The organism is Bartonella henselae str. Houston-1 (assembly GCF_000046705.1).
GTDB lineage: Bacteria > Pseudomonadota > Alphaproteobacteria > Rhizobiales > Rhizobiaceae > Bartonella > Bartonella henselae.
This window is the reverse complement of sequence record NC_005956.1, coordinates 1,758,015-1,873,357: the sequence shown is the minus strand read 5'-3', so window position 1 is coordinate 1,873,357 and position 115,343 is coordinate 1,758,015. Positions and strand designations below refer to the sequence as shown.

The window sequence follows — 115,343 nt, the reverse complement described above, 5'->3', positions numbered from 1 at the left end:
TATATAATATGACTCCTTGTAAAGACATCTTAGGGCGTATCTCCAAGTTTGCGGTAAGAGTCAAATGTCGTTTGGTGTGGTTTATAGGTGCGTGCCTCTGTTTTATCAAAAATATCGACAGTTAGCGTGTACTAATCTTATTGTTTTTGGTTCTTGATGAGCAAAATTTTTTGCTTCATTCTCTTTTATTTTGATATAAAGTTAAAGCTTGACCGTGTGGATTACTGCCCTTTATACATGGAAAATGTTTATTTTTTAGATCCTTGGTGATTTTTATAAAGCTTGGATAGACTAAAGAAGGATTTTTCCAGAAAGTATTAAGATTTGTTAAAACGTATCTTTTGGTATAGCTACCGTATTCTTGTGGATGCAGTAAGCCATTATTGGCGTGATAATGGAAGTGCTTTTGCAAGCCATGTCGCCCTGTCAGGACTTTTAGCGTTGTTTCCTTTTTTTATTTTTGGCGCATCTCTTGCTAGTTTTATTGGTGCTTTTACATATACACCGCAAAAAATTAAAGCGCTTTTGCAATTATTGCCAGATGTTATTGCAGAGCCTTTATCTCAAGACATTGTCAATGTTTTAACTATTCAACGAAGAGGTGTGTTGACGGTTTCTGTCATTGGGGCAGCTTATTTTGCCTCTAATGGGGTAGAGGCTTTGCGTACGGCTTTGAATAAAGCTTACCGTGTTGTTGATCGACGTAGTTTGTTGTTTTGTCGCTTTCAAAGTTTGTTTTTTGTGATCCTTGGGGCTTTTGGTCTTGTCGTGATCAGCTTTTTGTTGATTTTAGCACCTTTGATCATCAAAATTATGCAAGATCATTCTTTTTTCATTACTGAATATATTGGTGTTATTCGTCTTTGGCGTTATATAATCGCAGCAGTTGTTTTATTTGTAAGTCTTTTGATTGTTCATAAATGGCTCCCAGCGGAGCGACGCAAATTTATAGATGTTTTACCAGGAATCGTGGTGACAATGTCGGTGTGGTTTATGGCTTCTCTTGCTTTTGCGCAGTATTTGACAATGTTTGATTATATTTCTACCTATGCGGGATTAGCATCTATTATGGTTGCTATTATTTTTCTTTACATTTTAAGCGCTATTTTTATTCTTGGAGGCGAAATAAATGCAGCGATAATGTTTTATCGCAATTATTTGCACCATTCGGATGAATGAAAGAACTTATTTTTGTGTGAAAGCCAAGAGACGAAAACACGAAAAAAACCAGCCATCACTTTGTTGATTGATGCTGATTCTTGTCCTGTAAAAACTGAAATTTATCGTGTTATGAATCGTTATCAGCTTAAAACATTTGTTGTAGCGAATCGTTTTTTTCCTCTTCCAGATGAAGCGCTTCTTGAAAGGGTAGTTGTTTCTGACAAATTTGATTCTGCTGATGATTGGATTGTAGAACATGTGCAGGAGGCTAGTATTGTTATTACCAGTGATATTCCTTTAGCCGCACGGGTTGTGCGTGCGGGTGGTGTTTGTCTTTCTCCAACTGGCCGTACTTTTGATGCAAGCTCCATCGGTCACGTTTTGGCGCTGCGCAATCTTATGAACGATTTGCGAGGACAAGGTAAAGTTATAAGTAGCCCCCGTCCTTTTTGTTGCAAAGACCGTTCTGCTTTTTTATCGGCACTAGATTTAGCTGTACAACGTTTAAAAAGGTGCGGTTATTAGATTATTGTGCTTCTTTTATGACAGCTTTTATAAGTGCTTTGGCATCGTCATTGGCCCATGGGGCTGCGCCATTAAATGAAGCAATAAGGTGACCATTTTTATCGATTAGAAACGTTATGGGCAATCCTAAAGCGAGCCCTTGTTTTCTTACGTTGTTGAAAATAGACATTGTTTCATCGCGATAATAAAGCAAGTTATCAGCATTAATATTCTGTAAAAATTGCTGAATTTTTTCAGGAGAAGCAGCTTGATCGATATTAATAGCTATGACATCGAAATTTTTTCCACCTAGTTCACGTTTTAATTGTGCTAATTCTGGCATTTCCGTACGGCAGGGTAGGCACCAAATAGCCCATAGATTGATGAGCATCGGTTTTCCTGTAAATTCGCTGAGTTTATGGTCTTTTCCTTGTAGATCCTTAAAAGAAAGTTGGTTCATGTCTGAGGGTGTATCAGCAAAACGCAGGTGGGAAAAAAAGCCTTTCGCAGCTTTTTTTATCGCTACCATTTTTTCTTCTTGTAATTTTCCGGTATTTTCTCTTGAAATGAAGTTGGTAAAAAAAGGCGTTCTTTTGTCATGAGGTTCTTTTGTTATGTATAAGCCTATACCAACTAAGATTACCGCAACAAAAAAGCATGCGATGAAGATGCGTGTTTTTCTCTTCTTCTTTTTAAGGCTGGTGATATTTTGATGAATCATCATTTTTTTCCTTTTTATGGAGAGTTTTAAAGTATAATGGATAAGAAATTTAAAAATCAACTATGAGGTGGTAAGCGCTGGGGGCGATGCAATTATAAAAGATAAATGCTTCAGTTGATTTTGATCAGAGACTTTATTTATAAGATATTGAAAGTTCATTTTCTTATGCGGTGATGTTAGCGTAAATGAGAAACATTTCGCAATTTGATTATAAAAAAATTCTCATGATTTAAAAATTGTTCATCAAAAGATAAAAACAAATTCATTTATTTTTTCATAAAAGCCGAAAATGTTTTTATGAATATTTGTGGTCTTGTTGAACAAATTGATTGATTTTGTAGCAGAGTGTTTGTCTATGGTGTATTCAAAAGACTTTCGTCAAATTGCTTGGTTGGAGAAACGTCTTATCATCATTTGAATGGTTTTATTTTAACCAAACAATAAAAAAAGAGACCGATATGAGAAAAGAAGGCATATGAAGATTATTGTAAAGAGTTTGATGATTGTCCTTTTTTGGAGTGTTGTTGTCGTTGGATGCGGACGGAAAGGTGCCTTAGAATTGCCTTCTTCAATGATAGAGAAAACGACGCAAGAGACATTTTCTTCCAAAAACAAATTAGATAAACCTTTTATTCTCGACCGATTGATACAGTAGAGGTTTTTATGCGTTTTTTTTCTTATAATCAGGGTGTCCTTCACGCTGAAGGTCTTTCTCTTTCTGCATTGGCGCAGGATGTGGGAACACCTTTTTATTGTTATTCAGCCAGTGCAGTGGTGACAAATTTTAAAGACTATCAAAACGCCTTTCTGGATATGCCTAGCTTGATTGCTTATGCAGTTAAGGCTAATTCTAATCAAGCAGTGTTACGGCTTTTAGCGGCAAACGGAGCGGGAGCTGATGTGGTTTCAGAAGGTGAATTGCGACGCGCACTTGCTGCTGGTATTCCTGCTCATCGTATTGTTTATTCTGGTGTTGGCAAAACAGTAAAGGAGATAGATTTTGCTCTTGCACACGATATTTACTGTTTTAACGTTGAATCAGAGCCTGAACTTGAACAACTTTCGGTATGTGCTGTTGCGCTTTCAAAAACAGCACGCGTTTCATTGCGCATTAATCCAGATGTAGATGCAAGGACTCATAGAAAAATTACAACGGGGAAATCTGAAAATAAATTTGGTATTCCACTGTCTTTGGCGTGGGATGTATATAAAAAAGCAGCTCAATTACCAGGCATTCAGGTGTGTGGGGTAGATATGCATATTGGCAGTCAGATCTGTGATCTGAAACCGTTTGAAGATGCATTTCTTATTGTTGCAGATTTTGTGCGTCAGTTAAGGAGTCATGGCTATGCACTTACCCATATCGATATTGGGGGCGGTCTTGGTATTGACTATGGGAATGAACATCATTCAGTACCATCTCTTTCTGATTATGCAGCACTTGTAAGGAAGCATATTGCGCCTTTAGGGATTCATATTATCCTGGAGCCTGGGCGCAGTATTGTCGGCGATGCTGGCGTGTTGGTGACCTCTGTTCTCTACTTAAAAAGAGGGAATGGACGCAATTTTGTTATTGTGGATGCGGCAATGAATGATCTTATGCGTCCAACACTCTATGATGCTTGGCAAAATGTACTACTTGTGGAACAAGCATCAAAAGATGCATTACTTATGAAAGCAGATATTGTTGGTGCAGTTTGTGAAACCGGTGATTATCTAGCATTAGATCGTCGTGTACCGACCTTGGCGACAGGTGATCTTTTAGCCATTATGGAGGCTGGTGCTTACGGTGCTGTGATGGCAAGCACTTATAATAGCCGACTTTTGGTGCCAGAAGTTCTCGTTCAGGATACGCGTTATGCGGTTATTCGTCCACGTCTTGATTATGCACAATTGATAGGCTGTGATTATGTTCCAGATTGGATTTGAGTTCAGATGAGATTGAACATTGTTCAATGTTTTTGGTCTTATTTTTACTAAACTTTGATGAAACAATTTATTTCCTGGAAATTGTCTTGTATGAATTTTATAATTGTAATTCATCACTCTAAAAGGGGACAAATATTTGTCTATGAAAAATGAAAACAGCAAAAGTTTTTTAGCAATAAAGCTTTTGTATGTGCGCATTTTGATGTGGTGTATCCTCTTTTTTGAGCGGATATGGGTACGGTTGTTGCCGTTTTTTCTCGTTCTCAGTCTCTTTTGTTCGCTTAGTTGGTTGGGTGTTTTTGGTATTCTGGGATATTGGCCCCATTTACTTTTACTTGGCCTTATCTTTTTTTCTGCTGTGGGAAGTTTGTTTTTTCTTGTCAGCTTTCGGTTGCCTACTTTCAAGGAAGTTAATCGACGTCTTGAACAAGAAAATGGCCTCAAAAATCAGCCTTTAAGCGTTCAAGCAGATCATTTATGTCCTGAAGATGATGAAGATTTTCATGAAATTATTTGGCGCGAACATCAACGTCGTATGGCCAAACAATTATACCATCTAAAAACTGGGGTTGCTTATCCTAATAGTGCGGCTTGGGATCCCTTGGCTCTTAGGACTGTATGTATTCTCCTTTGTGTCTGTGCTTTTAGTTTTTCTTTTGGCTCTTTAGGAGGGCGTTTAGTAGATGCGTTTGATTTACGTCCTCTCGTCGATGAAGCATCCATGCGCATTGATGCTTGGGTAACACCACCTGCTTATACCGGTGTGGCACCCATTTATTTAACACAAGGTGAGACAACACACTTTGCTGTTCCTGAAGGAAGTAATGTGGTTGTGCGTGTTGTTAATGGTCCTGGTGTTACAGTAAAGGCACTCGCTGAAGAAGATGCCCATAAAGTTTTGTTTTCCAAGAAAAGTGAAAAAACGCCTTTAAATGATCCAATTGTTCATTTTGAAACACACTTGGAACGTTCAATAGATTTGCTTGTATCATCACGTCATAAGCAACTCAAGTGGTCTTTGCAGATGATTAAGGACCAGCATCCAAAAGTTCGTTGGTTGGAAAAACCAGGGCGAATTTTGACTGGTTCATTAGAGCTTCAATATGAGTTGGAAGATGATTATGGAGTGACAAAGGCTTTTGTTGAAATAGAATCGCTTCTTGATCAGCACAAAAGCGCTACTTCTCTTTATAGGGCACCTGAAATAACACTTCTTCTTCCACGTGGTGGAAAGGGTAAAATGCGGACGGTGCAGGATGTATCAGTGCATCCATGGGCTGGTTCGGAGGTTAAAATTACTTTGGTAGCGGAAGATGGTGCTGGGCAAAAAGGGCGTAGCAAAACTTTTGTTATGACATTACCCCAGCGTGTTTTTTCTAATCCTATTGCGCGTGCAGTGAGTGAATTGCGCCATTTGTTGGCCCTTGATGCTTCTAAGAAAGAGCGTGTACTCGATATGCTTGCTGCTTTACTTGTGCGGCCAGAAGATGGGCTTCAAAATGCAACACATTTTCTTGTTCTACAGAGTGCATGGACAAGGCTTTCTATGGCAGAAACAGAGGATGATCTGCGCAATGTGGTCGATTATTTATGGCAGATCGCTTTGGGCATTGAAGGCAATCAGCTCCAATCAGCTCAGAAAAATTTAAAACAAGCACAAGCTGCTTTGCGTGATGCTCTTCGTTACGGTGCTTCAACTGCAGAAATTGAACGATTGATGGCCGATTTACGCCAGGCTATGGATGATTATGTTAAAAATTTGGCCGAAAAGACACAAAATAATAGCAAAAATGGCAAAAATAGTAATCTTGGCCGTTCTCATCTTTCAGAAGAGACATTAAAGGAAAAGCTGAATTTAATTGAAGAAATGGCCAAAACAGGCTCTTCTTTAGCAGCTGAACAGTTATTGTCTGAAGTTGAACAAATCCTCGATCATTTGCAAGTTCAAAAAGGTAATCAAGGTGGGCAGAAGACAAAAAACCAATTTGCACAAATGAAAGAAAAAATGGATCAGCTTGGTGATGTGATGCGTCGTCAGCAAGAAATTCTCAATGGAACACATCAGTTGGAAATGGAACAACGACGTGGAGAAAATGTGCCGGAAAAACAAAGAAAATCTTTACAAAAACGTCAAGCTGAGTTGCAGTCGGAGTTATCAACTTTAGAAAAAGAATTATCAGAACAAGGGTTTGAACAGAGTGACGAATTAAAAAAAGCAGAAGAAAAAATGAATTCTGCAGAAACTGCTCTTGAGCATGGAAACCATCAGATATCTATACAAAAACAGCTAGCTGCTCTAGAATCGTTAAGGAAAGGCGCACAAAATGTTTTAGAAAAAATGCGTGAAGTCCTCAAAGAATCAGGAGATAATCAAAATACTATTTCTGGTCATCAAGACCCCTTAGGACGTCCTCTTTCTTCAAAAAATACTCAAGGGCAAGAAGGGGAAGCTATACCACAAGAAAGTGATCAAATTCGTGCACGGCAGATTTTGGAAGAAATTCGTAAACGCCTTAGTAAAGAGCATATTCTAGAAGTAGAAAAAAACTATCTTGAAAGGGTGCTTGATTTTAATTAATCATTTTTTTCTCTTTATCAACGTTAAAAAAAATCCACGGAAAGTCTTTATGGGATGTAAGTTTCAAAAAATAAAGAATATTGATAAAGCGCATTGAGTGCAGTGATTGGAACAACTTTCTATGCTGTTTTTGGAGTTATTAGGGTTTAAAATATGAAATATTAAAAGTTTTCGCCATTGCGGAGAAAAGGCAAAGGTCCATATAAGTGGGGTATATGAAAATCTGTGATGTTTAAAATTTTTTTCTACATGGTATGTTGAAGTGGATATAGTCACACTTAAAGATTTTTATGCTTCTGTTCTTGGTAAGCGTGTGCAGGAGACATTGTGTGGCCAGTTAAATTTGTGTTGGCCGGATCTTACTGGTAAACGTGTCATGGGTTTTGGTTATGCACTTCCTTATCTTTCTGCTTTGCGTATGCGTGCACAACAATGTTTGGCTTTTATGCCTGCTGGTCAGGGTGCTTTGCCGTGGCCTTGTGCTGATAAGGTTGCTACAGCTCTTGTTTTTGAAGAAGATTTACCACTTCCCGATGCTTCGATTGACTGTATTTTATTGATACATGCACTTGAATATACAGAAAATTCATTCGAAACATTGAATGAAATATGGCGTGTTTTAGTTCCTAATGGCCAATTGATTGTTATTGTTCCTAATCGCTCTGGCCTTTGGGCGCGCAATGCTTGTACACCCTTTGGTTATGGTGAACCTTATAGTCGGCAACAAATTGTTCGTTTGTTTGAAAAAACACATTTTGTTTCTGGATCAATACAAGAAGTGGTACATTATATGCCGTCTTCAGGTTCTGTATCGCGCTTTTTTTCATTTTTTTATGAACCGGTGGCACGTCATCTTTTACCTTATTTTGGTGGCCTTTTAATCTGTCAGGCTCAGAAACGTGTTTATCAAGGTTTGCTTCTACAGCGTCGCCAGTCGCGGCGTGTTTTTATGCCTGCGCTTTTGCCACAAGCGCGTGAGAGCTCTCTCTCCTCTTGATTTTGAGGTTATGCATTGTCTCACGCTTTTGTTTAGTGCGTTCTTTAATGGGAGAACAGTTCTTCACGCAAAGCAAAAATGCTATTATGGTGCGAATTCACACGCTTTCTTGAAACAATTTCGACTAGAGTGCAACTCCATCCGATGATGGCGTCCGTGAAATGTATAAAACAAGGTCTGACCATCAATCTCCGTGCTTGTAAAGGGACAAATTGGCGCCCTCATTTTATTGGGCTGGCTTCCCATATGTCTCATGATGCTTGCATTGAGAGGGACTGTCAGAGGAATTGTCAATCCTTTTTACAGCACTTTCCATATGTTTATTTCGCTTGTGAACATATACGCAATGATCTTTTTCTGCTTGTGAATGCTAAGGTTTGTAGGAAGAAGCTTACTGTATTTTGGTTTTCCAAATAGATCAAAGTGTTGAATCTTCTTTATTTTGCCTTCGGAGAAGAAAAATGAATGGACATCATAATTGTTTTGGCAGTAATAACTGCTGTGAAATTTAAAGGTTGAGACGATATCCGTTTTGCTCTGTAATGAGGATTTGTGCGTTGGAGGGGTCTTTTTCAATTTTTTGTCGCAAACGATAAATATGGGTCTCTAAGGTATGAGTAACAACGTTTTCATTATAGCCCCAAATCTGTTCTAAAAGTGTTTCACGATTGACGATTTGTTCATTAGTGCAAGAGAGATATTTAAGAATGGCAGCCTCCTTTTCTGTGAGGCGAATTTTATTGTTTTGTTGATCAATGAGGAGTTTTTGTCCAGGTTTAAAAGTATAAGGACCAATGTACAAAACAGCATCGTCATTTTGTTCATATTGGCGCAATTGGGCACGAATTCGTGCCAAAAGTACTGCAAAACGAAAGGGCTTTGTCACATAATCATTGGCACCTGTTTCAGGATCTAAAAGAGTATCGCAATTTGTGTCATAATTCGTGATCATGATAATGGGAGCACGAAATCCTTGGGTGCGTAATTTTTTAACGGCTTTATGGCCGTCAAGATCAGGAAGTTCAGTCGCAAAAATCGCCAGATCAACATTCTCTTCTTGAGCTATTGTTATCCCTGTTTCAGCTGTTTTTGCTTGGAAAATTTTAAATTCTTTATGAGTTTGCAATTGCTCTATCAGAATAGGGCGCAAATCATTATCATTTTCAACAATTAAAAGAGTATAGAAATTCATTTTTTTCCTTATAAGCTCTGTTGATGCATTAACTGTTGCGAAGTAGTTTCATGAAAAGTAATATCTCATGCAAGGAAAATTAAAAAAGAAACTCTATAAAAAACAAACTTTTGTTCATTTTATGGTTGTTCGACGACAAGCAGGTCATTGTGCACGTGGTATTTTGCGTGTTGGCCAGAATCATTTTTTTTGCACTCTAGGACGGACTGGTATTTCTGCATTTAAACGCGAAGGTGATGGTGCGACACCGTTGGCACGGATGCGCTTTTTAAGAGGATTTTGCGGTAATTTTCATGATTTTTTTCTACGTTCCGTTTTACCTTTTCGCCGTATTCGAGCCCAGGATGGTTGGTGTGATGCGAGTGGTGATGCCAATTATAATCGTTTGGTACGTCTTCCTTATTGTAAAAGTGCTGAAAAAATGCAACGTAAAGATGGGCTTTATGAAATTGTTTTGGTTTTGGATTGGAATATTACAGAGCGAAAAATGGCAAAAGGGAGTGCCATTTTTATACATTTAGAACGAAAAAATTATACACCAACAGAGGGATGTATTGCGCTTTCTCGCCGTGATATGGAACGTCTCTTGCCACATATTAATCGACAGACTACAATTATTGTTTCAGGTTGAAAGCATTTTTATTTTTTATCGTCTTTCCTTGAATTTTACTTTATGGTTTTTCAAAAGCATTTCAAAGTAATATGTTTTAACGATTAGAAAATATTCACATCCCTTTTGTTTTTGCTTGTCGCTTTCCTTTGATAGGGTCATCTTCTTCTAAAGAAGAGTAAGCCATTATGCAGCAGTCGGCACCATCATACTATTTGTCAGCTTCCAAGGTTGCTACAATTCTTGCATTAAAAAGGTTTATGAGAGGTATTTTTATTCCTTTCTTTACTGGTTGTATCCACATGGAAATTCCGATTGTGACATGCAAGCGAATGGTTTTGTTTGATTCATTATAAGAGGGTTTGAAATGAGAGAATCTTACGGTATTAAGATCTCTCATTCAAGTTATAATACAATGTATCTTTTATCACAGATTTGTTTTAAAGAGGCATTTCAATTTTCATTCAATGCTTTCTGTTGGTATCGGACATGGATGGGTATAAGGTAAAATCCACTGAGTCGCGCCTTGCTTATGTTTATGAAGTAATAAACTACAGTGGTGCTCTCATTGTTTTTGATCGATCCGAATATGGGTTTTCTCTTGTCTTTCAATCATTCGTAAGAGTTATTTTAGTCTTTTCTCAAAGGTTTTTTTGTTCATTACTGTCTTTGTTTGTGATGCGCAAGGAAACGATTTTTTGTTCTGAAGAGGAGAGGTAGAAATGCGAAAATATTATTTTACTATATTGAAATGGTCTCATGCAATATCAAAGATGATGAATTATAATTGTAAATTACTCTCTTGCTCTCTTAAGATTGCCCATCAAACAGACTTCTCTCCATTCATCTTCTGTGACGGGTTGTACGGATAAACGGCTGACATTGACCAAGACCATATTTTTCAGTTTTGGATTGGCTTTGATCTGTTTTAATGAGACAGGGGTTGGCATATCATATAAAGCACGGATATTTACACATTCCCAACGTGGATCTGCGGTTGTAGAGTCTGGGTGTGCTTCAGCACAGACTTCTACAATGCCTACGATTTCTAATCCTTTATTTGAATGATAAAAAAAGCCTTTATCGCCATATTTCATGGCGCGCATATTGTTACGGGCTTGATAGTTGCGGACACCATCCCATTGTTCGCCATCAGCACCTTTTTGCTTCTGCATGTCCCATGACCATTTATGGGGTTCAGATTTAAAAAGCCAGTAAGCCATGAGACCTCCTTTTTCATGAGACTATGTCACATTTTATAAAACATAAAAATTTATATAGCATATCAATAATGATTTTGGATTTTAAATGGAGTAAAGAGTGCTTCTTATCAATTTATTTTTTGCTTTTTTTCAAAATAATAAAATTGTGATAGAGGCATACCGTGTTTTCTAGCTTCGAGTGTTTTGGATCAAAATTTAAGAGTAAAACTCGAGTGATGGGAATGGTCTCTTTGTAAATATTTCATTTTTAACAAACAAGAGTGCTGTTGAGGAGAAACATTCCAATCAATAAAGTGTGGGCATTGGCAGAAAATTACGGTTTATTGAAGATAAATTTCTCAAATGTTCGTAAGAACTAAAATCCTTCCTTGTCCTTTTGTTGAAGACGTTCATTTTTTAAAAAAAGCCAAGATTCAAAGATGAGAGTTTTTTTACTGCATAGTAGAGTATATTATTCATATGTTCGTTCATGGCAAGTGGCATAATTTCTATCGATAAACCCTGTAATCTTAGTGTTAAAGGCAGATGGCACCAAGTTTTGAAAGGGCTTTTTAAAGACTATGGGGTATGATGATGAAACTCATGAGGGGCGATATCTCTGTTGTCTTTGATCACTCTTATGGCTGGCTATAAATTGTGTTGTTGGCTGTAGTATTATGATGTTTTAAGCCAAACTTTATGTTTTCTTCTCACTCTAGAGATTACACTGATATTACCCAAGAACTTCAGCTTTTTTGAAGAGAGGAAAAAATGCTAAAATTTTTACTCAGAGAGGTGATATGTAGATACATAAATAATAGAAAGGATGAGGAAGAAAAACTGTATTCTTACCTTTCTTTCAGTCCAAACAGACAAACAGTACAGAATTATGATGAACATTTTACGATGCACGTTATCTTATCGAAGGTCTTTACAATAAATGTAGACACTTTGAGGTGTTATCTCCTTCTTTTTATAGGAGTGCTGGTTTCTACTTTAATTATTCTCTGGCTTGGAAAGTGAGGTGCAAAAGACCTTGATATTTTTATAGGATACATGAAGATATTTTGATTTTGTTTCCTGTTATCTGGCTTTTTTGGAAACAGGCTTAAGATCAGTCGCTAAGCATGTGCAATTTGAGTTATTCTTTCAGTTTTTGTCTAGAAAGTTTGAACAATATGGTTTCATTGAATGGCAAGAAATTAGTTACCTAAAGTTCAAGAGTTATGGTGATAAGGGTAACAGATAAAATGCCAAATGACGAGAGTTCATTTTATGCTCTGTGAATAAAAGAAGTTGATTTTTTTTCTTATGCTTTTGTTCCACGGCGTCCTGTTCCAATTAAGGGAGCGGATTTTTCATCCAATGGCCAGCGTGAACGAGGAGCAATGTCAAGGGAGCTTTTTTCTCCTCGTGCCAGTCTTTGTGCACCGGCAAAAGCAATCATTGCAGCATTGTCGGTGCATAAGGAAAGAGGAGGAGCGATAAATTCAAAGCCCTGTTGATCGGCAAGTTCTTGCAGTGTTAATCGAATAGCTTGGTTTGCTGCTACTCCTCCTGCAACAACTAAAGCAGGAGGACGCGGTCCTTGATGACGAGAAAGAGGATACTGCTGGGTAAAGTGTTGCAAAGCTAAATAAACGCGATCATATACTGTATCGGTAACGGCTGCTTGAAAACTTGCTGCAATGTCAGCAACATCGCTTTCTGTGAGAGGGGAGATAGCTGTTGCGGCTTGTCGAACGGCAGTTTTTAGACCAGAAAAAGAAAAATCTAATCGTTTTTCACCTTTTAAAGGTCGTGGAAGAGGAATACGGTTTTTATTGCCCAATAAAGCGGCTTTTTCAATTGCTGGGCCTCCAGGGTAAGGAAGGCCTAAGAGTTTTGCTGTTTTATCAAAAGCTTCTCCTAATGCATCGTCAATAGTGGTTCCTAAACGCTGGTAATTGCCTACTCCGTGAACAAGGATTGTTTGTGTATGTCCACCTGAAACTAACAACAATAAATAGGGAAAATGAACATTATGCGTGAGTACCGCTGTCAAAGCATGGCCTTCCAGATGATTGACGCCAATAAAAGGTTTTCCAGTGGCAAGAGACAGTGCTTTAGCACTCATAACGCCTACTAAAAGTCCTCCTATCAAACCAGGACCATTTGTGACTGCAATGGCATCAATGTCCTTCAGTTTTGTATGAGCGTCTCTTAGAGCTTTCAGAATCAACTCATCAAGAATTTCAACATGGGCACGAGCAGCAATTTCAGGAACAACACCGCCGTAAGGTGCATGATGATCCGTTTGGCTCCAAACAATATTGGAAAGAATTTGGCTGTTTCCTCCAATAGTGTGTTCAATAACAGCAGTAGCAGTTTCATCGCAACTTGTTTCTATTCCTAACAGACGCATTTCAGACAAAACCTTGTGTTTAAGCTTCTTTTATATGTGGGTAGCACGGACAGGCAAAGATGCAAAGAACTTCTCTTAAAATGAATTCCTTTCAGAAAAAATGCGTTTTAGCATTTTTTCTGAATATAATTGTTCCCTTGATTAAAAATGAAACTATATTTTTTAGTATAAAATGCTGATGTCGTTTTAAAAAGCTTGTTTCTTGAGCTCTATAATTATAAATACTTTAAAGAAGGATGCATTGTTGAAAAATTTTATGAAAATATACTCTTGATAAAAAGAGTGTAAAATAATTTATGTTTTTTGAAAAAAGTTTCATTTTTAAAGATTTTTTCATTTTGTTCTTTTATCGTTAAAAAAAGTACCAAAAAAGTGATTAAAATGGCAGATTCTTCAAAATCGAAAGTTAAACCGCATTACACCGGTGTTCGCCGTAAGAAACCTGTGATTGAACAGGATATTGTAGGCCATAATTCAGAGCAAAAGACACAAAATTCTGTAGAAGCAGATAGAATAGAAGCGGGTAAAGTAGAGAAGCAAAGCATACAGAGTAAATCCATATCAGGTATGATGTGGCTTTACTTATCAATTTCAGGAATTTTCGGTGGTTTTATCGCTTTGGGTATTTTTATGGGTCTTCAGTGGGCAGGTTTGCTTTCGTTTTCTTTACTTAGCAATCCTACTGGAGAGGAAAATGCTTTGCAGATTGCTGAAACTGCAAAAATTCAAAGTGAAGAGACAATAAGGCAATTGAAGTATGCGCTTCAGGAAATCGATAGCTTGAAAGCAGAAATTTCTTCTTTTTCATCACGTCAGCTTGGAACATTTCAAAGTGGTGAAGCATCGCAGGAAGAAAGCAAAAAAGCTTTTACGGCTTTAGAGGAAAAAGTAAGTGGTCTTGAAGAGTATGTGCTCACTCTAGTTGGTATCTCAAAAGATATGAAAGCTGCTATGTTAATTGGGCAGAGCAATGCAAGTGCTCTTGCGGCTTTACAGCAACGTTTAGAAACTCTGCAGAAAGAAATTACTGTTAAAAGTGATGGGAAGGAAAAAATAAATACGGCGTTGTTTATTGCGATTAATTCGCTGAAGAATGCTGTAGAGCGTGGCGGATCTTATGTCAACGAATTGAAAATATTACAACAATTATCGCCTTCGATTGAGGGGCTTGATTTGTTACAAAAAACAGCCCCTATCGGGTTTCCTAGTTCAGTTCAACTTGCAGCTGATTTTGCCAATATTGCCGATGCAATTGTTGCAACGCAAAAGATTGTTGCGTCAGATGCTGGTTTTTTTGAACGGATTTTGGCATGGATAAAAGGTTTGATTGTTTCGCGACCGATTGGAAATGTTGAAGGTATGACATTGGAAGCAATCGCGGCCCGGATGGAAGTTGCTATTCAAACAGGTGATTACGAAAAGGCTTTAAGTGAATGGCAAAAATTGCCTCAAAGTGCAAAAGATGTTTCAGTAAACTTTGTTCACCAACTTGAAAGATATGTTGCTGTTCATAACCTTCTTCAGCAGTTGTTGTTGTCTGCACAACAAGGATCTTTTAAGGCAACAAGCATGTAAATAGGCTAAAAATGATACGTATTTTGATTTATACTTTTGTTGTATGTCTGTTTGGCTTAGCTTTTGAGTGGGTTGCTAATTACAATGATGTCCTTGTTATAACGTTTTCGCACTTTCGATTTTCCGTTTCATTGTTGACAGCTCTAAGTTTACTCATTTTATTTCTTGGAATTTTGGCGCTTTTATGGTGGCTTTTTTCTATACTTTTTTCCGTACCTCACATTCTCTCCAATTATTTTTATAAACGTCGTCAAAAGCACGGTTATGAAGCTCTTTCACAGGGCTTTCTTGCAGTTTTTGCTGGCGATGCTATTGTAGCGCAAAAAATGCAGACACGTGTTGAAAAATATCTTGCAGGAAATCGTGAGCCATTGGCTAAGCTTTTACAAGCACAAACTTTATCTTTGCAGAATAACTCTGCTCGTGCCATTGGTCTTTATGAGCAAATGAGAAAAGAAAAACAGACAAAACTGGCTGGGCTTTACGGTTTATTTCGTGAAGCTATGAAGACCAATGCGTATGAAGCAGCACAACAATATGCACAAGAAGCACAGGCTTTATCACCAGCACTTTTGTGGGCGCATCAAGCAGTGCTTGATCGCTTGAGCGCAGAGGGGAGCTGGGATAAAGCACTTGATGTTTTTGAACAGGCGCAAAAAGCTTTACCGCGTTCTGTCCGCTTGGCTCCAGAGCGTCAACATTTACAGGCTTTACTGCTCAGTGGGCAGGCTCTTCATCTGTTGAGGACGCATCCTGTAGATGCTTGTAAGGCTATTTTGAAAGCACATAAACTCGTGCCTGATTTTATACCTATAACAGTGATTGCCGCCGATATTCTTTATAAATTAAATGAAACACGCAAAGCTGATAAAATGATTGTTGCTGCTTGGCAAAAAGAACCTCATCCTGATTTGGGAGCTCTTTATCTTGAAAGAGAAGAAGGGGCCGTTGGGCGCTTAAAAAAAGCTAAGACACTTGCTTCTTATAATAAAGATACATTTGAATCCACTTTTCTTATTGCTAAAGCTGCTCTTGATGCAGGTGAAAGAGTATTAGCTAGGGAACAGGCACAAAAAGCACTTCAATATCATAAGCGGGAAAGTGTTTATTTGTTGCTAGCAGATATTGAAGAAGCACAGGGTAATAATCAGGCGGCAGTGCGGCAATGGCTTTCTTTGGCGCTGCGTGCTGAACGTGATCCGGTATGGATGTGTGACGGTACTATTTTTTCTTCTTGGGCAGTCATCTCTCCAATAAGTGGACGTTTGGGCTGCTTTGAATGGAAAGCACCTCCCCGTATGCCCCCTCTCACATTGGAGGCTGATACTCTTGTGCTGACAAAAAAAGACCAAGAAGATAAAGAAGATAAGGTGGATAAAAATGCTGTTGTTGAAGGTGAAATGTTAGAAAAGTCTCCTTCTGTAAAAGTTGATCTTTTGCATCATGCACAGATAGATAAACAAGATACAGAAGAATCTAGTCAAATTCGCTTAAATGTTGATGATCCAGGGGTTAAAATAGAAGAAGATGCGTTTTTGTCGAAAAAGAAATTTCGGTTGTTTTAAAAAAACTATAGTGAATATTCTGTATCGAAATTATTCTCTTATGCTTAAAAAATGAAATTTTACTTAGCTGCAAAAGTGATTGGTTGAAACATGTTTGTGATGCAAAGATGTCCTGATAAAAAGCAAAGAAAGAGCAAACCAAGAATTGCCGTTGTTATTCATCGCCAATCTACCTATACTGGTCGCTTAGGAAAGTTTTTGCAGAAAAGTGGTTTTGTTCTTGATATTTACCGTCCTATTTTAGGGCAGAAACTTCCCAATACGTTAGAGCATTATGCTGGTGTCGTCATTTTAGGGGGGCTCATGAGTGTGAATGACAAGGAAGCCTATATTGGTGAGGAAATTGATTGGATTTCTTTGGTGTTGAAAGAGAATAAGCCTTTTTTAGGTATTTGTCTTGGGGCACAAATGTTAGCACGAAATTTAGGTGGGCGTGTTTGTACAAGAAATGATGGAACCGTTGAAGTTGGCTGGTATCCGCTGGAAGCGACTCCACAAGGCAAGGCATTGATGAAGTGGCCGGAAATGGTTTATCATTTTCATGATGAAGGTATTTATGATTTACCTAAAGAGGCAACGCTTTTGGCAACGGGTTATACATATCCTACACAAGCTTTCCGTTATGGAAAAAATGCATGGGGCTTGCAATTTCATGCTGAATTCACACGGGCTATGATGCGACGTTTGGTTGTGCGTTCAGCACAAAAATTAACTGAAAAGGGTGCTCAGCCAGCTTCTGCACATTTGAAAGGTCGTTTAATCTATGATCAGGCTTTGAGCCGATGGTTTGAAAATGCATTGCAAAAAATTTTTTGTGTATCAACTGTGTGCGTGTGAATGTTAAGAACTATGATTATGTCGATTGTTATCATGAAATAAGGAGAATTTTAGTTTTGCTTACATTCTCTCAATTGACATCATTCCGGAAAAATCTTTCTTTAAGCCGTTTCCTTTGTGGAATGTTTTGTCTTGTTGTGATACTCATTTATAGTTCAGTCTGGTTTTTTTTTCACGTAAAATAGAAGAGCGTCTTTCCAGTGTCCTTGCAAGGGTATCCACTCGTGAAATGACAGCTATGTGCGAACATATACGCAAGAATGGTTATCCGTTACGGATCGGTGTTGTTTGTGATCAATTTCAGTTTGCTTGGCCGTTGTACGGTTTTTCTTTATCAACTGCGCATTTAACCGTTAGTGCACCAATTTATGTACCTCATTGGGTAGAGGTAGAAGTTCATTCTCCTGCATCAATTGTTTTATTTGGAAAAAATCCCATAATGTCGCGTTGGCACAATTTGGTGATTGGGACAGATCCTTCGAAATCTGGTAAGACATTTAAGTTTATGGCTGAAGGGCTTGAAATTTTTCCCGTTGCATCATCTCTTAGAGATCAGAAATTTCACGAAGCACCGCAATCTCAGATAACAGATAAAAATGTTATGCAAGAAAGTATTGAAAGTCAGACATTTTTAGAAGATGCTGATGATACAATTGTGAATCCGTTAGAACAAAAAAATACTCCCCCAAAAATAACTGCTGAATTTGTGCGGCTTGATCTTAAGCACGAGAAGAATAATTTATCGGGGCATATCACTTTCGATGCTTTTGATGCTTCCGTGTTTATTACACCTGAGTTTATTAATTTTCCAAAAATTGATGGCAATTTAAAATGGATTCTCAATGATGTTTCCAATCTGTTTGATGCAAATGGTGGGGACAATTGGAAACATCGTTTTTATGGGAAAAGTGGTCTTTTAAAACGCGCTGAATTGATTTTTCATACGGGTGGTATGCTGCGCATAAGCGGACCTTTCTCTTTTGATGATGAAGGATATTTGACAGCAGAATTTGAACTTGCCTTTATTCAGCACACAGAGCTTTTGAAGACTATGCAGCGTTTGTTTCCTCCACACGCCAGAAATCTTCAAGCGTTATTTTTTATTTTGAGCGCTATGCCTAAAAATGCAGATGGCAACCCCGTTCTTCCCTTGCTGATTAGTCATGGGTGGGCAAAACTGGGGTTTTTAAAACTTGGCCGTTTTGCACCACTTTAAGTTTGAAAAGCAGTGTTTTGAAGTTGTGAAATCAACCCTGCTGCAAAGGCAAAACGAGAAATGTTGAGATCACTTTCAATAAGGGGACCAATACGGTTTATTACATTGTCAATATGATCCTTTTCTGTTGTTCTCCAGGTTGCGAACGGATTGTCTTTTCCTCCATAATTTTTTAGGATTTTCATAACAATTTGCCGTAAACTTTCGGTAATATTTGCTTTGGTTTGATTTAAGGCCATATTATCATAATAATCAAGCACAGGAATTGTTTGACTCGCTTCATGAATGCGGTTTGTACGAATGATTTGAGCAAGTGAGAAATATATCTCTGCAGTTTTAATAAGATCGCTGTTGCTTTGTTTGGCAATTAAAGAAATATCACAAATTATTGGAGCAGCTTCCAAGAGAGCCAATTGTTTTGCTAAAGCTTCTGGTGCTCCTTCTTCATTATATTGTATCGCTTTTTCATGAACTTTTTGATTAATATCTTTATCTCTTAAATTTATAAGCTGTTTTTCAATAATTTCCCGGGCTTGCTTCATTGTTTTTATAAGTTCTTCTAAGGAAACAGAGAGGTCCATATTGCGTAAGCCCCAATTGGTTGTCTCGAAAAGCATGGAGGTTATTGCTGCGTAGAACTTGTTTTGAATAAGACCGGGTATCTTATTATCAAGTGTATCGATTTGATCAGATAATTGAGGAATGTCAAAACCATCACGAAGTGCGATAAAAACACGAATAATATTTTCTACCTTTTGTTCTGTTGCATCTTGTAGGCGATTAACAAAGGTCGGTCCTCCTCGATTTACAATCTCATTGGCAATCAGTGTTGCAATAATATTACGACGCAACTGATGATGAATGATTTCTTTCTCAAAGTTTGTTTGAATTTGAGTTGGGAAATAGTCCAACAAAATTGTATCAAAATAACGATCATCAACAATGGGGCTGTGGGCGATTTCTTCTTGTAGGGTTAGCTTAGCATAAGCCAAAAGAACAGCGAGTTCTGGACGAATAAGCCCTTGTCCTTGAGTTGTCCTTTGGTGTAAAATTTGCTCATCAGGAAGAATTTCAACTCTACGATCCAGAAGCTTTTTCTGTTCCAAATCGTGCATAAAGCGTATTTGATAAGGTAAATCCGCAGCGCTTTGGCTTTCAGCCAAGGAAAGAGCAAGTGTTTGCAAATAATTGTTACGTAGGACTAACTGCTCAACTTGGGGAGTCATCTTTTTCAAGAGTTCATTGCGTGTTTCACGGGTAAGCGTTTTTGCGCGAAGTGCTGATGCCAGAACAATTTTGATGTTCACTTCAACATCTGAACAATTAACGCCTGCGGAATTATCAATGGCATCCGTATTGCATCTTCCGCCGTTTAATACATATTCAATTCGACCACGTTGTGTAACGCCAAGATTAGCGCCCTCACCAATAACTTTTGCACGCACTTGTTCACCGGTGATGCGGAGTGCATCATTCGCACGGTCTCCTACTTGTGCGTCTGTTTCTGTTGTTGCACGGATATAAGTACCAATGCCGCCAAACCATAAAAGATCAACAGGAGCTTTGAGAAGTGCAGAGATAATTTCAAAGGGCGTTCCTGTTTGTTTTGCAAAGCCAATGGCTTTGGCTGCTTCAGGTGATAGAGTAATGGTTTTTTCTGTGCGTGAGAAAATACCACCGCCCTTTGATAATTTTGTTTGGTCGTAATCCTGCCAGCTGGAACGAGGGAGTTGAAAGAGTCGCATACGCTCTGTGTAGCTTTCAGCTATATTGGGATCTGGGTCGATAAAGATATCGCGGTGATCAAAGGCTGCGATAAGCTTGGTTTGTTTAGAAAGCAACATTCCATTGCCAAAAACATCACCGGACATATCGCCAACCCCGATACAGGTGAAGGGGGTTGTTTGGATATCATGATTAAATGATTCTCGAAAATGTCTTTTAACTGCTTCCCATGCACCTTTGGCTGTAATTCCGATGGCTTTGTGATCATAGCCTGCTGATCCTCCAGAGGCAAAAGCATCATCAAGCCAAAAGTGGTTTTCTTGGCTGATTGTGTTGGCTGTATCAGAAAAGGTTGCGGTGCCTTTGTCGGCAGCGACAACAAAATAGGGGTCATTATCATCATGACAGATGACATTTTGGGGTGCACTTCTTTTACCATTAATCAGATTGTCGGTGATGGAAAGTAAAGCCTTGATAAAGTCAATATAAGCTTGACGTGCGGCTTCTATAATTACGGCACGATCATTTGTTTGAGGAAGACGATGAGGGTAAAATCCCCCTTTGGCACCGACAGGAACAATAACCGCATTTTTAACCTGTTGGGCTTTGACTAAGTTAAGCACTTCAGTGCGGTAATCTAGCGCGCGATCTGACCAACGGATTCCACCACGAGCGATAGGACCAAAGCGTAAATGAACACCTTCAACTTCTGGTCCATAAACAAAAATTTCTCGATAAGGACGCGGTTCGGGTAAGCCTTCAATTTGGCGTGGATCTAACTTGGTTGCTAAAATACGTCGTGGACTTCCGTTGGCAAGAGGGGTAAAGGCATTCGTGCGTAAGCTTGCATCGATAAGATTACGATAACGGCGTAAAATGAGATCATCATCTAAACCGGATACTTTCTGTAATTTTTCTTCAATACGTTTTTGAATGATCTGTTGGTTTTTTTCCCGCTCTTTTTCTGTATGGCTTTGATGAAATTTCAAATGAAACAAAGCATAAAGGTCTTGGGTAATGTTAGGATAGGCGTTTAAAGTTTGGGCAACCCGGTCTTGTGAATAAGGAATTCCAGCTTGTTGTAGATAGCGCCCATAATGGCGCAAAATGACAATTTCACGCCAATCAAGCTCTGCTGTTTGGGTTAATGCATTAAAGGCGTCGTTATCTGCATTTTGAGCCCAAACCGCTTCGAATGTTTCAGCATGTTTTTGACCAGTTTTCTCGAAATCTATACAAAATTGGAAAGCGCTTTCTAGTTGCATATCATGAAGATATACAGATTGTCCGTTGCCATCTGGTAATTCAAGTGTTTGTTCAGCAATGACTCTAAATCCCATATTTTCAAGGAGTGGTACGCGTTTGGAAAGAGCTAGTGCTTCGTAGCGGTGAAAGAGTCGGAGAGAAATACTTTGTTTTTCTTTATTGTAGGTATTATAAAACGTAACAAAAAGCGGTTTTTTATCATGAAGACTTAAAATATGTCCGGCATCTTCAATGGCATCTTCAGTGGAAAATAAGTCACGATAGCTGTTGGGAAATTGGCTGGCTAAGCGCGTTTGTTGTTCTGTTATTTTGCGGGTAAGAGCTATGGTTTGAACACTCTCTTCCCAACTTTGGGCTATAAAACGTACATGCTGTTCAAGTTTGGTGCGCTCAATAAGAGGAGCACTTTCACTCCCTTTGCGGTGGATGATATAATAAACACGTGTGAGTGTGCTTTCCAAAAATAGCGGATGAGATTCAAAAAAATCACCATTATAGAGCTTAACAAAATATTCGCCAATTTTTTCGCGAACGTTGCTACTATATTGATCACGGGGTACATAGACAAGTATCGAAACAAAGCGTCCAAAAGAATCCGTATGAGCAAGCACGCGCAAACGTGGACGTTCATCTAATTGCATGATGAGTTTGGCATTTTCTGTCAATGTGTCAATGTCAGAGCGAAATATTTCATCTCTTGGATAGGTTTCTAAAACACTGATGAGTGCTTTTCCAGAATAGTCGGCACTATTATGTCCAAGGCGTTGAATGATAGTTTTGGCTTTTTCTTTTAAGAAAGGAATTTGCAAAATAGAGCGCGTATAAGCTGAGGAGGTAAATAGCCCTACAATACGCAATTCTCCACAGAGTTTGTTTTCTTTATCAAAGATTTTAAGACCGATATAATCGAGCCAAACAGAACGGTGAATTTTTGAGCGGTTATTAGCTTTTGTCACAATAAGCAAATTATCATTTTCCATAAAGGACAGGATTTCTTGTGGAGGCTCTTTCACACCTGGATCGCCAATAATACGAATAGAAGCATCAGTGAGAATGCCTAGTTCAATGTTGCTGGGTGTAAAGGCCTTTGAGGGCTCTTTGTCTTTGATGAAGTTATAAGTGCGCATCCCAAGAAAAATGAAATTATCGTCCATCAACCAATTGAGAAATTCAATGGCTTTTTCGCTTTCTTGTTTGTAGTGTGTAGGGAGATTTGTTTGATAGGCATGGATATGCTTTCTTACTTCTTCAAGCATAGGTTGCCAGTCTTGCACAGCGGCATTGACCTGTTCAAGGACTAAGGTAATCTCTTCTTTAAGCTTTTGTATCTGCTGTTCATTTAAGGATTCAATATGGATTTGCATCAAGCTGATGCGTTGTCCGGAGGCACAATCAAGGACGGGATGTGCAATCAAATAAATATGATTTTTATGCTGATTAAAGATATTCAAGATAGAATCAAGAAGAAAAGGTTTGTTATCATTTACCAGTGTGATAACTGTTATAGGTTTATTATTACGGGTCAAATTTTGTTCAAAACAGATAATACTTTTGCCTGCTTGATGAAGATTAAAAGCTTCAATGGCGGTAATTGTGGCTTTTTGGAGTTCTGTATTTTCGTAACAGGCAATATCTTCTTTATCGGTATGAGCAAAAAGGATTTTTTCTATTTCATCTTGGTTGTTTTTTGTTTCTGATATTTTTTGTTTTAACACAATAATCTTCCCTTTTTTGCTCTTAGAGGTCTCTTCTTTTACAGCAGTAGGCCATTTTATCATTCTCTGTAGTGTTGTACTTTATTTCTTAAAGTGTAACAGTTTCCTTCTAAGGAGAATAGTCCTTTATTAGGAGAGGATAAAGGTGTTTCTTTCATTTTACAGTAATAATTTGCTGCTTTATGGAAATATTTTGCTCGATGAAAGGACATTTTTAGTGCTTTTGTATGTTAGTAGTCTGTTTTTTCAAAAGAGATAAAATGAAAGTGAATATCAAATGACGCGTTTACCAGAAAGACTCTTAAGCGGTTACCGGTCTTTTATAAAAAATCATTTTTTTTATAAAACGGCACATTATCAGCAATTAGCAATAGAGGGGCAGAAGCCTGAAATTTTGGTCATTGCTTGTTGTGATTCGCGGGCAATACCAGAAACGATTTTTGATGCTAAACCAGGTGAAATTTTTACGCTGCGCAACGTGGCAAATTTGGTTCCTCCTTTTTCTCCTGATAATCAGTATCATGCAACATCAGCAGCGATTGAATATGCTGTCCAATTGCTTGAGGTGAAGCATATTGTTGTTTTTGGTCATGCCCATTGTGGGGGGGTGAACACTGCTCTTGAGGGGACGTGCAAGTCTTTATCGTCAAATGATTTTATTGGTCAATGGATAAGTCTTTTGATACCAGCAGCACAAACAATTATTGAAAACAAGTCGTTGACCCCTTCAGAGCAGCAGACCGCATTAGAGAAACTTTCTATTCGTCATTCGTTGAAAAATTTAGAAACATTTCCCTGGATAAAGGCGCGTAAAGATCAGGGTATTTTGACGTTGCACGGGGTTTGGTTTGATATCTCAAGTGGTGAATTATGGAGTATGGAACAGGAAACAGGTCATTTTATGCGTGTTGAGGTGGGGAATTTTGAGGAATAATGTCTGCTACCTTTTTGCTTCGTATAAAAGGTATTGTATGATAAATCTTGACAAAGTGTGGGTTTTATTGTTTGAAAGGGCAAGCTTTCAGTGACAAAATTAACTTGGAGCCACCGACTGAGACCCCAGTGTAATAAGGGTATAAAGAGATCTCAGAGGTCAACATCCGACGGCGCGGTGCGTTCTCGGATGCTGCTTTGGTTGGTTTGTTATGCAGCAATGAGGTAAATGATGTTTGAATCCTTACAAGAACGCCTTGGCTTCATCCTGTCTCATTTAACAGGGCGTGGTGCTTTGTCGGATCAGGATGTCGCAGCGGCACTGCGAGAAATTCGTCGCGCTTTGTTAGAGGCCGATGTTGCACTTGATGTCGCACGTTCTTTTACTGATAGGGTTCGTGAAAAAGCTGTTGGGTCTGCAATTGTTAAATCAATTAAACCTGGTCAGATGGTTGTTAAGATCGTTCATGACGAGCTGGTTCATGTGCTTGGAAATGAAGGCGTTCTGAGTGATCTAAACGCACCAGCACCTGTTGTTATCATGATGATTGGTTTACAGGGTTCTGGAAAAACAACAACAACAGCAAAGTTGGCAAAGCGTTTAACCCATAAGCACAATAAAAAAGTTCTCATGGCCTCGTTAGATACACGTCGTCCTGCAGCACAGGAACAACTGCGTCAATTAGGAGAACAGGCAAAGCTTGCAAGCTTGCCCATTATTGCAGGACAGTCCCCCGTCGATATCGCAACACGTGCGGTACAGGCAGCTAAACTTAGCGGTTATGATGTCCTGCTTCTTGATACGGCAGGGCGTAATCATATTGATGAAGCTTTGATGCTTGAATTAGTTGAAATTAAAGCTTGTTGCCGTCCTCATGAAATTATGTTGGTTGCTGATAGCCTGACTGGTCAGGATGCTGTCCATCTAGCACGTTCTTTTGATGAGCGTGTGGGAATTACAGGAATTATTTTAACACGTATGGATAGTGATGGACGCGGTGGAGCCGCCCTTTCAATGCGTGCTGTAACGGGAAAGCCGATAAAAGCAATCGGAATTGGGGAAAAAATAGACGATTTGGAAGAATTTCATCCTACTCGTATTGCTGATCGTATTCTCGGAATGGGTGATATTGTTTCTTTGGTGGAAAAAGCTGCTGAAACAATGGATCATGAGAAGGCAGCTGCTTTTGCAAAAAAGATGCAAGCCGGAAAATTTGATCTTAATGATCTAGCAGATCAGTTGCAAAAAATGAAAAAACTTGGCGGGATGGGGGGCATTATGGGAATGTTGCCCGGTTTGGGAAAGGTAAAAGATCAAATTGCTGCTGCCGGTCTTGATGATAGTTTGTTTAATCGTCAATTGGCTATTATTTCGTCAATGACGCCTTTAGAACGCGCCAATCCGGAATTGTTGAAACATAGCCGTAAACAACGAATCGCTAAGGGCTCTGGAACAAGTGCTGCTGATATTAATAAGCTTTTAAAAATGCATCGCCAAATGGCGGATATGGTGAAAGCCATAGGAGGTAAAGGGAAAAGCAGTTTAATGGGAAAAATGTTTGGAGCACTTGGATCTAAAATGGGCCTTGGGGGAATGGGAGCTTTGGGAAAAGATCCTGGAGCTCTGCCTGATTTATCGGAGTTTGATCCAAAGCAACTTTCAAAACTTCAAAAGCAGATAGAAAGTGGTCATGGGGGGAATGTATTACCCGGTCTTCCGGGGCGTGGGCCTACATTTCCTGGTTTTTCCAATGGTCCTGCCGATAGAGGGGTAAATTTTCCTCAGCATCTCAAGAAAAAATAAGATGCAAAGAGGGAAGGAAGTATGATGCAGGAAAAAATATTGAGTGAATTGGCGTATTTACGACAATCTATTGATAATTTTGATATCACGTTAATTCATATTTTAGCAGAACGGTTTCGTTGTACGCAGGCAATTGGGCGCTTAAAAGCCCGTTATAATTTGCCAGCGGTAGATCCTCTGCGTGAGCAATATCAGATAAAGCGTTTGCGGAAATTAGCTATAGACACGCATTTTGATCCTGATTTTGCTGAGAAATTTTTAAAATTTATCATTAAAGAAGTCGTGCACCAGCATGAAGTCATTGCTGAAAAGCAAAAAATAAAAAAAGAAAATTTAAACGAAAGCCAGAACTGACAATAGGAGATAAAATATGGCATTGAAAATTCGTTTGTCCCGTGGAGGCTCAAAAAAACGTCCTTATTATCACATTATCGTTGCGGATGCTCGTAGTCCGCGCGATGGGCGGTTTCTTGAGCGTGTTGGTGCATGGGATCCAATGTTACCTAAAGATGGACCACGTGTAAAGTTGAATGAAGAACGTATTCAATATTGGCTTGGTCAGGGAGCCCAGCCAACAGATCGCGTTTTGCGGTTTTTGGATGCTGCTGGATTAAAAAAACGTCCAACCCGCAATAACCCACACAAAGGTGAACCGGGCAAAAAAGCACAAGAACGTATAGCAGCAGCAAAGCAAGCTGCTGAAGAAGCTGCTGCGGCTAAAACGGAATCTGCTCCTATCTCAGAAGAGGTATGATTATTTTTAAACATAATCAGATTTGCCGTTAAAGCCTTTATGGAGAAGAGCAATTATTATTGGTTTTTAACAGACAAAAAACAGATCCTCTTTAAAGGAGCATGTTGATTTTTTAAATCAACATGCGTTTTTTAAAAGTCGTGGTGTGGCTTTAATTTTTATAATCTCCGTAGTGTGATGGGTTTTTGCTGCTGCACTTACCTTCTTAAGGACTTGTCTTCATTTATTTCATATTTGTCTTGTAAAAGCTTTTATATTGAAGGACGATGATTCTCGGTTTTTGTTTGTCAAAAACTGATTCTCTTTAAAAGGGTGTGTGATTTTTTAAATCAATGTGGTCTTTTTAAAAGTCAATGGCGCGGCCTTTAATTTCCCAGTCTCCATAACGTGAAGGGTCTTTGCCGCCGCGTCCACCGTTTTCTAAAGGTTTTTCTTCGTTTGTTTCATGTTTACGCCTTTCTTCAGCTTCGTTTAGGGCACGTTGTGCTGCCGGAGAAAGGGGTTGTTGTTTAGCAGCAGTGGCATTTTGTTTATTTATTTTATAGTCTTTTTTATCCATTTTATACCTTTCTTCATTGAAGAAGTAAAAAGAAAACCCCATCATATAGAATTAATAGTATTTTATCATGGAGTTTTTTGAGTCATGAACATAATGCGTACAGCAATGCTTTTGGCTTTTATGACTGCTCTTTTCATGGGAGTTGGTTATCTGGTTGGCGGAAGCAATGGCATGGTCATCGCACTTTTGATGGCTGGTGGCTTAAACTTTTTTTCTTATTGGAATTCGGATAAAATCGTTCTACGCATGTATGGTGCACGTGAAGTCGATCAACATTCGTCTCCCGTTTATTATAAGATTGTAAGCGATTTAGCGCGAAGAGCTTCTCTTCCTCAACCAAAAGTTTATATTATTGATAATGCACAGCCAAATGCTTTTGCTACAGGACGTAATCCTCAGAATGCAGCTGTTGCTGCAAGTACTGGATTGCTAAATCAGTTGAGTGCAGAAGAAGTGGCTGGAGTGATGGCGCATGAGCTTGCTCATATTGAGCATCGTGATACGTTAACGATGACTTTGACTGCAACGATTGCCGGGGCAATTTCAATGCTTGGTAATTTCGCTTTTTTTATGGGGGGACAGCGTCATTCTTCTGAAAATTCTCATAGTACTGGGGCAATCGGAGGACTTCTTGCCCTGTTTGTAGCACCTTTTGCTGCAATGCTGGTGCAAATGGCCATTAGTCGCACCCGTGAATATGCTGCTGATAGGCGAGGGGCTGAAATATGCGGAAATCCTTTATGGTTGGCTTCAGCATTGAGTAAAATTGCAGGTGGGGGGCATACGGTATACAATGAAGAGGCAGAACATAATCCGGCAACAGCACATATGTTTATTATCAATCCTTTGCGTGGTGAAGGGGCCGATAGTCTTTTTTCTACCCATCCCGCAACAGCAAATCGTATTGCTGCTCTTCGTCGGCAAGCAGAAGAGATGAAAGGAGCAAGAGTGGAAAATATGGGATGGAATGAAAAAATTGGTTTACATAAAAAAAGCAGTGACTTTAGAGATTTGAATTCTGGTGCGCAAACAAGTGTCTTTAACGAAGAAAGTACTGTTCAGCGTATTAAAAAACGCCCTTCTTGGCTTCGTTATGGAGATTCAAAGAGACCTCGATCATAAAGTTCTTCAGGGGATAAAGACATAAAGGTGTTGTTTTAAAACACGGGAAAGCGGGGCCTATGTCCGAAAAAAATGTTCCAGGATTAGCTGTCCGGCAGGTGTCTGTTCGTCTTTTAGGGGTGGTGCTTGATAAAAAGACCTCTCTTTCTGGTTTGACGGATAATGAATATGGACATCCACAATATTTAGGGCTTTCACAGCGAGATCGTTTGTTGTGTCGTGCTATTTTGGCTGCGGCGTTGCGGCATCGGGGGCAGATTACAGATGCTTTAAGGCGCTTTTTGAAAAGGCCTTTGCCTTCACAAGCACTTTCACTTCAGCATCTTTTGCATATCAGTGCGGCGCAAATTCTTTACCTTGATATTCCTGATCATGCGGCCATTGATTTAGCTGTGCGTGTGGCAAAACTTGATCCGCGTATGTGTCGTTTTTCAGGGGGAGTGAATGCTCTTTTACGCAATGTTGCACGTGAGGCAGTATTTTTACGCCAGAAAGCTCCTCATATTGAAGGCATTCCGGTATGGTTTGGACAGCTTTTAGTGTCAACTTATGGAAAAGAAAAAACAGAGCAGATTTTAGAAATTCAAAGTGCCCCACCTCCTCTTGATTTGACAGTTAAATCCGATAGTCGTGGATGGGCAGAACGGTTGGGGGGTGTTGTTTTGCCCAATGGTTCGGTTCGGTTGAGTCGTTTAGAGGGTTCTGTTTCTGAATTACCAGGCTATATGGAAGGGGCTTGGTGGATTCAAGATTTTGCTGCCTCATTGCCTGCTTGTTTACTCGGAAATATTCATGGTAAACAGGTTGCTGATCTTTGTGCAAGCCCCGGAGGAAAAACAGCACAACTAGCTTTGCAAGGGGCTGATGTGACAGCAATTGAACTCTCTGCTAATCGGCTAAAACGCTTGAAGGAAAATATGGAGCGACTTCATTTTTCAGTTCGCTGCTGTGAGGGGGATGTGAAAAATTTTCATCCTAAACAGCTTTTTGATGCTGTGCTTCTTGATGCTCCTTGTTCTTCTACAGGAACAATACGTCGTCATCCGGATATTTTATGGACGAAATCGATGAACGATGTCATCAAATTAGCGGCGTTGCAATATGATCTACTTGTCGCAGCTATTGCTTTGTTGAAGAAAGGAGGGCGCATTGTTTTTTCCAATTGTTCATTGGCAAAAGAAGAAGGGGAAGATCTCATTACAAGAATTTTATCAGAACGTGGTGACATTGTTTTAGAGCCTATCCTTGCAGAGGAAATGGGTGTTATGGCGCATTTGCTCTCCGTTGAGGGCATTTTGCGCACAACACCTGCAGATTTTTGTCATGAAAATTTTGACGCCGAGAAAAATATTTTTTTAGGAATGGATGGTTTTTTTGCAGCGCGCTTGCGAAAAGTGGCTTAATTAACGGTTCATTTACTAAAATGGCTGAAATTGTGCTTGATTCAGCACAAATGGAGATAAGATTGTGGCGATTGCGGTAAAAGGTCCTCAGATAAAGGCAGCGGACTTTGTCTATAGAGCACATCAATTTATACGGTGTTTATGGGTTGGACCACTGTTTCGTTGGCGGTTTTCGGGGTTTCGTCCTCATAAAATTTTAGCGCATCCTATTGATTTGCATTTAGCTGATCCGATGATGGCGCATGAATTTTATCATGGTCGTTTTCCTTTTGCAGGTCATATTGTTCATTCTGGTGCTGTTTCTCCTTTTTCATTAGTTCCACCAACGCCGGAATGGGAGGTGGCTTTGCATGATTTTCATTGGTTGCGTCATATGGCAGCAGCGGAGAGTGATTTAGCAGCGGCACATGCACGTGCTCTCTTAGAAGATTGGCTTGATCAATGGGGCAAAAAGGTGAAGGGACTTGCTTGGAGTAGTCCGGTTGTGGCACGGCGTTTGATTTCGTGGATTTGTAACTCAAAAATGTTGTTACAAGGGGCAAGTGAGCGGTTTGAAAAATGCTTTTTACGTGCACTTGGTTTCCAGTTTCGTTATTTGCGTATAACGATTTGTAGTATGGAAAACAATGATCAACGTTTACAAGCAGCAGCTGCTTTGACGTTTGCATCTCTTGCTTTGCCTGTTTCAGAGGCAGTGAAAAAAAAAGCACAATCCTTTCTTATCGAAGAGCTTTCACGTCAGATTTTGGTTGATGGCGGTCATATTTCCCGTAGCCCTGTCATTTTACTGAATTTGTTATCGGATTTATTGTCTTTGCGTCATCTTTTTGTGCATAGCAATGAAGCGGCACCGCGTATTCTTATTGATTCTGTTGAACGTATGTTGCCGGCTTTGCGGTTTTTTATCCATGAAGATCAAACATTGGCCCATTTTAATGGGGTTGGTCCCCTTGTATCGGAACGCTTATCGACACTTTTAGAGCTTGATGAGACAGAAGGACATCCTTTTAGTTATGCACGTTATTCAGGGTTTCAGCGTTTACAAGCTAATCAAACGACAGTGCTTGCGGATACAGGAAAGTTTCCACCACGCTCTGCTGCCGAGTATGCTGGTTCGGGGTGTTTGTCTTTTGAAATGTCTTCTCAGGGAAATCGCTTTATTATCAATACGGGTGTTCATTCTTATGGGCGTGAAGAATATCGGCATTTAGGACGTGTTACCGCGGCACATTCAACAGCGACAGTTAATGATTGTTCGGTGGGTGTTTTTCATAAAAAAAGAAATGGTGCTACTTTTTTGCTTGAGGGACCAACCGATGTTAAAGTACGCCGTATAGAGGATTCGGAAAAAACTGGTTTTATTGCTAGCCATAATGGTTATGTGCGACCTTTTAATCTTGTTCATGAACGTGGTCTTATTTTGGCAAAAAATGGGAAAGTGATCGAGGGTTTTGATCGCTTTTTTATCCCAAAAAAGAGGCTCTCAAAGAAAAATACAGACGCACAAAGAGAACAAAATAACGTTGCTGTTCGGTTTCACCTTCATCCGCAAGTGGAAGTCAATTATGATGGTAAATGTGTGCGTTTAGCTGTAAGCGATGGGCAAGTTTGGTATTTCATATCACCTGATGCTGATATTTGTCTTGAAGATTCGATTGATTTTGCTGAGCAAACAAGTCCGCAACGCACACAACAGATTGTTTTATATTTTCGTCCTGCATGTCAGGAAAAAGTTCGTTGGCGTTTTATCCGTCGTTCGTTAGAGCAATGATTTGCTCCTTTATGTAAGTGAAGAATTGTTCTTTAGTGTGTTTTAAAAAGCCTTTTTTCCTTTTTGTGTATTTTGCTAAAAGCATGTGCTATAATATATAAATTGGTTTTATGCATATAAGCTAGTTTTTCTTGAATTTTAACCATTTCATTTTTAGGATTTCTGTTATGGGTGTTGTTGCAAAAAATTTTCCCATACCTGATCTTCATCGGGTCCGTCGTGTTCTGCTTTCTGTGTCTGATAAAACGGGTATAGTTGCGTTTGCGCAAGCGCTTCAGACTTATAATGTTGAATTGATTTCGACAGGAGGAACAGCTAAAGTCTTAATGGCTGCTGGTTTACCGGTAAGAGATGTTGCTGAAGTTACAGGATTTCCCGAAATAATGGATGGACGCGTCAAAACACTCCATCCTTTGATCCATGGTGCTCTCTTGGGAGTAAGAGAAGATCCTAGCCACGCAGTGGCTATGGAGCAGTATGGCATCCATGGAATCGATCTTCTGGTGGTCAATCTTTATCCTTTTGAAGAAACTGTTCAATCAGGCGCTGATGGACAAACAATTCTTGAAAATATTGATATTGGTGGACCGGCAATGATTCGCGCGGCGGCAAAGAACCATGTGTATACTGGTGTTATCACAGCGGTGAGTGATTATGATGCAGTTCTTTCTGAATTAAAGCAGCATGATGGGTGTTTAAGTTTTTCTATGCGACAACAGTTAGCAATGCGTGCTTATGCGCACACGGCTGCTTATGATACGGCGATAGCGGCGTGGTTTGCAAAAAATTTAAAAATTGAAACACCCTCTTGGCAGAGTTTTTCTGGTCATCTTAAAAATGTCATGCGTTATGGGGAAAACCCGCATCAAAAGGCAGCATTTTATCGTAATGGTGACAAACGTTTTGGTGTTGCAACAGCCAAACTTTTACAGGGTAAAGCACTCTCTTATAACAATATGAATGATACAGATGCAGCATTTGAACTTGTGGCAGAATTTGATCCACAAAACACTGCTGCTGTTGCTCTTATTAAACATGCTAACCCTTGTGGGGTTGCTGAAGGGCAGACTTTAAAGGAAGCTTATTTGAAGGCTCTTCTATGTGATAATGTATCGGCATTTGGTGGAATTATTGCTTTAAATCAACCCCTTGATGCAGAATGTGCAGAAGAGGTTATCAAAATTTTCACGGAAGTGATTATTGCTCCTGATGCAACAATGGAGGCACGTGAAATTATTTCAGGTAAAAAAAATCTTCGTTTGCTGCTAACAGGGGGTGTTCCTGATCCACGGTGTGGAGGATTTATAGCCAAAACCCTTGCAGGCGGGATTTTGGTGCAATCGCGTGATAATGTGGTGGTTGATGATCTCAAACTGCAAGTGGTGACAAAGCGCGCACCAAGTCAAGAGGAAATGCGTGATCTTCAATTTGCTTTTCGTGTGGTAAAACATGTTAAATCAAATGCTATTGTTTATGCAAAAAATAGCGCAACAGTTGGAATTGGTGCTGGACAGATGAGTCGGGTTGATTCAGCAAAAATTGCTGCACGTAAAGCTGAAGAAAGTGCAAAAAGAGCAGGTTTAACGGAATCTCTCACCAAAGGGTCCGTTGTTGCATCAGATGCCTTTTTTCCTTTTGCAGATGGTTTGTTGGCAGTTGCTGAAGCAGGAGCTACAGCAGTTATTCAACCGGGTGGATCAATGCGTGATGAAGAAGTGATTGCCGCGGCCGATGCACAGGGATTAGCTATGGTTTTTACAGGTGTAAGGCATTTTCGTCATTAGTGCTTTTATTCTTGGGATGTTGATCTTTTCAACTAAGATAAATTTTACGGAAAATGAGTGTGATCACTTTTGCATAAGCGTTTCGCATTTTCCATGTTGATTGAATTTATTTTGGGTGGAGCAACAACCAAAGTTTTAATATCCGCTAGTTTATTCCTATAAAGATGTAGTCAATCGTGTTGTAGACGCATGACAGTTATGTTCTTATAGCACGACTCTTTTTTATTATTTGCTCTATAATGCATCCTGTAAGTTGTAGTGTAAGCGTTGGGGAAGAGATATGAATATTTTGCATTCTTATAGTAAATGGCGCCGGTATCGTCGGACGGTTAACGCCTTAAGTCGTCTTTCAACGTATGAACTCAATGACCTTGGTATTCAGCGGGGTGATATTGATTCTATTGCGCGGCAGTGTTCACGTAAGTCGTCGTTTTGATGACAGCTTGGGAGCATCCTTTATATGAGATGTCACTTGAGATGGTGTCAGAGTATTTGCTCAGGAGATCATGGCGCTTAAATTTTTTAAGTTCGGTGATGGGGGGGGGAGAGCGTTTTTATATGTTTAAGGGATAAGAGTTTTTTCGTTTTTAAAGGTGAGGAGGGGTTTTTTTTATATTTTGCCATGAGAATTTAAGGCATGAGAGTTGTAGTTCGGGTAAGTCTCTGTGCGATTCGCTTTTGCGCTCTTAAGTGAGAAAAGGATTGAGGCATAGGCCAAAATCCCAAAAGAAAATTGATATTAAATCACGAAAAAAGGGGTGGAGTTTTTGATTCATGAAAGAAGTCTTCGATAAGTGGGTATTATTTTGAGAAGTCTTTACTAGGTATTCTGCTTGTTTGCCTGTTGGGAGCAGGAAAGAAGAATAGACGTGTCGTTTTGCTATCTCGGTCTTTCTTTTCGTATCTTTGAAGCAGAGCCGTTGGCTGTATTTTTGATTTTCGCCCACTTTAATAAGTTGAGGTAGGGAATGGGGCGGTACTACAACTTCTCAGAGTGAAAAAAGTATAAAGCTTAGGCTAAGGTATCCACTCTAGTGTGATGCTTCGGAGACAAATCATGGCGTGCTGTTTTTTATAATGTTTTTTCTTATGTTGGGTTTTCTATAGTTTGCAAACATAAGGCTGAACTTGAGAAATGGTGGTATTCGTTCTCACAGATATGGCGTTATAACCTATCCTGTTTGGTAAGCTTTTCCAAAACAAAATGCCAAGTCCTTTTCTGCCATTAAGATTGATAAAGTTTACTGATCAATGATGCACCCTTGCTATGGTTGTTTTATGAGTCAACTTATTGATTTATAATGATAATACACTATTTGCAACGTGCATGAGAGCTTCGAATGTCGTATGATGCTCTCATTTTAACCTTCCTATAGTGAGGCAATTAAAATCATTCGTTTGCACGTTATAAACGGGTTGGCGTGTGAGTAAAAATTCTTTAAGAAAGGAGTAAAAATGTCTCTTTCATGCAAGGGCTGTCACAATATTTTGAGCTAGTCAATAAAATGATGGTGCCAACTTGCACCTTCATAAATGGAAAAAAGTGTACATAATGGCTTTACCATTATCCCCTTCACGGGCACCGTCGTGAAAGAGGTATGGGAGTCCTGAGATGTGTCTCTTTAAAAGCCAGAATATCTTTCTAATTCATTGCTGGTTTATTAGTGGTTTTATGACATTGTTATTCCTAATAAAGCGTGTGCTTTTGTTGTTGCCTATCAATTAATATCTAAAAGCCGCATGTTTGAGACAAAGATTGAAATGGATAAGGGCTTTCTCTTTTGTTGCAGCTTTTGTATGTTAAATAGGAGCAAGGGTATTGTGTATCTCTTTTGGGTAATCTCTGAAAAACGGGTATACACCCTAATTTAGGGAGAATATGAAGTTGTAAAGGTGAAAACTAATCCCTAGCCTTGCCATCTTCTTTTAATTCGGCTTTACGATTTTCAAAAGTATTTAGAGTAATATCTTTTAAATAATGCAGATTACGCATTGCCTCACGCTTTTGTTTATTGCATTTTTTAATAATGTCACATCTCTCATGAAGAATAGAATGTCATTGGATTGTGAATTCAAGTGCCTGTTTAAACAAACATTCATCAGCGCACCCAAACTCATTTTACGACGGAAGCTCGTGAATGGTATAGCGTAAAAGCTGTTGTACATCACCCTCTTTACGCTTATGAAGTAATAAGGCGGCACCATCATACATCATACTATTTGCCAGCCCTCAATGTTGCGAGAGCTCTTGCATTGAGACGATTCATAAGAGGTATTTTTATTCCTTGTCTTTAACAGTTTTTATCTGCACGCTAGCCCCACTTATGTGACATGCAAGCAAGTGATTTTAATTGATTCAATCTGAGAAGGTTTGTGATGAGAGAAACTTACTGTCTTTGAGGTTCTCACTCAAGTTAAAAAATGATCATTTTTGCTGATATAGAATATCATTCTAAAAACAGATATATTTTAAATATCTTGTCCTTTAAGAAGATAAAAAATCACAGAGAAACAGGAAACTCACGCCGAGTATGTACTACAGTAACAATCTCAATTTGATTTACGGTCACTTGATACAATATAAGATAATTTGGATGGGCTACAATTTCTCTTAGCTTTAATACTCTTTCACTTTTTTGATACAAATATGGATGCTCGGATAAAGGTAACACGGACGCTTCCAGCTGTTTTTTCATTCGTCGCGCAGCAAATGGATTTTCACGAGCAATGTAAGATAAAATCTGACGTAAATAACTACGAGCTGAATCTCACCAGACAATCGGTAACACTACAACTCTTCCTGCTCGGCGACAATCTGATCTCTTACCGCTTCCATTTCAGCCATAACCTCGTCATGCGGAATGACAGGATGCAGATTAGCAAGACTCTTTGCTACCTTGTTACGCAACCAATCAGTATAACTAAGTTCCTGCTCGGCTATTTCAAATTCTGAAACGAGTAGAGAAAAAGCAGTCTTTCCTTTATATTGATCATGGATAATAATAGTTACTATTGCTTATGTTGTCAATATCAACTAATTGAAAATATTTATTTTTTAGGATATGATGTTAAAATAATCATAATATAGATGTTTCTTTAGTAGTAAAAAACCTTTCTCCTTTAATCATGATTTCGGAGCCGTGTGAGAGAAATAAAACAAGCAGCTATGGTTATTGGTCAAGGACGCCGTAAGACGCCCTGCAAGGGTTTCCTTTACCCTAAAACCTAAGGCTTGTTAGTCCTCTCATTAAATGCGGGTCTGATCTCATGATTTTGGTGAGCGGACGGAGAGTTTGAGAGGCCGTAGCCTCTCATTAAAAAAAAATAAAGACTGCTTTTATTAGCTTTTAAATATTTCTTTCGAAAGAAGTTGCAAAAAGAAAAATTGTCAGATAATTTTCTTTTGGGGGAAGAGGTTATTTACAAATCTCCCCGCAAAACATTTAGATAGTATAATCTCTTTCTCTTTTTATGTTTTTCATAGCAATTTTAGCTAAGCTTAAAGTCATCTTTGTATATGCCAAATTCGTATTCGAAATATGACTGTTTATCACTTAAATGAAATGAAAATATATTCACTATTTTTCGAAAGGCATTTTTATCACTAACAGAGAAACTAAAAAGTTTTCTTTTAGTGTGTAAATCTGAAATGATTAATTTTATTTCTTTTTTGTTCTCTCCTTTAATAGAAAATCACACAGCATTGATTTTTTTATTAACGTTTATTGAGTAAAGCATTGATGGTAAAGCTGGTATAATATTAATCAAATCCATGATTTATTCTAATAAATCAATATGTTGCTTAAAATAAGTACGTGCATTCCCAACAAAATGGCATTTTTAGAGGACGTTTCTGTTTTGTATACACCGCCTGATTGCTTGAAGATAAGGGGAAGCGTTTGTTCTTGAATAAAATACATTGAAAGCCTTTAATAAAAGAATAGAATAAGGTTTTCGCCCTCACAATTATCTGAGAGACTTTCCTCAGTAAACTGTAATTTTTTGCCAATCTCTGTACTTTATTAAGGAAAACTTTTTCTTGGTAAAAGACTTGTTTTTTATAAAGGGAATATTCCTATTACTCTCGCTTTTTTTAATTCAGGCGCATAAAACCTTACAATGCTTTTTCATGAAAAATGCATCTTTTGAAGTAAAAACGCCCAGAATCTTATTTTAAGATGTGAAGAGTATTTTTTATGTTGTTTTCAGCTTTTTTGCCGTAGCAGAAAAAAAGACGCTCCTAGAACACCAGCTGCTAAGATAAACCAAGTGATAGCGTAGACAAGGTGATTATTTCGGAAATGTACAACAGTGAGACCAGCAATGGGAAGTTTTTCCCTCGGGGCTGTTTTTTTTCCGGCATCAATAAAATAAGGAGCAACAGATGATAGTCCAAGTTTTTGTGCCATAGCGGGGAGATCACGTGTATACCATAAATTTTCGTCAGGATTATTTTTGCGTGGAAAAAAACCATTTTTTTCACTCATGCGCAGCAAACCGATGATTGTAGTTTGCTTTGTATCTGTGGCAGAATCCTGATGAATTTGGGCATTCCTTTGTGATTGTTCTGAATTCTGAAAGTTATGGCGTGCGTCCATGGGGATAAAACCACGATTCACAAAGGTCAAACTATTGTCGGCTGTTTGTAAAGGGGTCAAAACCCAGTAACCACTAGTATCTTGAGCAACAGCAGTGACCAAAATATTTTTATTGATCAAAAATTTTCCGGTGATCGCGACAGGTCGATACTCGTCTCTTTCAAAAGTAACATACGCCCATTGATCCTGAGGAGGGGCTTTAATGGGAGGTAAATGAACACGCTGATTAACATTGGTGATAAGGTTTGTTTTCCAGTTTAATCGTTGTACTTGCCATACACCCAGTGCACTAAAGAGAAGAAAAAAACATGTACATAATATGCCGAATAGAAGGGAAGAAAAATGGATATGTTTTTGTTGAAGCTCTGTCATGGAGGGATTTGTTTTGCTCATGATTAACGCTTCCTTTTACGATGGTAAACATTCTTTTAACACGATGAGTGTTAAAAAAAAACATTTTGTAAGTTTTTTATGAGAAGAGAGAGGAGAATGAGTCTATAAGGGATATAAAAGGCTTTACAAAAGACTTGACCTTTTGTTGTCGACACCCTATTAGAAACACAACTTCCCAATCTTACCTATTTAAGGGAATTTTTTGCCTATTGTGCGTTTATTCTCTTTTGCGAGTGTTGGGATTTGAGAGTTTTTTTTAGAGTTTAAAGGTGAAGTTTATGTCTCGTGCCTGCGAATTGACAGGAAAAACAGTTCAGTATGGCAATAATGTTAGCCATGCGAATAATAAAACCCGTCGTCGTTTTTTGCCAAATCTTTGCAATGTGACATTGATTTCTGAAGTGTTACAGCAAAGTTACCGTTTGCGCGTTTCGGCAAGCGCTTTACGTTCTGTTGAGCACCGCGGTGGTCTTGATGGATTTTTGGTTAAAGCCGATGATAAAGAATTATCGCAACGTGCCCGTTTGTTAAAGCGCCAGATTGTTAAGAAAAAAGCTGAAAAAGCGGCGTAATCGCCTTTGTTTATTGCAGGGCTGGATTGTGTGCTCTCATTATAGAGGGCAGTGTTTTTGGTTTTTTACTTTTTGATCGCTGTATTAAATGGTTCCATACCCTAGGTTAAAAGATGTTCTCAGTCAGTGCTCCTTTACCAGGACAGAAAAAGAGAAAATATATTGTTTTTTCTAGCCTTGCGATGTGTTTTGCTGTAACCATTTCTAATATTTTGGTTCAGTATCCTGTGCACTGGTTTGGTTTGAATGAGCTCCTGACTTATGGAGCTTTTACCTATCCGATTGCTTTTCTGATCAACGATTTAACCAATCGTTTTTATGGTCCCTCTGCCGCACGGTATGTGGTTTATGCTGGTTTTTTCTCTGGTTTTTTTGTTTCTTGGATATTGGCTACTCCGCGTCTTGCGATTGCTTCTAGTTCAGCATTCTTATTTGGACAACTTCTCGATATTCTGGTTTTTAGTCCTTTGCGGCGTAAAACATGGTGGAAGGCACCTTTAGCAGCAGGCTTGGTTGGTTCGGCTTTGGATACTATTTTGTTTTTTGCGATTGCTTTTTCTAGCTCTTTTGCCTTTATCGATCAGATGACAGGTTACGCGAATAGTTCAATCACGGAAAACAGTGTTTTCTTGGGGCTTGAGCTTCCAGTTTGGTTCTCGCTTGCTTTTGGCGATTTTGCGATAAAAATTATCATGAGTTTTTTAATGCTGATTCCTTATGGAACAATTCTTAGCTATTTTAATCTTCCTCTTTATCAAAATCATTCAAAAAAAGTTCACCTTTGACTTGCAAAAATAACAAATAGCAATTTTTTCTGTTGTTTTTCTGAAGGTGAAAAACTGCACATTCTGTTTTATAAGAGCAGCATTTTAGAACTATGTCCGGGGGAAATATTTTTGTATAGATCTCTCATATTTCATTGTAATTTTAAGCTGCTATTGAGTTTTAGGAGATAAGAGGCTTCTAAAGATTTATGCTTATGCACGTAAGACAATTCAATTCCCTCAAATGTGATTACTTTTTTAGATGATGGAGATCATAAAGCATGCTTTATAAATAATTCTTATCCAATAAGAGAGAGTTTTTAAAAAATTTTCAGGAGAAAATCATACTTATTGAGAAAGAAAAGAAATAATGATCATTTTAGTCATTTCTTTAGTGTTTTTTATCCACACGCTCATCTCGTTTGTAACGTGCAAGCGAATGATTTTGATTGGTTCAACATAGAGAGATTTGAAATGAGAGAATCTTAAGGTATTCAGGGTTCTCATTCAATATGCATAACGCTAAATTATCTATTATAAATCAATGTGTTTTGTGCGCAATAATCACCCCACGTAAGGGGCAGTGTAATGGTACAACATATTTTATGGGCTATATAATAGGTTTATTGGATATTTTTTGCACAATCTGATTCAAAATCTAAAACACCAATGGCAAAATGCTTGCGTAAAATAAGAAAAATGCTTGCAAATAAAGCATATAGCGTTTTTGCAAAATCTCTTGATTTGATGAAAAATACGCTTGCAAATTATAAGCTTGGTGTAAATGAACCATCAGCATCTCTCATAAACTGTTTAACACAATTTATGGTGTAGATTTGTATTAGCCTTCTCATTTGTGGAGATGAAATATTTACTAGATATGGCAAAAGCGAAAGCAGTTGGTTTTAAAGCGCTTACCATTTCTTCTAAACTGATGAAAAAGCTTGGTTGCGTAGTTTATACAATTTATCATGATGCAAAAATTAAACTCCCCTCCTGAAGATATAGCGGAATTAGCTACAGAGCTTTATGGAAAGTTACAAGAGCTTGTTTAAAACAAGAAACACAGCTAAAAATTCAGAGCTTACCTTGCCACTTCTAAAATTGCATTTAAAAGGTCAAATTGAAGCTGAAAAAGCATATCTAATAACTATACAAAATTCAGCTTGATTATCCATTTAAAATGAAAGTGTGTATCTTTTTTGTCATTTTGGGCTGATTTTGCAGCAATTTAAACTCTTTATTTCATTTTTTCAAAGGTAGTTTTCTGGGGTTTCACAGACTTTTTAAAATTCTTCGAAGACCTTTCAAAGCCTTCTCTCATTTTTACCAGGAAATCCTCATTTTTGCAATTTTTAGCTGTGAGAATCTGTTTTGGTAAAACTCTCATTTAATGGTAGAAAATATTCCTAAAAACAATAAATTATCACTTTTTATCTAATCTTACCTTTTTCCGTTTATTACAAAGCTTGATATCAAACGGCAAGTCTTTTATGCGGATAGAGTTTTTTATTGCTAAAAAGCATTTCTAATTGTTTTGTTATGGCGCCGGCAAGTTCTTCGGCATTCATAATTGTTACAGCGCGTTGATAATAGCGTGTAACATCGTGACCAATGCCAATGGCAATAAGTTCTATAGGCGAATGTGTTTGAATTTCCTGAATCACCGCGCGTAAATGTTTTTCCAGATAATTGCTGGAATTCACAGAAAGTGTCGAATCATCAACAGGAGCTCCATCAGAAATGACTATGAGAATACGACGTTGTTCATGCCGTGATAAAAGACGTTGATGTGCCCAAATCAATGCTTCACCATCAATATTTTCTTTCAGTAAACCTTCTTGCATCATGAGACCTAAATTACGTCGTGCGCGACGCCATGGGGTATCGGCACTTTTATAGATGATATGACACAAATCATTAAGACGACCAGGATGATGGGGTTTGTTTTGGTTGAGCCACTGCTCGCGGGATTTTCCCCCTTTCCAAGTTTTGGTGGTAAAGCCTAAAATTTCAACTTTAACACCACAACGTTCAAGAGTTTGTGCTAAAATATCCGCACAACTTGCCGCAACTGTAATTGGGCGTCCTCGCATTGATCCGGAATTATCAATGAGCAGTGAAACAACAGTATCACGAAATTGAGTATTGCTTTCCATTTTGAAAGAGAGTGGTTGCATGGGATCAATGATAAGGCGGGGAAGCCTTGATGTATCGAGATATCCTTCCTCAAGGTCAAAATTCCAATTTCGATTTTGTTGTGCCATAAGACGGCGTTGTAGGCGATTTGCTAAGCGCCCAACAATGTTTTGGAGATGGTTAATTTGCTTATCAAGACAATGACGCAAATGGTTTAATTCGCTTTCAGAACAAAAATCTGTTGCTTCCAAGATTTCATCAAACTGGCGGGTGAAAACTTTATAATCAGCAAGCCTTTCCATTTGTTCTGAAACAGTGAAAAGGCGCTTGGATTGATTCGATTTTTCTTGCAAACCGCTTCTTTCTTGCTCTTCTTCAGTTTGGTCATTGTCATTTGATTGTGTTGCTTGCGTTTTTCCTTGGTCTTGCGTATCGCTTTCTTGTTCAGTTTCTACTTTTTCTTCACTTTTGGCGTATTTCTCGTTTTTACCTTCTTTGTCTGCTTGGTTGTGAGGTTCACACTCGCTTTTTAATTTTTTGTTGTCTAAAGTTTCAAATGTTTCTTCGAGTTGAACTGCCATTTTGAGTGTGACAAGCATTTGGCGAACAATGCTTGCAAAAGCTTGTTGGTTGTAAATATGGTATGTTAGTTCGTTCAGTTCTGCTGTGACTTTTCGTTCGATTTCTTGACGCCATAACTCTAATACAGGTCCAGCTTCTTTGGGGGGAGGACGTTCTGTTATTTTTTCACGCAATAAAAGGGCAATTGCTTCTTGAATAGGGGCTTCACTTTGGGTGCTTATCTTTTGATAATGGGCTCTTTGATATTTATCGGCCAGCATTTTATCAAGATTTTGTGCAATTCCTTCCATACTTAAAGTGCCTATTGCTTCAACGCGTGTTTGCTCGAGAGCATCAAAAATAGTACGTGCTTCTGATTCAAGTGGTGCAAATTGTGCGTGAATGCGCTTATCATGCCAAGCTGTGCGTAGAGCCATAGAATCCCCTAGTCCACGGGTGATTGTTATATCTTTTTCTGTTGCATGTTGCGGTAATTCCGGTAAACGTGCATAATTTTCATTCAAAGATGGTTTGTGGTGATTAAAAGAAACTTCAAGCTTGTGCGTGCCAGCAATTGCTCGAATACAGCCGGAAATGGCTTTTTTAAAAGCTTCAGCATCAAGAGTGCTGTTGGGAGAGTCTTTTGTCATATTTTGGCTGTTATCGCCAGTGTCTGTAGCCATGATTGACTTATCCCTTAAGGCAAGACACACTGACCAGTGATTCTGGAAGCTCTTGTCCAAAGGCACGTTGATAAAATTCTGCGACAGTGGCACGTTCGAGTTCGTCACATTTATTGAGAAAAGTTAAGCGGAAAGCAAATCCAATATTTTGAAAAATTGTTGCATTTTCTGCCCAAGTAATAACAGTGCGTGGGCTCATAACTGTTGAAAGATCCCCATTGATAAAAGATTTTCGTACCATATCAGCAACATGCACCATTTGTGAAATTGTCTTTTTTCCCTGGGTCGTTTGAAAAGATTTAACCTTTGAACAAACGATATCAACTTCTTTATCATGGGGTAAATAGTTTAAAATCGTCACAATGGACCAGCGGTCCATTTGCGCCTGATTGATTTGCTGCGTGCCATGATAAAGCCCTGTTGTATCACCAAGACCAATGGTATTGGCCGTTGCAAAAAGACGAAATGCTGGATGAGGGACAATAACACGATTTTGATCAAGCAAGCTTAATCGTCCACAGGCTTCAAGAATGCGTTGGATGACAAACATGACATCTGGGCGACCTGCGTCATATTCATCGAAAACAAGTGCAATGTTGTTTTGATAAGCCCATGGCAAAATGCCTTCTTTAAATTCAGTAATTTGCAGGCCATCTTGTAAAACGATGGCGTCTTTTCCCACCAAATCAATACGGCTGACATGACTATCAAGATTAATTCGGAAACAAGGCCAGTTTAGACGTGCGGCAACTTGTTCAATATGCGTTGATTTACCCGTGCCGTGATAACCAGAAACCATAACACGGCGGTTAAAGGCAAAGCCTGCTAAAATTGCTAAAGTCGTTTGCTGATCAAAAAGATAATGAGGATCTAAATCAGGAACATGGGGGCTTTTTGTGCTAAAAGCAGGAATTTCCATATCTGTATCAATATGAAATAGATCTCGAGCGCAGACTGTGATATCGGGTACATTTTCAACTGTAAGTTTTGTTTTTGTCATCGCTTTTCTGGAAGGGAAAGGAGGCTATTTATTTTCGTTGGTTAAAAAACGATACAAGACTTAAAGCGTTTATGCAATGCCCTATAATGGATGTCTTAGATATGAAAGGAACTCTTTATATTTTATCATTTTTGTGAAAACAATAATGATTTCAATGCAAATGGAGTTGTATGGGAACGTGTTTTTTTAGTACAAACCAAATTTTTGAGCAAATTATAAGCGTTTAGAACATCACAGAAGTGCTGTTGTGAAGGTAGTTATCATTATTAAGATGGTGTTTTTTACCAGCTCTTTGATAGTTTTGTTATGAGAACACACTATCTTACTCTTAAAATGTAGGCGGGGTTATCTGAATGTGTGTTTAACATAAACCAGATTTTTTGAGCAAATTATAAGCATTTAGAACATCACGAAAGCGCTCTTCTGAAGAACGGTTGCCTCCATTGGAATCAGGATGGTGTTTTTTTACCAGTTCTTTGTATCTTGCTTTAATATCTTCAGCTGAAGCATTTGCTTGTAATCCCAATGTATCAAAAGCTTTTGCTTCTAAGGGTTTTAATTTTCGTGAGAAGCGAGGGGTTGAATGACGCCCGGTAAACAGTGTAAAGGGATCGCGCATACGATTTTGATAGGCAGCTGTACCAGAGCGAATTTGTGCATAATTTGCAGCTGTTTTTTTTGACGTGCCATTACTAAAATCGGTAGTCCATGTTGGACGATGTCCTGTGAGGGCATCCTTTTGAAATTTTGCAATATCTTTATCACTAAGGCCAGAGAAGTAATTAAAATTTTTGTTATAAGCACGTACATGATCAATGCAAAAATGTAAATACTGCCCTTCGTGATTTCGTCCCGCTGGTGCTTTATGGGATGCTACTTTTTCACATCCTTCCCATTGGCATTTCTGCGCTTCTGCTTCAGCCTTTTGTTTTTTATTGGAGCTGATTCGAATGGAGTCGAATAATTTAGATGTTATCGTCATATCTTTGGTTTATGCAAAATCAATTGATTTGACAAGAATTGACTTTTAAAAAATTTATTTTCACACTTATTTGGTCATAAAACAAGGGGTATTGCGTTCATTTTGCGAAGGAATAAAAAGGTGTCTACTACAATTCAAACAACGATTAACAAAAAGCTTCAGGATGCTTTTTGTCCGCAAAAGCTTGAGGTGATTAACGAAAGCCACCTTCATGCTGGACATCCTCATCATGAGCATGCTTTTGATGGGAAAGGGGAAACGCATTTTCGGGTGAAAATTCTGTCTGCTTCTTTTTCGGGTATGACGCGGGTAGAAATACATCGTGCGATTTATAAAGTTTTACAGAAAGAGTTGGCAACATGTGTTCATGCTTTGGCACTTGAAGTTGAATCTGTTTAATGTGTTTTTTTATTTAAAAGTCTTTCAAGCTACGAGGGTGGGCTTTTTGATAAATTTCTAACAAGTGCTTGGTATCTACATGGGTGTAGACTTGGGTGGTGGAAAGACAAGCGTGACCTAGGAGCTCTTGAATGGTACGTAAATCTCCTCCTCGTGATAAAAGATGGGTGGCAAAAGAATGGCGCAGTGTATGGGGAGTGGCTGTTTCTGGTAAACCAAGGTATGCACGTAAGTTTCGCACAGTTTTTTGAATAATAGCTGGCTGCAAGGGACCACCTCGCGCACCGCGGAACATTGGTTGATTGTCCAATAAAGGATATGGGCAGCATTTAAGATAATTTTGTATTGCTTCGTAAACCACTTTAATAAGGGGGACAAGACGTGTTTTCCCTCCTTTCCCAGTCACGAATAAACTTGTTTTTTGCGGATCAGAAAATTGTTCTGGTGTGAGGCTTAAAGCTTCTGATATCCGCATTCCACAGCCATAAAGAAGCATTAAAACAGCAGTGTTACGGGCGATGATCCATGGTTCATTTTCCTGTTGATTTTCTTGTTTAACTAAATGCAGGGCTGATTTTATGTTCAAAGGTTTTGGTAGCGATTTTGGGTGTTTGGGGGTTCGGACAAGTTTAGCAGCAGGAATGCTGGCGATTCCTTCACGGGATAGGTAGTTGAAAAAAGAACGTATACCCGCCATTCCACGGCTTAAAGAGCGAGCACTTATGTCGTGTTTGCGGCGGTAAGCTAGATAAGCACGCAAATCAATGACACGCAAATTGGCGAGATCCTTAAAGGTTGGTGTATGTCCGAGATGTTGACAGAGAAAAAACAAAAACTGTCGTGTATCACGCTCATAGGCTTGTGCTGTATATGTTGCCATACGACGTGTTCCTAAAAGATTATCCAGCCAATTCTTCCTTGCAGCTAAAACAGGAGGGGCGGCTGGAATCAGAGAAAAATTTTTGTCTTTTCTACTGTCCTTTTTTGGTAGCATTTTTAGTTGAGAGCTTCTTTATTTTTAGGTTTTTCATTTTTGTTGTGACCATTCTTTTGGGAAGCTTGCTCTTCATGATTGGTCATTTGTTTTTCGCTTTTTAGAGAGAGTATTTTTAAAAGATTGTGCGTTGACATAAGATGCGCAAAAATCAATCCTAAAAAGCCATTTTTATGCAGCTTAGCAAGTTGGCTTGCCGATAGTTTATTCAATTTTTCTTCATCAACAACCCAAAAATGTTCTAATTGTGCTGAAAGACCTTTGTCGTTTTTCACATTGATTGATTTTTGGCTCAGAAGATCCATATCCACAAGGGCATCAATAAACGCAGCCGTTTTTTCCATAGCAATTTTAAAGCTCTCAAGAAAACGAATACGTTCTTCCATAAAAGGAGAAATAGAGCCATCTGAGTTAAAAAGTTCTGTGCCGGCAACCTCATTAAACATGCCTGATTGCTGATCAAAACAAACAGAAAGTTCTTTTTCATTGCTAATTTGTGCAAGAACAAAAGGGTAGCGACGAACAAAAGCTGGAAGATAAGTATCTTTTTTCCAATTTTTATCAGAGGTGATGTAATCATTTTCGTCATTAGAAAGACCAACAAGAGCAGCCGATGTATAATGCCGTTTTTTTTGTTCATCTTCTGCGCACATAAATAAAATAGGGTAGTCTAGAGCAGCTTGAAAGTATTCACTGCTTGCTAAAGGAACCCAGTGTGTATCTTTGGCAAAAGACATATCTTTTGGAGGAGCAAATTTTAGGTTTTTATGGGAAACTTTGTTAACTGGGGTGATATCTTTGTAAAAAAGCATAACATTTGCCATAAGACTTCTCCTTTTATTTTTTTATTAATTTTCTTTGTTACCAAGAAAGGTCTTTCTGGAAGATTTTTAATATGGCAACAAGAGTTAATAGAAAGCTACAAGTGAGGGATTCGTTTTTAGAAGATGATATGAAATATAATAGAGAAAAGCTTAAAAATAAAGTCTGTCTTGCCATTATTGGTATGCCCCATGGCATAAAGGGTGATGTTTTGCTGAAGATCTTGAGTTCTGAACCACAGCGTTTAAAAACTTATGGTACCCTTTATGATGATAGGGGACATTCTTATGAAATTGTAATGCTTCGCATGCAAAAAAAGAACGCGATTGTGCATTTTAAAGGGGTTGAGGATCGCAGTGCTGCTGAGGCTTTAAGGGGTATTCATCTTTATGTTGCCCGCGATCAATTGGTGGATGATTTGACTGAGGATGAATTTTATCAGGTAGATTTAATAGGGCTTCGTGTTCAAGATTGTACCGGTCGAATCCTCGGTGAGGTGAGTGGTCTTTTTAATTTCGGCGCTGGTGATTTGCTTGAAATGCGTTTAAATACGGGTAAAACCGTGCTTATCCCTTTTAGCAAGGCGGCGGTGTTAGAGGTTTGCATCGCTTCTGGTTTTCTTGTTGTTGATCCAGTGGCTGCTGGTTTAAGTGATGGGGGAGAAAATACTTGAAGGGAAAATGGCTTGAACCAAAAAATGAAGGTGAAAAGTGAAGACATACAAGGATGTGTCTCTTAACACGTGTGTAGTACTTTGATCATAACATGTTTCTTGGATTTTTAGAGTACTTTTGAGCAAGGCAAACTAGAAAGCAGGAGGTATGGACATTGGATACAGAACAGATGAACAATTTTCCTTTGGGTAAATATCACAGTTTTTATAATACACTGGTTGAAGATGGTTTTATGTGACTTGAGATTAAAGGTGAGAATGAAAGAATGAAATTTCAAGCACGTGTTTTAACACTTTATCCTGAAATGTTTCCTGGTTTTTTGGGTTGTTCTTTAGCAGGGCAAGCTTTAAAGCAGGGGATATGGTCGCTTGAGACAGTGCAGATTAGGGATTTTGCTCTTGATAAACATCATAGCGTTGATGATACGCCTGCTGGTGGTGGTGCTGGTATGGTGATGCGGGCTGATGTGTTAGCGGCGGCACTGGATAGTTGTCCAAATGATTCCCCAAGATTGTTAATGAGCCCGCGTGGGAGACTCTTGAATCAGGCTTATGCACGTTCTTTGGCACGGTCTTCGGGAGTGACATTGGTTTGTGGGCGTTTTGAAGGAGTCGATGAGCGGATAATAGAAGCACGAGAATTAGAAGAAGTGTCCATTGGTGATTATATTCTTTCAGGGGGCGAAACGGCGGCACTGGTTCTTTTGGATGCTATTGTGCGTCTTCTTCCCGGTGTTATGGGTAATGAGATCTCCGCAAAGTGTGAAAGTTTTGAGAATGGTTTGCTTGAGCACCCTCAATATACGCGTCCTGCTGTTTTTGAAGGGCGTGGTATTCCGCCAGTGTTGACGTCAGGTCATCACAAAGCTATCGCCAATTGGCGTCAACAGCAAGCCGAATCGTTAACACGGCAACGTCGCCCTGATCTTTACGCTCTTTATAATAAAAATCGTCAGAAAACTTGATTCATGTTGTAAGGTGTTGTATTGCATAGCTCTCTTTTTAAACAGTTTTCCTGTGAAGGGTTTTATTGAGTTCCAAAATAAGAAACGGTGTATTCGCTCCTGTGTTATGCATAGCCTAAAGAACTGCTTTTCTTTCTCTAGAAAAGGCTTTTTTCGGCAAGAGATGAGCGCTCTGACTGTTCGATAAAGAACATGAAGGATGAAAAAATGAATATTATCGCGCAACTCGAAGCTGAACAATGTGCAAAAATTGCAGCAAAACGCCAACTGCCAGCTTTTCAGCCAGGAGATACAGTACGCGTTATGGTGCGTGTTACCGAAGGTACCAGAACGCGTGTTCAGGCTTATGAAGGAGTTTGTATTGCACGTTCAGGCGGTGGTTTAAATGAAACCTTTACAGTGCGTAAGATTTCTTATGGTGAGGGCGTTGAGCGTGTGTTTCCGGTTTATTCGCCCTTGATTGAGGGTGTTGAACTTGTACGCCGAGGAAAAGTGCGTCGGGCAAAGCTCTATTATCTGCGTAATTTAAGAGGGAAGGCTGCGCGGATCACTGAAAAGAAAGATCAACGGAAAAAAAGTGCAAAGATTGTTGAGAAAGAACAAGAAGCTCTTGTTAGAGTGGAGGCTCCAGCACACGCTACTGAATAAATTCAGCATCTGGCAGAATTTATGAAAAAGCGGCTTTTATGTTGCTTTTTTATGGCGTGAATGATTCCTATTGGTCGTGAAAGAAGTGGCTTTTGGGTGCATAAAAATGTTGAAAAACTCTCAAAAGTCTAACCATTATCTTTCTTTAGAAAAAAAACTGAATTTAGAGTATTCTGCAACATCATTGATATTCAAAGCAGAGATATTCAAAGCAGGGATAACTAAATTTGTAAAAAATTCGTGTTTATCTTTGGGAAACAGTACGAGACCTTTGACGTAAGGATAAAATTATATTAGATTAAAACGAGTTTTGCGGCTTCATGCTTGTAGAACAATCGGTTTTTTTTATGCGCGACCTTTAATCCGTTATTTGAGACAACCGACCTGTAATATTGGTGCTTCGAGGTGCCAAAAGTAGAAATGATAGTGTGCTTGGTCATTTTGTGTGGGGCCTTTTGTTCATAATGCGGTTGCAGTAAAAACCAGGTCAGGATATTTTATGACAGAGATAACTAAGATAAAACAGCGCCCTCGTTCTCCCCACGTAAGTATTTATCGTTGGACCATCACTATGGCGATGTCAATTGCGCATCGTATCACCGGTATAGCACTTTATTTTGGAATGGTCTTCCTCGCTATTTGGTTAATTTCAATCAGCTGTGGGGTTGAGGCATTTAGAACGGTTCATAGAATTTATACTTCTTTTCCAGGGCTTTGCATTTTGTTTCTTTATACTCTTGCTGGGATTCATCACATGGTGGGCGGTGTTCGCCACATTGTTTGGGATATAAAGCCTTGCCTTTTGGCTAAAGAAAAGGCAACAATGACTGCATGGGCAACAGTTTTTATTTCTCTTATTATTACTTTTACGATTTGGATTATTGGATATAATATTGTCTAGTTGGGGGTGGAAAGAGATATGAAAAAAGATTTTCGAACGGAACTTGGGAAAGTCCGGGGGCGTGGAAGCGCACATGAAGGAACAGAGCATTTTTGGCTACAGCGTTTAACAGGTTTTATAAATCTGCCACTTTTGATATTTTTCATTGTTCTTATTCTCTCGCTTGTTGGAAAAGACTACAGCATTATACGCGCTCGGCTTGCGCATCCTGTTGTCGCTGTTTTAATGGGATTACTTACTCTTTCAGTCCTTTATCATATGAAACTTGGAATGCAGGTGGTTATTGAAGATTATATTCCCCGTGAAGGTTTACGGATAATTTTTTTGGTCTTAAATATTTTGTTTTGTTTTGTTTTGGGAGGGATCATCGTTTTTGCTCTTTTGAAAATTGCAATAGGGGGTTAAAAATATGGTGAGCACAGGATCATCTCTGGGCGCTAGAGCAGGCAATGCCCCTTATCGCACTGTAGATCATAAGTTTGATGTTGTTGTTGTTGGGGCAGGCGGTGCTGGTTTGCGTGCTACGCTTGGTATGGCGGAGCAGGGATTAAAAACAGCCTGCATCACGAAGGTTTTTCCAACCAGATCGCATACGGTTGCTGCACAAGGTGGTATTGCTGCGTCACTTTCCAATATGGGGCCTGACAATTGGCAATGGCATTTGTATGATACGGTAAAGGGATCTGATTGGTTAGGTGATACCGATGCAATGGAATATTTGGTGCGTAATGCACCAGCTGCTGTCTACGAATTAGAACATTATGGGGTTCCTTTTTCACGGACACAAGAAGGAAAAATTTATCAACGTCCCTTTGGTGGACATACGACACAGTTTGGTGAAGGCCCACCTGTACAGCGGACTTGTGCAGCGGCTGATCGCACCGGGCATGCCATCTTGCATACGCTTTATGGACAGAGTTTAAAGCATAATGCGCAGTTCTTTATTGAATATTTTGCGCTTGATTTGATTATGACCGATGGTGTGTGTACGGGGGTTGTCGCTTGGAATCTTGATGATGGTGTTATCCACCGTTTTGCGGCTAAGATGGTTGTTCTCGCCACTGGTGGCTATGGGCGTGCTTATTTTTCAGCAACATCAGCGCATACCTGTACGGGCGATGGTGGGGGAATGATCGCTCGTGCTGGATTGCCTCTACAGGATATGGAATTTGTTCAATTCCATCCTACAGGGATTTATGGTTCTGGCTGCTTAATTACAGAAGGAGCCCGTGGTGAAGGCGGCTATTTGATCAATTCTGAGGGTGAACGCTTTATGGAGCGCTATGCGCCTTCCTTTAAGGATTTGGCTTCACGTGATTTAGTTTCACGTTGTATAACCCTTGAAATTCGTGAAGGGCGTGGCGTTGGTCCAAGAAAGGATCATATTCATTTGGTTCTCAATCATATTGACCCTGCTATATTGCATGAGCGCTTACCAGGAATTTCCGAATCCGCACGGATTTTTGCAGGGGTTGATGTGACCAAAGAACCTATCCCCATCCTGCCAACGGTTCATTATAACATGGGCGGTATTCCCACAAATTACTACGGAGAAGTTCTTAATCCAACACCTGATTCACCTGATCGTGTTCAACCAGGTTTGATGGCAGTGGGAGAAGCTGGCTGTGCTTCTGTTCATGGTGCTAACCGTTTGGGGTCAAATTCATTGATTGATCTTGTCGTATTTGGTCGTGCCGCTGCAATTCGTGCCGGTGAAGTGATTGATCGAAATGCGGAAATTCCACCTCTTAATGAGGTGGCTATTGACGAAATTATGACACGTTTTGATCGTTTGCGCTTTGCGCAAGGGGCAATACCAACTGCCGTATTGCGTGAGAAAATGCAACGTACTATGCAGGAAGATGCTGCTGTCTTCCGTACAGAAGATTCTTTGCAACAAGGATGCCAGCGGATAAGTCAAATCTGGGGTGAATTGGCTGATCTCAAAGTCACAGATCGCTCTCTGATATGGAATTCTGATTTGGTCGAAACATTAGAACTTGAGAATTTGATGGCCAATGCAATCACCACTGTTTATTCTGCAGAAGCGCGTTTAGAAAGTCGAGGCGCGCATGCACGTGAAGATTATCCAGAGCGTGATGACAAAAATTGGCGTAAACATACGCTTTCACATTTGTCAAAAGATGGTAAGGTGACTTTGTCCTATCGACCTGTCCATATTGATCCCTTAACATCTGAAGCAGATGGGGGTATCGACTTAAAACGTATTGCACCTAAAAAACGTGTTTACTAAGGGGAGAATGAATTATGGTACAAATTAAGCTTCCCAAAAATTCGCAAGTAAAACCGGGAAAAGTTTGGCCTAAGCCTAAAGATGCTAAGCAACTTACCGAATTTCATGTTTACCGTTGGTCACCTGATGATGAGGAAAATCCCCATTTGGATACTTATTATGTTGATCGTTCGGCTTGTGGTCCGATGATTCTTGATGGGTTGCTCTTTATCAAGAATCATATTGATCCAACTTTGACACTTCGTCGATCGTGTCGTGAAGGTATCTGTGGTTCTTGTGCAATGAATATTGATGGAACAAATACGCTAGCTTGTACCAAAGGGATGGATGATGTAAAGCACCCCATTAAAGTGTATCCTTTACCCTCTATGCCGGTTGTTAAAGATTTAGTTCCTGATTTGAAGCGCTTTTATGCGCAGCATCGTGTGATTGAGCCTTGGTTACAAACCGTTTCTCCTGAACCTGCCAAAGAGTGGTTACAAAGTCATTCAGACCGCCAAAAAATAGATGGTCTTTATGAGTGCATTTTGTGTGCCTGTTGTCAGACATCATGTCCAAGCTATTGGTGGAATGGCGATCGTTATTTGGGACCAGCTATTTTACTCCAGGCTTACCGTTGGATTGCTGATTCACGTGATGAGATGTGCGGTGAGCGTCTTGATAATTTAGAAGATCCTTTTCGTCTCTATCGTTGCCATACGATTATGAATTGTACCCAAACTTGTCCAAAAGGCTTAAATCCAGCAAAAGCAATTGCTGAGATTAAAAAACTCATGGTTGAACGTCGCCTTTAAAAGTTAACTGGTTCATGAGGAAATAAAGTAAGGAGTCTATAGGGCTTCTCCATGTTTCTTGTGTTCTCTGTCAAAAAATAGATGGTCTTTATGAGTGCGTTTTGTGTGCTTGTTGTCAGACATCATGTCCAAGCTATTGGTGGAATGGCGATCGCTCTATGGGGTCAGCTATTTTGTTCCAGGCTTACCATTTGGATTGGCTTACTCACGTGATGAGATGTGTGGTGAGCGTTTTGATAATTTGAGAGGATCCTTTTTGCCTTTATCGCTGCCATACAATTATAAATTGTACGCAAATTTGTCCAAAAGGCTTAAATTCAGCAAAAGCAATTGCTGAGACTAAAAAACCCATGGTTGAATGTCGCCTTTAAAAGTTAACTGTTTCATGAGAGCTTAAAGTAAGGGGAGCTAGAGGGCTCCTCATGTTTTTGTAGTCTTTGAGATAGTGTACGTAATCTCTCAAAGTTTTTTGATTTTTATGAGGATTAAGGTGTGGCTATTACAGTATTAAAAAAACAATACTTTTTTAGATAAAAGAGAGAGTTGATGGAGAGAAGGCAGCTTGGATGTGTGTGAGAGGTTGCAACGGTGTAGCGTTCCTAGACATATTTTCCTATCATAAAAATTATACTTTATTTTGGTGGAATTTTATGACCCTTTATTTTACTCTCTCAGCTGTGAAAAAGAGAAATGTTTACTGTAGATTAGGATATAATTTTCGTTATATCTTTGATTTATTGTTTGTCTGCCCATAAACTAGATTTTTGAGCAATGAAAAACGCTTTATATTTTATTTTCCAACGTGAAAGATAGAGTTTATAATAATTATTGGAAATAGAGCACAATCCAATGTTTATTGTTTAAGATAGAGTGGAGATTTTACGCTATTTTGTTGTGTTCATTTATTTATAGCTTTAGTCAGTTTCATATAATTTTTCGAGTAAGAATTTATTGCGAAAAATAATGTCCATGGTTGATTTTTCACTATACAAAATTACCTTGAGAAAGAAACTATAGAAAATGGGTATAGGATGGAGTTGTAAAATTGATACAAGACATTTTCAAATGTTAGTTCTGTTACTAAAGACACGTATGGGGTTTGTAAGTTAATCAACAAGACGGCTAAATGCGTTACGCTGCTCTGCTCTCAGTTATTGGATTGGTCTATGCTCTCTCCGTGCACTCAAACTTATAGTGCAATGAACTATCTGTTTTAATAAGTCGCATAAACTGTTTGGTTAAAAATCATAACAGAATGGCGCGCAGATAGAACATAGCATTTCTGAACGATGAACCATTGTTACTATGATAAGATTTGTGGTTGTTGAACGTTCATATTTCATAGGGTTTTCGTTAATCTATAGGGGGATTTTCATTAATGTATGGGGTGGGAGCTCTTTCTTCCTTGTGAATGTCTGTTGTATCATAATTTCTCCTCTTTGGTATGAAACGCATGTTTTAAAAAATAAAGGAAAAAATTTACTGAAAGCAATAGAATCGAAAGCAATAAGAATTCTTTGTATAGATTTTATTTCACATGGGGCTGTTTTCATCCCTCTTTCATCTCTCTCTTACAAGAGCATGAAAGCTTCACCAGAGAGGTCGGCGAAGAAGGAAGCTTATTTCAAAAGCTTCATTAAAAAAGCAAAAGCCGCAAAAAAACTTTGCGGCTTTTTTGAAAGCTCTGATATTGCTGAGGCAATAACCTAGTTTAAGCTATCTTTGATTTAGAAAAAATCGGGTCGTAAAAAATTTCAGAAAGCTTTCTATCCTTAAAGAACAACACCACATCAATTGTGCTGTAGAGTACCATCCTTATCATCTCTATATCGAGTAGACGGCCAACTTCTGATCTTTTGATTAATGTGGCACAACGTTCAAATGTTTGCAAAGCATTGTTCGCATGTGTTGTGGTAATTGATCCAGGATGACCGGTGTTCAATGAATTGAGATATTCCCAGGCCTCATTACCACGTAGCTCAGCGAGAAAAATACGGTCAGGCGATTGACGCATACACGCATCTAAACATTCTTCAGCGGAAACACGACCCATATTGTCACCATAAATCATATGCACATGGTTGGGATGATTTGGTAAAAAAAGCTCATGAACATCTTCAATTGTAATAATACGCTCTTCTACAGGCACCTTTTCGATTAAAGAACGAGCAAATGTTGTTTTACCTGATCCTGTTTTTCCTGCAATAATGATGTTGCGTTTATACAGTACGCATTTTTCCAAAAATTCAAGAATTTTTCTCTCACGTTTAAATTGCAAAAGTTCGATTTCAAATGGCTCCAATCGTGTAAAATCCTGTTTCGATAGTAAGTCATTCGCTTCTTTTTCTGAAGGTTTATTGAAACTTACGTCAGTAAAGTGATTGAATGCATTTTCTTCGTTGAGTTCTTCTAGTGTCTTCACTGTGAGGGAATGCTTCCGAATCATAAAGGATAAAGTACCTTCGATGACAGCTGGTGTTTGCACAATTGTACCACGTTGTCCGCCGGGTAAGCGCACATAATTGATGCTTTTCGGAACCATCCCATTATAAACAATAATGGCTGTAATAAGCGTTTGCAAAAAAGAGCTTGTCAGCTCTGGTACACTATGTAGCTGCCAACCCTCTAAACTTTTTGTCCATACTTCACAGGGGTGACCAATCGATAATTCAATAATTTTAGGATCTTTTAAGAAAGGATCAAGCGGTTGTAGAAGCTGTGCAACTGCTTGATCTTTTTGTATGGGGTTAACGTGTAACGAGACTGTAGACATCGCTGAAATCCAGATCACGAGCAATAAAAATATTTACTCGCTCGCCTTGGTTTTTGTAAAGTGTTGGCGGAATGTTGATGGAGCTTTGAAGAATTTCATTAACCATTAATTCAGGACTCTGTTGTGGTGCATTTTGAGATGATGATTTTTCCTTATTTCCGTAATTAATTTTGCCTTTTACCCATTCTCCCAAATTACCGATGATGCTCACCATGATTGCACCACTAAATCGTTGCCAAAAATGTGTATCAATCCAACCACCGATACCAGCTTCACCAAGGGGGCCTGTACCGGGAGAGTCAAGATTGATGATAACACCAGAAGGGGTTTCAATACGCGACCATTGCACGAAAACACGTGTTTGTCCTTGTTGTATGCCGCTTTGATAGAAACCAACGACTTTGGAACCACGGTCTAGCAAAACAACGCGACCACTCGTAGAATAAACATCCCGTGTTAAATGACATGTTGTCATTCCTGGCTGCGATGTAACGATCTTTGTTTCCAGCGTGCAATCTATCTGTGTTCCCTGCGTAATTAATAGATCACGGTTATGGAGTTGAGCCGCATGGGATTGACCTAATCGTACAGGCTGGAGCTGATCGAATAATACGCCATTATTTCTTTCATTACCGGATGTGTTGCCTTTTGGATGCTCTGAAGAGCTTTCACTACTACCACCGTTGTTAAGACCGGAACTTAACATACGCTTGCGTGCCAATTCCTCAGAATCCTGCATCAAATGTGGTGGCATCGTTGTTTGAAGCAGCTGTGCTAAGGCTGGTGGAATGGATTGCGTTAGCTCTTCTGTTTGTGTTGGTTTTTCTGGTTCTTCTATTACTTTCGGTTCTTCTATGACACGAGGGGTATAGCTCGGTATAATTTGTTGTACCGTTTGTTGAGGCTTTTCTTCTTCAACATTTACAGTATTGCGCATTTTTAAAGCCTTCCAAGTCAAAGCAATCGGTACTGCTACTATGACGATGAGTCCTACTATTAACAATGTACGTGCACCGGGGATTATTGGACGGCGTTCCGAAGCTAATTCGGAGCTACCATACGCACCTTCAATATATTCGGTATAGCTTTTTTCATGTTTTTGCTCGGCGTAGTTTTGTTCTGCACCTTTGTTGATTTCATCTCCTTTCTTATTGCCAAACATCATTTGCCTCCTTTATTGATGCGGTGAACCACCGAGGATATTGTTCCAGTTGTGTTTGGTATACCATTGGAGTCATAGGCTTCGTTGAAAACAGCTAAAGCGCGTTTGCCAAGTCGTATGAGCCATTTAGGATTAACCTTATGAACAGCGATGATATCATTTGAATTTCCTACAACAGTACGTGATATTAAACTTTCATTGCCTTCGGCATCAACTAGGTAAATTGAGGGCATATCCATGTTGGCTGGAAATTTGAAATAGGTAATACGTCCATTGTCCCAAGCGTTTATCGGGGCAATATCTTGGTTGCCGCTCATGGTGTAGCTAAGGTTATAACCATTTACGCTTTGATGAAAACCACGTTCAATGGCAAGGCGTTGTTTGTTTTCTTCTAGATTTTGGGTGTTTGTATCTGGATAATGGAAAGCTAATTCGTAGGTTGCTCCAGCACGGTCATTACGGAACTGTAGTCGGAATTTGTAGCTACGCTTATCAGTTACAACAATGAGGTTTGTATTGGCAAGTTCTGCTTTGGGTTTAATAAAGATATGACGTCCTTTATGTGCAAAGGCATAGGCTTCAGAATCACCAAATGCATGAGTGATATAGCGCTCACCTTCTTCAAGAATGATATGGGTTGCCACACCGATAACGGTTTCAATCTGAACCACATCAGCTACATTATACGTTACATAGCGAATGCGATGATCATATTCTGAACTAGATGGAGTTTTGAGCGCTTGCACGGGTACCGTATAAAAAAAGGAAAATGAGGATAAAAAGGCCATAAATGCAAGTTTTTTCATAATAATCAATTCCTTAATTATTCAAAAGTATTTCCGGGTCAGCGCGGTAACTTGTAACTTGGAAACCAAGGGGATTAAGCAATCGATCAGATGATTTCATTGGCGCACCAACATAGGTGTAACCAATTGTTGCAATTTGGTGTTGTTTTGCTTCAGCTGTACCGTTGCTGTTGTATTGTTGCGTTGTAAAACGCACGGTTGCTTGACCAAGACCGTTTGGTTGAATCGAGCGTACTTTGACTATAATCCGCGCTTTGTTGGAAAGCACTTGGTCGCGCGCATTTTCACCTTCATAGATTTTGTAAAACTCCTGTTGAACAGTTGGGGCACTTAAAAGCGCTGCAGTATCATAATTCAGTTGAATGGTGTCATAATCATAAGTTTCACGGTTAAGCACATACTGATTAAGCCAATACCTATCCACAACCTCACCATAGCTGGTTTCATGTTCGCGCATCACAGAAATAACATCAACTGCACCAGTTGTGTTATCAACGCGTAATACCAAGGGAGTGGGTGCTGGTTGGGAAAAGCCGACAACCCCGCACATCATGCCGAATAATCCAAAAACCCCAACAACACCTGCTACTCGCCACGCTGTTTTACGCGACTTTATAAATTCGCTGATGAGTTCACGTTCCAAGCCGCGGCTTTCTTCATAGTAGCTATTTAGTTGTTCGGCTTTTATTGGTTTTACTTGTTTTTTTGTCATATTGCTCCTCGTTGAATTTCGATAGGGACTGTTTTGTTAACAGGCACGCGATTCCAATTATTAGGTTGTTTTGGCTTTGGAGCTAACGTACCGCAAGCTGATAAAAGCCCAGCAATTAAAGTTGCAAAAATGATTGATTTCATTGTACCATTCCTTATTCAACTTTTAAATTCAACCTAACACTTTTTTATCATTATTTCAATTTTGATTATAAAGTATATAGCCTGTAAGTTTCTTTATTTTCTTGATTTTGTTTTTGTTGAGGCAAATGACTTTTGACAGTGCAGATATCTTCTCTTGTGTTTACAGGTTATTTGACTGTGCGATTGCTGTACGAGGTCTTTCTTTCTCCTGCACCTGGGTTCCAGAGATGTCTAAAAGTAACGCCTTTTGCCAGAGCATTGGCAATGCTTGACAATTTGAGCAACAGTACAATGGAAATAATAGAGAGGATAAGCGCACCACCAAGCGTGTAACCGACATTTTGCTGACCATCAAATTTAATATCAGACATGTAATTTGCAAAGATATTCATCATCACACTAAATATGGTTGCTAAGAGGACGACGAGAATTGTATAGTTGAGAATTTGAACTATCCATTGTTCGAATAAGCGATAGGTTGGTTGCCAAAGGAGGGCGATGATGAAGAATGGTCCGAGTCCGACGAGCAGCACAAGTGCGATTTTTGCTAGCAGGATGAATGCGCCACCGATTGCGGCTAGGAAGCTTGTTGCGAGTAAAATGAGGATGCCGAAGAGACCGTAGAGTAACCCATCAGCATCCAAGAAAGCAGCTTCCTCGAAAGCTTTGCTTGCGGATTCGAACCCTCTTTCAGCTACCTTGTCAATCAAGGCGTTTAATTGTGTTCCTTGTGTCGGATTGTTTATTAGCGCGCTTGATAAATCATTGGGCATGTCTATGACCAACTTGGCAATATCTGTCTGATAAAGTCCTGCAGTGAGTGCAATTGAAGTAATAATACTAATGCGTAGGCATCGGCTTAGGAAACCTGCGAGGGGCATTTCTATTGCTCCGCGCATGATGAGCCATCCATAGACGATAAAAGCGATAGTGAGACCGATTGATACGAAGGGTGTAATTGTAACGATGGCTTTTGAGGAAATATCCGTGACATATGTTTGTGTTGTCTGATCAATTTTACCGACAAGTTGCGTGAACATTGTGAAGTCCATGGTATTCCTCTTTCACGAATTTCGTCTTTCAACCATCTTGGGGAACGTTGTTGTATGTTGTGCATTTCAATCGCATTTATAATTTTGCCATAAGCATTTTCATCAAAAGTGTTTTGAAAGATATCGAAAGCTTTGTATGCCCCCCACACAATTGTGGGAACAAAATTGAATATTACACGTCAGGTTACTCTTCCATGTTCATAGAGAAACTGTTATTCAGGCAAAATTATTATAGAAAATTTATTATATTTGCATCTACCGTATAGTTGGCATTTTTTTGTTTATTTGCTGAAGAATTTGCACATTGCGCTTACGTTTTAGCCGATTGATAAGTGCTTGCTCGGTGTTGCTTAAATGCGTGACCATTTGTAGTTTTGTTGCTTCATTTTGGATCATAGCTAGCATACCTTTCATACGCACTTGTAACTCGGCAATACCTTTTAAATCGTTCATTTTGGGTATCTCGACCAAGATGTTTGCAATTTGTTCAAAACGTTTTTCTGTTTCCTGAAAAGTCTGCAAAGCTACGGCTTTATCTATAACTGCTGCATATTGACTGCGCTCATCAATAGTTTCGCGTGCCTCATCTACGGGAGAATTGCGAAGATAACTTTCATTTTTCATAGTTTCTTTAAATAATTTCGGGATCTGTTTAGCAATATTGTTTTGTTTCTCTTGATCGTAGATATGTTGTGGATTTGAAAATAATAAAGTGCCGTCATCTTCTTTTTTCTGTGGGGTTGGTGTTCGAGTTCCTGTTATAGATTGATGTATCTTGTCTGCCAAAAGAGAAATATCTTTTTCTCTGACGTTATTACTTTTTGCTAAGTTGAGTGTTGTAAAAATAGCACTTACTGTTACTATAATAACTAACTTTCTCATATTGCTCCTCGTTGAATTTCGGTAGGGACTGTTTTGTTAATAGGCACGCGATTCCAATTATTGGGTTGTTTTGGCTTTGGAGCTAATGTACCGCAAGCTGATAAAAGCCCAGCAATCAAAATTGCAAAAATGATTGACTTCATTTTATCATTCCTTTTTATTCAACTTTTCAAACCAATCTAACACTTTTTTATCATTATTTCAATTTTGATTATAAAATATGTAGCCTGTGATTGTATTTATTTTCTTGATTTTGTTTAGGCAAATGACTCTTGATAATACGGATATTTTCTATGGTGTTTACAGGTTATTTGACTGTGCGATTGCTGTGCGAGGTCTTTTTTTCTCCTGTATCTGGGCTCCAGAGATGTCTAAAAGTAACGCCTTTTGCCAGAGCATTGGCAATGCTTGACAATTTGAGCAACAGCACTGTGGAAATAATGGAAAGGATAAGCGCACCACCAAGCGTGTAACCGACATTTTGCTGACCATCAAATTTAATATCAGACATGTAATTTGCAAAGATATTCATCATCACACTAAATATGGTTGCTAAGAGGACGACGAGAATTGTATAGTTGAGAATTTGAACTATCCATTGTTCGAATAAGCGATAGGTTGGTTGCCAAAGGAGGGCGATGATGAAGAATGGTCCGAGTCCGACGAGCAGCACAAGTGCGATTTTTGCTAGCAGGATGAATGCGCCACCGATTGCGGCTAGGAAGCTTGTTGCGAGTAAAATGAGGATGCCGAAGAGACCGTAGAGTAACCCATCAGCATCCAAGAAAGCAGCTTCCTCGAAAGCTTTGCTTGCGGATTCGAACCCTCTTTCAGCTACCTTGTCAATCAAGGCGTTTAATTGTGTTCCTTGTGTCGGATTGTTTATTAGCGCGCTTGATAAATCATTGGGCATGTCTATGACCAACTTGGCAATATCTGTCTGATAAAGTCCTGCAGTGAGTGCAATTGAAGTAATAATACTAATGCGTAGGCATCGGCTTAGGAAACCTGCGAGGGGCATTTCTATTGCTCCGCGCATGATGAGCCATCCATAGACGATAAAAGCGATAGTGAGACCGATTGATACGAAGGGTGTAATTGTAACGATGGCTTTTGAGGAAATATCCGTGACATATGTTTGTGTTGTCTGATCAATTTTACCGACAAGTTGCGTGAACATTGTGAAGTCCATGGTATTCCTCTTTAACCGATTTTCAGTTTTCTATCAGATTAGGGCATTCATAGATGGGAGTTGATTTATATTTGGTGCAATTTGCTGCGAATATTTTTCATTAGAAGTATTTTTATGACGCAACAGATTTCCGTGCATCCTCTCTGATTTGTAAGATCACACGGAAATTATGCACCAACTTTTATTTTTACAAGCAAAGAAGATTTATAATAGATAATTTTTTCATAAAAACTTTACCGTATAGACCGTATAGTTGGCATTGCTGTATTTTTACTATCAAGAATTTTCATATTACGTTTGTGTTTTTGTTGGTTGATAAGTCCTTGTTCTGCGTTGCGTAGATGCGCAACCATTTGCAATTTTGCACTTTCGTTTTGGATCATAGCTAATTTACTTTTAATATGCGCTTGTAATTCGGCAATATCTTTCAGATCTTTTGTTTTTTCGACGTCGGCTAACATTTTTGCAATTTGTTTAAAACGATTTTCTGCTTCTTGAAAAGTTTGAAAACTTACGGCTTTATCGACAACCGTTGCGTATTGTTCGCGTCCTTCAATAGATTTTCGAGCTTCACGGATATCAGAAATTTGTTCCTTTTGTAGAATGCTTTTGACTGATGAAGACATACCAGAATTTTTATCCGGATCGTAGATATACTCTGGGTTTTTGAGAAAAAAACTGGTAGAATCTAGTGCTGCAATGCCCAAATCTCGTTTTCCTGTTATAGACTTATATATTTTTTCAAGTATATCGTTGGTTATCTTTAAGTCCTTTTGCTTCTGCTTCTTTTCGTGTTCTATAAATAGCTTTTGTAATTCCTCTTCCATTTTTTCTGCATGTCGCAATTTAGGAAGATTAAACCCTCCAAGGGTAGTGAAATCTCTATAATCCCAAGTATCTCCCAAACGGGTTATACCAAAAGAATTTCCACTAATCCAAGAACTTCCAAAAGGAACTGCAAGAGCCGGGCTTTGCGTTGCAAGAATTGCACTTATCGTTATTGTAAAAATCATTTTTTTCATGTTGTCCTCCTGTTAGTTTTTATATGTTGTAAAAAAACCGGTAACCATAGTGCCGGATCATCCCCCACTTCAGCGATAATATTTTCAACCAACTCTGCATTGTCAGGTGTACCTGATAACACCAAAAGTTCATCGCTAAAGTTTTGTTCGACAGTTTTTCCATCAATTGTCACATGGAATTTGCCGAGATTAAGTTCTGCAAGGGCAGATTGATCACCCTGCTTGATAAGGAATTGACGACTAAATTCGCCAATTCCTTTGATTAGTTCAAACTCTGCATCTGTTAGTTTGAAACCTTCTGTATAGTCTTCATAATTTGCTTTCGGATTGGCTAAAAAAATGTAAGTTGCGCATTGCTGAATCAACGTTTTGGCAATATTACTCTCTAGCGCATCAGTAGGCTCTTGTGTTGCAAAAACAAAAATACCATTTTGTTTACGAATAGTTTTTTGTTTATTTTTTGCTAAATCTTCAAAATACGGATCTTGCAATGGCTTCCAAAACTCGTCAAAGATATACATAAACCTTTGTCCACTGATCATTCCTTCCGTGCGATAGAGCAAATACATCATCACGGGAGTACGAGTCTCTGGGTTATCCAAAAATTCAGTGATATCGAAGCCGTAAATTTGATGTGTTGAGAGGTCAAGTGCATCAGTGGGATTATCAAATAACCATCCATAATCACCACCTTCGCACCATTTTATCAAGCGGGTGTGAACAGATGGATGTGAATTATAATCATTCAAATGCGGATTTGGTAAGAATTGCAGCAAAAAAGACAATCGACGCAACGATGGGTTAATGTTGCTACTCATAATGGACATGACAGCTTGGTTAATCTCTTCTTCATCGCGGTGTGTGATTTCACTACTCGCTTCTGCCAACTTTTTAACAAATTGTTTAAGAAAAGTGAGATTGTCTTGTGTCGGTGGAAGTTGGAACGGATTGAAACCACTTTGCCTACCAGGCTTAAATGTCAAATACCGCCCTCCCATTGCTCGAATGGCAATTTCCATGCCACGATCTTTATCAAAAACAACAGTTGTCGGTTTGAATTTTTGCGCTTGCGCTAACAAAAACCCAAGCAAAACGGTTTTACCAGAACCAGATTGCCCAATGATTGCGGTATTACCAAGTAACCGCTTATCTGTCGCATCCTCTTCAAGTTTGGAAGCATGAAAATTAAAGTAAAGCGGGGTTTTACTTATTGTTTTAAGAATTGTCACTGCCGGTCCCCATGGATTCCCGGTCGGTTTGCCTGACATAAAATTGTGAAAAGATGAGAAGGATAAAAAATTCAGTGACGTAATTGGTGCGGGACGTGGTCGCCATTTCCAATTTGCGGGAAGTTGCGCCCAATAACCAGCCTCTATGGCCAAATCTACAGGTTTTGGTAACACTGCAACTTCTAACAGTGCAGCATTCGCTTTTGCCATATAGTCACGAACTTGTTGAACTGTATCACCGTAGATGGTCAGTGTACAATGGTGTTCACCCATGACAAAATGCCCACTTATCAGCTGATTTAATGCTTCGTCAATTTGTTCAATTTGACTTGTTGCTACATCACGAGCATCAATAAGATTACGCTGATGCCGCTGCAAATAATCTTTGGCAGCGTGGCGCGAGAGTACAGAAAAACTCTGTGTCAACACAAATTCAAAATCACTTTCCAACAGAACATTAAATTGTCCTGGTTTAGTTGTTGTGTCATATTCTTTGATTTCCATCATTCCAAATCGGCGTATTCCACTGGTTGTCCGCAGTTCACCGAGTGCGCCCCATTTTGAGAAGAAAGGCCGATTAATAGACATATAGTCAGCAAAACGATCGCGACAGATCGGCATAGGGGAGTACTCACCATTGACAAGCATTGCCAGAAATTCAAGGGCAGAAGAATAAGCATGACCATTTTTTTCATATGTACCAAGAAGTTCTCCACCGTAACGTTTAAACGACTGACCTAAGGTACGGTTAATGTCATTGAGAGCTTTGATACATGATTCTTGTCGCATCTTTTTTTGATCAAGCGTTTCACGTTCATGCTGAGAAAAAAATGACATAACTTTATCAGCTATCGGCTGGAAAACAACGGTCAGATACAGATCATTGACCATCAAATTATAACCAGTAAAACTTTGCCGGTATTTTTCATCGAGTTGGTAGCAAAACATTTTATCAAATGTTGAATCGGGATATTCATAAACACGGCGGCGCACGATATGTGTCCACAGAGATAAATTAGCCGACGCAATACCACGTAAGGTATTATTTAGCTCTCTAGCCCACTGAAAAATATCCTCTTCTGAAGCGCTTTGATGCGAACGACCATCAATCTTCCAGATCGATAAATATTCTGCGTTTTTGGTAGAGATAATCGTGTCTGTAATATGATGTGAATAGGGTATGAAAAGGCTTACTGGTGTTTCTGACGCGAGGCGTTTGCTGCTTTCAACAGCCATCATGTTTATCTCCTTTTGCGGTAGTTAGAGGGACTGTAACTTGATGCGCCCCAAAAGCTCTTATTGCGATTGCGAAATTTGGTATCGATCCATAACCACCAGATACGGAATGCCTTATCATCATTCTTGGTAATTTGTGCCATAATAAACCACAAAGGAGGCGCTATGAGCCACAAGAAGATGTTTATTGTCATAGCAATAACAGCCACACTCATAGCCATAACGATGAGTGGCATCATCGGTACTCCCCAAATTGTTGGAACACGTGTTGCACCTTTAAATAGTGGAAATGCTTCGTGTTTTTGTGGTTTCATAAGCTGCTCCGATTAGTTTATGTAAAACAATATGCTGCTAATATAAAATGCTGCTCCAGCAATGATGACACTAAACGCCCATCGCGCAAATGTAATCCTTGAGATGATGCGACACATATAAATAAGCAGGAGAAAGAAAAGAATGATGGCAGCAAAAATGGGAATAATGATACCTAACCCATACTGCATACCTATGAGGATTTCTAAACCTTTGCTTGTTGTTTGGGCACAACTAGGTTGAGTCGTTAAAAACACAACCAAAGCTGTAAAAATAAAACTAATTTTTCTAACAGTTTTTGTTCGAAGAATATTTAAGCTTTCCATATTTTTCCTCCTTACGGTTGAAGTTTTCATAAACAATCAATTCCCCTTGACTTTTAGTATAAGTAAAAAGCACCACCGCTCTATCTACAACTGATGAATAGGAGCTTCATTTTGAAAAAATGAAAAAACTTGAGTTATGTTGTTTTCATACGTAATATCATTAAGTAGTAAACAATAGTGCGACAAGTTCGCTTGCTGAGCCAGCAATGACAACGCCAATAGCCCACCGTATAAACGTATCCTTTTCGATGTAGCGCCCGGCATAGCCAATTGCTAAGCACAAAAGTATAACAGCAGCAGCAACAGGAATAATTTTGCCTGTAAGTTCTGTGTGTAGACTGCTCAAAGCATTTTTAGCGTTTTCTAAATTTTTTTGGGCATATACAGGACTACCCCTAAAAAACACCGTCATAACTGCGGCAATTGCGATAATCTTGTTGTTAATTTTTGATTTGAGATTATTTAATTGTTTCATATTTTCCATCCTTCAGTTTTTATAAATCATTATCCATTTTTCCTAGTATAATTAGCATTATTACTGGCATATTATGATTATTGGATATAGATTTCATTTTCGAAAAACAGAATAGGTTGTGCTTATAAGCTGCTTCATTATGGTGTGCCGAACAACATAGTGGCAAGTTGCGTTGCTGAACCAGCAATGATAACGCCAATAGCCCACCGAATAAATGTATCCTTTTCAATGTAACGCCCGGCATAGCCAATTGCTAAACACAAAAGTATAACAACAGCGGCAACAGGGATAATTTTTTCAACAAGATCTTTCTTCAGACTGCCGAGAGCTTTTTCAGCCTTATCTAAAGTTTGGGCATATACAAGAGTATCCATAAAAAATACCGTCACAGTTGCGGCAATTGCGACAATGCTGTTTTTACTTTTTGATTTGTTATTAATTAATCGTTTCATGTTTTTCATTCTAATTAAAGTTTTCATAAATAACATTTCTTCAGTATTAATTGAAATTACCATTGGCTTATCTACAACTGATGGATAGGAGCTGCATTTTGAAAAAAAATACTTTGTGTTATGCTCGTTTCATAATGAATATCAATTAGGGGGTGAACAGAAGACCGGTAAGTTGGACTGCTGAGCCAGCAATGACGACGCCAATAGCCCACCGTATAAACGTATCCTTTCCGATGTAACGTCCTGCATAACCAATTGCTAAACACAAAAGTATAACAGCAGCGGCAACAGGGATAATTTTTCCAGTAAGTTCTTCCTTCAGATTTTTCAGAGCATTTGCAGCGTTTGTTAATTTAGCATACACAGGACTACCTATAAAAAACACAGTTATAGATGCAGCAATTACGATAATCCTGTTGTTATTTTTTGATTGGAGATTAATTAATCGTTTCATATTGTTGACCCTAATTCAGGTTATAATTAGCAAGAATAACTTTTTTCGATATTAACTAATACATTTACTGATATGCATAAAATAATTTAAATCTAAGTTTTTCTTTGAATAAAAAGAATATTCCATGCTACATAACCTTATAATTCATTCTCATTATTGCGTTGTGAATAATACATTAACAAGTTCAGCTGCTGATCCAGCTATGACAACACCTATTCCCCACCGTACGAATGTATCTTTTTCTATGTAACGTCCTGCATAACCAATTGCTAAGCACAAAAGTATGACAGCAGCAGCAACAGGAATAATTGTTTTCAATTGACCTTGGAGCGCAGTTAAAGCGTTTTCTGCTTTCTGTAAAGTTTGTGCTTGAGCATATACAGGATTCACTATAAGAAATACAGTCATAATCGCAACAATTGCGAAGATGTCATTATTGATTTTTGATTGAAGAACGTTTGATCGTTTCATATTATTTAAGATCGTAGTTGGCATAATTGATTTCTTTTCATGTTGCTTTGAATAACATACCTGCAAGTTCGGCGGCTGAACCAGCGATAATCACGCCGACTGACCAGCGTACAAATGTATCCTTCTCTATGTAACGCCCTGCGTAACCAATCGCTAAGCACAAAAGTATAACAGCAGCGGCAATAGGAATAATTATATCCAATTGTTTTTTAAAATCTTCTAAAGCTTTTTTCGCATTAGTTAAACCACCTTGCTGTGCTTGAGCACATACAGGATGCGCTATAACAAATACGGTTATAGTTGCTGTAGTCGTGAGGATTTTATTGTTGATTTTTGATTGAAAAATATTTGATTGTTTCATAGCATCTCACTCTACATTTGTTCTTATTGTTTGGTGAATAATAAGGTAACAAGTTGGGTTGCTGATCCAGCGATAACAACGCCAATAGCCCACCGTATAAATGTATCCTTTTCGATGTAGCGGCCTGCATAACCAATCGCTAAGCACAAAAGTATGATAGCAGCTGCAACAGGAATGATGTTTTTAATAAGGTCATTCTGCAAGGTGTCTAAAGCCTTTTTTGCATGATCTAGTGCGGCATATGCAGGACAAGTTATAAAGAATACAGTCATAGCCGCAGCAATTTCTACAATCCTATTGTTATTTTTTGATCGAAGATTACTTAATTGTTTCATATTTTTTACTCTAATTAAGATTATAGTTGGCACAATTGATTTCTTCTTAGTTTGCTTTAAATAACATGTTGGCAAGTTCAGCTGCTGATCCAGCGATGATGACACCAACTGACCAGCGTACAAATGTATCTTTCTCTATGTAACGTCCTGCGTAACCAATTGCTAAGCACAAAAGTATAACAGCAGCAGCAATTGGAATAATCGCCTTCAATTCAGTCTGGAGTTTTTTTAAAACATCTCCTGCATTTTTTAAACCTTGTGCTTGAGCATATACAGGATGAGTCATAAGGAATACGGTGAAAGCTGCAACAGTTGCAATGGTTTTATTATGAGCTATTGCTGGAAGCATATTGAATCGTTTCATTTTTTTTATCCTGATTAAGATTGAATTTTCCATAAGTAACACCTCTTTCATGAAGAAATTTAAAGAGATATTTAGGATCAGCCCAAGTTCTTAATTTCCCTCTCTGTGTAAGAAGTGTATATTCATTTGGTTTTCCAGTTATTGGATCATCCGCCACAAATGTAAAATACCACTCTCTCTCCGAGCGCATCACGACTGTAATTTCACGCGCTGCTTTTTGATTAAATGCTATGTCAACACTATTTTGTTCTATCATTTTCATTATTTCTGGCCCTCAATTAGAAAAGATTTCGTCCAATCTTACTAATTAGAGCTTTAATATTTCTTTATCTACCTTTCATTACTGTGTCCTATCAAAATTACAGTTCTAATCCATAAATGCAGCAACCATCACGCTTGCTATCTTTCGAATGAAGAAGAAGTTTCTGCTGTCAAAGAGGAATCTTCTGTTGTAAAAACATCACCAACGCTGCTTGCATTATGGGTAAAAGCATCTTCCAAGTCTTCTGAGGAAAGAGGAAAAGTTTCTGTCTCTATTATTTGTTCTGGCTGTTCTGTGCTAAGCTCTATAGATTCTTGTGACTTTTGACTGAGAGGCGCAGAAACTTGCACTCCAATATGTGAGGCAACTTTTTGCACATAAGCGGTGCTAAAAGTACCCTTGAAGCTTTTCGTGTTGTAAAAGCTTAGCACAGATTGCAACGTAGTTTTTTCAGAGCCGTACTCTAATTTTTCACGTTCAGAACAGTCTGCTACAACAGCTTGTATAGCTTTGAGATTTTCGCAGAGGTTAAATAAATCAGAGAGAGACACGCCAAAATATTCCAAATTTCTGACGTTAATTTGTCTCAAACTAATGTCGAAATTACGCCCACACTGCTTAAATTGTTCAACTGTTGCGACTGTTTCCTCAAACATGGAAGATTGACGTGAAACTTTAGGGTCATCATTTGTGCTTCTTACAGAGATATAATCCGATGATTCTTGTATGTCGACAGCTGAAAATGTCGTAGGATGAATAGCGGGCGCACATGCGGCAGCGAACATCATAAAGCCTGGAATAGTCATGCGCAATACACCCTATGATGGAAAAATTTATCAATATAAAAACCAATGTTATGTGGGATTTTCAAGTTCTGCCACATTGCATTGCTATAGATTGGCGAAGTAATATTACTCAATTTAGAACTTTGTTCTTTGCAACCACAAATTCCGTTGTTTAGGAGAATGTTTTTAACATATTTCAATATGTGTTTCGCTGTGCAAACATGTAAAACAAAACCATATATATTACATCTACAAATGCTACAATTATTTTGGTTGCAAAAGGAGAAGAGATCTCTAAGCCAGAGACATTTCTTTGGGTGTATTGTGGCTGACTGCACTATATAATTTTCTGCAGTTTTTACTCTTTCTAGCCATGACTGATATGAAACAGCAACCTGTTTTATGTGAGAGCCTTTCTTGTTGTGTAAATGAATTGCACTGCCGTTATGTTTTAAGGGCTTGTTCTTTATCAAGTCTTGCCATATCTTATAAAACGGCGATTTATATGCACTTTCGACCGCTGATCCATGAGAGTCAGAGAATTGCAATGAAGTTTTCACACTCCGATTACCAGTTTCAGCGATCGAACTGAAAAAGGATACGGAAGTGAAAACTGAGGCACAAATGAGTAGTTCTTCGTGGTTCAAAGCATATCTCCGTAAAAGTGATATATTCATCATAATTTTAATTTCGATAATAAATAGACAAAAATCGTCTATAATTGTGTTTAAAATATGGCAAAGCACAATTCTTTTTTGCAAGGGGAGTAATAAAGTGAATAATCTTAAAAACATGAACCTTGATGAGTTACAAGAAATGCGCATCCAAATTGATGCAGAATTGAAAAAACGGCAGGCAAAAGAGAAGCAGAATGCACGGCGAAAAATTCTTGAAATTGCCAATGCACATGGAATTGATATCGCTGATCTTGTGCGCAAAGAGCGTCATTATAGAAATCCCAATAACCAATGGGAATTATGGAATGGGCGTGGGCGTAAACCTAAGTGGATTAAAGAATGGTTGGAGAATGGTTATGCGCTTGAAGAATTAGAAGTAACATAATACATCTGCAATCGGAATAAAATACTTGTGTCACAAGTCTGCGTACTTTTACCAAGGGATAAGGAGAGCAAAAGAGATGAATGCAAGCAGGTGTGTTTTTTCAACGATATGATCTGTAAAAACGCAGGCTCGATATGTAAAAATACCGGTTCGGTCTCATAAAGTCGTAGGGAATGGGGAAAGTTCTTTCAAGTTCAGAAAGTCTATAACTTTACTCACGCGCTTACGAGTTTATAATGCTAATCTGTAAGTCTCAGCCTATGCTTTTATAGATTTCAGTTAATATCTCTCTTTGTAAGGTTTATATATCAGGCATTTGCTTCCTCTTCTTATGAGGCATAAGGTTTCTTTATTGCGCATATGGTTTTAGATGAGAGAGTGTATTGGAAAACGGAACTTTTCTGTGATTCTTGTTGGTTTTGGCATTTTTGTTTTGATAGAGGGTTTTGTGATACGTTTTGAAGTTGTTTGTTACCAAAATTCATTATCTGCACCAACATCGCTTTATAAAGAACGCATTGAAGATCAAAAAGATTGGGCAATTTTTCAGCTGTTATCTTTTTCTTTGAGGGTGTGAGAGAGGGGAGGATCAATGTAGAAGTTTTCACCTATCGTGATGCAGTAGGGTATGGGCAATCTGTTCTATCATAATAGGGATTGGCAAAATCTTGGCATTTTAAGATGCGTATCGGAGGGGATTTTTTTAAAAGAGTACTTTGTTCAGGTTGCAAAAGCGCGATGTTGTATTCTTTTGCTTAGAGGGGGAGACCGTGTAGCAGACGTGGAGCATGAGGGGTGAGGCCGGCAGCTTCCTGAATAAAATATTTTTTTACCTTTGGTGTTTGATTGACAATTCCAAGGCCGACATCCCGGAGCGTTCGTAAGAGAAGATTATCATTAGAAAAGAGTTTATTAAGCCAGTCATTGCTCAAGGCCATGCGGACAATTTCAAAACGTCTCCAGCTTTGATAGCGCTCTAAAGCAGTAAGGGAGCCAATATCAAGACCCAATCGTGCTGTTTCAATGATAACTTCGGCAAGTGCAGCACTATCGCGTAAGCCTAAATTGAGACCTTGTCCGGCAAGGGGGTGGATTGTGTGCGCTGCATCACCAATCAAAGCAAAGCGCGGTTTAATACATTGGCGTGTTAAAGAAAGGTTCAAGGGAAAGCCTTGGCGTTCACCATTCCAAGAGAGTTTTCCATATCGGTGACCAATGCGTTTTTCGATTTCTGTTTCAAAAATAAGAGCATCGGCTTTAAGGTAATATTGCGCAGTTTTATGGTCTTCATTCCATACAATAGCTGATCGGTTGCCTTTGAGAGGGAGAAGAGCGAAGGGTCCAGCAGGTAAAAAATGTTGGATTGCTTGACCATGATGGGGTTTTTCATGTTCGACTGTGCAGATGATTGCTGTTTGTGTATAAGAATGAGAAAACTTTTTAAGACCTGCTTTTTCGCGTAATTTCGAATGTGCTCCATCGGCCGCAATTAGCAACTTCGTTTGCCAAATTTCTTTATTGCTTAAAGTGACAGTGGTGTGTTGATCTTCTTGGTGGAAATCAACAATACGCATGTTAGTGATGAAGGGGATATCCAGATCTTTTGCACGCTTTTTTAAAGCATTGAGGAGCTCTTTATGTTCCACCATAGCAGCAAAGGGCTCGTTGGGAGTAATATCTCCTTCAAAGGTTAAGAGAGTTGGTTTGACAGGATCATTTGTGTATGCATCTGTTATGATCATGGAATGAATGGGTTGGGCATGGGGGGCTATATGTTCCCAACATTGTAATTGTTTTAACATACGAATAGAAGCTGCAGCAAGGGCAAGTGCGCGTATATTGGAAACGGGGATAACTTCTTGAGGCGCAGCGTCAACGATGTTAATTTTCAGTTCAGGGGCAGCTTGTTTGAGTGCTATTGCCAATGTTAAACCAACAGCTGCACCCCCTGCAATGAGGAGATCACATTGTTTTATATTTTTATGAGATTTTGTCATTCTGTAGGGTTTTACACCTTCATTGAGATCAGAGTACATAATGTTTTGCTTCATTGTTTGCAGTTTGTTCGTCCTTAAACAAAAAGGGTATTTTTCTTTAAGATTATCTTATTTAATTATACAATATTTAACTTCTTTCTTGCTCTATAAAATATAAAGTTCTTTGAACGGACACTGGTTTATGAAACAGGTGAAGTTTTCTTGGGTTTGTTTCTCCTGTTGATTATTTGTGTAATTTCCTTCATGGACTTCACTTAATAAATCCTATCTTGAACGTTCTGTTCAAATTGACATGTCCTCTATTTGTATACTTGGTTGATACAAAAGAAAACTGAAATCAGACAAAAACGATAGTGTATTTTTAACATGCGTGAATGTTTCCTTTATACCTGTTTTGCAGGATAATGTGTTACGATACTACAGGTTAAGGAAATTGTTATGATTATGATGGTTAAAACTGTATTAATATTTTGCGGCCATAATTTTATAACCCGAATGTTATAAACCCTTTAATAGGAAGATTTTGTATTTGGAATTGATGGATGCAGCAAAGTTCTTCTCCTTATGATTCATTAGAAGTGCAGAGTTCTCAAGGTTCGCGGCTCGTAGAAATGTTTTTGCGCCAGATTGGTGTTTTCATTGGGCTTGGGCTTTTGGGTTTCATTGTTTTTTGCGTTTTCGCTTTGGCAACTTGGAATGTTGCAGATCCTTCATTAACGCATGCAACTACAAATGAAATTATAAACTCTATGGGGTGGACAGGTGCAATTTTCTCAGATTTTTTTATGCAGTTTTTTGGTCTGGCAAGTCTTGGTGTTTTGTTGCCGCCATTATTTTGGTCGTTTCTTTTACTGGCGCAAAAGAATATCCACAATTTAGTTTTTCGCCTTTTTTTGTGGGTGGTTTCAACCATTTGTTTTTTAATTTCTTTTGCTCTTATGACGCCTCTTGCACCTTTTACCAATTGGCCATTGCCGATGGGGCTGGGAGGGGTTTTGGGTGATAAAGTTTTAAGTGTTGCCTCTTTAATCTTTTCTGTTTTTCTTTCTCCATTTCAGAGTGTGCTGTTGGGTATTGCATTGATCTTTTTAAGTTTTTTAATGGCTGCTTTTGCGGGCAATGTGATATGGCGGCGCCGGAAAAATAAAAGAAAATTAAAAAACGTTCAGAAGAATGAAATTTTAGAGCCTATCTTTGATGTGCCAGAAGATACAGAATATGTTCAAGAGGAAGGAAAGCACGGTTTTTTTATTACAACTTTTGGAGCTCTTTTACATCTTTTTTATTTTCTACAAGCGCGTTTTTTTCGTTTTTTCTCCTTCAAAAGGCAGTCTAAAAGACAGGAAAAGTCCTTTGATCGCATTGAACCAATTTTCTTTGATGAAAAAACAAAATGTGAGAACTCTCAAAATAAGGTCTTCACTTCTTCGGTTAAAAATCGTGTTTTCAAGCCTTTAACAACTTCTTCAAACGGTAATTTTCTTCTTCCACTTTTGGATTATCTTTCAGTTTCTCCACCGACAGCAAGGGATGCAAAACTTTCTCCTGCTTTCTTAAAAGCCAACTCTCAGGAACTTGAGGGCATTTTGTTAGATTTTGGGGTTAAGGGGCAAATTATTGATGCGCGTCCTGGTCCGGTGGTCACTTTGTATGAATTTGAACCGGCTGCCGGCATTAAGTCTTCTCGTATCATTGGGCTGGCAGATGATATTGCACGCTCAATGCGTGCAATATCAGCGCGTGTTGCTGTGGTGCCAGGACGCAATGTGATTGGAATAGAATTGCCCAATGTAAAGCGTGAGATGGTTTATTTACGCGAAATTTTACAAGCGCAGGAATTTGTTGAAAGCAAAGCGAAATTAGGACTTGCTTTAGGTAAGACAATCGGTGGTGAAACGGTTATTGCTGATTTAGCGAAAATGCCGCACCTGTTGGTGGCAGGAACAACAGGATCGGGAAAGTCTGTTGCTATTAATACCATGATCTTATCACTTCTTTACCGTATGACGCCTGAACAATGCCGTCTCATTATGGTGGATCCGAAGATGCTTGAACTTTCGGTTTATGATGGCATTCCTCATTTGTTAACACCCGTAGTAACAGATCCAAAAAAAGCGGTGATTGCACTGAAATGGGCTGTTCGTGAAATGGAAGAGCGCTACAGTAAAATGTCAAAACTTGGTGTGCGCAATATTGATGGGTTTAATGCGCGTCTTAAGGAGGCAGAAAGTCAGGGAGAGAACTTAACGCGTATCATTCAAGTTGGTTTTGATCATGAGACCGGTGAGCCTCTTTATGAGACGGAAAAACTCGATTTTAGTCCTATGCCTTATATTGTTGTCATTATTGATGAAATGGCCGATTTAATGATGGTTGCCGGCAAAGACATTGAAGGAGCAGTGCAACGTTTAGCACAAATGGCACGTGCTGCTGGTATCCACGTGATTATGGCTACCCAGCGCCCTTCGGTGGATGTGATTACGGGGACGATTAAAGCAAATTTCCCTACGCGCATTTCTTTTTCTGTAAGTTCAAAAATCGATAGCCGAACAATTCTTGGTGAACAGGGAGCCGAGCAATTATTGGGACAGGGAGACATGCTCTTCATGATGGGAGGAGGACGTATCCAGCGTGTTCATGGGCCGTTTGTGGCTGATGATGAAGTGGAGCAGGTTGTGGCGCATCTTAAAGGGCAAGCGCGCCCTGATTATTTGGAGACCATTACGCAAGAAATCGTAGAGAATGGGGACGATGTTTCTTTGACCTCTCCTTCAGCAGATGATCCTTATAGTCAAGCTGTTGCTGTTGTGCTTCGTGATCGTAAAGCTTCAACATCTTATATTCAACGCCGTTTAGGTATTGGCTATAACCGTGCTGCTTCATTGATTGAGCGGATGGAAGAAGAGGGCATTATTAGTGCGGCAAATCATGCGGGGAAACGAGAAATTTTAGTACCTGCCGAAGAAGAACGCTTTTAAAATAAAATCTTGTGATAGTCTTTCAAATAATATCTTTCTTAGAGAAGAGTATTTATTTATCATTTGTCACTTAATTATTAGGTAAACACCTAATTGCTTGGGAGCATTTTATATAAAAACGTTTTTTATATTGAAAAGAGCGTTTATGTTAACAAGAATCATGTTTTTGGGTACTTAATGCGCATTAAGCATTGTTTATAACACTTCTTTACTTTTTGAAAGGATGGAAACAGAAGGTATTTTTGAGTTTAGCATATCATATGGGGGAAAGGGGAGTTTTAGTGTCTTCAGAAATTTGATGGTGGATTGATTATTTGGGGGTAGTGACTCAAAAGATTGTAAAGAAGAATGCGGATGTTTTTTTGATTCCTTCTGTAGCAGATGATTTCTAAATCTATTGCGGTTACTCTTCGTGGTTATCTCTTACATTCAACGTCGTTTAGGCATTGACTATAACCTTCCTTTACTTCTTGAAAGGATGGAAGCAGAAAGTGTTCTTGCGTTCTGCAGTTCATACAGGGGAAAGGAAAACTTTGATACCTATCGAAGAAGAACACTTTTGAAATAAAAATCTTTTGATTGTTTTTTCAAATAATATCTTTCTCATTTAAAAGAGGATATTTATTCATTATTCGCTGCTTGATTATATTGTAAGGTAAATATCTAGTGTTTGGGAGCATTTTCTATGAAAACTTTTTTTTTACTACGGAGGAGAATATTTGCGTTTGTGGGAATTCTTATCTTTAGTTGCTTAACTTTTCCGGCTTTTTCACAATCATCCAATAAAGTGGCGCGGGCGCAGAAAATTGCCAATCACTTTGCAGCGATTAAAACAATGACAGGTGATTTTATTCAATTTAGTCCAAAAGGAAAAATGTCTCAGGGAACATTTTATTTAGAGCGTCCAGGGAAAATTCGTTTTATTTATAAAAAAATACCCTTACAGATCATTGCAGATGGTCAATTCATAGGAATTAACAATCGCGCTTTGAATACTTGGAATTTCTCAAAACTCTTCCAAACACCTATGAAATTTCTGTTGGACGATAAAATTAATATCTCATCAGGACGTTTATTAGCATTTCGTGAAGATCCTGGGGCGGTGACGATTGTTCTGCGGGATAAAAGTGTTGGCGCAGGGCAAATACGAATGGTTTTTGATTCTAAAACCTATTCTTTACGGCAATGGACAATTGTTGATCAGCAGAACTTAGAAACCACTGTGCAAATTATGAATGTGCGTACAGGTGTGCGGTTTGCGGATGGGATGTTTACACTTCCCTCTAAGAAATAAGAATAGGCTATTATCTTATCGGAATTAAAACAGATGTTCTTTCGTCTTGCTACTTGGAATATTAACTCTATCCGTTTGCGTCTTGCACAGATTTTTCAGTATTTGGAACTCTTTTCTGCAGATATTTTATGTTTACAGGAAACGAAATGTCCAGATGCTTTATTTCCAGTTAAGGCTTTTGAAGCGGCCGGATATAAATATATCGCACTCAGTGGACAAAAATCTTACAACGGTGTGGCAATTGTATCACGTTTGCCATTTAAGAGTGTTGAAAAGCGTTTCTTTTGTCAAAAACAAGAATGTCGTTACATTTCGGTGACTGTTGAAGTTTACGGCAAGAGCATGCGGATTCATAATTTTTATGTGCCAGCTGGAGGAGATGTGCCTGACGCTGATGTTAATGAAAAATTTCGCCATAAACTTGATTTTTTAGAAGAAATGTCTTCCATCCAAGCTGATCAGGGAGATGGTGTTTCTTCTTTTTTGGTAGGCGATTTGAATATTGCTCCTTTGCCAGAGGATGTTTGGTCTCACAAGCAATTGTTGAAGGTGGTAAGTCATACGCCAATTGAAACCGAGCGGTTACAAGCTTTATGCTGCCAAGGTGGGTGGGTTGATCTGATGCGGATGCAGTTTCCTGTTCCTACAAAACTTTATACGTGGTGGAGTTACCGTGCACGGGACTGGGCACTTGCTGATCGTGGGAGGCGGCTTGATCATATTTGGTCTTCTCCTGATTTAACGTCTTTTGTTGCAGAGCTTTCAATTTTTCGTCATACACGGGGATGGAATCAGCCTTCAGATCACGTTCCTGTGCAAACTGTATTTGATTTTTCAGGTTAATTTTGAAATAAGAAGTAAATAAAATATTAATAGTTGATTCTGGGAAATGCGGGAGACTAGATGCATATCAGAGATCTTAAAAGGAGTACTTCTAACAGACTGCTTTATAGTGTTTTGTTTTGTTTTTTTATATTCTCAGGATGTATGGTTGGTCCTAATTATCAGAAGACATCTTTTCGTGTTCCAGCAGTTTGGGGAGAACAGTCTGAAAAGACATCTGGGCGTATGGTTACACTTGCAGGATGGTGGCGGCATTTGAATGATCCTGTTTTGAATGCGCTCATGAATGATGCAATTTCTGGAAATAATAATGTTGCTGTTGCTAAAGCACGTGTGCGTGAGGCACGCGCTGGTTTAGGCCAAACTGTTGGATCTCTTTTGCCAAGTGTGTCAAGTTCAATTTCAGGAACCCGTAATGGTTCTGAGCAATCTGATGCGTCTTTAAGCCAATATCGTAGTGGTTTTGATGCAAGTTGGGAACTTGATTTTTTTGGTGGGCATAAGCGAGCAGTTGAAGCTGCACATTATGGTCTTGAAGCCGCTGTGGAAGATATGCGTGCTACCATGGTGACGCTGCTTGGAGATGTGGCAACAAATTATGTGCAAGTGCGCGGTTGGCAACAAAAATTGTTGATTGTGCGGCAAATCGCTGCATCACAGCGTAAAACATATGAATTGATGCGTGCTAAATTAACGGCGGGTGATGCTTCGGAACTTGATATTTCAAATGCACAAGCACAAGTGGCTAATACAGAAGCAGATATAGCACAGATGGAAGCAAATTTAGCAATGAGCATTCATCGTCTTTCTGTTTTAACCGGTCATGTGCCTACGGCTTTGAGAGATCTTTTACAAAAAAATGCAAAACAAGCAAAGATTCCGCAACCGCACTGGCCGATACCAGCAGGAATTCCTGCTGATATTTTGTTAACACGCCCAGATTTACGACGGGCAGAACGCCAATACGCGCAAGCGACAGCTCGGATTGGTCAGCGTGAGGCAGAGCGTTATCCATCACTTACTTTAACCGGTAGTATTTCGACAGCAGCAACGGCAATTGATCAATTATGGAAAAATTCAACGATTGGGTGGTCTTTTGGGCCTGGTCTTCGTTTTCCTTTTTTTAATGGAGGGCAGATTGTTGCGTCTGTTGCGGTGGCGCGCGCGCAGCGCGATCAGGCTTTTATTACCTATCGGGCTGCTGTATTGGGAGCTTTAGAAGATGTGGAAAATGCGCTTGTAAGATTGACTAAAGAACATCAGCGCTTAGAAAAGCTTATCATTGCTAATAAAGCTTTTCAGCGTTCTTTGCAACTTTCACGGAGCCTTTTTGAAAATGGAAATACCAGTTTTCTTGAATTGTTAAATGCTGATCGCTCTTATTATTCTGCGCAAATGGCGCTTAAAGATAGCCGTATCTCTTTGGTGACCCAATATATTGCGTTGATGAAAGCATTAGGTGGTGGTTGGGATGGTGTTGTTGATGTGTCACGTCCGGAAGTTGTTGATGGTGTACGCCGTTCGCGTGCAAAGGTAGGGCAATGAAAAAAAATTTTATTAAAAATTTTATTAAAAAACGTAAAAAACTTTCCTTTTTATTAATTGCTATATTCCTTATCATCTTGTTTTTATGGTTGCGTTCTGTTTTTTTTGGAACATCCTCGCCGGTTTATATGACAGTGGTGGTCAAGCGTGGTGATATTGAGGAAAGTATCTTAGCTTCTGGTCTTGTACGCCCTTATCGATTGGTTGCTGTTGGTGCACGTACAACAGGGCGGGTAGTTTCAATGCGCGTTTTTCCGGGCAGTATTGTGAAAGAAGGCGACCTCTTGGCAGAAATTGATCCTACAGATCAAGAAAATGATCTGAAAAGAAAAAAAGCTGCATTATCTCACTATTATGCGAGCTTGCTAGAACAAGAAGCCTATCTCGCCCTTGCACAAAAAAATTTAGAGCGTCAGAAAAAAATGATTGGAGTACGCGCTATTTCACGGGCGGAGTTGGATGACGCTGCAACACAAGTAAAAATACGCGAAGCACAAGTTGCTCAGCTTCGTCAGCAGATTATACAGGCACAAATTGATGTGGACAGTGCAGAGGTCAATTTAGGCTATACGCGGATTATTGCTCCTTCAGCGGGAACAGTTTTAGCAACGGTTGTGGAAGAAGGGCAGAATGTTAACGCTGTTCAATCGGCACCTACAATTGTTATTTTAGGTGATTTGTCAAAAATGACAGTCAAAGCGCAAATTTCAGAAGCCGATATTCTTAAAGTTCAGCCTGGACAGTCTCTTTATTTTACGGTTTTAGGCAATTCACAACGGCGTTATGAAGGCGTTTTAGAAAGAGTAGAGCCGGCGCCTGAATCAATTCGCGCTGATGTGAGTATTAATCCTGGTATGGTAGGAGGTTCTAGCGCTCTCGTCTCATCAGCTATCTATTATAATGGTATTGTGCATGTTGATAATGCAGATAATTTTTTACGCACCTATATGACCGCGCAAGTTCATATCATTTTGGGTCGTGCTCAGGATGTTCTGTTGATTCCAAGTGATGCTTTGCGTGATGAGACGAACGAGCGTAAAGCATGGGTTTCTGTTTTGGTAGGGAAAGATAAAGTGGTTGCAAAACAAGTGACTGTTGGGCTTAATAACAAAGTTATGGCTGAAATTCTTTCAGGGCTTGAGGAGGGTGAAGTGGTGATCACAGGTTCACCTGATGGAGTGATGCCAGATATTCCTGATGAACAGAGCAAAAATGAAAGCTAAAGTATGAAAGCAAAGCAAGCAGATGCTGTCCTCGTTTTGGAAAATATTGTGCGCAAGTTTCCAGCCGGTGAAACATTTGTCACTGTTTTGAAAGATATCAATCTTACCATTAAACGTGGTGAAATGGTGGCGATTGTGGGAGCTTCCGGTTCAGGAAAATCCACTTTGATGAATATTCTAGGCTGCCTTGATCGACCAACTTTTGGCCGTTATTGGATTTCAGGCAAAGAAACAGCTTCCCTTTCTGCTGATGAATTGTCTGCTTTGCGGCGCAATCATTTTGGATTTATTTTTCAACGCTATCATTTGTTGAATGAATTAACGGCTCTTGGCAATGTTGAAATTCCAGCTGTTTATGCCGGATATGCACCGGAAGTGAGAAGAAAACGTGCAGAGGACCTTTTAACACGCTTAGGTATGAGAGATCGGATCCATCATCGTCCAAATCAGCTTTCAGGTGGTCAGCAACAGCGTGTGTCGATTGCTCGGGCTCTCATGAATAATGCAGAGGTTATTCTTGCTGATGAGCCAACCGGTGCATTAGATAAAAAGAGCGGTCAAGAAGTGTTGCGTATTTTGGATGAGCTTCATCAAGAAGGACGTACCATTATCATGGTAACACACGATATGCAGGTGGCTGAAAGAGCAGACCGTATTATCGAAATCAGTGATGGAGAAATTATTGCTGACAATGTGTCAAAAGTTGCAAAAACAAAAACTGATAGTCAAGCCCTTTATGGAAAACAAGTTCTGAAAGATCAAAAAACACTCGGTTTTTTTCGTTCTTTTGCGGAGCGTTTTCGTGAGGCATTTGTTATGGCATTGTTGGCAATGAATGCACATAGAATGCGGACCTTTTTAACAATGCTTGGGGTGATTATCGGGATTGGTGCTATTATTGCCATGGTAGCTTTGGGAAATGGTACACGAGAAAAAATCTTAGAGAATTTTAAAAGTTTGGGGTCTAATACCTTAACAATTTTGCCGGGAAAAAGCCTCTCTGATCCACAAGCGGAGAAAATAACAAGTCTCGTCGAGGCGGATGCAGAAGCCTTGTCAAAGTTGCCGTATGTTTCTGGTGTAACGCCTCAGATGTCAGCAAGCTCTACCATACGTTTTGGTTCAGTGGAAGCGGATGTTGTGATTGCCGGGGTGGGAGAACAATATTTTCAGACACAAGGACTCAATGCAGTTCAGGGGAGATTGTTTGATCAGAAAAGTGTGCATGATCGAGCTATTGATCTTGTGATCGAAAAAGAAGCACTTGCTGTGCTTTTTCCTCATAGTCATGAGAGCCCGCTTGGGAAAGTGGTTCATGTGGGGAATGTTCCAGTACGTATTGTTGGTGTTATAGATCCGCAACATAATGGAGGTACTTCAAGTACATTGCAGGTTTATTTGCCCTATACAACTGTGCAAACGCGTTTTCTTGGAACAACACAGGTTCGGGCAATTACGGTTAAAATTGCTGATACTGTTGATTCAAATTTAGCGGAAACTATGGTACGGCGTTTTCTCATTATGCGCCATGGTGAGGAGGATTTTTTCATTAGAAATTCTCAGTTATTCCGTGATCGTATCATGGAAAGTACACATATTTTAACGCTTTTAGTGTCTTCTATTGCAGCTATTTCGCTGATCGTTGGTGGTATTGGGGTGATGAATATTATGCTGGTTACTGTTTCAGAGAGGATCAATGAAATTGGGGTGCGTATGGCTGTTGGGGCACGCCAGAGTGATATTTTGCAGCAATTTCTCATTGAAGCAATATTGGTGTGTGTTATTGGGGGTGGTTTGGGAATTCTATTTGGAATGTCTATCGGTGGTTTGTTCTTGCTCTTTAAGGCACCTATCCATCTGATTTATACAATTGATTCGATCATTTTATCTCTTACTTTTTCCACTCTTATCGGGGTATGTTTTGGCTTTTCGCCAGCGCGACAAGCTTCACGGCTTGATCCTGTTGTTGCTCTTTCGCGTGATTAAGCATCATCAATTGTAGGGAGATATTGTTTGTTACGCATTCATATGGGATGGAGCATTCGAGGATATAGATGAGAGACGTGAGGTTGTAGGAAATATTTGCGTCAATAATATAATCAGCATAATGAAGCGGTTGTTTTACTTTTTTCACTCTTATCGAGATATGTTTTGGCTTTTCGCCAGCGCGACAAGCTTCACGGCTTGATCCTGTTGTTGCTCTTTCGCGTGATTAAGCAGTCACCAATTGAGGCATGTTTTTGTTATGCCTTCATTTAGATGAAGCACTTATTGGAGACGCGTTTGTGCAAAAGGAGCATGGGTGGCAAAATATTTATTAAGTCTTACCCAAGCGGTTTTCTGTAGCGGATGATATACTGGTAGGAAAGAGTGAAAAATAGATTGTAAAATGGTGTGTAGATTGGTCTTCTGTTTTTATTTCATGCGATATTTATCAGTATGGTTTTGTGCATTTAAAGAAGCATGAAGTTGTCTAAGAAGGCACTAAGTTTATGCTGTAAAATATTTTTGTAAGAAAGATTCTATACAGGTTGATGCGCTCATGTGTCAAATGCATGGGATTTTGATATTGAATAATGAGGGAAGTGAAGAGCACATTCCACTCTTTTGCTGATAAGTAAAATTTTCTCAATTGGTTCTGTTGAGAGTCATATTCCATTGTAAATAATGAATAGACGCAGTCTAGAGTCTGTTAGGCAAAACAGTAGGCATTGACGAATTTGTTTAGATTCGATAACTGAAAGTGTTTTTAATGGGGGGAAAGCATGACGCTACAATCGCTTTTACAGATATATCGTGATGAAGCGCGTACCGAACGAGATAAAGGTACATATTTTGAGCGTTTTGCTCTTGCTTATCTGATGCATGATCCTCTTCAGTTTGACCAGTATGAAAAGGTTCAGACCTTTAAAGATTGGGCTTATGAAAATGGCTGGGATGGTCGTGATACTGGTATTGATCTTGTGGCAAAGCTTCGTAATGAAGATGGTTTTGCGGCAATCCAATGTAAATTTTATGATGCAGCATACCGGATTAAAAAAGCAGATATTGATAGTTTTATTTCAGCATCAGGTAAAGCTCCGTTCAAACGGCGCGTCATTATAGATAGTACTAAAAATGCTTGGAGTGAAAACGCTGAAACAATGATACGGGGGCAAGATGTTCCTGTTATACGGATTAATCTTTCCGATATGCAAGAAAGTCCAATCCGTTGGGAAGCTTTTACAGCCAAAGGCAAAATTGTGCTGGAGGATAAAAAGAAACTCCGTCCCCATCAGGTAGAGGCATTACATTTTGTGCGTGCTGGGCTTACTAAAGCAGATCGTGGCAAGCTTATTATGGCTTGTGGTACTGGTAAGACATTTACCAGTCTTAAGATTGCTGAGGATTTGGCTGGTGAAGGGAAGTTTGTCTTGTTTCTTGTGCCTTCCCTTGCCCTGATGTCACAAACGGTGCGTGAATGGACAACGGATACAGAAATCGGATTACGCTCCTTTGCTGTATGTTCTGATACACAAGTGGGAAAGCGTCGTAAAAATACGCATGATATTGCTGAAATTGATGTGTTTGATCTTGCTTTTCCGGCGACAACCGATGCGGCTAAACTTGCAAAACAGGCAAAGAATAGTGTTGCAGATAAAATGACTGTTGTGTTTGCAACCTATCAATCTATTCAAGTGATTGCTGATGCTCAGAAAAAGTATGGTTTGCCAACATTTGATCTTATCATTTGTGATGAAGCGCACCGTACAACAGGTGCAACGCTGGTGGGCGAGGATGAATCCAATTTTGTTAAGGTGCATTCCAATGATGTTATTCGTGCCAAGAAGCGCCTTTATATGACAGCAACACCACGCATTTTTGGTGATAATGCAAAAAGCCGCGCGAATGAAGCGAATGTAGTTCTTGCTTCGATGGACGATGAAAAGCTTTTTGGTAAAACACTTTTTTATCGTGGTTTTTCATGGGCAGTACAAAATAATCTTTTAACTGACTATAAGGTTATTGTCTTAGCAATGGATGAAAAACTCGTGAGTTCAGCTGTTCAGAAGCGTCTTAGTGATGACCAGTCTGAACTTGTTCTTGATGATGCAACGAAGATTATTGGCTGTTATAAGGCACTTACAAAACAAGATATGAAGGCTGATATTCAGACTGATCCATATCCTATGCATCGTGCTTTGGCGTTTTGTAAAGATATTCGCAGTTCTAAATTGGTCCGTGATGAATTTTCTGCGGTTGTTAAAGAGTATCTTGATTATACCAACAGAGAGGATACGGAAAACGAACCATTTCTGCAGTGTGAAATTGAACATGTTGATGGCACTTGCAATGCCAAGGATCGTGGTGTTCTGCTTGATTGGATGAAAGCTGATAGCGGCGATGGTGTTTGTCGTATTTTAACCAATGCCCGTTGTTTGTCTGAGGGGGTGGATGTTCCAGCTCTTGATGCCATCATGTTTTTAAATGCACGCAAGAGTCAGATTGATGTGGTTCAATCGGTTGGGCGGGTGATGCGTCGCTCTGAGGGCAAAAAGATGGGGTATGTCATTTTGCCAATTGGCATTCCCTCTGGTACTCCAGTGGAACAGGCTTTGAATAACAATGATAAATATCGGGTTATCTGGCAAATTTTGAATGCTTTGCGTGCGCATGATGACCGTTTTGATGCTACGATTAATAAGGCATCCCTAGGGCAAGACGTAAGCAACGTGATTGAGATTATTGGTGTCACTCAGAGTATGGAGTTACAGGCTGTTACAGCTGTTGTAGACAATCTTCCTGTTCGCTCACAACCTGCACGATCGGGAATTGGAGCCTCCGAGTATGATCTTCTTGTTACAGAGAAAATGCAAGGGGAGTTCTCTTTCTCTGTGGATGAACTTTCTCGTGCCATCATGGCAAAGATTGTCAAAAAATGTGGTACGCGTGATTATTGGGAAGATTGGGCGAGCAATATTGCACAGATTGCCAAAAATCATATCACGCGTTTAACAGGTATTCTCGCTGAGCCAGATACTAAGGCGCGTCAAGCCTTTGACAGGTTTGTGGCAGAACTGCGTGATGACTTAAACGATACGATTACAGAGAGTGATGCGATTGAGATGTTGGCACAACATCTCATCACGCGTCCTGTCTTTCAGGTGTTGTTTGAAGGCTATCAGTTTACGCGTGAGAACCCTGTTTCGCGTGCTATGCAGCGTATGCTTGATGTGCTTGATGAGGCCAATCTTGATAAGGAATCCAAAGACCTCGAGAAATTTTATGCAAGTGTAAAATTACGAGCTAGTGGCATTACCGATCCACAAGCAAAGCAGAGGTTAATTATAGAGCTTTACGATAAATTTTTTCGTTATGCTTTTCCTCGCACAGTAGAAAAATTGGGCATTGTTTATACTCCCGTTGAGATTGTCGATTTTATTCTTCGTTCTGTTAATGATGTCTTACAGGCTGAATTTGGGCAAACGCTTGGCGCACCTGGTATTCACATCATGGATCCCTTTACAGGAACGGGGACCTTTATCACGCGGCTTTTACAGTCAGGTTTGATTACACCAGAAGAGATGAAGCACAAATTTTGTCATGAAATTCATGCCAATGAAATTGTTCTACTGGCTTATTATATCGCAGCTATTAATATTGAGACGACCTATCATGGTCTGATAGGGGGAGATTATGTTCCGTTTGAGGGAATTTGTCTGACCGATACATTTCAGCTTTATGAGCAAGAAAAGGACTTGATCAGTGATTTGCTGGTGGATAACAGCACCCGTCGATCACGCCAGAAGGGGCTGGATATTCGTGTTATTGTTGGTAACCCCCCTTATTCTTCTGGACAAAAAAGTGAAAACGATAATGCAAAAAATATTGGCTATCCTAAATTGGATCGTTGCATTCGTGAAACTTATGCTGCTCAATCCAAAGCGAGCAATGTTAATGGACTTTATGACAGTTACATTCGTGCCATTCGCTGGGCAAGTGATCGCATAAAAGACTGCGGTGTTATTGGTTTTGTAACAAATGCGGGTTTTATCAATGGATATTCTACGAATGGTTTACGAAAAGAATTGAGTAAAGAATTCTCAAATATTTATGTTCTTAATTTGCGGGGTGATATTCGCAAAAATATGATGAGTAAAGGGCGTGCTCAAGAAGGGCAAAATGTTTTCGGAAGTGGAAGCATGACAGGAATTGCTGTGACACTATTTGTTAAAAATCCAGATGTCACTGAGCATTGCAAAATTTACTATCATGATATTGGTGATAATCTCACGACAAAAGAGAAACTATGTAAACTTCAGCATTTAGGCAGTATTGGCGGTATCAAGCATGAACAAGGCTGGCAGATGATTACACCAGATGAGCATGGCGATTGGCTGGATCAGCGCAACAATGATTTTGAAAAATTTCTAGCCTTGGGTGATAAAAAAGGCAGTAATATAAAGCTCTTCGAAACTTTTTCGTGTGGTATACAAACTAATCGTGATGCTTGGGTCTATAATTCGAGCCGTAAAGCTTTAGCGAAAAACATGAGTCATATGATTGCTTTCTATAACAGTGAAGTAGAACGTTTTAATGCTGCACATTTGCATTCTGACCGCAAGACACGTGCAAAGGCTGTGAATGATTTTGTTAACACGGATTCTAGAAAGATCAGTTGGAGTAGTAGTCTTAAAGAAGAACTAATAAGGGGAAAATTTCCCGAATTTGAAAGTGATTGCATAGTCCAAAGTATTTATCGTCCTTTTAAACGACAGTGGCTTTATTATAATCGTATTTTTAACCATAGAGTTTACCAAATGCCGCGGATATTTCCGATGGGGCAGACGGTTGGAAACAGGGTAATACAAGTTACAGGAGTTGGAGCAAGCAGTGGTTTTTCTGTTTTGATGACTAAGGATTTATCCAATCTTCATACAATGGATACTGGTCAATGTTTTCCACGGTATGTTTATGAAAATGCTGAGTCCTTAGAGGATAAAGAGGGGGATCATGTTCATTTGTTTGCAAATTTTGCAGAGGAAAGCAAAGAAACTGGTTTGCAGCGGCGTGATGCTCTCACGAATGAAGGGTTGGCCTATTTTAAGGCAGCATATCCTAGTGAAATGATAACAAAGGATGATTTGTTTTATTATGTTTATGGAATCTTGCATTCTGAGGATTATCGTGCACGTTATGCGCATAATTTGTCTAAACAATTGCCGCGGATTCCAACGGTCAAAAAGGTAGAGGATTTTTGGGCTTTTGTGACAGCAGGACGTAAACTTGGCGATTTGCATATGAATTATGAAGAAGTTGAGCCCTATCCTGTTACCTATAAGCAGGGTGATCCAAGAACTTGGATGATTTCTGATGCGGTGCGTTTCTATCGTGTTGAAGCAATGAAATTTTCTGGCAAGCGTGGTGCTATTGATAAAAGTACCGTGATTTATAATGCGAATATCACGATGCAGAATATTCCTCTTGAAGCTTATGATTATGTGGTCAATGGCAGGCCTGCTCTTGAATGGGTTATGGAGCGGCAGATTGTCAAAACGGATAAAGCGAGTGGCCTTGTGAATGATGCTAATCGCTATGCTGTTGAAACCGTTGGTAATCCAGCCTACCCTTTAGAATTGTTTCAACGGGTTATTACTGTAAGTTTAGAAACTATAAAAATCGTGCGCAGTTTGCCAAAATTGGAAGTCAGAGAAACTGAAGATGTTAAGTTATCTATTGTGTCGTAAAACAGTATCGAGGTGGTGGTAAAACACCATTGTTAAGGGCAGTGATAGAAGCCAGCTTAAACTTTACATGAGGTTTAGCAATAGTGATGAATATTCAAGGTATGGCTTTGTTAGTTAGCATCATGAAACACTGTCCTTTGAAGTGTGGTGATTTTTCTATATGAGATTTTTTGTGAGAGTGCGTAGTAAGTCTTCGGGTTAATGCGTAGGAGTCTCTCATCTTAAATCTGTTTAAAATGAAGCAATTAAAATTATTTTCTTGTATATCACAAGTGAGGTTGGCGTGTTCTTGTTGAGGAAAGATGAAAAATGCTTTTTATGTTTTCAAGAGACAAAGCTATTGCAACATTGGGGGCGTTATAGTTTGAGAGTGCGGCTTGCACTTTTATGAAACGTAAAATGGATTTTATAGCACTCTTGGGGGATCGTATATTATTCTCGGGATACCATGCATGGGCAGTGCTGTGAGATGAGCTTGGGATGTCTTGAGAGATGTCTTTTTAAAATAAGCGCTTGGATGTGCAACACAAATGTATTTTGTTTGGGGCGTTTTGCTTTGCATGAGGGCAGGGCTTTCTTGTTCTTGGAGTGAAGTGCATAAAATGATCAGCAGGTGCAAGATTTTCACAAAACCGGTGTGAAAGTTTTAGAATGCCGTTCTTATGTATACATCAATCGTTTTGATATATTGGAATGCAAGAATGCGTATTTGGTTGAGCTGTTGTACGATGCTTTCATCGCCACTCTTTTTAACGGGATAAGCAATGAAATTGATATCAGGCATTAAGTATTTAAGTTCACGCATCGAGCGCCACATGTGGTAATCATGGGTGACGATGTAAACTGTTTTATAGTGGTGTTTTTTGATCCAAACTGCGCTTTCTTCAGCATTCCCTTTTGTATTAATCGCTTTATGCCCAATGTCAACGCAACAGGCAAAGAGTTGTGGAGTAATATGTGTACTATGCATGAATCTCTTGAGAGTGGTTGTTGTGTTTACTCCACTGATCAAGAGCCGCGAACCAAGACCTTGCTGTAAGAGATCCAGTCCTGTTTCTATTCGGTTTTCACCCCCTGTAAGAACGATGATTGCATCTGCTTTCGGTAGAGGAGAGGGTGGTGTTAGTTGCTCAGTTTTTTCAGAAAAAACAACGAAACCAGCGCAAAAGAAAAGAACTATCATTAAAAGAAAAAATGCTGTTGGTGGAAAATAGCGAAATAAACAACAAGGATGCCATAAATTGCATGGCGTGCGCTTTTGGAAAGAAGACTCTAAATTATCTTGTGGCAATGGTTGGGAATCATATGAATTGTGAGTCATAAAATTAAAAGAGGCCATTTTCACATTGATCGATTTTTTTAAGTTGTGCCAGAATGGTTATTCGATTTGTAAGCACAGTCAGAAAAGAAACAAACAGAATAAGACAAATGATTTTTCCATAAGGAATGGAACTTATGGAAAAATGTCCAAACAAAGCAGTTACTTGGCTGGCTTCAATTTTCCCTAGATTATAGTTTGTCCAAAGGGAAAAAGCCCCAAATAGGACTATACTGATAGCACCACCGTAGAACGCACCGCGGAGTGCAGTTTTAAAAAAATGCCAGTCAAATTGTCGTGCAATGAAAAGGGTTTCAGTACCAAGAAAATATAAGACATTAATAATGTGTGCATTTTCTGCTAGCGCATTGCGTGTGGCAAAAATAATCGTCAATACTAGTGAGCCTAGAACCAGTGTTAAAATTGACAAGCCAATGAAAACAGTTGTTTGTGCCATTCTTGAAAAACGTTTCACCCAAACACGGTGATCATTAAACTGGCCTCCTGGAATTTGCGTTTTGATTGCTTGATTGATAGCACGAAAGTTGATCTCTTCCTCTTCTTTCAGTGTTACGATGATAAGGCGAGGAAGGGGCAATTCATTCAAGTTTAATCCCGTGCCAAGCCATGGTTCGAGCAATTTTTCTGTCGCTTTTTGGTCAACAATTGTGGCATCTTGTACACCATGAAATGTTTTAACCAATTTTACTGCATCACGAAGTGCTTTTTCCGTATCAACATTTTCAATGGGGCGTATTTGAATCGTTGCTTCATAGCTAATTTGGTTACTCCAACTATGAGAAGCACGTTGCACAAAATCAACACTGATTAATGTGAGACTTGAGAGAAATGTCATAATAGCGATCACTGCAACCAATGCTTTTCCAGAAATGTTATCGCTGGGAATAATAGCCGTTGAGGTTTGGTTATTGCTTGTAAAAATTGGAAAAGACTTATTCATGAATTGTCATCCGTCCATTGTGGAGAAGCATTCGCCGTGCTGCGACTTGTTCCATCAGGGCAATATCATGGGTGGCAATGACAACAGCTGTTCCAAAACGGTTTAATTCAATAAACAAGCGTAACAAGCGTTTTGCCAAAGGTGGATCAACATTTCCTGTTGGTTCATCCGCCAGAAGGATTTCAGGTTGATCAATAAGTGCGCGTGCAATGGCTATCCTTTGTTTCTCTCCGCCAGAAAGAACTGGTGGTAAAACATGAATATGATTTCCAAGGCCCACCCAACAGAGAAGATCTTCCACTTCACTGCGATAAGTTGCTTCTTCTTGTCCTTTAATACGTAATGGTAAAGAGACATTTTCATAAGTAGTCATGTGATCAAGGAGACGAAAATCTTGAAAAACAACACCAATACGTTGTCGTAATGCGGGGAGCTCTTGTCGTTTCAGCAATGCTGTATCGTTGCCAAATAAATCAATATGACCGCGAGTTGGTTTGAGCGCCAGAAACATAAGACGCATTAATGACGTTTTTCCTGCTCCAGAGGCACCAGTGAGAAATTGAAATGATCCTGGAGGAATGTGAAAGCTAATATCACGAAGAATCTCAGGGCCCATTCCATAACGCAGACCAACATTTTCAAAATGAATCACTTTTCGTTATCACTCCTACTTTTCTGTTATCACTTCTGCTTTTATATTGTAAGAACTTTTGCTTTTTTTGCTTTAGGCTCTTGGTTTGTTTCATACCCCACACTCTTCACTCTTTTTCGATAACAAAAACAGTAAAAGAAAAAGAGCGCCTCTCAGAATATCATCAATGGTTACATTTTTCTTCTTTACTTTCATTTATGATTTTAGCAGGAATTTCAGGGTGATTCTAGCAGAAACGTGAAAACAATTTTTTCTATTTTGGGGTTTAGCCGTGGTTTTTCTTGTTTGGTTGTTGAAAGCTGTTGTGTCTTTAATGGCTTTAAACTGTGATAGAATTCATACTCTGTTGTTTTAAATGTTTGTTTTCAATTATTTCTCATTTGTTGTTGAGAAAGAGTTTCTTTTTTTAGAAACCTTGAAAATCTCCTTATCATTTTTTCTCCTTTGCCAAAGGAGCATTGATTTATAATGATAATTTAATCATTTTGCAATTTGAATGAAAACCTCGAATACAGTAAGATACTCTCATTTCAAACCATTTGCTTGTCTTTCATAAGAGAAAGCAATGTTTGGGTAAAAACTATTTAAGAAAGGTATGAATCTTTCATGAATTTTCTCAATACAAAAGCAATTGCAACATTTTGAGTTGGAAGATAGCAGGGGTGTGCTGGCTTGGACCTTTACCAGTGGTTTTAGCAGAAATACAGAAATAATTTTAGCCAGAACGCTAAAGCCCCCGTTGGGTTTTAGGTTACGCTGTAATTTCTCTGTTTTGACGATTAGCAATAAGATCATCAATGACTTGTGGTTCAGAAAGAGTGGAAATATCTCCTAGATTATCAAAATTATTTTCGGCAATTTTTCGCAAAATCCGTCTCATAATTTTTCCTGATCGCGTTTTGGGGAGCTGAGGAGCAAATTGAACTTTATCCAATATGGCAATGGAGCCTATTTCCTTTCTGACATGTCGGATAAGCTCTTGATGCAACTCTTCACTTGGGGCTGTCCCTTCCATTAAGGTGATAAAACTGTAAATTCCTTGTCCTTTAATAGTATGAGGGTAGCCAACAACGGCGGCTTCTGAAACAGCGGGATGCGAAACAAGCGCTGATTCAATTTCTGCTGTTCCTAGTCTGTGTCCAGAAACATTGAGAATGTCATCCACTCGTCCTGTAATCCAATAATAGCCATCGCTATCGCGCCTACAGCCATCGCCTGTAAAATATTTCCCTTTATAGGTGGAAAAATAAGTTTGAATAAAGCGCTCGTGATCATTATAGAGTGTGCGCATTTGTCCTGGCCATGAATCAATAATACAAAGATTGCCTTCTGTTTCACCTTCTAGGACATTTCCTTCTGCATCTATGATTTGGAGTTGTACTCCAAAAAAAGGACGTGTGGCTGATCCTGCTTTAAGGGGTGTCGCACCGGGGAGGGGGGTGATCATATGTCCTCCTGTTTCTGTTTGCCACCATGTATCGAGAATGGGGCAATGATTGTTTCCAACTGTGTGGTAAAACCATTCCCATGCCTCTGGATTAATGGGTTCGCCCACGGACCCTAAAAGACGCAAGGATGTTCTTTTCGAGCGTTCAACAAATGAATTGCCCGCACCCATTAAGGCGCGAATAGCTGTTGGTGCGGTGTAGAATATATTGACTTGATGTTTATCGACAATTTCCCAGAATCTGCCGTTGTCGGGAAAGGTTGGTGTGCCTTCAAACATTAAAGTAGTAGCAGCGTTGCAAAGAGGACCATAAACCAAATAAGAATGGCCGGTGATCCAACCAATATCAGCAGTACACCAGTAAATTTCACCAGCATGATAATCAAAAACATATTTATGGGTCATTGATGCATAAACAAGATAGCCCGCTGTTGTATGCAAAACACCTTTGGGTTTACCTGTTGAGCCTGAGGTATAAAGAATAAAAAGTGGATCTTCAGCATTCATCTTTTCTGCTGGACAGTCCGTTTTGGTATGAGATACTTCTTCATGATACCAAAAATCACGTCCCTCTACCCAATGGATTGGTCCACAGGTTCGCCGTATGACCATGACTTGATCCACATGCACATTCTGGCGAGCGGCAATCTCAATAGCATGGTCAACACTGTCTTTTAAATTAATCTGTTTTCCTCCACGCAAGCCTTGATTTGCGGTAATGATAAAAGTCGATTCGCAGTCTACAATGCGTCCTGCTATTGCTTCAGGAGAAAAACCTGCAAAAATAACCGAATGAATAGCGCCAATACGGGCACAGGCTAGCATTGCATAGGCTGCTTCAGGGATCATGGTTAGGTAAATGGTAACCTTATCGCCTTTTTTGACACCGTGATTTTTTAAAATATTGGCAAAACGACAGACATGTTCATAAAGTTCATTATAGGTTATCTTTTTATCGTGATAAGGGTTATCTCCTTCCCAAATCAGTGCGATTTTATCACCATGGGTTTTTAGGTGGCGATCAATGCAGTTATAGGCAACATTTGTTATGCCATCTTCATACCATTGAATCGATACATCGCCATTAAAGGAAGTATTTTTTACTTTTGTATAAGGTTTAAACCATTCAATACATTGACCATGTTTTGCCCAGAAACTTTCTGGATCATTGATGCTTTCCTGATACCATTGTTGATAGGTTTCTTCATCGATCAAAGCATTTTTTTTGATATTATCCGGTATTGGGTAGATTTTTTCAGACATGTATTCCCTCTTTTCATTTATTGTTTGGAAAAATAAGCCATTGTATTTTTGCATTTTTGGCAGAGTTTTTCCAAAAGCTTTTTTATTGAGATTAGCTTAAATTACAAAGATTGGAATAGTTAATTTTTCAAATCTGATACGATTGTATTTAAGAGCGCATTATTGTATAGAATTTTTTATAAGTACATAAAGAAATTAAAGTTTAAAAAAACATATAAGAGCGAGATGGGATGAGAGCGATTTATAGATTATCGGTAACATTTGTAAAACCATTTCCGAAAAACGCATATTGCGATGGTACAGGTTTATTACTTCCATAAATATCAAGAAGAGTGGTACGCAGTGTTTGCGTTATACCATTTACGGATGAAGCTCTGAGACAGGATTGGGATCTAAGAGAAATGTTTCTTAAAAAACTATACAAGGTAGGAATGAATTGAGAGAGAAAAAAATCAAGCGAACTATCCGATTATAAACGTCTTTAAAGTATCCTTAAAGCAGTAGTAAGGTGTGCGGGATGATTTATCGATTTGAATGTTTTTTGTTTTGTACTCTTTTTTCAAAAAGGATGAATTCATTAAGATATTAATATAAAACAATATATTTACGAAAAACCTCAATAATAAAGAACAGAATTTCTGTACATAATGTTGCTTTTATAGACTCTTTCTAACAGAGATTACTAATTTTTCAGAAAATAGGAATACTTTAAAAATGTCATAATTATTGAATAAAAAATTCTTTAATCTGGTTGAAAATATACATCATAATAAAAAAAATTTAAAATATATAAGATCCCAAGAGAGAGATATCTCTAAAAGCTGTTTTATCCGTAGATATAGATATTTAATTTTGGTATATTTTTTCCAATATGGTTACAAAATCACTTAACTTCAAAGCTATCTTTTTAGCTATTCTCTATAAATTTGAACCAACACTTCTAAGCTTTTTGTTGAAAACCCCAAGCAGAACATCCTATGAATCCTCCTGTAAAACCTAAGGGTTCCAGCTGAAAATGCACCTGCTGGTTTTTCAGTGATAGCACCCGAAAATGCTGTATTCCTGTCTGAACTCCTATTTGAAAGTCGATTGCGCTCTTGTGATAAGCAAAGTTACTAGAGTTACATGTCTTTCCATAAACAGGTATTGAAACATCTATAGTATAAACTAAGTCTGAAACAAATATATCTACTTAATTATAGAAATTATATCACAATGATAAATTTAAAATGGTAGTCATGCATTTTAGAGAAATATCAAAGATAATTTTTAAAAATAGGTATAAATAAATATATTCTCTCTATGTGAAGTATTAATCTTAATAAAACATTAATAATATTTACAATATTGTAAAATATAAGATAGTAATAATAAAATCTTAAAATTAGAGAGTTATTCATCTGAAAAGTTAGAGTTCTTCTCTTGGTTCACAAAGAAATATATTCATACCGTTATTGAACTTAGTTTCTTTGCCATTGTTTTGCGTTTTCTTGGCTTTGTGAATTTTATTTTTCATGCGATTATTGACCATATCTTATCTTTTCAGTGCGCAGAAAGTTTTTATATTATCGTTGTTCTTATGATTGCTATTTGTTGTTTAGCGCGGCTCTTAGCACTCTCTCGAACATTTGAGGTGTTTATTTAGTTAATCGGCTTACTATTGGAATTGGGGTGTCATATTTACAGCCATCTTTTAAACTGCTTCTTGCCTGTTTTACACCATTGGCACGTGGGGGAATTGTTTACACGTGTTGGAGAAATTGAGACAATTCGCGGTTTTTTTATGGGAAACATCGCAATAGCCGGGTCAAATGTTTTGTTTGCCATTATTTATTTATGGCAATTTTTTCATCAATGTGTATTTCACCTTTATTATTCTTATCATTTTTCTTTTATAGATTGGGTTGTTTTTTTGTAGTAGTTTTGGTGAAAAGGCAAACAGAAAGAGTGTTTTGCAAAGTAGAGTCAATGCGTGAGAACATGACAGCTAAATTGCAGTGCTGTTTTAAGTCATTATACGTACTGCGGATTTTTTTTGAGACATGCCGGTGAGAGCTTTGGAAGACCAGATTTTTGTTAATTTTTCTAATAGAGCGAAGGAGAGACTGGGGGCTTCTGCTAGAGTTGCGATTTTTTGAGGCGAATATTTTTTCTCGCTTATATTATGTTGCTTTTGAGTTTTCAACGGGAATGAATTTATATTAAGGGAAATTGCTTTACACAGGGCGCTTTCCAAATAAAGCAGAGCCAATGCGAAGGACATTCGAGCCAAATTGCAAAGCTGTTTTAAAGTCATTGGACATACCCATTGAGAGCTTTTGGAGGTCCGCTTGTTTTGCTAATTTTGCTAACAGGGCAAAATAGGGACCAGGGTTCTCCTCTACAGGGGGGATGGCCATAAGACCAATGATATCAAGTCCATAGTGATTTTTACACCTAGCAACAAAAGGGACCACTTCTTGTGGTGCAATGCCACTTTTTTGCGGTTCTAAGCCAAGATTGACCTGAATGTAGCAGGGGAGCGTTTTTTTTTGTTTTTGCATTTCGATACTTAAGTTTTTGGCTATTTTTTCGCGGTCGACAGTTTGTATGACATCAAAAATTTTGACTGCTTGTGCTGTTTTGTTTGATTGTAAGGGGCCGATGAGATGAAGTTCAATATTTTTAAATTGTTGACGCAAGACGGACCATTTTTCAGTCGCTTCTTGTACGCGGTTTTCTGCAAAAACAGACTGTCCTGCTTGTAAAAGAGGGCGTATATTTTCTACAGATACAGTTTTTGAAACAGCGATAAATTGAATCTCTTCTGCGAGCCGATGATAGTCTTTACATGTTTTAGTAATGTCCTTTTGTAGATTTTTCCATGCTTCAACGCAAAGGTCATGGGGAGTGGTGTCTGTGCTCATCTTTTTGTACTTTCTGTTTTTATTGATTGATTGCGTTATTGTTTGTAAGAGCTTTGAAAAATACTTCGTGAAATATTGACTGAAAATGTTGACGAAGGGGTTAATCCATGATCAAGCATAAAACAAGTTTTTTAGTTCAATTTTATAAAGAGTATAATAGAAATGACAATTGAACATTATAATCTAGGTGAACGCTATAATCCACGTGCCTGCGAACGAAAATGGCAAGCGATTTGGGATGAAAAGAAAACTTTTCAAACTGTCCAAGAAGATCGCCGTGAAAAATATTATGTTTTAGAGATGTTCCCTTATCCTTCTGGGCGCATTCACATGGGGCATGTGCGCAATTATGCCATGGGGGATGTTGTTGCGCGCTATAAACGCGCAAAGGGCTTTAATGTGCTGCATCCTATGGGGTGGGACGCTTTTGGTATGCCGGCTGAAAATGCTGCCATGCAAAATAAAGTGCATCCTAAAACTTGGACCTATCAGAATATTGCTGTAATGCGTGGGCAATTAAAGCAGTTAGGGCTCTCAGTGGATTGGTCGCGCGAGTTTGCAACTTGTGATGTGGACTATTACCATCGCCAACAAATGCTGTTTCTTGATTTTTATCAAAAGGGCTTGGTGGCGCGCAAAGTGGCTAAGGTGAATTGGGATCCCGTTGATCAGACCGTTTTGGCGAATGAGCAGGTTGTTGATGGACGCGGCTGGCGGTCTGGTGCTTTGGTTGAACAGCGGGAATTAACACAGTGGTTTTTCAAAATTAGTGATTTTAGTGAAGACCTCTTGGCTGGGCTTGAGGAGCTTGAACAGTGGCCTGAAAAAGTCCGCATTATGCAAAAAAATTGGATTGGGAAGTCACAAGGCTTATTAATTCGTTGGGCTTTGAAGTCAACAGAGGAGGCTGATGAGGTTTGTAAGTCCTTTGATGAGGTTGTCTGTTATTCAACACGACCCGATACACTGTTTGGAGCCTCCTTTTTGGCGCTCTCTGTCGATCATCCCCTTGCGCAAGCTCTTGCGCAGAAGGATAAAGCGCTGGAGTTTTTTATCGAAAATTGTCGGAGTGGTGGAACAACAACTGCAGAACTTGAAACCGCTGAAAAACAAGGGTTTCGTACATCGCTTGTGGCTGTTCATCCCTTTGATGTGGCGGTGCATATTCCTGTTTATATCGCCAATTTTGTGCTGATGGACTATGGAACGGGAGCTGTTTTTGGCTGTCCTGCCCATGATCAGAGAGATTTCGATTTTGCTCGTAAATATGATCTTCCTGTGCAGCCGGTAGTTTTGCCTTCAGGGGTTGAGAGAGAAGATTTTGCCATTACTGAAACGCCTTATCTCGGTGATGGGGTGATGATCAATTCCAGCTTTTTGGATGGTTTGACACCCCAACAGGCTTTTGAAGAAGCAGCTAAAAGGCTTGAGGGACAAATGCTTAATGGGAAGCCTCAAGCAGAAAAAACAGTGCAATTTCGTTTACGGGATTGGGGTATTTCACGTCAACGTTATTGGGGGTGCCCCATTCCAATGATCCATTGTACATCTTGTGGAGTGGTTCCTGTGCCACGTGCCGATTTGCCTGTTGTGTTGCCTGATGATGTGACTTTTGAGCAACCTGGTAATCCTCTTGTGTGCCATGAAACATGGAAAAGCGTTGCTTGTCCTGTCTGTGGACAGTTTGCTAAACGCGAAACCGATACAATGGATACTTTTGTGGATTCTTCTTGGTATTATGCACGTTTTACAGCACCTTTTGCACAAGAACCCGTCGACAAAAAAGCGACAACTGAATGGTTGCCTGTGCAACAATATATTGGTGGAATTGAGCATGCGATTCTCCATCTTCTCTATGCGCGCTTTTTTACGCGTGCCATGAAATCGATGGGGTATGTGACTGTCGATGAGCCTTTTAAAGGACTGTTTACCCAAGGGATGGTGGTGCATGAAACTTATCGGGATGAGAAGGACTGGGTTTCGCCAGAAGAAATTTCGATTGTTGAAAAGGATGGAAAACGTCAGGCTTATAAATTAACTGATCAAAGCGAAGTGACGATTGGTTCGATTGAAAAGATGTCAAAATCAAAAAAGAACGTCGTTGATCCTGATGATATTATTGCTTCCTATGGAGCTGATACCGTGCGCTGGTTTATTTTATCAGATTCTCCTCCTGAACGGGATGTTATTTGGACAGAATCGGGTGTTGAAGGAGCACATCGTTTTGTGCAACGCGTTTGGCGCTGTGTGGCTTTAAGTGCTCCAGTGTTAAGGGATGTGGTACCCTGTGTTGGAAAGCAGGGGGCGGCTTTGCAACTCTCAAAAGTAGCGCATCGTACGCTCTATGCCGTGGAAGATGATTTGGAAAAATTTGCCTTTAATCGGGCCATTGCACGCCTTTATGAATTCTTGAACATCATGGCGCCATTGTTAAACAGGATAGAAAATGTTGAGGATGAAATGAAGGCTGCTTTACGCCAAGCAATGGATTTTTTCCTTGCGATGATTGCACCTATCATGCCTCATTTAGCTGAAGAATGTCATGCTGCTTTAGGAGAGAAAACTTTAATCTCTGAACTTGCTTGGCCTGTTTGTGATCGCGCATTAACCGTTGAAGAATGCTATACCTTGCCGGTACAGATTAATGGTAAAAAACGCGGTGAGGTGACTGTGGCAGCAACAGCTAGTGAAGCGATGATTGAAGAAGCTGTTTTAGCTCTTGATTTTGTAAAGGTACATCTTGTCAAAAAGCCCGTGAAAAAAATGATTATTGTTCCAAAAAGGATTGTCAATGTCGTTCTTTAAAAGTTGTATTCTTGCTGGTTTGGCGGTTTTATTTACGCTTCTTTATGGGTGCAAAGTTGAACCACTTTATCGTCAAGTGTCTCAGATTTCGACGATAGAGTCTGTTCCGGGTGAATTTTCAGGAAAAAATTCTTTAGGACTCTCTGAAAAACTTGCTTCTATTGTCATTGAAGAACCGTCAGATCGTTTTGGTCAAATGGTGCGTAATCATCTGCTCTTTCTTCTTTATGGAAATGGCAGTAAACCTTCTACTCCGGTTTATCAGTTGGCATTACAGATTTCCGTACTTACAAGGGAATCTGTCCAGATAGAGATTGACTTCGATAAAAAGAGGAGAGGGCGACCTTCCGTTGGAACCGTGGTAAGCAAAGCATTCTACACCTTAAGAGATATGAAAAATGTTCCTGTTTCCAACGGCATGGCAACTATGAGCACATCCTTTGAGAGGATGCGCCAAGAATATGCAACTCTGCAAGCAGAGAAAGATGCGCACAAGCGTGTGGCTGAGGAGTTGGCTGAACAGATTTTCTTGTTGCTTTCAGGGGATCTTGCAAAGGACTAAGTGGTATTTTGTTTGTTTTTTTCCAATCTTCGAGGAAGATTTGCAAATCTTTATCGGTTAGGAGCTGTTCTCGTAGCGCTTTTAAGATGGCTGGTGGGATGGTGGCAACATCTGCATCGCTTAATGCTAACAGTATTGGAACAGTGCGTGTATTTTTTGAGCGAATGCGCCAAGAATATACAATTCTGCAGGCAGAGAAAGATGCGCACAAGCGTGTCACTGAGAAGCCCAACTGAACAAATTTTCTTGTTGCTTCAAGGGGATCTTGCAAAAGGTTAAGCGATATTTTGTCCGGTTTTTTTCCAGTCTTCGAGGAAGCTTTGCAAACCTTTCTCGGTTAGGGGGTGTTTAATTAGCGCTTTTAAGATGGTTGGTGGGATGGTGGCAACATCTGCACCACTTAGTGCTGCTTCTTTGACGTGATTAATGGTGCGAATTGAAGCTGCCAAAATTTGTGTTTCAAAGCTGTAGTTGTTATAAATTGTGCGAATTTCATGAAGCAGATCACTTCCATTGATTCCGTAATCGTCCAGTCTGCCAACAAATGGTGAAATGAATGTCGCGCCTGCTTTGGCGGCTAATAAGGCTTGATTGGCAGAAAAACAAAGTGTGAGATTGGTTTTTAATCCTTGCGCTGTCAGAGCTTTACAGGCTTTTAATCCATCAAAGGTTAAGGGAAGCTTGATGCAAATATTGTCAGCAATATTTGCTAAAACAGCTGCTTCTTTCATGATGTCTTCAAATTCCGTTGCTGCAACTTCTGCGGAAACAGGTCCATGCACCACGAGGGTACAGATTTCTTTTGTCACTTCAAGAATATTGCGTCCTGATTTTAAGATGAGTGAGGGATTGGTGGTCACACCATCAACAAGGTTTAAATTTTGTAATTCTTGGATCTCTTCAATATTGGCGCTATCCACAAAAAATTTCATCTCCCATCTCCTTAGTTTTTCGCTTATTCATTTTAAAGCTTGTGATGTTTTATCCTTTTTTGGTTATGCGCTATTGTTTATGGCAAAAGCAAGAGGAAGCATTGTACTCTCATATGGTAAGTCGGAAAAAAGGAAAAAAATTCGGCATTGGAAAGAGGCTAAATTGTATGAGGGGTTTGTTTATAATGCTAGCTCGCGTTTCTGTTTGTGAATCACATTATATATAATTAAAGCCAATAGATTATATGCATTTATTTTATATAACTCCCTTTAGAATCCACACTTTTATGCTCGATTCAATTGACCATTTTTTATAAAAGATTGTCTTGTGAAAAGACCATGAAAAGCAAATCATCATGCAAATCTTATGACATATTTAAACGTTCAAATGAAATGCATAGCAGATTTCTTCGTAATATGTTTCATAAACTCAGATAGTCACAGTTAGATGCAATCGTTTTAAAATTGTCGATAACATAAATTGCATACGTTTAAAGATCACATCTTGTTTTATCATTGGATTACATGTGTGGGATTATTAGGGGCATCTCTTAATGGAGGAGAAAAGTTGCATATTTTGTTTTGATAAAGTTGTGTTGAAGGGGGGTGTGTTAAAAATGTACAAGATTGCCAAGGTGTTTTGATGGGGCGTTGTTGACGGGGAGAATGATAAGCTATGCAAAAGAGGGGGGGCACAACGGATGATTTTTCAAAAATAGAAGTGCAAGGACAGAGCTGATATAGAAGGGGACTAGGAAGAGTTGGTATAAAAGATGAAGTCGAATATGACAGAGGGTGAGAGAGAGAAAAAGATTGTTTCGGTCTTGGTGCCTCTTCCTGTTGCGCATGCTTATAGTTATGAAGTTCCTTCTTCTATGGAGTGTGAAGTTGGTTCTTTTGTTCGTGTTCCAGTGATGGGGCGACAAGTTTGTGGTTTTGTCGTTGGCATTGGAGAGCAGACGGCAAAAGATAGGCAAAGTTCTGCACCGGTGGCGCATGACAAACTCCGTGTTCTCCTCCATGTTTTTGACTGCCCACCATTAAAGACAGAGATGATTGCATTCTTGCGTTTTGTGAGTCGATACACAATGGCTCCTTTTGGTCTTGTGGCACGATTGGTTTTGTCTGTGCCGGCTGCTTTAGAACCAGAAGCACAAATGCCAGGCTTGCGGTATTGTGGGGGGGAAGTAGGGCGTTTAACACCAGCACGCCTAAGGGTTTTAGAATTGGCGCGCGATGGTGAGGTTTGGACACGTTCTGGTCTTGCACATGCGGCAGGAACTTCTGTTTCTGTCGTTGAAGGGTTAAAATCGCTTGGAGTTTTTGAAGAGGTTATGATGCCGCCATCTGCGCTTGTGGCGCTGCCTGATCCGGATTTTGATCCGCCGGTGTTGGAGGGAGAACAGAGTGAGGCTGCGCGGCTTTTGCGGGAAGGTGTCGTGTCTGCACAATTTCAAGTTTTTCTGCTTGATGGTGTGACGGGGTCAGGAAAGACGGAAGTGTATTTTGAAGCAGTTGCCCAAGCGCTTATAGAGGGCAAACAGGTTTTGATTTTATTGCCAGAAATTGCTTTAACACAACAATTTTTAGATCGTTTTCATGCGCGTTTTGGAGTAGCCGCGGCAGAATGGCATTCCGATTTGGCACCACGTCGTCGGGAACGTATATGGCGGCAGGTGGCAGAAGGACGGGTGCGGGTTGTGGCTGGAGCACGTTCAGCACTTTTTCTCCCTTTTCATGAACTTGGGTTGATTGTTGTCGATGAAGAACATGATGGTGCTTATAAACAAGAAGAGCGTATTTTTTATCATGCACGTGATATGGCGGTTGCACGCGGCTCTTTTGAGCATTTTCCTGTTATTTTATCCTCAGCAACACCGTCGATTGAGAGCCAGGCAAATGTTTTAAGAGGACGTTATCAAAAGGTGCATTTGCCATCACGTTTTAAAGAAGCAGCACTTCCACGGTTGCGGGTGGTTGATATGCGTCAAGGAGGTGTGCAAAAGGGGCGTTTTATTTCCTTTGCTCTTGAAGAGGCTTTAAAACAAACACTCGAAAAAGGCGAACAAGCTCTCCTTTTTCTTAATCGTCGTGGCTATGCGCCTTTAACTTTATGCCGGGTTTGTGGTCATCGTTTTCATTGTAGCGATTGTTCGAGTTGGTTGGTTGAGCATCGCGCGCAAGGGCAGCTTAAATGCCATCATTGTGGATATCATCAGTCTCTTCCGGAAGCTTGTCCTGAATGTGGGACTCTCGATCATCTTGTCGCTTGTGGACCTGGCGTGGAAAGAATTGCGGAAGAAACACGGACGCTTTTTCCACAGGCGCGACAATTGATTTTGTCAACGGATCTCAAAGGGGGGATTGGTCAATTGCGTCGTGAATTGGAAGCAATTGCAAAAGGTGATGTTGATATTCTTATCGGAACGCAGCTTGTTGCGAAAGGACACCATTTTCCTGGGCTTTCTCTGGTTGGGGTGATTGATGCAGATCTTGGGCTTGCAAATGGCGATTTACGGGCGGGAGAGCGTACCTTTCAGCTTTTGTCGCAGGTCACAGGAAGAGCAGGGCGTATGGGGTTGGAAAGTTTAGGTCTCTTGCAAACCTATCAACCTGATCATCCGGTGATAAAAGCTTTGCTTTCGCAAAAAAGTGAGGATTTTTACACCTATGAGATTGCCATGCGTGAACATTATCATCTTCCGCCTTATGGGCGTCTTGCCTCTTTGATTGTGTCTTCAGAAAAACGCCAAGCGGCAGAACATTACGCACGAGTGTTGCGCCAAGTTGCACCAGGTGAAAAAAATATCTCTTTGATGGGCCCCGCGGAAGCTCCACTGGCTCTTATTCGAGGGCGTTATCGTTTTCGGCTTTTGCTGCAAGGGCAACGTTCTTTTGATATACAAGGCTTTATTCGCGCGATGCTTGCAAATGCACCCAAAATACCTTCTTCCGTTCGGGTTCAAATTGATATTGATCCACAAAGTTTTCTTTAAAAAGATTGCTATAATGGGAAGGCATATTTGCTTAAAGGAGGCTTTTAAACGAGAGTCTGTCTTATTATCCTCTTTATTCTCTGCTTTCTACGGACGATAACCTTTTTTGATTGTGTTTTCAGAAAAACGCCAAGCGGCAGATTACGCACGAGTGTTGCGCCAAGTTGCACCAGGTGAAAAAAATATCTCTTTGATGGGTCTCGTGGAAGCTCCACGGGCTTTTGTTCGAGGGCGTTATCGTTTTTGGTATAGAAGTAGCGCTCTTTTGATCTGCAAGGGTTTATTTTGTGCATGGTTTGTTAGTGCACCGAAAATGCTTTTTTATGGTGATATCCGTTATAATCTCTTGCTTATAAACTTGAAATAACACATTTTTTCGGTAGCGGTAGCGGTAGCGGTAGCGGTAGCGGTAGCGGTAGCGGTAGCGGTAGCGGTAGCGGTAGCGGTAGCGGTAGCGGTAGCGGTAGCGGTAGCGGTAGCGGTAGCGGTAGCGGTAGCGGTAGCGGTAGCGGTAGCGGTAGCGGTAGCGGTAGCGGTAGCGGTAGCGGTAGCGGTAGCGGTAGCGGTAGCGGTAGCGGTAGCGGTAGCGGTAGCGGTAGCGGTAGCGGTAGCGGTAGCGGTAGCGGTAGCGGTAGCGGTAGCGGTAGCGGTAGCCCTTTTGCTACAAAAATATTTTACCAAAAATATCCTATTTTAAAATTAAAAAACATCGTTTTGTTGCTGAACTCCCCGTTTATAAAAAAACAAAAGGACTTGAAAAATCTCTCAGAGAATGTCAAAAAGAAAGACAAAAAAATGAATGGTTCTCTGGAAAATCATTTCCAAAAGTATTTTAAATATTTTGTCTAAAATTTTTAAAAAGCATCGATTTGTGGAGTTGCCAGTCGGTTATGTCTATGCTAGAAACCGAGAAGTTTTTTGTTCTGGATTTTAAGAAACAGATTCTTAAAATTTGGGTGCTCATTCATTTAATCTGATAACTATCAGAGAATCGCTCAAGGGAAAGAGGCGGTATTTCGTGTCGAATTCATTTTCTCTTATACCGCTGCCATTGGTAGATCAACGCTATGCACAAGCACTTTTTGATCTCGCTCAAGAAGAAGGGTTGGTCGAAATACTTGAAAAGGCAGTCGAATCTTTTTTGATGGTCTTAGATCAAGATGAAGACTTAAAACACTTTGTGCAAAGCCCATTCTTTTCCGTAAAAGAGCAGGTTAAAGTTATGCATTCTGTTTGTGAAAATATTCCGTTTGCTGATGAAGGTGCTGGTCAGATTTTGAGTCGTTTTTTGCGTGTTATTACGCTAAACCATCGCCTTCGTGCTTTGTCTGGTATTTTACATGCTTTTCAGCGTCGTGTTGCTCTCTCTCGTAGGGAATTTTCAGCACAGATTATTGCTGCTCGCCCACTAAACTCTCAGCAAGAACAACAGTTGCAAAGCGTTTTGGAAAGTGTCGTTGGGGGAAAAGTTTTTCTAAACATCTGTGTCGATCCAGAAATTCTTGGTGGGTTGATCATTCGTCTGGGATCATCACAGATCGATACGTCCCTTATGGCGAAGTTGTCTTCGCTTAAGATTGCATTGAAAAAGAGGTCAGCTGATGGATATTAGACCATCTGAAATTTCAAAAATTCTAAAAGAACAAATCAAAAACTTTGACCAAAAGGCTGAAGTTTCAGAAATTGGTTGGGTTTTGTCTGTGGGTGATGGTATCGCTCGCGTTTATGGTTTGGATAATGTCCAAGCAGGGGAGATGGTCTCCTTTTCAAACGGTGTGCGTGGTATGGCACTCAATTTGGAAATCGATAATGTCGGGGTGGTCATTTTCGGATCAGATCGTGATATCCGTGAGGGCGATTGTGTTAAACGACTCGGTGCTATTGTCGAGGTGCCTGTCGGTCCAGCTTTGCTAGGGCGTGTTGTCGATGCACTGGGAAACCCTATAGATGGTAAGGGACCTCTTAAGGCAACAGAATATCGTCGTGTCGATGTGAAAGCTCCAGGCATTATTCCACGTCAGTCCGTGCATGAGCCAATGTCCACAGGATTGAAGGCTATCGATGCACTCATCCCCATTGGACGTGGACAACGTGAATTGGTGATCGGTGATCGCCAAACAGGAAAAACAGCAATTTTGCTCGATGCATTCTTAAACCAAAAACCCTTCCATGAAAAAGATGCGGGGAATGAGAAGGATAAAGTCTATTGTATTTATGTTGCTATCGGTCAAAAACGTTCAACCGTGGCGCAATTTGTTAAAGTTTTAGAAGAGCGTGGAGCACTTGAGTATTCCATTATCGTAGCAGCTACAGCTTCTGATCCCGCGCCCATGCAATTTATCGCACCTCTTGCTGGTTGTGCAATGGGAGAATATTTCCGTGATAATGGCCAACATGCTTTGATCGGTTATGATGATCTTTCAAAACAAGCCGTCGCTTATCGCCAAATGTCCCTTTTGCTTCGTCGTCCGCCTGGTCGTGAAGCCTATCCTGGTGATGTTTTCTATCTTCATTCACGCCTTTTAGAGCGCGCTGCAAAACTTAATGCTGAAAATGGTTCCGGGTCTTTGACCGCTTTGCCTGTCATTGAAACACAGGCCAATGACGTTTCTGCCTATATTCCCACAAACGTGATTTCCATCACCGATGGGCAAATTTTTCTAGAAACGAATTTATTTTATCAAGGAATTCGTCCTGCTGTTAATGTTGGTCTTTCTGTGTCGCGTGTTGGCTCTGCTGCACAAATTAAGGCGATGAAGCAGGTTGCTGGTTCCATTAAAGGAGAATTAGCACAATATCGTGAAATGGCTGCCTTCGCACAGTTTGGTTCCGATTTGGATGCCTCAACACAGCGTCTTTTAAATCGTGGTGCCCGTTTAACAGAGCTTTTAAAACAACCACAATTTTCTCCACTGAAAACAGAAGAACAGGTTGTTGTTATCTTTGCCGGTGTCAATGGTTATCTTGATGCTTTGGCTGTGGCTGATGTCGGTCGATTCGAACAGGGACTTTTGACACTTCTGCGCAGTGATCACTCAGATCTTTTGCAGGCAATTGCTGATCAAAAACAGCTAACCGATGACATCAAGGATAAGTTGATCGTTGTTCTTAATACTTACGCAAAGAATTTTTCGTAATGAGTTGATGGAATGCTTCAATGGCGTCGTTAAAGGATCTTAGAGACCGTATCGCCTCGGTTAAGGCAACACAAAAAATTACCAAAGCAATGCAAATGGTTGCCGCCGCAAGGTTGCACCGTGCGCAAGAGGCAGCTCATTCCGCACGTCCTTATGCCAAACGGATGGCCGCTATTTTGGCCAATCTTGCTAATGATGTGGATCCTATCGATGCTCCATCTCTCATGCGTGGAACTGGACGAGATGATGTTCATCTTCTGGTGGTTTGTACTGCTGAACGTGGACTGTGTGGTGCTTTTAATGTGCAGATTGCCCGTCGGGCACGTGAACATATTAAGACACTGCTTGCTGCCGGTAAAATCGTTAAAGTTTTAACCGTGGGTAAAAAGGGAGCAGATATTTTATCTCGTGATTACAAAGCTTTGATGATTGATCATATCGATTTGCAGTCTATCAAGCGGGTTGGTTTTGCAGAGGCAGCAATGATTAGCCAGAAAATCGTTGATTTATTCGATGATGATGCCTTTGATGTTTGTACGCTGTTCTATTCTGAATTCGTTTCAGTGATTAATCAGCGCCCTGTCGCTTTTGGTTTGGTTCCTATGGTGTCTTCAGGAGGTGCTGTTGAAACAGCAGAAGTTGAACAAAAAATAGACAACAGTGCAGATCTACAATCCATTGTTTATGATTATGAGCCTGATGCAGCTTCTCTTTTGGATGTGCTTGTGCCGCGCAATCTTTCCGTGCAAATCTTTCGAGCTTTGCTTGAAAATGTTGCCGGTGAAATGGGGGCAAAAATGACTGCTATGGACAATGCATCGCGCAATGCAGGTGAAATGATTAATAAATTGACGGTGGCTTATAATCGTCAGCGTCAGGCACAGATTACGACAGAATTGATCGAAATTATTGCGGGCGCTGAAGCGCTTTAAATTGAAAAGGTAAGGATTGATGGTAAAAGCAGTGACGTCAAGTAAGGAAACAGCAAAAGTTGAGAAAAAGAAATCTGCTCCTCGTTCAGGCGTGAAAAAAGCCGTCTCGAAATCTCAAGCTGGTGTAAAGGATTCCTCTAGTCCTGTGCATAAGTCTTCTAAAAAAGCTCCGCTTGCAGAAGCAGCAGTCGGTGTGATCAAACAAGTTATTGGTGCTGTTGTTGATGTGCAGTTTGAAGGCCCTTTGCCAAATATTCTCAATGCATTAGAAACAGATAATTTGGGCAATCGGCTAGTTTTAGAAGTTGCTCAGCATTTGGGTGAAAATACCGTGCGTACCATTGCCATGGATACTACCGATGGTCTTGTCCGTGGTCAAAAAGTTTTTGATACAGGAACACAGATCAGTGTTCCCGTGGGAGAAGCAACACTTGGTCGTATTATGAATGTGATTGGAGAGCCGGTTGATAATGTTGGCCCAATTGCTACAAGCAAAACCCGTTCCATTCACCAAGAGGCTCCTGAATATGTGGAGCAATCAACCGCATCAGAAATCCTTGTGACTGGTATTAAAGTCGTTGATCTGTTAGCTCCTTATTCTAAAGGGGGGAAGGTTGGTTTGTTTGGAGGTGCCGGTGTTGGTAAAACCGTTCTCATTATGGAGCTTATCAACAATATTGCAAAGGCGCATGGTGGCTATTCAGTGTTTGCCGGTGTTGGTGAACGTACACGTGAGGGAAATGATCTTTATTATGAAATGATCGAAAGCCGTGTGAATGTGAATCCAAAAGACAACAATGGTTCAACAGAAGGATCAAAATGTGCACTCGTTTATGGGCAAATGAATGAACCACCAGGGGCGCGTGCACGTGTGGCTCTTTCAGGATTGACCATTGCAGAAAGTTTCCGTGATGAGGGACAAGATGTTTTGTTCTTCGTAGATAATATTTTCCGTTTTACGCAAGCAGGCGCTGAAGTGTCAGCTCTTTTAGGGCGTATTCCTTCTGCTGTAGGGTATCAGCCAACTTTGGCAACTGATATGGGGGCTTTGCAAGAGCGTATTACCAGTACAAGAACAGGCTCTATTACCTCTGTTCAGGCTATTTATGTTCCTGCCGATGACTTGACAGATCCCGCTCCTGCAACATCTTTTGCCCATTTGGATGCGACCACAGTTCTTTCTCGTTCCATTGCTGAAAAGGGTATTTATCCAGCAGTCGATCCACTCGATTCTTTCTCACGTATGTTAGATCCATTGATCGTGGGGGAAGAGCATTATACTGTTGCTTGTCAAGTTCAGACCATTTTGCAACGTTATAGGTCATTGCAGGATATTATTGCTATTCTTGGAATGGATGAACTTTCTGAAGATGATAAGTTACTGGTAGGGCGTGCCCGTAAAATTGAACGTTTCCTTTCCCAACCTTTCCATGTTGCTGAAGCCTTTACCGGTTCACCTGGAAAATTGGTGCCTTTAGAAGAGACAATCAAAGGCTTTAAGGGTCTTTGCGCTGGTGAGTATGATAATTTGCCAGAAGCGGCTTTTTATATGGTCGGTTCGATTGATGAAGCAGTTGAAAAAGGAAAGCGTCTTATTGCAGAAGTTTCTTCATAAAAGAAAATCTGTAATGAATGTTTTTTGTAGAGAGGATAGTAAGTCCTCATAATTGAGCCTCGTGGAGATTTTTGTGGAAAACAATAGAGTAAACCATTTTTTGTTTGAACTTGTGTCTCCTGAAAAACCTGTGTTTTCAGAGCAAGTAGTGTCTGTTGTTCTTCCTTCAGCTTCAGGTGCTTTGACAGTGATGGCGAATCATGCGCCTTTGGTGGCGAGCATTGTGTTGGGCAGTATGTACGTTCTTACCTCTTCAGGGGAAAAGCTGTTTGCTGTTTGCGGGGGCGTTGCAAATATTACCTCTTCGGGGTGTTCTGTTTTGGTGGAGCGTGTTGTTGTTGTTCAACATCTTTCTTTTCATGATTTGGAACAGCGGATTTTGCGGGTGCGAGCAACGTTAGAAGGAGATTCAAATGATGGGATAAGTCATAAAATAGAAGATTTTTTTCATCAATTGAAGGTTGGTGATGCTGGACTAACGGAGGCATAATAGATTATATAGGAAAAGGTGACGTGAGCGGCAGAAGAAGTGCAGTTGTATCTGCTAAAAAAAGGGGGGGAAAGCCTTTTCCCCATCCAGGTGTTGTTTTTGCCGGGCCTTTGCCAAAATGTTTTGTCTATATTTTCGCATCTTTTATTTTGCAGTGGGCTTATGGCTTAGGGGCAAATATTGTTCAGTCTAATATTATCTATCTTACGGGCGATTTTCATGCAACTCTGACCGAAACAACATGGTTGGTGGCTGCTTATATGGCTCCAAATGTCAGTGTTGCGATCATGTTGATCAAGATCCGGTACCAGTTTGGGCTTCGGGCTTTTGCTGAATTATCAATTCTTAGCTTCGTTTTGGTCTGTATCTTGCAGCTCTTTGTGACGGATTTGCGTTCCGCACTGATCATTCGTTTTTTTGCTGGTGTTGCTGCCGCGCCATTGGCTTCACTTGCGCTGCTTTATATGATGGAGGCTTTTGCACCAGCAAAGAAGTTCACTGTTGCTCTTAGTTTGAATTATATGAATGCAGCTTTAGCAGCCCCCTTATCACGTTTGATTTCTCCTGATTTGCTGGAAAATGGTGGATTTTTGAGTCTTTCGGCACTGGAAATGGGATTGGTTCTCATCAGTTTGGGATGTATTTATACTCTTCCATTGACACCTGTTGTTCGTAGCAGGGTTATTCAGAAGTTAGATTGGGTGAGCTATAGTTTGATTGCATTTGGTCTTGGACTCAATGCAGTGATTATGTCTGTTGGAACTTTGTATTGGTGGTATGAAGCACCCTGGATTGGGTGGGGGCTTGCACTGGCTTTTTTGTCTTTAGTTGTTGCGACGATTATTGAACTTAATCGAGAAAAACCATTGATTGATTTACGCTGGATTTTCAGTAAAGAAATCGTACAATCTGTGCTCATTTTATTGGTTTTTCACGTTTTCTTATTAGAACGATCAACTTTAGCAGCAAGTTTTTTTAATCTTTTTGGTTTGTTAAATCGTGAAATGATGCCCATGTACCTTGCAGTTACATTTGGTACCCTTTTAGGGGGCGCGGTTTGTGTCTTTTTTTTACGGGTGGGGCGTGAGGATTATTTTTATCTTTTATCTTTGGGCTGTTTGGCGCTTGGGGCTTATTTAGATAGTCATGTGAACCATTTAACGCGTCCACAAGATATGATGTTGAGTCAAGGGTTGGTGAGTTTTAGTTATGCACTTTTTTTGCCTCCTGCTCTTTCTAGGGGGTTTGTGATAGCCGGTGAACGAGGACCGCGTTACGTTTTGAGTTTTATTACTGTTTTTCTGCTTACGCAAGTGACGGGCGGATTGATGGGATCGGCTTTTTTTGGCAGTCTGCAGCTTTTTTTCGCCTATAAGAACTTTGAGTCCCTAACACAGAATATTGTCGGAACAGATCGTCTTATTTCAGGTGAGGTGAATACCTTATTTTCGTCTTCTTTCTGGGGGACAGCTTCTTATGACTTGGGGCACGAGCAAGGCGTATCTAGGCTGATTGAGAAGTTTAAATTAACAGCAAATATTTTTGCTTACGATGATGTTTTTCGGCTGTATTTTTATATTTCAACGGTTGTATTTGCTATTTTTCTTGCCAAAATATTTTTAAAAGCATGCTTTTTGAATGCTTTTAAAAAGCAGAGCAATCTTATACAAGAGGAGTGCAAAAAATGATAAAAGCATTACGATCAAGAGCGACGATTATTGCATTCTTCTCAGGGATTACAGGTTGTTTACTGATTTTATGGGCTTGGAAGCTTCCTCCTTTTGTCAGTGCAATTCAAATAACCGATAATGCTTCCGTTAAAGGCAATATGACGCTGGTGAGTTCACAAATCTCTGGTGTAATTGCACGGATTTATGTGCAAGATTATCAAAGAGTTGAACAGGGAATGCTGCTCTTTGAACTCGATGATTCCCTCTTTCGTCAACAACTTGCACGGGCACAGGCTGTTTTGGATTCAAAAAATGCAAAACTTGCAAGTGTTGTTTTGCAGGCGCAGCTTTTGCAAGGAGAAATTAATACAGCAGAAGCCGAATTGACCCGTTCACGAGCATTCTCCAATGTTATTCCTGAAAACAAGAAGTTAGGTTTTGGGGATGGGGCAAGTTCTGTTTCTCGTCCTCTTTCGCAATTATTGGCAGCACTTGAAACAAAACGCCAGTTGCAAAAACAATTGGATCTTGAACGACAAAGTTTGCAGTCAGAGGTTGCTGGAGCAAAGGTTGGCGTTGAATTAGCGAAGCTGAATTTGAAGCACACGAAGATTTTATCTCCTAAAACCGGACATGTTGGATTGGTTGGTGCACGGGTAGGACAATATGTTTTGCCTGGTACGCAATTGGTGTCACTCATTTCTGATGATATTTGGATTATTGCCAATTATAAAGAAACGCAACTTTCTCAGATGCGTGTTGGGCAACCTGTTGTCTTTTCGGTTGATGCATTGAACAATCAGAAATTAACAGGACGTGTGGTTCGTTTCGCACCTGCAACAGGTTCGGAATTTTCATTGTTAAAAACAGATACTGCAATTGGTAATTTCATCAAGATTGCGCAACGTATTTCAGTGCGTATTTCTTTAGATCCTGGACAAGAAGGGGTGGAAAAGCTTATTCCTGGGATGTCTGTTGTTACCTATGTCGATACTTCACAACGCGGTTCTGGAGAATAAAATTTGCTTTTTTGTGTTTGATTTTTACCCCTTTTATTTATAAAAAATGGGCTTTTATTTTGGAGGATTTCTTTTGGTTTGTTCTAGTGCAGAGGGTTATTTTATCGAAATTGTGCAACGTATTTCTTTAAATCCTGGACAGGAAGGGACGTAGAAGCTTATTCTTGGTATGTCTGTTGTTCCCTATGTCGACACTTCACAATGTGGTTCTGGAGGCTAATGTTTTGGGCTTTTTGAGTTTGATTTTTATCCCTTTTGTTTATAGTAAATGGGCGTTTACTTTGGAAGATTTCGTTTGGTTTGTTCTAGTGCATATCTTAAAATACTTTTTTCTAAGTTGAAATGAGTATGATATTTCATGGAAATATAGAAAAATGCCCGTTTTAAAGCGGGCATTGAAAAATGTGCTGGTAGGAAAAGATTCAGTGGGGGTATAGTCTTAATTTTTACGTACCAGCAAGAAGCCAGCTAAAGCTAATCCTGCGGCTAACGCAAGGGTTGTTTTAGGGTTTTCTTTTACTTTTTTTTTCAATTCTGTAACATGCTCATTGAAATGATAAAGTGCGTGTTGACCCTTTTGTTTCCATGTGTCAAATATGTCAGAGATGTTCTCAAAGCTGTTACTATGAGAACTCAAACGACTCATGGGAACGAGTTCGTTTTTTAATTGTGCGATGCGTTTTTTAATTTTAGCATTTTTGGTGTGGGTCGAAAATAGGCACATGGGTTTCCTCCTTCATGTGTTATAGTGTTTCATACAGTTGGAATTGTGTTTGGGATTTTGCTATAACGGCTTAAAAATTGAAAGGTTGCATTGTGTGCGCTTACTTGCTTTTCAGTGAAGCGAAGAAACCAAGAGCTTTTGTGCAATGAGAGAATGTTCCTTTCATTCCTTTTTTCAAGTTGTACTCTTTTAATTGTGCTCTGGTAAGCGTTGCCGTAAATGATGATCGATAACGCAGGTTTTGAAAATTTGAGGGCTTGATGAACACAGTGTATTCTTTATCTAAACCTCTTGAACGTCGCCAATCTGTTGCTGTTACGGTTGGTGATGTGCTGGTTGGGGGGAGGAGTCCAATTGTTGTTCAATCAATGACTAATACGGATACTGCTGATGTTGATGCAACAGTTGCACAAGTTGCAGCTCTTTGGCAGGCCGGTTCGCAATTGGTTCGCATCACTGTTGATCGTTATGAAGCTGCTGCTGCTGTGCCCAAAATACGGGAGCGATTGGAACGTTTAGGATTCGTTATACCATTGGTGGGGGATTTTCATTATATTGGACACAAGCTTTTATCAGAACATCCTGCATGTGCTGAGGCTCTGGCAAAATATCGAATCAATCCTGGGAATGTTGGCTTTGGTGCAAAAAAGGATCGTCAGTTTGCCGAAATTATCGAGATTGCCTGTCGCTATCGTAAACCTATTCGCATTGGGGTGAATTGGGGGTCGCTTGATCATGTTTTGTTAACACGGCTTATGGATGAAAATGCTCAGCAGGAAAACCCTTTGTCTGGTGGTGAAATTATGCGGGAAGCTGTTGTTCAGTCGGCTCTTCATTCGGCTCTTTGGGCTGAAGAGATGGGGTTGAAACGTGATCAGATTATTCTTTCTGCGAAAGTGAGTGATGTACAAGATCTCATCGCTGTCTACAGTACTTTGGCGGAACGTTGTGATTATGCGCTCCATTTGGG

95 protein-coding genes and 4 pseudogenes (1 of these 99 only partly in view) are annotated in these 115,343 nt (G+C 39.5%); 53 read left to right on the top strand and 46 right to left on the bottom strand.

Annotation, left to right across the window (positions count from 1 at the left end):
- The first annotated feature begins 324 nt into the window (after positions 1–324).
- Positions 325–1,179: a YihY/virulence factor BrkB family protein gene (locus AYT27_RS08470; RefSeq protein ID WP_011181383.1), complete on the top strand. Its 855-nt coding sequence runs from the start codon at positions 325–327 to the stop codon at positions 1,177–1,179.
- 12 nt (positions 1,180–1,191) lie between these two features.
- Entirely contained in the window at positions 1,192–1,686 is a 495-nt protein-coding gene (locus AYT27_RS08465) for a YaiI/YqxD family protein (RefSeq protein WP_034448493.1), read from the top strand.
- A gap of 1 nt (position 1,687) precedes the next feature.
- On the opposite strand, the gene AYT27_RS08460 is transcribed toward AYT27_RS08465, so the two are convergent.
- Positions 1,688–2,386 (bottom strand): TlpA disulfide reductase family protein, encoded by a 699-nt coding sequence (locus tag AYT27_RS08460; protein WP_011181381.1) that lies wholly within the window; start codon positions 2,384–2,386, stop codon positions 1,688–1,690.
- A 475-nt stretch (positions 2,387–2,861) separates the two neighbouring features.
- Here AYT27_RS08460 and lptM point away from each other — a divergent pair, with 475 nt between their 5' ends.
- The 4 genes from lptM to AYT27_RS08440 all read left to right on the top strand — a co-directional run bounded on the left by lptM (position 2,862) and on the right by AYT27_RS08440 (position 7,890).
- Positions 2,862–3,041, top strand: coding sequence for an LPS translocon maturation chaperone LptM (gene lptM, locus AYT27_RS08455; protein WP_034448490.1), 180 nt, complete (start codon positions 2,862–2,864; stop codon positions 3,039–3,041).
- An 8-nt stretch (positions 3,042–3,049) separates the two neighbouring features.
- A complete protein-coding gene (gene lysA / locus AYT27_RS08450) occupies positions 3,050–4,315 on the top strand; it encodes a diaminopimelate decarboxylase (RefSeq protein ID WP_011181380.1) in 1,266 nt (421 codons plus the stop codon).
- Between the two features lie 142 nt (positions 4,316–4,457).
- Positions 4,458–6,893 (top strand): TIGR02302 family protein, encoded by a 2,436-nt coding sequence (locus AYT27_RS08445; protein ID WP_011181379.1) that lies wholly within the window; start codon positions 4,458–4,460, stop codon positions 6,891–6,893.
- Positions 6,894–7,155: 262 nt separating this feature from the next.
- Positions 7,156–7,890 carry a class I SAM-dependent methyltransferase gene (locus AYT27_RS08440; protein WP_011181378.1) on the top strand — a complete coding sequence of 245 codons (735 nt, stop codon included), beginning with the start codon at positions 7,156–7,158 and terminating at the stop codon, positions 7,888–7,890.
- 508 nt (positions 7,891–8,398) lie between these two features.
- Here the strand turns inward: AYT27_RS08440 and AYT27_RS08435 are convergent.
- Positions 8,399–9,082, bottom strand: a complete 684-nt coding sequence (locus tag AYT27_RS08435) for a response regulator transcription factor (protein ID WP_011181377.1) — start codon at positions 9,080–9,082, stop codon at positions 8,399–8,401.
- 67 nt (positions 9,083–9,149) lie between these two features.
- Here AYT27_RS08435 and AYT27_RS08430 point away from each other — a divergent pair, with 67 nt between their 5' ends.
- Positions 9,150–9,713 carry a L,D-transpeptidase family protein gene (locus AYT27_RS08430; protein ID WP_011181376.1) on the top strand — a complete coding sequence of 188 codons (564 nt, stop codon included), beginning with the start codon at positions 9,150–9,152 and terminating at the stop codon, positions 9,711–9,713.
- A gap of 773 nt (positions 9,714–10,486) precedes the next feature.
- On the opposite strand, the gene AYT27_RS08425 is transcribed toward AYT27_RS08430, so the two are convergent.
- Together AYT27_RS08425 and tsaD are read right to left on the bottom strand one after the other, a co-directional pair.
- A complete protein-coding gene (locus AYT27_RS08425) occupies positions 10,487–10,915 on the bottom strand; it encodes an EVE domain-containing protein (RefSeq protein WP_011181375.1) in 429 nt (142 codons plus the stop codon).
- Positions 10,916–12,203: 1,288 nt separating this feature from the next.
- Positions 12,204–13,298: a tRNA (adenosine(37)-N6)-threonylcarbamoyltransferase complex transferase subunit TsaD gene (gene tsaD, locus AYT27_RS08415; protein WP_011181374.1), complete on the bottom strand. Its 1,095-nt coding sequence runs from the start codon at positions 13,296–13,298 to the stop codon at positions 12,204–12,206.
- Positions 13,299–13,679: 381 nt separating this feature from the next.
- Between tsaD and AYT27_RS08410 the strand changes: the two genes are divergently transcribed.
- The 4 genes from AYT27_RS08410 to AYT27_RS08395 all read left to right on the top strand — a co-directional run bounded on the left by AYT27_RS08410 (position 13,680) and on the right by AYT27_RS08395 (position 18,491).
- Positions 13,680–14,873: a COG4223 family protein gene (locus tag AYT27_RS08410; protein ID WP_011181373.1), complete on the top strand. Its 1,194-nt coding sequence runs from the start codon at positions 13,680–13,682 to the stop codon at positions 14,871–14,873.
- Positions 14,874–14,884: 11 nt separating this feature from the next.
- The gene (locus AYT27_RS08405; protein ID WP_011181372.1) at positions 14,885–16,438 is read left to right on the top strand and encodes a heme biosynthesis protein HemY; all 1,554 of its coding nucleotides are present in this window, start codon (positions 14,885–14,887) and stop codon (positions 16,436–16,438) included.
- 90 nt (positions 16,439–16,528) lie between these two features.
- Positions 16,529–17,275 (top strand): glutamine amidotransferase, encoded by a 747-nt coding sequence (locus AYT27_RS08400; RefSeq protein ID WP_011181371.1) that lies wholly within the window; start codon positions 16,529–16,531, stop codon positions 17,273–17,275.
- Positions 17,276–17,504: 229 nt separating this feature from the next.
- On the top strand, positions 17,505–18,491 hold the full coding sequence (locus AYT27_RS08395; RefSeq protein WP_034448477.1) for a DUF2125 domain-containing protein: 987 nt from the start codon (positions 17,505–17,507) through the stop codon (positions 18,489–18,491).
- On the opposite strand, the gene AYT27_RS08390 is transcribed toward AYT27_RS08395, so the two are convergent.
- Positions 18,488–23,197 (bottom strand): NAD-glutamate dehydrogenase, encoded by a 4,710-nt coding sequence (locus tag AYT27_RS08390; RefSeq protein ID WP_034448541.1) that lies wholly within the window; start codon positions 23,195–23,197, stop codon positions 18,488–18,490. The genes AYT27_RS08395 and AYT27_RS08390 overlap by 4 nt on opposite strands.
- Positions 23,198–23,474: 277 nt before the next feature.
- Between AYT27_RS08390 and AYT27_RS08385 the strand changes: the two genes are divergently transcribed.
- From AYT27_RS08385 to rpsP, 4 genes are all read left to right on the top strand, one after another.
- Positions 23,475–24,131, top strand: a complete 657-nt coding sequence (locus AYT27_RS08385; protein ID WP_011181368.1) for a carbonic anhydrase — start codon at positions 23,475–23,477, stop codon at positions 24,129–24,131.
- A gap of 231 nt (positions 24,132–24,362) precedes the next feature.
- The gene (gene ffh / locus AYT27_RS08380; RefSeq protein ID WP_011181367.1) at positions 24,363–25,934 is read left to right on the top strand and encodes a signal recognition particle protein; all 1,572 of its coding nucleotides are present in this window, start codon (positions 24,363–24,365) and stop codon (positions 25,932–25,934) included.
- Between the two features lie 24 nt (positions 25,935–25,958).
- The gene (locus AYT27_RS08375; RefSeq protein WP_034448474.1) at positions 25,959–26,288 is read left to right on the top strand and encodes a chorismate mutase; all 330 of its coding nucleotides are present in this window, start codon (positions 25,959–25,961) and stop codon (positions 26,286–26,288) included.
- Positions 26,289–26,304: 16 nt separating this feature from the next.
- Positions 26,305–26,688: a 30S ribosomal protein S16 gene (gene rpsP, locus AYT27_RS08370; RefSeq protein ID WP_011181365.1), complete on the top strand. Its 384-nt coding sequence runs from the start codon at positions 26,305–26,307 to the stop codon at positions 26,686–26,688.
- Between the two features lie 343 nt (positions 26,689–27,031).
- Here the strand turns inward: rpsP and AYT27_RS08365 are convergent, their stop codons facing one another.
- Positions 27,032–27,247 carry a DUF1674 domain-containing protein gene (locus tag AYT27_RS08365; RefSeq protein ID WP_034448472.1) on the bottom strand — a complete coding sequence of 72 codons (216 nt, stop codon included), beginning with the start codon at positions 27,245–27,247 and terminating at the stop codon, positions 27,032–27,034.
- Positions 27,248–27,331: 84 nt separating this feature from the next.
- On the opposite strand from AYT27_RS08365, the gene htpX reads away from it, so the two are divergent.
- The 5 genes from htpX to AYT27_RS08340 all read left to right on the top strand — a co-directional run bounded on the left by htpX (position 27,332) and on the right by AYT27_RS08340 (position 33,763).
- Positions 27,332–28,369, top strand: a complete 1,038-nt coding sequence (htpX, locus tag AYT27_RS08360) for a zinc metalloprotease HtpX (RefSeq protein WP_011181363.1) — start codon at positions 27,332–27,334, stop codon at positions 28,367–28,369.
- A 59-nt stretch (positions 28,370–28,428) separates the two neighbouring features.
- Positions 28,429–29,772 (top strand): RsmB/NOP family class I SAM-dependent RNA methyltransferase, encoded by a 1,344-nt coding sequence (locus AYT27_RS08355; RefSeq protein WP_011181362.1) that lies wholly within the window; start codon positions 28,429–28,431, stop codon positions 29,770–29,772.
- A gap of 64 nt (positions 29,773–29,836) precedes the next feature.
- The gene (locus AYT27_RS08350) at positions 29,837–31,543 is read left to right on the top strand and encodes a heparinase II/III family protein (protein WP_011181361.1); all 1,707 of its coding nucleotides are present in this window, start codon (positions 29,837–29,839) and stop codon (positions 31,541–31,543) included.
- A gap of 167 nt (positions 31,544–31,710) precedes the next feature.
- Positions 31,711–33,327: a bifunctional phosphoribosylaminoimidazolecarboxamide formyltransferase/IMP cyclohydrolase gene (gene purH / locus AYT27_RS08345; protein ID WP_011181360.1), complete on the top strand. Its 1,617-nt coding sequence runs from the start codon at positions 31,711–31,713 to the stop codon at positions 33,325–33,327.
- 280 nt (positions 33,328–33,607) lie between these two features.
- Positions 33,608–33,763, top strand: coding sequence for a DUF1127 domain-containing protein (locus AYT27_RS08340; protein WP_011181359.1), 156 nt, complete (start codon positions 33,608–33,610; stop codon positions 33,761–33,763).
- A 1,298-nt stretch (positions 33,764–35,061) separates the two neighbouring features.
- Here the strand turns inward: AYT27_RS08340 and AYT27_RS09735 are convergent.
- From AYT27_RS09735 to AYT27_RS08325, 4 genes and pseudogenes are all read right to left on the bottom strand, one after another.
- Positions 35,062–35,603 (bottom strand): annotated as a pseudogene (locus tag AYT27_RS09735) (integrase); the annotation flags it as partial.
- A gap of 225 nt (positions 35,604–35,828) precedes the next feature.
- Positions 35,829–36,080 (bottom strand): annotated as a pseudogene (locus AYT27_RS09730) (type II toxin-antitoxin system RelE/ParE family toxin); the annotation flags it as partial.
- Between the two features lie 35 nt (positions 36,081–36,115).
- Positions 36,116–36,325, bottom strand: a complete 210-nt coding sequence (gene relB, locus AYT27_RS09725) for a type II toxin-antitoxin system RelB family antitoxin (RefSeq protein ID WP_034448465.1) — start codon at positions 36,323–36,325, stop codon at positions 36,116–36,118.
- Between the two features lie 1,207 nt (positions 36,326–37,532).
- Positions 37,533–38,318 (bottom strand): SURF1 family protein, encoded by a 786-nt coding sequence (locus AYT27_RS08325; protein WP_011181358.1) that lies wholly within the window; start codon positions 38,316–38,318, stop codon positions 37,533–37,535.
- Positions 38,319–38,596: 278 nt separating this feature from the next.
- Between AYT27_RS08325 and rpmB the strand changes: the two genes are divergently transcribed.
- The 3 genes from rpmB (at position 38,597) to AYT27_RS09720 (ending at position 40,654) form a co-directional block, all read left to right on the top strand.
- Complete coding sequence (rpmB, locus tag AYT27_RS08320; protein ID WP_011181357.1) at positions 38,597–38,890, top strand: 50S ribosomal protein L28; 294 nt, start codon at positions 38,597–38,599, stop codon at positions 38,888–38,890.
- A 113-nt stretch (positions 38,891–39,003) separates the two neighbouring features.
- Positions 39,004–39,675, top strand: coding sequence for a VUT family protein (locus AYT27_RS08315; RefSeq protein ID WP_011181356.1), 672 nt, complete (start codon positions 39,004–39,006; stop codon positions 39,673–39,675).
- 841 nt (positions 39,676–40,516) lie between these two features.
- Positions 40,517–40,654 (top strand): hypothetical protein, encoded by a 138-nt coding sequence (locus AYT27_RS09720; RefSeq protein ID WP_395948331.1) that lies wholly within the window; start codon positions 40,517–40,519, stop codon positions 40,652–40,654.
- Positions 40,655–41,129: 475 nt separating this feature from the next.
- Here the strand turns inward: AYT27_RS09720 and cobT are convergent, their stop codons facing one another.
- The 3 genes from cobT to AYT27_RS08295 all read right to left on the bottom strand — a co-directional run bounded on the left by cobT (position 41,130) and on the right by AYT27_RS08295 (position 45,019).
- On the bottom strand, positions 41,130–43,037 hold the full coding sequence (gene cobT, locus AYT27_RS08305; protein WP_011181355.1) for a cobaltochelatase subunit CobT: 1,908 nt from the start codon (positions 43,035–43,037) through the stop codon (positions 41,130–41,132).
- Between the two features lie 7 nt (positions 43,038–43,044).
- The gene (cobS, locus tag AYT27_RS08300) at positions 43,045–44,037 is read right to left on the bottom strand and encodes a cobaltochelatase subunit CobS (RefSeq protein WP_011181354.1); all 993 of its coding nucleotides are present in this window, start codon (positions 44,035–44,037) and stop codon (positions 43,045–43,047) included.
- Positions 44,038–44,398: 361 nt separating this feature from the next.
- Complete coding sequence (locus AYT27_RS08295; protein WP_011181353.1) at positions 44,399–45,019, bottom strand: J domain-containing protein; 621 nt, start codon at positions 45,017–45,019, stop codon at positions 44,399–44,401.
- Positions 45,020–45,139: 120 nt separating this feature from the next.
- On the opposite strand from AYT27_RS08295, the gene AYT27_RS08290 reads away from it, so the two are divergent.
- Positions 45,140–45,418 carry a BolA family protein gene (locus AYT27_RS08290; protein ID WP_011181352.1) on the top strand — a complete coding sequence of 93 codons (279 nt, stop codon included), beginning with the start codon at positions 45,140–45,142 and terminating at the stop codon, positions 45,416–45,418.
- Positions 45,419–45,431: 13 nt separating this feature from the next.
- Here the strand turns inward: AYT27_RS08290 and AYT27_RS08285 are convergent, their stop codons facing one another.
- A complete protein-coding gene (locus tag AYT27_RS08285; protein ID WP_011181351.1) occupies positions 45,432–46,412 on the bottom strand; it encodes a tyrosine recombinase XerC in 981 nt (326 codons plus the stop codon).
- 2 nt (positions 46,413–46,414) lie between these two features.
- The gene (locus AYT27_RS08280) at positions 46,415–47,236 is read right to left on the bottom strand and encodes a SapC family protein (RefSeq protein ID WP_011181350.1); all 822 of its coding nucleotides are present in this window, start codon (positions 47,234–47,236) and stop codon (positions 46,415–46,417) included.
- 128 nt (positions 47,237–47,364) lie between these two features.
- Between AYT27_RS08280 and rimM the strand changes: the two genes are divergently transcribed.
- The 8 genes and pseudogenes from rimM to AYT27_RS08240 all read left to right on the top strand — a co-directional run.
- Positions 47,365–47,907 carry a ribosome maturation factor RimM gene (gene rimM / locus AYT27_RS08275; RefSeq protein ID WP_011181349.1) on the top strand — a complete coding sequence of 181 codons (543 nt, stop codon included), beginning with the start codon at positions 47,365–47,367 and terminating at the stop codon, positions 47,905–47,907.
- Between the two features lie 266 nt (positions 47,908–48,173).
- Entirely contained in the window at positions 48,174–48,872 is a 699-nt protein-coding gene (gene trmD / locus AYT27_RS08270) for a tRNA (guanosine(37)-N1)-methyltransferase TrmD (RefSeq protein ID WP_011181348.1), read from the top strand.
- Positions 48,873–49,079: 207 nt separating this feature from the next.
- Positions 49,080–49,520: a 50S ribosomal protein L19 gene (rplS, locus tag AYT27_RS08265; RefSeq protein ID WP_011181347.1), complete on the top strand. Its 441-nt coding sequence runs from the start codon at positions 49,080–49,082 to the stop codon at positions 49,518–49,520.
- A 499-nt stretch (positions 49,521–50,019) separates the two neighbouring features.
- Complete coding sequence (sdhC, locus tag AYT27_RS08260) at positions 50,020–50,421, top strand: succinate dehydrogenase, cytochrome b556 subunit (protein WP_011181346.1); 402 nt, start codon at positions 50,020–50,022, stop codon at positions 50,419–50,421.
- Positions 50,422–50,439: 18 nt separating this feature from the next.
- Positions 50,440–50,826, top strand: a complete 387-nt coding sequence (gene sdhD / locus AYT27_RS08255; protein WP_011181345.1) for a succinate dehydrogenase, hydrophobic membrane anchor protein — start codon at positions 50,440–50,442, stop codon at positions 50,824–50,826.
- A 4-nt stretch (positions 50,827–50,830) separates the two neighbouring features.
- Positions 50,831–52,675: a succinate dehydrogenase flavoprotein subunit gene (gene sdhA, locus AYT27_RS08250; protein ID WP_011181344.1), complete on the top strand. Its 1,845-nt coding sequence runs from the start codon at positions 50,831–50,833 to the stop codon at positions 52,673–52,675.
- A gap of 14 nt (positions 52,676–52,689) precedes the next feature.
- The gene (locus AYT27_RS08245; protein ID WP_011181343.1) at positions 52,690–53,469 is read left to right on the top strand and encodes a succinate dehydrogenase iron-sulfur subunit; all 780 of its coding nucleotides are present in this window, start codon (positions 52,690–52,692) and stop codon (positions 53,467–53,469) included.
- A 71-nt stretch (positions 53,470–53,540) separates the two neighbouring features.
- A pseudogene (locus AYT27_RS08240) lies at positions 53,541–53,840 on the top strand (4Fe-4S dicluster domain-containing protein); the annotation flags it as partial.
- A 1,340-nt stretch (positions 53,841–55,180) separates the two neighbouring features.
- On the opposite strand, the gene virB11 reads toward AYT27_RS08240, so the two are convergent.
- The 22 genes from virB11 to AYT27_RS08125 form a co-directional block, all read right to left on the bottom strand.
- Positions 55,181–56,242: a P-type DNA transfer ATPase VirB11 gene (gene virB11 / locus AYT27_RS08230; RefSeq protein WP_011181342.1), complete on the bottom strand. Its 1,062-nt coding sequence runs from the start codon at positions 56,240–56,242 to the stop codon at positions 55,181–55,183.
- Entirely contained in the window at positions 56,217–57,404 is a 1,188-nt protein-coding gene (gene trwE, locus AYT27_RS08225) for a type IV secrection system protein TrwE (protein ID WP_011181341.1), read from the bottom strand. Before trwE ends, virB11 begins: the two co-directional genes overlap by 26 nt.
- Complete coding sequence (virB9, locus tag AYT27_RS08220; RefSeq protein ID WP_011181340.1) at positions 57,404–58,210, bottom strand: P-type conjugative transfer protein VirB9; 807 nt, start codon at positions 58,208–58,210, stop codon at positions 57,404–57,406. Before virB9 ends, trwE begins: the two co-directional genes overlap by 1 nt.
- A gap of 13 nt (positions 58,211–58,223) precedes the next feature.
- Positions 58,224–58,922 (bottom strand): type IV secrection system protein TrwG, encoded by a 699-nt coding sequence (gene trwG / locus AYT27_RS08215; protein WP_011181339.1) that lies wholly within the window; start codon positions 58,920–58,922, stop codon positions 58,224–58,226.
- A complete protein-coding gene (gene trwH / locus AYT27_RS08210; RefSeq protein WP_011181338.1) occupies positions 58,919–59,065 on the bottom strand; it encodes a type IV secrection system protein TrwH in 147 nt (48 codons plus the stop codon). The genes trwG and trwH overlap by 4 nt, the downstream gene beginning before the upstream one ends.
- A gap of 167 nt (positions 59,066–59,232) precedes the next feature.
- Positions 59,233–60,117, bottom strand: coding sequence for a type IV secrection system protein TrwI (trwI, locus tag AYT27_RS08205; RefSeq protein WP_011181337.1), 885 nt, complete (start codon positions 60,115–60,117; stop codon positions 59,233–59,235).
- Positions 60,118–60,372: 255 nt separating this feature from the next.
- Positions 60,373–60,999, bottom strand: coding sequence for a TrbJ/VirB5 family protein (locus AYT27_RS08200; RefSeq protein WP_011181336.1), 627 nt, complete (start codon positions 60,997–60,999; stop codon positions 60,373–60,375).
- On the bottom strand, positions 60,996–61,142 hold the full coding sequence (locus AYT27_RS08195) for a hypothetical protein (protein WP_011181335.1): 147 nt from the start codon (positions 61,140–61,142) through the stop codon (positions 60,996–60,998). Before AYT27_RS08195 ends, AYT27_RS08200 begins: the two co-directional genes overlap by 4 nt.
- A gap of 164 nt (positions 61,143–61,306) precedes the next feature.
- Positions 61,307–62,191 carry a type IV secrection system protein TrwI gene (gene trwI / locus AYT27_RS08190; protein WP_011181334.1) on the bottom strand — a complete coding sequence of 295 codons (885 nt, stop codon included), beginning with the start codon at positions 62,189–62,191 and terminating at the stop codon, positions 61,307–61,309.
- A 233-nt stretch (positions 62,192–62,424) separates the two neighbouring features.
- On the bottom strand, positions 62,425–63,213 hold the full coding sequence (locus tag AYT27_RS08185) for a TrbJ/VirB5 family protein (protein ID WP_011181333.1): 789 nt from the start codon (positions 63,211–63,213) through the stop codon (positions 62,425–62,427).
- The gene (locus tag AYT27_RS08180) at positions 63,210–65,681 is read right to left on the bottom strand and encodes a VirB4 family type IV secretion/conjugal transfer ATPase (protein ID WP_011181332.1); all 2,472 of its coding nucleotides are present in this window, start codon (positions 65,679–65,681) and stop codon (positions 63,210–63,212) included. The genes AYT27_RS08185 and AYT27_RS08180 overlap by 4 nt, the downstream gene beginning before the upstream one ends.
- A 2-nt stretch (positions 65,682–65,683) precedes the next feature.
- Positions 65,684–65,992 carry a VirB3 family type IV secretion system protein TrwM gene (gene trwM / locus AYT27_RS08175; RefSeq protein ID WP_011181331.1) on the bottom strand — a complete coding sequence of 103 codons (309 nt, stop codon included), beginning with the start codon at positions 65,990–65,992 and terminating at the stop codon, positions 65,684–65,686.
- Between the two features lie 12 nt (positions 65,993–66,004).
- Complete coding sequence (locus AYT27_RS08170; protein WP_011181330.1) at positions 66,005–66,316, bottom strand: hypothetical protein; 312 nt, start codon at positions 66,314–66,316, stop codon at positions 66,005–66,007.
- 160 nt (positions 66,317–66,476) lie between these two features.
- A complete protein-coding gene (gene trwL7, locus AYT27_RS08165; protein WP_011181329.1) occupies positions 66,477–66,791 on the bottom strand; it encodes a VirB2 family type IV secretion system major pilin TrwL7 in 315 nt (104 codons plus the stop codon).
- Positions 66,792–66,928: 137 nt separating this feature from the next.
- Positions 66,929–67,243, bottom strand: coding sequence for a VirB2 family type IV secretion system major pilin TrwL6 (gene trwL6 / locus AYT27_RS08160; RefSeq protein WP_011181328.1), 315 nt, complete (start codon positions 67,241–67,243; stop codon positions 66,929–66,931).
- A gap of 145 nt (positions 67,244–67,388) precedes the next feature.
- Entirely contained in the window at positions 67,389–67,697 is a 309-nt protein-coding gene (gene trwL5, locus AYT27_RS08155) for a VirB2 family type IV secretion system major pilin TrwL5 (protein WP_011181327.1), read from the bottom strand.
- 153 nt (positions 67,698–67,850) lie between these two features.
- Positions 67,851–68,168, bottom strand: a complete 318-nt coding sequence (gene trwL4, locus AYT27_RS08150; RefSeq protein WP_011181326.1) for a VirB2 family type IV secretion system major pilin TrwL4 — start codon at positions 68,166–68,168, stop codon at positions 67,851–67,853.
- Positions 68,169–68,205: 37 nt separating this feature from the next.
- A complete protein-coding gene (gene trwL3, locus AYT27_RS08145; protein ID WP_011181325.1) occupies positions 68,206–68,529 on the bottom strand; it encodes a VirB2 family type IV secretion system major pilin TrwL3 in 324 nt (107 codons plus the stop codon).
- 23 nt (positions 68,530–68,552) lie between these two features.
- Positions 68,553–68,864: a VirB2 family type IV secretion system major pilin TrwL2 gene (gene trwL2 / locus AYT27_RS08140; RefSeq protein ID WP_011181324.1), complete on the bottom strand. Its 312-nt coding sequence runs from the start codon at positions 68,862–68,864 to the stop codon at positions 68,553–68,555.
- 46 nt (positions 68,865–68,910) lie between these two features.
- Positions 68,911–69,228, bottom strand: coding sequence for a VirB2 family type IV secretion system major pilin TrwL1 (gene trwL1 / locus AYT27_RS08135; RefSeq protein ID WP_011181323.1), 318 nt, complete (start codon positions 69,226–69,228; stop codon positions 68,911–68,913).
- Positions 69,191–69,490 (bottom strand): KorA family transcriptional regulator, encoded by a 300-nt coding sequence (gene korA, locus AYT27_RS08130; RefSeq protein WP_034448453.1) that lies wholly within the window; start codon positions 69,488–69,490, stop codon positions 69,191–69,193. Before korA ends, trwL1 begins: the two co-directional genes overlap by 38 nt.
- Positions 69,491–69,627: 137 nt before the next feature.
- On the bottom strand, positions 69,628–70,296 hold the full coding sequence (locus AYT27_RS08125) for a lytic transglycosylase domain-containing protein (RefSeq protein WP_011181321.1): 669 nt from the start codon (positions 70,294–70,296) through the stop codon (positions 69,628–69,630).
- 753 nt (positions 70,297–71,049) lie between these two features.
- Here AYT27_RS08125 and AYT27_RS08115 point away from each other — a divergent pair.
- Positions 71,050–71,337 carry an H-NS histone family protein gene (locus tag AYT27_RS08115; RefSeq protein WP_034448447.1) on the top strand — a complete coding sequence of 96 codons (288 nt, stop codon included), beginning with the start codon at positions 71,050–71,052 and terminating at the stop codon, positions 71,335–71,337.
- Positions 71,338–72,092: 755 nt separating this feature from the next.
- On the opposite strand, the gene AYT27_RS08110 is transcribed toward AYT27_RS08115, so the two are convergent.
- Entirely contained in the window at positions 72,093–73,373 is a 1,281-nt protein-coding gene (locus AYT27_RS08110) for a ubiquinone biosynthesis hydroxylase (RefSeq protein WP_011181318.1), read from the bottom strand.
- A gap of 503 nt (positions 73,374–73,876) precedes the next feature.
- Here AYT27_RS08110 and AYT27_RS08105 point away from each other — a divergent pair.
- The 7 genes from AYT27_RS08105 to AYT27_RS08075 all read left to right on the top strand — a co-directional run bounded on the left by AYT27_RS08105 (position 73,877) and on the right by AYT27_RS08075 (position 88,944).
- Positions 73,877–76,312, top strand: a complete 2,436-nt coding sequence (locus AYT27_RS08105; RefSeq protein WP_011181317.1) for an FtsK/SpoIIIE family DNA translocase — start codon at positions 73,877–73,879, stop codon at positions 76,310–76,312.
- Between the two features lie 685 nt (positions 76,313–76,997).
- Entirely contained in the window at positions 76,998–77,606 is a 609-nt protein-coding gene (locus AYT27_RS08100) for a LolA family protein (RefSeq protein WP_011181316.1), read from the top strand.
- Between the two features lie 33 nt (positions 77,607–77,639).
- A complete protein-coding gene (locus AYT27_RS08095) occupies positions 77,640–78,449 on the top strand; it encodes an exodeoxyribonuclease III (protein WP_011181315.1) in 810 nt (269 codons plus the stop codon).
- Between the two features lie 60 nt (positions 78,450–78,509).
- Positions 78,510–79,994 carry an efflux transporter outer membrane subunit gene (locus AYT27_RS08090; protein ID WP_011181314.1) on the top strand — a complete coding sequence of 495 codons (1,485 nt, stop codon included), beginning with the start codon at positions 78,510–78,512 and terminating at the stop codon, positions 79,992–79,994.
- Positions 79,991–81,217: an efflux RND transporter periplasmic adaptor subunit gene (locus AYT27_RS08085; RefSeq protein WP_011181313.1), complete on the top strand. Its 1,227-nt coding sequence runs from the start codon at positions 79,991–79,993 to the stop codon at positions 81,215–81,217. Before AYT27_RS08090 ends, AYT27_RS08085 begins: the two co-directional genes overlap by 4 nt.
- 3 nt (positions 81,218–81,220) lie before the next feature.
- Positions 81,221–83,203, top strand: a complete 1,983-nt coding sequence (locus tag AYT27_RS08080; protein WP_011181312.1) for a MacB family efflux pump subunit — start codon at positions 81,221–81,223, stop codon at positions 83,201–83,203.
- A 779-nt stretch (positions 83,204–83,982) separates the two neighbouring features.
- Positions 83,983–88,944 carry a DEAD/DEAH box helicase gene (locus tag AYT27_RS08075; RefSeq protein ID WP_011181311.1) on the top strand — a complete coding sequence of 1,654 codons (4,962 nt, stop codon included), beginning with the start codon at positions 83,983–83,985 and terminating at the stop codon, positions 88,942–88,944.
- 646 nt (positions 88,945–89,590) lie between these two features.
- Here AYT27_RS08075 and AYT27_RS08070 read toward each other — a convergent pair.
- The 5 genes from AYT27_RS08070 to AYT27_RS08040 form a co-directional block, all read right to left on the bottom strand.
- Complete coding sequence (locus AYT27_RS08070; protein ID WP_034448532.1) at positions 89,591–90,265, bottom strand: YdcF family protein; 675 nt, start codon at positions 90,263–90,265, stop codon at positions 89,591–89,593.
- A gap of 4 nt (positions 90,266–90,269) precedes the next feature.
- Complete coding sequence (locus AYT27_RS08065; RefSeq protein ID WP_011181309.1) at positions 90,270–91,223, bottom strand: cell division protein FtsX; 954 nt, start codon at positions 91,221–91,223, stop codon at positions 90,270–90,272.
- Complete coding sequence (ftsE, locus tag AYT27_RS08060; protein WP_011181308.1) at positions 91,216–91,875, bottom strand: cell division ATP-binding protein FtsE; 660 nt, start codon at positions 91,873–91,875, stop codon at positions 91,216–91,218. The genes AYT27_RS08065 and ftsE overlap by 8 nt, the downstream gene beginning before the upstream one ends.
- A gap of 751 nt (positions 91,876–92,626) precedes the next feature.
- Positions 92,627–94,585 carry an acetate--CoA ligase gene (gene acs, locus AYT27_RS08055; protein ID WP_011181307.1) on the bottom strand — a complete coding sequence of 653 codons (1,959 nt, stop codon included), beginning with the start codon at positions 94,583–94,585 and terminating at the stop codon, positions 92,627–92,629.
- A 2,216-nt stretch (positions 94,586–96,801) separates the two neighbouring features.
- Positions 96,802–97,491, bottom strand: coding sequence for a YggS family pyridoxal phosphate-dependent enzyme (locus tag AYT27_RS08040; RefSeq protein ID WP_011181306.1), 690 nt, complete (start codon positions 97,489–97,491; stop codon positions 96,802–96,804).
- A 162-nt stretch (positions 97,492–97,653) separates the two neighbouring features.
- Here AYT27_RS08040 and leuS point away from each other — a divergent pair, with 162 nt between their 5' ends.
- Both leuS and lptE read left to right on the top strand, forming a co-directional pair.
- Positions 97,654–100,296, top strand: a complete 2,643-nt coding sequence (gene leuS / locus AYT27_RS08035; protein ID WP_011181305.1) for a leucine--tRNA ligase — start codon at positions 97,654–97,656, stop codon at positions 100,294–100,296.
- The gene (gene lptE, locus AYT27_RS08030; protein ID WP_011181304.1) at positions 100,283–100,858 is read left to right on the top strand and encodes an LPS assembly lipoprotein LptE; all 576 of its coding nucleotides are present in this window, start codon (positions 100,283–100,285) and stop codon (positions 100,856–100,858) included. The genes leuS and lptE overlap by 14 nt, the downstream gene beginning before the upstream one ends.
- Positions 100,859–100,865: 7 nt before the next feature.
- On the opposite strand, the pseudogene AYT27_RS09530 reads toward lptE, so the two are convergent.
- Positions 100,866–100,985: pseudogene (locus tag AYT27_RS09530) on the bottom strand (fructose-6-phosphate aldolase); the annotation flags it as partial.
- On the opposite strand from AYT27_RS09530, the gene AYT27_RS08970 reads away from it, so the two are divergent.
- Positions 100,945–101,094, top strand: coding sequence for a hypothetical protein (locus AYT27_RS08970; protein WP_162097322.1), 150 nt, complete (start codon positions 100,945–100,947; stop codon positions 101,092–101,094). The pseudogene AYT27_RS09530 and the gene AYT27_RS08970 sit on opposite strands and share 41 nt — an antisense overlap.
- A 39-nt stretch (positions 101,095–101,133) precedes the next feature.
- Here AYT27_RS08970 and fsa read toward each other — a convergent pair whose 3' ends face one another.
- Positions 101,134–101,790: a fructose-6-phosphate aldolase gene (fsa, locus tag AYT27_RS08025; protein ID WP_011181303.1), complete on the bottom strand. Its 657-nt coding sequence runs from the start codon at positions 101,788–101,790 to the stop codon at positions 101,134–101,136.
- 773 nt (positions 101,791–102,563) lie between these two features.
- Between fsa and AYT27_RS08020 the strand changes: the two genes are divergently transcribed.
- From AYT27_RS08020 to AYT27_RS07975, 9 genes are all read left to right on the top strand, one after another.
- Entirely contained in the window at positions 102,564–104,786 is a 2,223-nt protein-coding gene (locus AYT27_RS08020) for a primosomal protein N' (RefSeq protein ID WP_172642084.1), read from the top strand.
- Between the two features lie 106 nt (positions 104,787–104,892).
- Positions 104,893–105,153 (top strand): hypothetical protein, encoded by a 261-nt coding sequence (locus AYT27_RS08015; protein WP_034452849.1) that lies wholly within the window; start codon positions 104,893–104,895, stop codon positions 105,151–105,153.
- A gap of 651 nt (positions 105,154–105,804) precedes the next feature.
- Positions 105,805–106,398, top strand: a complete 594-nt coding sequence (gene atpH / locus AYT27_RS08005) for an ATP synthase F1 subunit delta (protein ID WP_011181301.1) — start codon at positions 105,805–105,807, stop codon at positions 106,396–106,398.
- Positions 106,388–107,923: a F0F1 ATP synthase subunit alpha gene (gene atpA / locus AYT27_RS08000; protein ID WP_011181300.1), complete on the top strand. Its 1,536-nt coding sequence runs from the start codon at positions 106,388–106,390 to the stop codon at positions 107,921–107,923. The genes atpH and atpA overlap by 11 nt, the downstream gene beginning before the upstream one ends.
- Positions 107,924–107,943: 20 nt before the next feature.
- Positions 107,944–108,855, top strand: a complete 912-nt coding sequence (locus AYT27_RS07995; protein ID WP_011181299.1) for a F0F1 ATP synthase subunit gamma — start codon at positions 107,944–107,946, stop codon at positions 108,853–108,855.
- A 19-nt stretch (positions 108,856–108,874) separates the two neighbouring features.
- Positions 108,875–110,470 carry a F0F1 ATP synthase subunit beta gene (atpD, locus tag AYT27_RS07990; protein WP_011181298.1) on the top strand — a complete coding sequence of 532 codons (1,596 nt, stop codon included), beginning with the start codon at positions 108,875–108,877 and terminating at the stop codon, positions 110,468–110,470.
- 73 nt (positions 110,471–110,543) lie between these two features.
- Positions 110,544–110,960, top strand: a complete 417-nt coding sequence (atpC, locus tag AYT27_RS07985; RefSeq protein ID WP_011181297.1) for an ATP synthase F1 subunit epsilon — start codon at positions 110,544–110,546, stop codon at positions 110,958–110,960.
- 23 nt (positions 110,961–110,983) lie between these two features.
- Positions 110,984–112,648 carry an MFS transporter gene (locus tag AYT27_RS07980; protein ID WP_011181296.1) on the top strand — a complete coding sequence of 555 codons (1,665 nt, stop codon included), beginning with the start codon at positions 110,984–110,986 and terminating at the stop codon, positions 112,646–112,648.
- Positions 112,645–113,649: an HlyD family secretion protein gene (locus AYT27_RS07975; protein ID WP_011181295.1), complete on the top strand. Its 1,005-nt coding sequence runs from the start codon at positions 112,645–112,647 to the stop codon at positions 113,647–113,649. The genes AYT27_RS07980 and AYT27_RS07975 overlap by 4 nt, the downstream gene beginning before the upstream one ends.
- A gap of 439 nt (positions 113,650–114,088) precedes the next feature.
- Here AYT27_RS07975 and AYT27_RS07970 read toward each other — a convergent pair whose 3' ends face one another.
- Positions 114,089–114,373: a hypothetical protein gene (locus tag AYT27_RS07970; protein WP_011181294.1), complete on the bottom strand. Its 285-nt coding sequence runs from the start codon at positions 114,371–114,373 to the stop codon at positions 114,089–114,091.
- A gap of 260 nt (positions 114,374–114,633) precedes the next feature.
- Here AYT27_RS07970 and ispG point away from each other — a divergent pair, with 260 nt between their 5' ends.
- Positions 114,634–115,343 carry the 5' portion of a flavodoxin-dependent (E)-4-hydroxy-3-methylbut-2-enyl-diphosphate synthase gene (gene ispG / locus AYT27_RS07965; RefSeq protein WP_011181293.1) on the top strand. The gene runs 532 nt beyond the window's last position, so the window shows 710 of its 1,242 coding nt (coding positions 1–710); the start codon lies at positions 114,634–114,636; its stop codon lies off the right edge, out of view.

Excerpts from the sequence above, each read along its gene's own strand:
- AYT27_RS08460 (WP_011181381.1), bottom strand. The coding sequence starts at position 2,386 with ATGATTCATCAAAATATCACCAGCCTTAAAAAGAAGAAGAGAAAAACA.
- lptM (WP_034448490.1), top strand. The coding sequence starts at position 2,862 with ATGAAGATTATTGTAAAGAGTTTGATGATTGTCCTTTTTTGGAGTGTT.
- lysA (WP_011181380.1), top strand. The coding sequence starts at position 3,050 with ATGCGTTTTTTTTCTTATAATCAGGGTGTCCTTCACGCTGAAGGTCTT.
- AYT27_RS08445 (WP_011181379.1), top strand. The coding sequence starts at position 4,458 with ATGAAAAATGAAAACAGCAAAAGTTTTTTAGCAATAAAGCTTTTGTAT.
- AYT27_RS08435 (WP_011181377.1), bottom strand. The coding sequence starts at position 9,082 with ATGAATTTCTATACTCTTTTAATTGTTGAAAATGATAATGATTTGCGC.
- AYT27_RS08430 (WP_011181376.1), top strand. The coding sequence starts at position 9,150 with ATGCAAGGAAAATTAAAAAAGAAACTCTATAAAAAACAAACTTTTGTT.
- AYT27_RS08425 (WP_011181375.1), bottom strand. The coding sequence starts at position 10,915 with ATGGCTTACTGGCTTTTTAAATCTGAACCCCATAAATGGTCATGGGAC.
- tsaD (WP_011181374.1), bottom strand. The coding sequence starts at position 13,298 with ATGCGTCTGTTAGGAATAGAAACAAGTTGCGATGAAACTGCTACTGCT.
- AYT27_RS08410 (WP_011181373.1), top strand. The coding sequence starts at position 13,680 with ATGGCAGATTCTTCAAAATCGAAAGTTAAACCGCATTACACCGGTGTT.
- AYT27_RS08405 (WP_011181372.1), top strand. The coding sequence starts at position 14,885 with ATGATACGTATTTTGATTTATACTTTTGTTGTATGTCTGTTTGGCTTA.
- AYT27_RS08400 (WP_011181371.1), top strand. The coding sequence starts at position 16,529 with ATGTTTGTGATGCAAAGATGTCCTGATAAAAAGCAAAGAAAGAGCAAA.
- AYT27_RS08395 (WP_034448477.1), top strand. The coding sequence starts at position 17,505 with ATGACAGCTATGTGCGAACATATACGCAAGAATGGTTATCCGTTACGG.
- AYT27_RS08385 (WP_011181368.1), top strand. The coding sequence starts at position 23,475 with ATGACGCGTTTACCAGAAAGACTCTTAAGCGGTTACCGGTCTTTTATA.
- ffh (WP_011181367.1), top strand. The coding sequence starts at position 24,363 with ATGTTTGAATCCTTACAAGAACGCCTTGGCTTCATCCTGTCTCATTTA.
- AYT27_RS08375 (WP_034448474.1), top strand. The coding sequence starts at position 25,959 with ATGCAGGAAAAAATATTGAGTGAATTGGCGTATTTACGACAATCTATT.
- rpsP (WP_011181365.1), top strand. The coding sequence starts at position 26,305 with ATGGCATTGAAAATTCGTTTGTCCCGTGGAGGCTCAAAAAAACGTCCT.
- AYT27_RS08365 (WP_034448472.1), bottom strand. The coding sequence starts at position 27,247 with ATGGATAAAAAAGACTATAAAATAAATAAACAAAATGCCACTGCTGCT.
- htpX (WP_011181363.1), top strand. The coding sequence starts at position 27,332 with ATGAACATAATGCGTACAGCAATGCTTTTGGCTTTTATGACTGCTCTT.
- AYT27_RS08355 (WP_011181362.1), top strand. The coding sequence starts at position 28,429 with ATGTCCGAAAAAAATGTTCCAGGATTAGCTGTCCGGCAGGTGTCTGTT.
- purH (WP_011181360.1), top strand. The coding sequence starts at position 31,711 with ATGGGTGTTGTTGCAAAAAATTTTCCCATACCTGATCTTCATCGGGTC.
- AYT27_RS08340 (WP_011181359.1), top strand. The coding sequence starts at position 33,608 with ATGAATATTTTGCATTCTTATAGTAAATGGCGCCGGTATCGTCGGACG.
- AYT27_RS08325 (WP_011181358.1), bottom strand. The coding sequence starts at position 38,318 with ATGAGCAAAACAAATCCCTCCATGACAGAGCTTCAACAAAAACATATC.
- rpmB (WP_011181357.1), top strand. The coding sequence starts at position 38,597 with ATGTCTCGTGCCTGCGAATTGACAGGAAAAACAGTTCAGTATGGCAAT.
- AYT27_RS08315 (WP_011181356.1), top strand. The coding sequence starts at position 39,004 with ATGTTCTCAGTCAGTGCTCCTTTACCAGGACAGAAAAAGAGAAAATAT.
- AYT27_RS09720 (WP_395948331.1), top strand. The coding sequence starts at position 40,517 with ATGAAATATTTACTAGATATGGCAAAAGCGAAAGCAGTTGGTTTTAAA.
- cobT (WP_011181355.1), bottom strand. The coding sequence starts at position 43,037 with ATGGCTACAGACACTGGCGATAACAGCCAAAATATGACAAAAGACTCT.
- cobS (WP_011181354.1), bottom strand. The coding sequence starts at position 44,037 with ATGACAAAAACAAAACTTACAGTTGAAAATGTACCCGATATCACAGTC.
- AYT27_RS08295 (WP_011181353.1), bottom strand. The coding sequence starts at position 45,019 with ATGACGATAACATCTAAATTATTCGACTCCATTCGAATCAGCTCCAAT.
- AYT27_RS08285 (WP_011181351.1), bottom strand. The coding sequence starts at position 46,412 with ATGCTACCAAAAAAGGACAGTAGAAAAGACAAAAATTTTTCTCTGATT.
- AYT27_RS08280 (WP_011181350.1), bottom strand. The coding sequence starts at position 47,236 with ATGGCAAATGTTATGCTTTTTTACAAAGATATCACCCCAGTTAACAAA.
- rimM (WP_011181349.1), top strand. The coding sequence starts at position 47,365 with ATGAAATATAATAGAGAAAAGCTTAAAAATAAAGTCTGTCTTGCCATT.
- trmD (WP_011181348.1), top strand. The coding sequence starts at position 48,174 with ATGAAATTTCAAGCACGTGTTTTAACACTTTATCCTGAAATGTTTCCT.
- rplS (WP_011181347.1), top strand. The coding sequence starts at position 49,080 with ATGAATATTATCGCGCAACTCGAAGCTGAACAATGTGCAAAAATTGCA.
- sdhC (WP_011181346.1), top strand. The coding sequence starts at position 50,020 with ATGACAGAGATAACTAAGATAAAACAGCGCCCTCGTTCTCCCCACGTA.
- sdhD (WP_011181345.1), top strand. The coding sequence starts at position 50,440 with ATGAAAAAAGATTTTCGAACGGAACTTGGGAAAGTCCGGGGGCGTGGA.
- sdhA (WP_011181344.1), top strand. The coding sequence starts at position 50,831 with ATGGTGAGCACAGGATCATCTCTGGGCGCTAGAGCAGGCAATGCCCCT.
- AYT27_RS08245 (WP_011181343.1), top strand. The coding sequence starts at position 52,690 with ATGGTACAAATTAAGCTTCCCAAAAATTCGCAAGTAAAACCGGGAAAA.
- virB11 (WP_011181342.1), bottom strand. The coding sequence starts at position 56,242 with ATGTCTACAGTCTCGTTACACGTTAACCCCATACAAAAAGATCAAGCA.
- trwE (WP_011181341.1), bottom strand. The coding sequence starts at position 57,404 with ATGTTTGGCAATAAGAAAGGAGATGAAATCAACAAAGGTGCAGAACAA.
- virB9 (WP_011181340.1), bottom strand. The coding sequence starts at position 58,210 with ATGAAAAAACTTGCATTTATGGCCTTTTTATCCTCATTTTCCTTTTTT.
- trwG (WP_011181339.1), bottom strand. The coding sequence starts at position 58,922 with ATGACAAAAAAACAAGTAAAACCAATAAAAGCCGAACAACTAAATAGC.
- trwH (WP_011181338.1), bottom strand. The coding sequence starts at position 59,065 with ATGAAATCAATCATTTTTGCAACTTTAATTGCTGGGCTTTTATCAGCT.
- trwI (WP_011181337.1), bottom strand. The coding sequence starts at position 60,117 with ATGGACTTCACAATGTTCACGCAACTTGTCGGTAAAATTGATCAGACA.
- AYT27_RS08200 (WP_011181336.1), bottom strand. The coding sequence starts at position 60,999 with ATGAGAAAGTTAGTTATTATAGTAACAGTAAGTGCTATTTTTACAACA.
- AYT27_RS08195 (WP_011181335.1), bottom strand. The coding sequence starts at position 61,142 with ATGAAGTCAATCATTTTTGCAATTTTGATTGCTGGGCTTTTATCAGCT.
- trwI (WP_011181334.1), bottom strand. The coding sequence starts at position 62,191 with ATGGACTTCACAATGTTCACGCAACTTGTCGGTAAAATTGATCAGACA.
- AYT27_RS08185 (WP_011181333.1), bottom strand. The coding sequence starts at position 63,213 with ATGAAAAAAATGATTTTTACAATAACGATAAGTGCAATTCTTGCAACG.
- AYT27_RS08180 (WP_011181332.1), bottom strand. The coding sequence starts at position 65,681 with ATGATGGCTGTTGAAAGCAGCAAACGCCTCGCGTCAGAAACACCAGTA.
- trwM (WP_011181331.1), bottom strand. The coding sequence starts at position 65,992 with ATGAAACCACAAAAACACGAAGCATTTCCACTATTTAAAGGTGCAACA.
- AYT27_RS08170 (WP_011181330.1), bottom strand. The coding sequence starts at position 66,316 with ATGGAAAGCTTAAATATTCTTCGAACAAAAACTGTTAGAAAAATTAGT.
- trwL7 (WP_011181329.1), bottom strand. The coding sequence starts at position 66,791 with ATGAAACAATTAAATAATCTCAAATCAAAAATTAACAACAAGATTATC.
- trwL6 (WP_011181328.1), bottom strand. The coding sequence starts at position 67,243 with ATGAAACGATTAATTAATAACAAATCAAAAAGTAAAAACAGCATTGTC.
- trwL5 (WP_011181327.1), bottom strand. The coding sequence starts at position 67,697 with ATGAAACGATTAATTAATCTCCAATCAAAAAATAACAACAGGATTATC.
- trwL4 (WP_011181326.1), bottom strand. The coding sequence starts at position 68,168 with ATGAAACGATCAAACGTTCTTCAATCAAAAATCAATAATGACATCTTC.
- trwL3 (WP_011181325.1), bottom strand. The coding sequence starts at position 68,529 with ATGAAACAATCAAATATTTTTCAATCAAAAATCAACAATAAAATCCTC.
- trwL2 (WP_011181324.1), bottom strand. The coding sequence starts at position 68,864 with ATGAAACAATTAAGTAATCTTCGATCAAAAAATAACAATAGGATTGTA.
- trwL1 (WP_011181323.1), bottom strand. The coding sequence starts at position 69,228 with ATGAAACGATTCAATATGCTTCCAGCAATAGCTCATAATAAAACCATT.
- korA (WP_034448453.1), bottom strand. The coding sequence starts at position 69,490 with ATGAAAATGATAGAACAAAATAGTGTTGACATAGCATTTAATCAAAAA.
- AYT27_RS08125 (WP_011181321.1), bottom strand. The coding sequence starts at position 70,296 with ATGACTATTCCAGGCTTTATGATGTTCGCTGCCGCATGTGCGCCCGCT.
- AYT27_RS08110 (WP_011181318.1), bottom strand. The coding sequence starts at position 73,373 with ATGTACTCTGATCTCAATGAAGGTGTAAAACCCTACAGAATGACAAAA.
- AYT27_RS08105 (WP_011181317.1), top strand. The coding sequence starts at position 73,877 with ATGCAGCAAAGTTCTTCTCCTTATGATTCATTAGAAGTGCAGAGTTCT.
- AYT27_RS08100 (WP_011181316.1), top strand. The coding sequence starts at position 76,998 with ATGAAAACTTTTTTTTTACTACGGAGGAGAATATTTGCGTTTGTGGGA.
- AYT27_RS08095 (WP_011181315.1), top strand. The coding sequence starts at position 77,640 with ATGTTCTTTCGTCTTGCTACTTGGAATATTAACTCTATCCGTTTGCGT.
- AYT27_RS08090 (WP_011181314.1), top strand. The coding sequence starts at position 78,510 with ATGCATATCAGAGATCTTAAAAGGAGTACTTCTAACAGACTGCTTTAT.
- AYT27_RS08085 (WP_011181313.1), top strand. The coding sequence starts at position 79,991 with ATGAAAAAAAATTTTATTAAAAATTTTATTAAAAAACGTAAAAAACTT.
- AYT27_RS08080 (WP_011181312.1), top strand. The coding sequence starts at position 81,221 with ATGAAAGCAAAGCAAGCAGATGCTGTCCTCGTTTTGGAAAATATTGTG.
- AYT27_RS08075 (WP_011181311.1), top strand. The coding sequence starts at position 83,983 with ATGACGCTACAATCGCTTTTACAGATATATCGTGATGAAGCGCGTACC.
- AYT27_RS08070 (WP_034448532.1), bottom strand. The coding sequence starts at position 90,265 with ATGACTCACAATTCATATGATTCCCAACCATTGCCACAAGATAATTTA.
- AYT27_RS08065 (WP_011181309.1), bottom strand. The coding sequence starts at position 91,223 with ATGAATAAGTCTTTTCCAATTTTTACAAGCAATAACCAAACCTCAACG.
- acs (WP_011181307.1), bottom strand. The coding sequence starts at position 94,585 with ATGTCTGAAAAAATCTACCCAATACCGGATAATATCAAAAAAAATGCT.
- AYT27_RS08040 (WP_011181306.1), bottom strand. The coding sequence starts at position 97,491 with ATGAGCACAGACACCACTCCCCATGACCTTTGCGTTGAAGCATGGAAA.
- leuS (WP_011181305.1), top strand. The coding sequence starts at position 97,654 with ATGACAATTGAACATTATAATCTAGGTGAACGCTATAATCCACGTGCC.
- lptE (WP_011181304.1), top strand. The coding sequence starts at position 100,283 with ATGTCGTTCTTTAAAAGTTGTATTCTTGCTGGTTTGGCGGTTTTATTT.
- AYT27_RS08970 (WP_162097322.1), top strand. The coding sequence starts at position 100,945 with ATGGCTGGTGGGATGGTGGCAACATCTGCATCGCTTAATGCTAACAGT.
- fsa (WP_011181303.1), bottom strand. The coding sequence starts at position 101,790 with ATGAAATTTTTTGTGGATAGCGCCAATATTGAAGAGATCCAAGAATTA.
- AYT27_RS08020 (WP_172642084.1), top strand. The coding sequence starts at position 102,564 with ATGAAGTCGAATATGACAGAGGGTGAGAGAGAGAAAAAGATTGTTTCG.
- atpA (WP_011181300.1), top strand. The coding sequence starts at position 106,388 with ATGGATATTAGACCATCTGAAATTTCAAAAATTCTAAAAGAACAAATC.
- AYT27_RS07995 (WP_011181299.1), top strand. The coding sequence starts at position 107,944 with ATGGCGTCGTTAAAGGATCTTAGAGACCGTATCGCCTCGGTTAAGGCA.
- atpD (WP_011181298.1), top strand. The coding sequence starts at position 108,875 with ATGGTAAAAGCAGTGACGTCAAGTAAGGAAACAGCAAAAGTTGAGAAA.
- AYT27_RS07975 (WP_011181295.1), top strand. The coding sequence starts at position 112,645 with ATGATAAAAGCATTACGATCAAGAGCGACGATTATTGCATTCTTCTCA.
- AYT27_RS07970 (WP_011181294.1), bottom strand. The coding sequence starts at position 114,373 with ATGTGCCTATTTTCGACCCACACCAAAAATGCTAAAATTAAAAAACGC.